The following is a 100,599-nucleotide window of genomic DNA, read 5'->3' as shown; positions in this document are numbered from 1 at the left end:
GCACGGCTGGGACGGAAGTCGCTGTCGTTCTCAAAATCGGTGGAGCTGCATGATAAAGTCATCGGGCATTATCTGAACATAAAACACTATCAATAAGTTGGAGTCATTACCAGAAAATCCATTCAGTACGTTTCAAAATTGCACTCATGAACGCACAACTGACCGAAATCATGCGCCTTATCACCAATCTGATCCGCACCGGAACCGTAACGGAGGTGGACCGGGACAACTGGCTGTGCCGGGTGAAAACGGGCGAGCTTGAAACCAACTGGATTAACTGGCTGACCTGCCGGGCTGGCAAGTCCCGCACCTGGTGGAAACCATCTGTGGGGGAGCAGGTGGTGTTGTTCAGCCTGGGCGGCAATCTGGAAACCGCTTTTGCCCTGCCTGCCGTCTACTCAAATCAGTTTCCGCCACCTTCAGACTCTGAGGACGGCAACGTGACGGAATACCCGGATGGTGGCTGGTTTGAATATGAACCTGCCTCCGGGCGCTGGTATGTGCGCGGTATCAAATCCATGGTGATCGAGGCAGCGGATAACGTCACCTTCAAAACCGGAGAGTTTGTGGTGGAGGCTGACACTACCCGCATTAACAGCGAGGTGGTGATCAATGGCGGCGTGACCCAGGGCGGCGGTACAATGAATTCCAACGGGATCGTGGTTGATAAACACGGTCACAAGGGAGTCAAGTCAGGCGGCGATACGTCAGGAGGCCCGGTATGACGATGTATTACGGCATGAACAGCGCCACAGGTAAGGCCATTACCGACACTGAACATCTGCGCCAGTCGGTGAAAGACATTCTCATCACGCCGCAAGGCAGCCGCATTGCCCGCCGGGAATATGGTTCGCTGCTGTCGGCGCTGATTGACCAGCCACAAAATCCGGCCTTGCGCCTGCAGATGATGAGTGCCGTGTATGTGGCGCTGATGCGCTGGGAGCCACGGCTTACTCTGGACGCAATAACCATTAGCAGCAGCTTTGACGGCTCAATGGTCGTTGACCTGACGGGGCGGCGCACTGACGGCACGCCTGTTTCTCTTTCCGTTGCAACAGGAGCACAAAGTGGCAGCCATTGATCTTTCCCAGCTCCCGCCGCCGCAAATCGTGGATGTGCCGGATTTTGAAACCCTGCTTACTGAGCGTAAAGCGTCTTTTGTGGCGTTATATCCGGCGGATCAGCAGGATGCAGTACGGCGCACGCTCGCGCTGGAATCGGAACCTATTACCAAACAGCTGCAGGAGAGCACTTATCGTGAGGTCCTTCTGCGACAGCGCATCAACGAGGCCGCGCTGGCGGTGATGGTGGCTTACTCCAACGGCAACGATCTGGAGCAGCTCGCCGCCAACTGTAACGTGAAGCGTCTGATTGTGACGCCTGCCGATGATAGGGCCGTGCCACCTGTCCCGGCGGTGTACGAGTCTGATGAAGAACTGCGCCCGCGTATCCCGGAAGCCTTTGAAGGGCTGTCTGTCGCCGGGCCAACGGCGGCCTATGAGTTTCACGCTAAAAGCGCAGACGGGCGCGTGGCGGATGCCAGCGCAACCAGCCCGGCCCCGGCGGAGGTGGTGCTTACCGTCCTCAGTCGCGAAGGTGACGGCACTGCAGGGGCAGACCTATTGGCGGTAGTTGATAAGGCGCTCAACAGTGAGAATGTGCGCCCGGTGGCTGACCGTCTGACCGTGCGCAGCGCTGAAATTATCCCGTACAGCGTGGACGCCACGATCTTTATTTATCCGGGGCCGGAAATGGAGCCGGTAATGGCAGAGGCCAAAGCCAGCCTGCAGAAATACATCGCCAGCCAGACACGCCTGGGGCGGGATATTCGCCTGAGTGCAATCTATGCCGCCCTGCATGTTGAGGGGGTGCAGCGCGTTGAGCTGGCCTCCCCACACGGTGATGTGGTGCTGAATAAAACCCAGGCAGCCTCCTGCACGGCGTGGAGTGTGATCAACGGGGGCACCGATGAATAGCCTGTTGCCGTCGGGTTCGTCTGCGCTTGAACGCCGCCTGGCGCAGAGCTGCAGCGGTATTTCCGATCTGCAGGTGTCACTGCGTGACCTGTGGAACCCGGCGGCGTGCCCGGTCAGCTTTCTGCCGTATCTGGCCTGGGCGTTTTCCGTGGACCGCTGGGACGAAAGCTGGGCGGAGAGCGTTAAGCGCCGGGTGGTGCAGGATGCGTTTTATGTCCATCAGCGTAAGGGCACAACCAGCGCCGTGCGCCGTGTGGTGGAGCCGTTCGGTTTCCTGATCCGCATTCTGGAGTGGTGGCAGACCAACGAGGCACCCGGCACATTTCGGCTGGATATTGGCGTGCAGGACCAGGGTATTACAGAGGAAACCTATCTGGAGCTGGAGCGCCTGATCAGTGATGCAAAGCCATGCAGCCGCCATCTGATCGGCATGTCCATTAACCTGCAGACCAGCGGCCCGTATTGGGTGGGGGCCGGGATATATATCGGTGAAGAAATCACAGTGTACCCGTATATCAACGAAACCATTATTTCTGGCGGTGCTCTGTATGAGGGCGGCGCAGTCCATGTTATTGACACAGTGAGAGTGAACCCATGAGCGCAAAATTTTATACCCTGCTGACGGAGATCGGCGCGGCGAAACTGGCAAGCGCCGCCGCGCTCGGTGTACCGCTGAAAATTACCCAGATGGCGGTGGGTGATGGCGGTGGTGTGCTGCCGACACCCAGCGCACAACAGACAAAACTGGTGGCTGAAAAGCGCCGTGCCGATCTCAATATGCTGTACATCGACCCGCAGAATAGCAGCCAGATTATTGCTGAGCAGGTGATCCCCGAAACGGACGGCGGGTGGTGGATTCGTGAGGTTGGTCTGTTCGATGAGACAGGCGCGCTGATTGCGGTCGGTAACTGTCCGGAGAGTTACAAGCCCCAGCTGGCAGAAGGGAGCGGGCGTACGCAGACCGTGCGCATGGTGCTGATCACCAGTAGCACCGATAACATCACCTTGAAAATTGACCCGGCAGTAGTGCTGGCAACCCGCAAATATGTGGATGACAAAGTGCTGGAGCTGCGGGTGTACGTGGATGACCAGATGGCAAAGCACATAGCCGCTGTTGATCCTCATACGCAATATGCACCAAAGGCCAGCCCGACGCTGACCGGAACGCCGAAAGCACCGACGGCAGCGGCAGGGAATAACACCACCCAGCTTGCCACCACGGCATTTGTGCAGGCTGCCATTGCGGCCCTTGTCAATTCCTCTCCCGGTGCGCTGGATACGCTGAATGAACTGGCGGCAGCGCTGGGTAACGATCCCAACTTTGCCACCACCATGACTAATGCGCTTGCGGGGAAAATGGATAAAGCCGCCAACGGCGCTGATATTGCAGATGTTGCCGCATTCCTGAATAACCTGGGGCTGGGTGCCGGTTCCGCTTTGCCTGTTGGTGTGCCGCTCCCGTGGCCTCTGGCGGCAGCGCCTGCCGGATGGCTTAAATGTAACGGGGCGGCGTTTACTGCTTTGCAGTACCCGAAACTGGCCCAGGCGTATCCTGGACTTAAGTTGCCAGATTTGCGCGGTGAGTTTATTCGTGGCTGGGATGACGGGCGCGGAGTTGATTCGTTAAGGGGGATATTGTCAGCACAATCAGGTGACATGGCGTCACATGCCCATATGTGGGGTATCTGGACAGCCAGAGAAAACGATATGTCACTGGACAGCTTTACTGGCACTACGATTTTGAAACAAATCACGCCAGCATCGCCAGTTATTGATTTCGACAATTATCCAATTCCAAATCCCATTATTACGGATGGTGGGATCGTTAATGCCACTACCAGACCGACAGGTGGCACTGAGACGAGACCGCGCAACATCGCATTTAACTATATTGTGAGGGCCGCATAATGCAGAGCGCAGTACTGGAAAATGGGTTTGCCGTCGTGGCAGGTGAGGTCATCGTGTTCAATTATGACGGCATAACGCACGAGTTTTTATCACAGGCGATAGAGTTTTTACCTGTTGGCTTAAGCCTCCCGGCAAACGCCTGTACCGATAAACCTCTGTCAGCTAAAAAGGGTTATGTTGTATGCAGGAACAGCAAGCTGACTGGATGGGAATATCTTGTGGATCATCGTGGTGAAACGGTCTGGAGTACAAAAACGGGAGAGTCTCAGAAAATTACTGCTCCAGGCGATTACCCTGCAGATACCACGCTTTATGAACCAGCTACCCCATACGATAAATGGAACGGTGAGCGCTGGGTGACAGATGAAGCGGCACAGCAGGTGGCGGAAATTGCATCAGCGAACACCACCAAAGCCGCATTAATCAAAAGCGCCAGTGAGCAAATCGAACCCCTGCAGGATGCGGTTGATCTGGATATGGCAACGGAGGCTGAAAAAGCCCGCTTTAATGAGTGGCGAAAATACCGCGTATTGCTGACGCGCGTCGATACCAGCACCGCACCCGCTATTACCTGGCCCGAAGCGCCAGCGGCTTAATTCCCTCCCCGCCACGCGCGGGGATTTTTCTGCCTGTCCATTGTTCCATTCCCCACACAAAGCCCGAAGCGTGCGCCGCGCGCGTATCAATCTGAACATAGACGCACCCCTGTAAACCGGAGAAATGCCTTATGGCTCAGGATTACCACCACGGGGTGCGCGTTGAAGAAATCAACGAGGGCACCCGCACCATTACTACGGTGAGCACCGCCATTGTGGGAATGGTCTGCACCGGGGATGACGCCGATCCGTCTGTGTTCCCCCTCAATAAACCCGTCTTACTGACCGACGTGCTGACCGCCAGCGGAAAAGCGGGCGAGTCCGGCACGCTGGCCCGCTCGTTGGATGCGATTGCCGACCAGGCCAAACCTGTCACCGTGGTTGTCCGCGTGGAGCAGGGCGAAACCGAAGCGGAAACCACCACCAACATCATCGGCGGCGTGACGTCCGACGGTAAAAAAACGGGTATCAAAGCGCTGTTGTCGGCGCAGTCTCAGCTGGGCGTTAAGCCGCGCATCCTCGGCGTACCGGGCCATGATAATCAGGCCGTTGCCACCGAGTTGCTGAGCGTGGCGCAGAGCCTGCGCGGTTTTGCGTACCTGTCCGCATATGGCTGCAAAACCGTGGAAGAAGCGATCACCTACCGTGAGAACTTTAGCCAGCGTGAAGGGATGCTGATCTGGCCTGACTTCATCAACTTTGACACGGTGCTGAAAGCTGATGCCACCGCGTTTGCCACCGCCCGTGCGCTTGGCCTACGCGCCAAAATCGACGAGCAGACCGGATGGCACAAAACCCTGTCTAACGTCGGTGTTAACGGTGTCACCGGTCTGTCTGCGGATGTGTTCTGGGATCTGCAGGACCCGGCAACCGATGCGGGGCTGCTGAACCAGAATGACGTCACCACCCTGATCCGTAAGGATGGCTTCCGCTTTTGGGGTTCCCGCTGCCTCAGTGATGATCCGCTGTTTCAGTTCGAAAGCTACACCCGCACGGCGCAGGTGCTGGCGGACACCATGGCAGAGGCCCACATGTGGGCGGTGGATAAGCCGCTTAACCCGTCACTGGCCCGCGACATTATCGAAGGTATTCGCGCCAAAATGCGCAGCCTGGTGAGCCAGGGCTATCTCATTGGTGGTGACTGCTGGCTGGATGAGGCCGTGAACGATAAGGACACGCTCAAGGCCGGGAAGCTGCTGATTGATTACGACTACACGCCAGTGCCACCGCTGGAAAATCTGCTGCTTCGCCAGCGTATCACTGACAAGTACCTGATGAACTTTGCCAGCCAGGTCAGCGCATAAGGGGGCAACATGGCTTTACCACGTAAGTTAAAACACCTGAACCTGTTCAACGACGGGAACAACTGGCAGGGGATCGTTGAGTCCCTGACCCTGCCGAAATTTACCCGCAAGTTTGAGAAGTATCGCGGCGGCGGCATGGCTGGTGCAGTGGATGTGGACATGGGGCTGGATGACGGCGCGCTGGACACGGAATTTTCCATTGGCGGGATGGAGTCACTGCTGTTTAAGCAATTGGCGAAGACCACCGCCGACGGCGTGCAGCTGCGTTTTACCGCGTCTATTCAGCGTGATGACACCGGGGAAGTGCAGGCCGTAGAGCTGGTTGTGCGCGGGCGTCACAAGGAGATTGATTCCGGTGAGCTGAAAACCGGGGAGAGTAACACCACTAAAGTCAGCAGCACCAACAGCTACGCCAAGCTGACTATTAACGGCGAAGTGCTCTATGAGGTTGACACCATCAACATGGTGGAAATCGTGGACGGCGTGGACCTGATGGAAGCACACCGTCAGGCAATTGGCCTGTAATAACCCTAACGGCGCGGGATTCCGCGCCCTGTTTCCCGATGCAAGGACAAGAACATGAGCGACAAATTACACGAAAAAACTGTGGTGCTGGATACTCCGATCCTGCGCGGTAAAACCGAAATCAACGAGGTGGTGCTGCGTAAACCACAATCCGGTGCGCTGCGTGGTACACGCCTGCAGGCGATCATGGATATGGATGTGAGCGCCATGATGACGGTCATTCCGCGTATCTCTACCCCGACACTCACCGCGCAGGAAATGGCAGAACTGGACCCGGCGGACCTCACCGCAATGTCCGTGGAGGTGGTCACTTTTTTGTTGAAGAAATCGGTGCTTGCCGATTTGCCGACAGCCTGACGGTTGATGACCTGGTGGCAGATATTGCCACCATTTTTCACTGGACGCCGTCCGTCACTGACGTTATGCCGCTGACTGAGGTGCTGGAGTGGCGGCATAAAGCGATCCTGAGAAGCGGGGCCAGTGATGAGTGATAATAACCTGCGCCTGCAGGTGGTACTGAATGCGGTTGATAAACTCACCCGTCCTTTCAAAAGCGCACAAGCCAGCACAAAAGAGCTGGCTGCCGCTGCGCAACAAAGCAAAATCCGACTTAAAGAACTGGACTCACAGGCTGGGCGGATTGATGGTTTCCGCAAAGCCAGCTCTCAGCTGGCAGTCACGGGAACAAACCTCAAAACTGCCCGCGAAGAAGCGGCAAAACTTGCAACACAGTTTGCTGCCACCAATCGACCTACCGCACAGCAAGCCCGTCTTCTGGAGCAGGCCAAAACCCGCGTTAATGAGCTTCAGACCAAGTACAACGGTCTGCGCCAGTCAGTGCAGCTTCAGCGTCAGGCCCTGAAAGAGTCCGGGATTGATACAAAGAAACTCAGCAGCGCGCAGCGGGAACTGCGACAGAATGCTGACGACACCCGGCAGGCACTGGATAAACAGCAGCAATCCCTGAAACGCCTGGGTGAGCAGCAGGCCCGAATGAATGCCGCCCGTGCTGATTATTCCCGCCGTCTGGAAGTACGTGATCGGATTGCCGGAGCCGGAGCTACAACTACCGCCGCCGGGGTGGCAATGGGTGCGCCGGTAATGGCGGCAGTGAAAAGCTACGCCAGCATGGAAGATGCGATGAAAGGCGTGGCAAAGCAGGTTAATGGCCTGCGTGATGACAACGGCAACCGCACCGCCCGGTTTTATGAAATGCAGGACGCCATTAAGGCAGCCAGTGAGCAGCTGCCAATGGAAAACGGCGCGGTGGACTTTGCCGCGCTGGTCGAGGGCGGCGCGCGCATGAACGTGGCAAACCCTAATGACTCATGGGCTGACCAGAAGCGTGACCTGCTGGCCTTCGCTGCCACGGCGGCGAAAGCCTCCACGGCGTTTGAACTCCCTGCAGACGAGCTGTCCGAAAGCTTGGGGAAAATTGCCCAGCTGTATAAAGTCCCGACCCGCAACATTGAGCAGCTGGGCGATGCACTGAACTACCTGGACGATAACGCCATGTCACAGGGCGGGGATATTATCGACGTCCTGCAGCGCATGGGTGGGGTGGCTGACCGCCTGGATTACCGCAAGGCGGCGGCGCTGGGCTCCACGTTCCTTTCTCTGGGTACTGCGCCAGAAGTGGCAGCCAGTGCCGCAAATGCCATGGTGCGCGAACTGTCGATTGCCACCATGCAGAGCAAAAGCTTTTTTGCTGGCATGGATTTGCTGAAGCTGAATCCGGCGCAGATTGAAAAGGAAATGACCCAGGATGCGATGGGCACTATTCAGCGCGTGCTGGAGAAGGTGAACAACCTGCCAAAAGACAAGCGCCTGGGCGCGATGACGATGATTTTTGGCAAGGAGTTTGGTGATGATGCGGCGAAGCTGGCTAATAACCTGCCGGAGCTGCAGCGCCAGCTCAAGCTTACGTCCGGTAGTGACGCGGCTGGCTCCATGCAGAAAGAATCCGACATCAATAAAGATTCCCTGTCCGCGCAGTGGCTGCTGGTTAAAACCGGGGCTCAAAACACCTTCAGCAGCCTGGGGGAAACGCTGCGCGATCCGCTGATGGCGATCATGAACACGGTGAAGCAGGTGACGGGCTCCTTCCGCCGCTGGATTGAGGAAAATCCAAAGCTGGCTGGTGCTTTGCTGAAAGTAGTGGCAGCGCTGGCGTCGATTGCGGTGGTGCTGGGCACAGTAATGTTGGCAGTGTCCGCTGTGCTGGGGCCGCTGGCGCTGATGCGCCTACAGTTTTCAATTTTGGGCATTAAAGGTGGCAGTGCGTTCGGGTTGATCACTAAAGCCATCGGCGGCGTCGGCAAGGGGATCATGTGGCTGGGGCGTCTTATGTTCGCAAACCCTATCCTGGCAGTGATTGGCCTGATTGGCCTGATTGCCATGGGAGCCATCCTCATCTGGCAGAACTGGGACACGCTGGGGCCGAAGTTCAAAGCCATGTGGGATGCGGTTTGTGCTGCCACGGATGCGGCCTGGGCCTGGATTAAGCAGGCAGTGAGCGCCGCCTGGGAGGGTATCAAGTTTCTGTTCTTCAACTTTACCCTACCGGGCCTGATTGCGAAAAACTGGGACGCTATTAAGGCCGGAGCATCTGAAGCGTGGGCCGTTGTCCGGCAGACCATCAGCGATAAATGGGCAGCTATTCTGGCAGATGTTGCCGCGCTCCCTGCTAAGTTCCAGGAGATGGGCAGCGCTATCATTGACAGTATTCTGAACGGCATCAATGCGAAGTGGGAGACACTAAAAAGCAAGCTGACCTCCGTCACGGATTATCTGCCTGACTGGATGACCGGAAATAATAAAGCACCGGGTAAAACGCAGGTGCAGGTTGTTGGTGGCGCTGTTGCTGCAGGCATGCCTTTTGCCGGAATGTATGACAGCGGCGGGATCATTCCACGCGGTCAGTTTGGCATTGTCGGGGAAAATGGACCGGAGATTGTTAACGGCCCGGTGAATGTGACCAGCCGCAGGCGCACAGCGGCGCTGGCGTCTGTGGTTGCAGGGATGATGGGCACCGCAGCAGTGCCTGCAGAGGCTGTGCCGCTTCACCCTATGAGTCTGCCTGCAGCGACTTATCGCGCACCGCAGGAGAAAACTGCAAACCAGCCGCCTGCAGTGCGCTACGAAATCAATGCGCCGATCCATATTGTCGCCCAGCCGGGCCAAAGCGCGCAGGACATTGCCCGCGAGGTGGCAAGGCAACTGGACGAACGGGAACGCCGCGCCAGGGCGAAAGCCCGCAGCAGCTACAGTGACCAGGGGGGATATGACTCATGATGATGGTGCTGGGGTTATACGTTTTTCAGCTGCGCACCGTGCCTTATCAGGAGCTGCAGTATCAGCGCAACTGGCGGCACGCCACCAACAGCCGGGTGAGCCGTCGCCCGTCCACGCAGTTTCTGGGGCCTGACAATGATTCGCTGACGCTTTCCGGCGTCCTGCTGCCTGAAATCACGGGCGGCAGACTGTCCCTGCTGGCACTGGAGCAGATGGCGGAGCTGGGCAAGGCGTGGCCCCTGATTGAGGGCAGCGGTACGATTTACGGCATGTTTGTGATCGAGAGCCTGAGCCAGACCAAAACGGAGTTTTTCGCCGGAGGGCAAGCGCGCCGGATTGAGTTTTCACTGACCCTCAAACGGGCGGATGAGTCCCTGTCTGAAATGTTCGGCAGTCTCAGCGACCAGCTCAGTAACCTGCAGGACTCCGCCGCCTCAGCTATTGGCAATATCACCTCTACGGTGGGAGGGTTGCTGCAATGAATATCGGCTCTGATTTGCTTAACCTCAGCGGCAAAGCACCGGGTTTCAGCATTGTGATTGAAGGTAAGAACGTGACGGAGGTTCTGGACAAGCGTCTGATGAGCCTCACTCTGACGGATAACCGGGGCTTTGATGCTGACCAGCTCGATCTGGAACTGGACGATGCAGACGGGCAGATTGTGCTGCCCCGGCGCGGGGCTGTTATCACGCTGGCGCTGGGCTGGAAAGGGCAGCCACTTTTCCCAAAGGGCAGTTTTACCGTGGATGAGATTGAACACGCTGGCACACCGGACAGACTGACCATCCGTGCCCGCAGTGCCGACTTCCGGGAAACCCTGAACACCAGGCGGGAAAAGTCGTGGCATCAGACAACGGTGGGTGATGTGGTGAAAGATATTGCCACCCGTCACAACCTGACAATGGCCCTGGGCAAGGACCTGACCAATAAGCCACTGGATCACTTGGACCAGACCAACGAAAGCGATGCAAGTTTCCTGATGAAGCTGGCCCGGCAGTATGGTGCTATTGCATCAGTGAAGGACGGTAATCTGTTGTTTATCCGCCAGGGGCAGGGCAGAGCTGCCAGCGGAAAGCCTCTGCCGGTAATCACCATCACCCGCAAGGCCGGAGACAGTCACCGTTTCAGCCTGGCTGATCGTGGAGCTTATACGGGCGTGATTGCCAGCTGGCTACATACGCGGGAGCCAGCAAAGAAGGAAAGCACAAGCGTTAAGCGCCGGAAGAAAACCATGACAGCAAAGGAGCCTGAGGCAAAGCAGGGAGATTATCTGGTCGGGACGGATGAAAACGTGCTGGTACTGAACCGAACCTACGCCAACCGGGCCAACGCAGAACGCGCCGCCAAAATGCAGTGGGAACGCCTGCAGCGTGGTGTGGCGTCATTCTCCCTGCAATTAGCAGAGGGCCGGGCCGATCTCTACACGGAAATGCCCGTGAAGGTGAGCGGCTTCAAGCAGCCCATTGATGAAGCGGAATGGACGATCACCACGCTCACGCATACGGTAAGTGCTGACAGTGGTTTCACGACCGGCATTGAATTCGAAGTGAAAATAGATGATTTCGAAATGGAATGATTAGTTCAAAATTGCGAACAATGATGTATCATTATTGCGAACTGGTTAATAATGAGGGCTGATTATAATGATGAATTGTCCTATGTGCGGTCAGGCTGCACATACCCGCAGTAGCTTTCAGGTTTCCAACGAAACCAAAGAGCGATACAACCAGTGCACAAACATTGAATGTGGGCACACCTTCGTAACGCATGAAACCTTTGTGCGTTCTGTGTGCCGCCCGCAGAAGATTAGCGCCGCTCCACCTCATCCAAAAGGTATGCAGGAACAATTTGCTTACTGACCTTGAACGGACGGCGCGGGTTTATTGCGCCGTTAATCGTCTTCTCAAACCCCGCTCATCTGCAATATCCATCAATCGTGCCTCAGCTGCAGCCTGACTCCGCATTCCCGATAACGTGGGTTTGAACTTGTGGATATTCCCCTGAATATTTAAAGGTAAGGGAATGGATGCGATCAATTTATCCTCAAGCTCCCACGGAGCTTCTGCAGGTATCCAATGAACCCTGGCGTTTTGCTCCATCCAAAGGTCCAGCCACTGCTCGCCTGGATGCGTGAATGTCATTCTGGAACCAGAACCTACCCGACGCAGGGGAAAGCTACTTTCTCCACTAAGTAATACACCAAGCGTGCGGCGTAGGGTTGAGCCTGCAGCATTGCCGCTGTAATGCGTTCTGATACGCTGCCTTAGATTTGAACGGCTGTTGGGCTTCCCACGCTTGTCAGGTGAAATGCCGACGTAGAGGAGCGTATAGCCTTCTGCCGTGATGCAGCCTTCTGTTGGTACCCCAGGAGGGATCTTTTTGAACCACCAAAAGTAAACACCGTTCACTGCAGGGACAGGTGTTGGCTTGCTCATGACTTCCATTCGGCTGTAGGTCTTTTCAGGATAAAAATCGAACATGCGGCATTCCTTGCTAACTGTTTACTCACTTTTATTCGTTTGAGGCCGGGAATCGATGATTTTCAGAGATGGAGAGAGCGAAAAAAATCAGGAAGGGAACTTCAGGAAGGGCATCAGGTTTTTGCTCTGCCGCCATTTTGTCGCCACCCAGCTAAAGGGGGCTATATAAGTGGTTGATTAAGAAGGGTGGGAAATTCAGGCAACAAAAAACCCATCAACCTTGAACCGAAAGCGGCGGGGTTGATGGGCTCCACAAATTGGGGACATCAAAGAAAAGCAGTGGCACTAATTCAGACTGACGTCCCGAAAGAAAGTTCGCTCAGACATAAAAAAAAGTATTTTTCTTTGTCTGTGGTTGCGATCACAAACCTGGCCATATCACGACAATTAATGTACCGGCCAGTGTTAACAACACGTTAGCGATGGCATAGGTGCCGGCGTACCCCAGCGCAGGAATGTTGCTGCGGGCGGTGTCGCTGATGATTTCCATCGCTGGCGCACAGGTTCTTGCCCCCATCATCGCGCCAAACAGCAGGGCGCGGTTCATTCGCAGCACATAGGCGCCGAACAGGAAGCAGATAATCACCGGCACCAGGCTCACGATAAGCCCGGAAATCAGCATCTGGCCGCCTACCGCACCGAGGCCGTTGCTGATGCCACTGCCGGCGCTCAGGCCAACCCCCGCCATAAACACCATCAGGCCGAACTCTTTCACCATATTTAGCGCCCCCTGCGGAATGTAGCCGAAGGTGGGGTGGTTGGCGCGCAGGAAGCCAAGCATGATGCCCGCAAACAACAGGCCAGCGGCGTTCCCGATGCCGAAGCTGAACGAGCTGAACTGGAAGGTGACCATGCCCACCATCAGGCCAATAACAAAGAAGGCGCAGAAGGCCAGCAGGTCGGTTATCTGGCTGTGAATGGAGATAAAGCCGATGCGCTCGGCAACGGTTTTCACGCGTCTGGCATCGCCGCTGACCTGCAGGACATCGCCTTTGTTCAGCACGATATTGTCGTCTATGGGCATTTCAATCTGGCTGCGGATTACGCGGTTCAGGAAGCAGCCGTGGTCGGTGAGCTTGAGCTGCGCCAGGCGACGGCCCACGGCATTGTGGTTTTTCACCACAATTTCTTCGGTGACGATGCGCATGTCCAGCAGATCGCGATCGAAAACCTCTTTGCCGTTTCTGAAGCTTGGGTCGAGGCGCGAGTGAGAATCCGGGTAGCCCACCAGCGAGATTTCATCGCCCATTTGCAGCACGGCATCGCCGTCCGGGTTAGCCAGAATGCCGTTGCGGCGAATACGTTCGATGTAGCAGCCGGTCTGGCGATAAATACCCAGTTCGCGCAGATTTTTACCATCGGCCCAGGCAACCAGCTCAGGCCCGACGCGATAGGCGCGGATCACCGGGAGATAAACTTTGCGGCTCGCGTCGGTATCCAGACCGCGCTCGCGGGCAATTTGCTGGGCGCTGGTCTGCAGATCCTGATGCTGCAGCTTCGGCAAATAGCGAGCCCCCACGATCAGGCTGACCAGGCCAATCAGGTAGGTCAGGGCATAGCCGAGGCTCAGGTTATCCAGCGAGGTCGCAAGCTGCGCGGCGGGGATGCTTGAATGGCGCAGGGTATCGCCCGCGCCGACCAGCACGGGCGTGGAGGTCATGGCGCCGGCGAGCATACCGGCCGTCAGGCCAATGTCCCAGCCAAACAGTTTGCCCAGCCCCAGCGCAATCAGCAGGGCGCTGCCAACCATCACCAGGGCCAGCATCAGATAATTTTTGCCGTCGCGGAAGAAAATAGAAAAAAAGTTTGGCCCGGCTTCGACGCCTACGCAGAAAATGAACAGCATAAAACCCAGATTTAGCGCGTCGGTATTGATCGAGAAATGCTGTTGCCCGAGTAATAAAGAGACCACTAAAACACCAATGGAATTACCCAGTTGCACCGGACCGAGGCGTAATTTCCCCAGGCAAAGTCCGAGCGTTAGTACAACAAATAACAAAAGGATGTAATTCCCGTTTAACAAATCTGCGACGTTTATATTCACGAAGGCTAACTTCTTGTTTACCAGTAAGCTGTTGAAAGAGATAGAGTTATGCGCTAAGGTTTTGACGGTTCCGTCAGCGACGACCGGCAAATTATCACGCATATAAATATCTCACGCGACGACCGAATTTCTGCCGCTAGTTTAATCTTTCTCTGTATCAGCGGCTAGTAAGAATATTGTGCTAAATGTGGCAATGCTTTATCGGCACGGATGGCCAGGCATTATCAAATCGGGTAAAGACGCTGCTGAATTTTCCGGCAGGGTATTTTCGAGCAAAAGCAGATGTCAGGAGGTAAAATGCACAGACGTGCGCAAAAGTGGTTAGGAATTACCTGCTGCTTCGTGCTCTTTATTCTGGTTTTTCTTTCTCTGCGCCTGAACGTGATGGGGCGGTTTATTGCCACCGGGCACTATGAGCTTGGGCTGCTGTTTTTCCTTCTCCCGGGTGCTGTGGCCAGCTTCTTTTCCCAAGGCGATCGAGTGGTCAAACCGCTGGTGGGAGCGATGCTTGCTTCGCCGTTCTGCCTGTTGATTGCCCACCTGTTTTTCCCCGTCACACGCTCGTTCTGGCAAGAAATGGCCTGGCTACTGAGCGCTGTCTTCTGGTCGTCCCTCGGTTCGCTGTGTTATCTGCTATTTTTTATGTGTAAGAACCGGAGTCGCGCGCATAAAAAAACCGACTACTGAGAGTCGGTTTTCTGCATTCGTAAAGTTTACTGCGCGGTCTGGAACAGGTTCAGATGTTCTTTCGCGTAAGCTTCAAAATCGGTGCAGCCACCAATGTGCTTCTGATCCAGGAAGATCTGCGGCACGGTTTCAACCGGTTTACCCACGGTTTTTTCCAGGTCAGCTTTGGTGATGCCTTCTGCGTGGATGTCAACATAGCGGAAGTTGAAGTCATCACGCTCGGCGGTCAGTTTCTCAGCCAGTTCTTTAGCGCGAACACAATATGGGCAGCCAGGGCGTCCAAAAATTACTGCAAACATGCTCTCTCCTCAGTTTTTATGGCCGATACGAACCGGCGAATGCGCTTATAATGCCGATATCCGTCACATTTTTAAAGAAGGTCGTGCCTGTTAGTTCGATGCCCGTAGGCTATCTCCTTTCAGTGGGAGGGGCGCGGACTCGATGATAGCTGGCCTGAACACAGGAGGTGCCGCTATGCGCGCGGTCGGATCGTTACCCAAATCGGTGATTGTGCTGGAGGCGGTGGGGATAGGTTTTTTGGCACTCGCTTTTCTCTCGCTGCAGGGATACCTGACGCTGCCCGCACCTGTGGCCACTGCAACGGCGGCCATAGTCATGGTATTTATTGGCCTTGGGCTGATGCTGCCGGCGGCAATCATCATGACGTGGCATATTGCTAAACGTCTTGCCCCGCAGCTGATGCAGCCTGATTCTGCTTCAAAACTCTCTGATATAAAAAAGCCAAAGGAAAATCGCGATGACGCCGACCATTGATCTGCTTCGTTCCCACCGTTCCATTCGTCATTTTACCGGGGAACCTATTACCGACGAGCAGCGCGAAGCCATTATTGCCAGTGCACAGGCAGCTTCTACTTCCAGCTTCCTTCAGTGCAGTTCAATCATTCGCATCACGGATAAAGCGCTGCGCGAGCAGCTGGTGCCGCTGACCGGCGGGCAAAAGCATGTGGCGGAAGCCGCTGAGTTTTGGGTGTTCTGCGCCGACTTTAACCGCAATCTTCAAATCTGCCCGGACGCCCAGCTTGGGCTGGCGGAACAACTGCTGCTTGGTGCGGTCGATACCGCGATTCTGGCGCAGAATGCGTTTACCGCCGCAGAATCGCTGGGGTTGGGCGGGGTCTATATTGGCGGCATCCGCAACAACATTGAAGCGGTGGGAGAGCTGTTGGGCGTGCCGAAATACGTGTTACCGCTGTTTGGCCTTTGCCTGGGCTGGCCTGCTGCCACGCCGGATATCAAGCCGCGTATGCCCGCTGCGATGCTGGTGCATGAAAACCGCTATCAGCCGCTGAACAGGCCGCTGCTGGACGAGTACGACGAGCAGCTGGCGCAGTATTATTTGAGCCGGGACAGCAATACACGGCGCGACACCTGGAGCGACCACATCAGCCGTACCATCATTAAAGAAAGCCGGCCTTTCATTCTGGATTACCTGCACAAGCAGGGCTGGGCGACACGCTAATTCACGCGGCTGCCAGGCCATCAAATCGGCGATCGATACATTTTCAGTATTAATCGTGGCCTCAAACGGTATTGGTTTCATCCGTCGGTGAGTCGTTATAACTGCTGAAGTTATAACGACAATCTGACAAGGAACCTTCTATGCCAACCTCTGCTTTTGATAATTCGCCTTTCTACGCCGCCGACATTATTCGCGCCCGCATTAACGGTCTGGTACCCCGCATCGCTTTTATTCTGGGCTCCGGGCTGGGGGAGCTGGCGGAAAAAATCGACTCCCCTGTAACATTTTCCTACGAAGATCTGCCCGGGTTCCCCGTCAGCACCGTCCACGGCCATGCGGGCGAACTGGTCGTCGGCACGCTGGCTGGCGTGCCTGTAGCCTGTATGAAAGGGCGGGGGCACTTTTATGAAGGGCGTGGAATGTCGGTGATGACCAGCGCAATTCGCACTTTTAAGCTACTGGGATGCGAAATACTGTTTTCTACCAACGCCGCCGGTTCTCTGCGCCCGGAAGTGGAACCTGGAAGCCTGGTGGCACTCAGCGATCATATTAATACTATGCCGGGCACGCCGACCGTTGGGCCAAATGATGAGCGGTTTGGTGAGCGCTTTTTCTCGCTGGCAAACGCCTATGATGCCGACTATCGCGCTGTACTCCAACAGGTTGCACATGAGCAGGGGTTCCCGCTGCACGAGGGAGTATTTGTTTCTTATCCAGGGCCAAACTTCGAAACCGCAGCGGAAATTCGCATGATGCAAATCATTGGCGGCCACGTAGTGGGGATGTCGGTTGTGCCGGAGGTGATCAGCGCCCGCCATTGCGGCCTGAAGGTGGTTGCCGTCTCGGCGATTACCAACCTTGCCGAAGGGCTGGGGAGTATTCAGCTTTCCCATGAACAGACGCTGAAAGCTGCTGCGCTGTCGCGGCAGAACTTCATTAACCTGATTTGCGGCTTCCTCGGCAAACTGGCCTGATCCTCACTGAGCAAGGCAGGGAAAACAGATGGCGATTAAACTCCGCTTAAAAATCATGCTGTTTTTACAGTACTTCATCTGGGGGGCGTGGCTGGTCACTTTGGGATCTTACATGATCAATACGCTCGGCTTTAAGGGGGCAGATGTTGGCATGGTTTACAGTACCAAAGGGCTTGCGGCGCTGCTGATGCCGGGTCTTATCGGCATTGTGGCCGATAAATGGCTCCCGGCCAATCGGGTGTACTCTCTCTGCCATCTGGTGGGGGCGGGGATGCTGGTCTGGGCGGCCAGCATCGACCAGCCGGGGTTGATGTTTTGGGCAATGCTGGGTAATGCCCTGGCCTTTATGCCGACCATTGCGCTGTCCAATACGGTGTCTTACGCCTGCCTGGAAAAAAACGGACTGGATACGGTGACGCATTTCCCGCCTGTGAGGGTGTTCGGTACCGTGGGCTTTATTGCGGCGATGTGGACCGTTAGCCTGATGCGCATAGAGCTGAGCAGCATGCAGCTCTATATTGCCGCAGGGGCTTCCGGTCTGCTGGCGCTGTATGCGCTCACATTGCCGACTATCCCGGTGATAAAAAGCCAGGCCACGCGCAGCTGGGTGAGCCGCCTGGGGCTGGACGCGTTTGTGCTGTTCAAAAAGCCACAAATGGCGGTTTTTTTCCTGTTCGCCATGCTGCTTGGGGCGGTGCTGCAAATCACCAATACTTTCGGTAACCCTTTCCTGCATGATTTTGCCCGTCAGCCTGAGTTTGCCAGCAGCTTTGTGGTGCAGTATCCCTCGATTTTGCTGTCCGTCTCGCAGATGTCGGAAGTGGTCTTTATTTTGACGATCCCTTTCTTCCTGCGGCGTTTTGGCATTAAACAGGTCATGCTGATGAGCATGGTCGCCTGGGTGCTGCGCTTTGCGCTGTTCGCCTGGGGCGATCCTTCTGTCTTTGGTTTTGTGCTGCTGTTGCTGTCGATGGTGGTGTACGGCTGCGCCTTTGATTTCTTTAATATCTCCGGCTCCGTGTTTGTTGAGCAAGAGGTGGAGTCACGTATTCGCGCCAGCGCTCAAGGGCTGTTTATGACGATGGTGAACGGGGTTGGGGCGTATTTCGGGGCGATTGTCAGCGGTTATGTGGTGGATTATTTCACCACCGATGGCACCAAAGACTGGCCGACTATCTGGCTGGTTTTTGCTGGCTATGCGCTGGTGCTTGCCGTCGTCTTCCACTTTAGCTTCCACTATCACCACCGCCAGCAGAGTGATTCTTCGGCATCGCTCGCACATTAAGGCTCCTGGCCTTACAGCGAGCGTAAGCGATGGTAATTTATGAGGCTTGCCACTCAGGGAGCCTCATGAATACATCTCAGCGTATCTATCGCACCGATCTTAAGCTGCTGCGCTATTTTCAGGCCGTAGCCGAGGAACTGCACTTTGGCCGGGCCGCCGCGCGGCTGAACATGTCGCAGCCTCCCCTGAGCTTTCATATCAAAGAACTGGAAGCTCAGCTGGGGACGGTACTGTTTATCCGCCATTCCCGGCACGTGGCGCTGACTCACGCAGGCGAAGTCCTGCTGGAAGAGACAAAACAGCTGCTGAACAACGCAAGCCTTGCGCTGGCCAGGGTTGAGCAGATTGGCCGTGGTGAAGGCGGTCGAATTCAGCTAGGGATTGTTGGCACCGCCATTTGGGGTGGGCTGCGGCTTGGGCTACAGCGGTTTATTGCTGACTATCCCGCCATTGATGTGACCTTCCGCGAAAAGTCCCCGGGGGATCAGCTTGCTTTGCTTGAACGTCACGAGATTGATGCCGGGATCTGGCGGATGGAAACCAGCCCGCCCGGTGGCCTTAAGAGCGAAAAGCTGCATGAGGCGACATTTATGGTCGCGCTGCCGGAGCAGCACCCGCTAGCCCGGCAGCAAACGGTGGACATTACCCAACTGCGGCATGAAGCGTTCGTGACGATGACCGCCATTCACTCTGACTGGACTTTCCTGCAACGTGTTTGCCGTGAAGCTGGTTTTACCCCGAGGGTTGTCCGTGAGGCGGTGGAGCCGCAAACCGTCCTGGCGCTGGTGAGCATTGGTTTCGGGCTAACCATCATCGCCGACAGCTACGCACAGATGAACTGGCCTGGCGTGGTGTTTCGCCCCCCGGCGAGGCCGATACCCGCCGACCTGTATGCCGTTTTTGATCCCGTCCATCTCACCTCGACCACAAAGCAATTAATTGAGGCACTTAAGATGTCTCCCACCGATTAGTCCGTCGTTGAAAGGTGAAGGCAGTGGTATGATTAGCGGGCGGTTAATTTTGGTCTGGTTGCTCAGAGGTGCAGGTTGAAAATCGCTATTTTATCCCGGGATGGAACGCTCTACTCATGCAAGCGCCTGCGCGAGGCGGCAACGCGTCGTGGTCATCAGGTGGAGATCATTGATCCCCTTTCTTGTTATATGAACATTAATCCGGCCGCGCCTTCCGTGCATTACAAGGGGCGTCAACTGCCGCATTATGACGCGATTATCCCGCGTATTGGCTCGGCTATCACCTTTTACGGCACGGCGGTGCTGCGCCAGTTCGAAATGCTGGGAAGCTATCCGCTGAATGAGTCGGTGGCGATCACCCGCGCGCGGGACAAGCTGCGCTCGCTGCAATTGCTGGCGAAGCAGGGGATTGATTTGCCGGTGACGGGGTTTGCCCACTCGCCGGACGACACCAGCGATCTTATTGATATGGTGGGTGGCGCGCCGCTGGTGGTGAAGCTCGTTGAAGGTACGCAAGGAATTGGCGTTGTGCTGGCTGAAACGCGGCAGGCGGCGGAAAGCGTGATTGATGCGTTTCGCGGTCTTAACGCCCATATTCTGGTGCAGGAATACATCAAAGAAGCGAAGGGCAGAGATATTCGCTGTCTGGTGGTGGGGGATGAGGTTGTGGCCGCCATTGAACGGCAGGCCAAGCCCGGCGATTTCCGCTCAAACCTGCACCGTGGCGGCGTCGCGCATCAGGTCACAATTACCGACCTTGAGCGAGAAGTGGCGCTAAAAGCGGCCAGCACGCTGGGGCTGGATATTGCCGGGGTGGACATTTTACGCGCCGAACGCGGGCCGCTGGTGATGGAAGTGAACGCCTCGCCGGGGCTGGAAGGCATTGAAAACACGAGCGGGGTCGATATCGCCGGGCTGATGATCAAATGGATAGAGCGGCAGGCCCGCCCTGGGTACTGTCTTAAAACCGGGGGATAATTACCAAATCGGCGCTAATGCATAGTATGACGTGTCATTTTTGCGTAAGATGGCACGTTAATTTTTGAACAGGTAATGAGGTTTTTGCGTTTATGGATTCACTCGTGGTCCCGACTCTGGACACTTTACGCCGCTGGCTGGATGAAACTGGCGTAACCTTTTTCGAGTGCGATACCTGCCAGGCATTGCATTTGCCCCATATGCAGAACTTCGATGGCGTATACGACGCGAAAATCGATCTCGTGGACAACATTATTCTGTTTTCCGCATTGGCAGAAGTTAAGCCGTCGGCGCTGCTGCCGTTGGCGTCCGATCTCTCCTCGATCAACGCCAGCTCGCTGACGGTGAAAGCGTTTCTCGACATCCAGGATGATAACCTGCCCAAGCTGGTGGTGTGTCAGTCGTTGTCTGCCTCCGTGGGCATTACCCGCGAGCAGTTTGCCGCCTTTGTTCAGCAGAGCGAAGAGCAGGTTTCGATGGTGATCCTCGAGGTTTGCGCTAATCAGCTGCTTTTTGTGGCCGAAGAAGAAGAGCGCGACGGCACAATTATTCACACCCACTCTCTGCACTGATCCTTTCTTTTTTTAACGCAGCGGCCACCAGCGCCGCTGCGTTCTGCATGTTTTTATTCTGTCATAAAGCCGTCACAGCCAGACAAATCCCTGCCATAAGGCGCGTTTTTGCCGCCTGAATAGACGAAAGATGTCTAAAAAGTTGATAAAAGGCGTTTTTTCATCCGGGCTATAGTCGCCAACCCTGGCTACAGTTATTCTTGCTTGGCCGTAAAAACGAGCAACGTCTGCGTGAAGATTACCCAAATTCTTTTTCAGCAGAATGAATAGAGATGCATGAATTTTGCATGCTAAAAAAGCGTGCGGCGAATGCGGATAAGCCACATTGCGTAAATTCGGCTCATTCGAGCCTGGTTTGGCCTTTATTCAGAAGGAATGAAATTATGCTCTACCTACGTAAAAAAGGGTTGTTGGGGATGGTTGCTGGCGCGCTGATGGTGGCTTCTGCCGCCAGCTCTGCCGCCGAACAAAAGACGCTGCACGTTTATAACTGGTCTGACTATATAGCCCCGGATACCCTGGCAAACTTCACGAAAGAGACCGGCATCAAAGTGGTCTACGACGTGTTTGATTCCAACGAAGTGCTGGAAGGGAAGCTGATGGCGGGCAGCACGGGCTATGACCTGGTGGTGCCGTCTTCGCAGTTCCTTGAGCGCCAGGCGCAGGCCGGCATCTTCGAGCCGCTGGATAAAAGCAAACTGCCGAACTACAAAAACCTCGACCCGGAAATGCTCAAGCTGGTGGCGCAAAACGACCACGATAACAAATACGGCATTCCGTACATGATGGTGACGACCGGCATCGGCTACAACGTCGATAAAGTGAAAGCCGTGCTGGGGAAAGACGCGCCGGTGGACAGCTGGGATCTGATCTTCAAGCCGGAAAACCTTGAAAAACTGAAAAGCTGCGGCGTGTCGTTCCTGGACGCGCCAAGTGAAATTTACGCGACCGTGTTGCACTACCTGGGCAAAGATCCGAACAGCACCAACGCCGCGGACTACACCGGGGCGGCTAACGATCTGCTGATGAAGCTGCGGCCAAATATTCGTTACTTCCATTCGTCGCAGTACATCAACGACCTTGCCAACGGTGACATCTGCGTGGCGATTGGCTGGTCCGGGGATATTCTGCAGGCGGCAAACCGCGCCAAAGAAGCTAAAAATGGCGTGAATGTTGCTTATTCCATTCCTAAGGAAGGCGCGATGGTCTACTTCGATATGTTTGCCCTGCCGGTAGATGCGAAGAATAAAGACGAAGCGTACCAGTTCCTGAACTACCTGATGAAGCCGGACGTTATCGCCAACATCAGTAATCATATTTACTACGCGAACGCCAACAAAGAAGCTACGCCGTTACTGAGCGAAGAGGTCCGCAGCAATCCGGGAATTTACCCGCCGGCGGATATCCGTGCCAAGTTGTTCACACAAACGGTGATGCCAGCGAAGATTGACCGGGTTATCACCCGCGCGTGGACTAAGGTTAAAACAGGCAAATAGTCCTGTGACACCCTGCACCGGGCGGTTGCACCAGAGTTGTGCAATCGCCCCAGCCTGAACGGAAGCCCTTGTTTCCAGAATGGCGAAAAGTACGGCAACCGGGCCGTATCTTCTTTTTGCTTTTGCCGGAGAGCAACAGAATTGAACGACGCAATCCCTCGCCCGCAGTCCAAAACACCCAAAGCGCTGACGCCGCTGCTGGAAATTCGTAACCTCACTAAATCGTTTGATGGCCAACATGCCGTGGATGACGTCAGTCTGACCATCTACAAAGGCGAAATTTTTGCTTTGCTGGGTGCCTCGGGCTGCGGCAAATCCACGCTGCTGCGCATGCTGGCGGGGTTTGAACAGCCAAGTGCCGGGCAAATCATGCTTGATGGCGTCGATTTGTCGCATGTGCCGCCTTACCAGCGCCCAATCAATATGATGTTCCAGTCCTACGCGCTGTTCCCGCATATGACCGTGGAGCAAAACATCGCCTTTGGCCTGAAGCAGGACAAACTGCCGAAGGCGGAAATTACCAGCCGGGTGGCAGAAATGCTGACCCTGGTACACATGCAGGAGTTCGCCAGGCGCAAGCCTCACCAGCTGTCCGGCGGCCAGCGTCAGCGCGTGGCGTTAGCCCGAAGCCTGGCCAAGCGTCCCAAATTATTGCTGCTCGACGAGCCGATGGGGGCGCTGGATAAAAAGCTCCGTGACCGGATGCAGCTGGAAGTAGTGGACATCCTTGAACGCGTCGGCGTGACCTGCGTGATGGTGACCCACGATCAGGAAGAAGCGATGACCATGGCCGGGCGAATTGCCATCATGAATCGCGGCAAGTTCGTGCAAATTGGCGAGCCGGAAGAGATTTATGAGCACCCAACCACCCGCTATAGCGCAGAGTTTATCGGGTCGGTAAACGTCTTCGAAGGGCTGCTGAAAGAGCGTCAGGACGACGGGCTGGTGATAGACAGCCCCGGACTTGTGCATCCGCTGAAGGTGGATCCTGATGCTTCCGTGGTGGACGGCGTACCGGTCTTCGTTGCGTTGCGCCCGGAAAAGGTGACGCTTTGCGAGGAGCCGCCCGCCGATGGCTATAACTTTGCCGTCGGAGAAGTGGTGCATATCGCCTACCTCGGCGATCTCTCCATCTACCACGTTCGGCTGAAAAGCGGGCAGATGATCAGCGCCCAGCTGCAAAATGAGCACCGCTACCGTAAAGGAGCGCCCACCTGGGGGGATGAAGTTCGCCTGTGCTGGGATGCCGACAGCTGCGTGGTTCTGACGGTTTAAGGGGGCAAGATGACAACACTTTCTGAAGGCCCGGCAGAGACGGCGGTTCCTCAGCCCTCGGGCGTGAAGCGTTTGCTTGCCCGTTTGCAGATGGCGCACGGGCGCAAGCTGGCGATCGCGCTGCCCTATTTGTGGCTGATCCTGCTGTTTATGCTGCCGTTCCTGATCGTCTTTAAGATCAGTTTTTCGGAAATAGCCCGGGCGATCCCGCCTTACAGCGACCTGGTGAGCTGGGCCGATGGCCAGCTGTCGATCACCCTGAATCTGGCGAACTACTTCCAGCTGACGGACGATCCGCTCTACTTCGAGGCTTATCTGCAATCTTTGCAGGTCGCGGCGGTGTCAACGCTGTGCTGCCTGGCGCTGGGCTATCCGCTCGCGTGGGCGGTGGCACACAGTAAACCCTCAACGCGAAACATCCTGCTGTTGCTGGTGATCCTGCCTTCATGGACCTCGTTCCTGATCCGCGTGTATGCGTGGATGGGCATCCTGAAAAACAACGGCATATTGAATAACGTGCTGCTTTGGCTCGGGGTTATCGACCAGCCGCTGACGATCCTGCACACCAATCTTGCGGTCTACATCGGGGTAGTTTATGCCTACCTGCCTTTCATGGTGCTGCCGATTTATACCGCGCTAACGCGCATAGATTATTCGCTGGTGGAGGCTTCGTTAGATCTCGGCGCGCGGCCGCTGAAAACGTTCTTCAGCGTGATTGTGCCGTTGACCAAAGGCGGGATTATTGCCGGTTCGATGCTGGTGTTTATTCCGGCGGTAGGGGAGTTTGTTATCCCGGAACTGCTCGGCGGGCCGGACAGCATAATGATTGGCCGCGTCCTGTGGCAGGAATTCTTTAATAACCGCGACTGGCCGGTGGCCTCAGCCGTGGCGATTATCATGCTTCTGCTGCTGATCGTGCCGATCATGTGGTTCCACAAATACCAGAACAAAGCGGGGGAGGACCACGCATGAACAGCTTACCGGTTGTGCGCTCTCCGTGGCGTATTTTGATTCTGGTGATTGGCTTTACCTTCCTGTATGCGCCCATGCTGATGTTGGTTATCTACTCGTTTAACAGCTCTAAGCTGGTGACGGTGTGGGCCGGCTGGTCAACGCGCTGGTACGGGGAGCTGTTCCGGGATTCGGCGATGATGAACGCCGTTGGCCTGAGCCTGACCATTGCTGCGGCGGCCGCCACGATGGCCGTTATCCTGGGGACGATTGCTGCCGTGGTGATGGTGCGTTTTGGTCGCTTTCGTGGCTCAACCGGCTTTGCCTTTATGCTAACGGCACCGCTGGTGATGCCGGATGTGATCACCGGGCTTTCGCTACTGCTGCTGTTCGTGGCGCTGGCGCACGCGATTGGCTGGCCGAGCGACAGGGGAATGCTTACCATCTGGCTGGCGCATGTGACGTTCTGCACCGCCTATGTTGCGGTTGTCATTAGCTCACGCCTGCGGGAACTGGACCGCTCCATTGAAGAAGCGGCAATGGATCTGGGGGCGACGCCGCTGAAAGTGTTCTTTGTGATCACCGTGCCGATGATCTCGCCCGCCATTATCTCCGGCTGGCTGCTGGCGTTCACGCTTTCGCTTGATGACCTGGTTATCGCCAGCTTCGTGTCCGGGCCGGGTGCGACCACGCTGCCGATGCTGGTGTTCTCGAACGTGCGCATGGGGGTTAACCCGGAAATTAACGCCCTGGCGTCCATTATTCTCGGCGTTGTGGGCGTTATCGGCTTGATTGCATGGTGGTTTATGGCGCGGGCAGAAAAGCAGCGGCTGCGCGATATCCAGAGTGCAAGACGTGGTTAAAACGCCTAAAATCTGCAATGATGTGCCTCCGGTGCCGCGCTTGTCGCGGCACCGTGACGTAAGGAACGCGAGGTTGTGGAAATTATCAGGAAACAGCGGTCATCCCATGCAAAATTAAACGTCCCCACGCTGGTGATGGTGGCGGCTATCGGCATCGTCACTACCCGATGCCTCGACCTGCTGCTGCTGTTTAATATGCTCGGAGTTAGCGGGGTGATGGATTTTGTCCATCGCAGCGTGCAAACCTGGCCCCTGACGCTGGTTTTTCTCGGCAGCCTGTTGATGCTGTTTGTCGAACTGCGTTGCGCGTTCGTCATCGTCAAAGGGCGTAACTGGGGACGCTGGCTGTTCCTGCTGACCCAAATTATTTCCGTGACCTGGTTGTCTCTGTCCTCCCTGGGCTGGGGATATCCTGAATTATTCAGCGTTGCCGGGGGCACTAAGCGCGAGATCTTCCGTTCGCTGTTTACCCAAAAGCTGCCCGATATTCTGGTGCTGATTTTGCTGTTTGTCCCCGCCCGCAGCCGGCTTTTTTTCAGACTTCAGTAAGCGCGGAGTGCTACAATCTGCGCCCTCGTTTTTTCTCAGGGTTTTTCTATGCAATGCGCGCTCTATGATGCCGGCCGCTGTCGTTCCTGCCAGTGGATTGAACAACCGGTGGAAGACCAGCTTCTCGCTAAAATGACCGATCTCCGGCAGCTGCTGGAAGGCATTGCCGTGGGCGAGTGGTGCCAGCCGGTCAGCGGCCCTGAGCAGGCATTTCGCAACAAAGCTAAAATGGTGGTTAGCGGCAGCGTGGAAAAACCGCTGCTGGGGATGTTACACCGCGACGGCACGCCCGAGGATTTAACCGACTGCCCGCTGTATCCTGTTTCATTTGAGCCTGTTTTTGCGGCATTGAAGCCCTTTATTGCCCGTGCGGGATTAACGCCCTACAGCGTGGCACGTAAGCGTGGAGAGCTGAAGTATCTCCTGCTGACCGAAAGCCTGGCGGATGGCGGCATGATGCTGCGCTTTGTGCTGCGTTCGGAAAGCAAGCTGGGGCAGTTGCGAGCGGCGCTGCCGTGGTTACAGCAGCAACTCCCTCAGCTCAAGGTGATTTCGGCCAACATTCAGCCCGTACACATGGCGATTATGGAAGGTGAGCAGGAGATTCTGCTGACCGAACAGCGTGCGCTCGAAGAGGTTTTCAACGGCGTACCGCTCTATATTCGTCCGCAAAGTTTCTTCCAGACTAACCCTCAGGTTGCTTCCCGGTTGTATGCCACCGCCCGTGACTGGGTGCGCGCGCTACCCGTCAACCATATGTGGGATCTGTTCTGCGGCGTGGGAGGTTTTGGCCTGCACTGCGCCACGCCGGAGATGAAGCTTACCGGGATTGAAATTGCCCCGGAGGCGATAGCCAGCGCACAGCAGTCGGCTGAAAAACTGGGCCTGCATAATATTCATTTTCAGGCGCTGGATTCCACTCAGTTTGCCGTCGCCCAGCAGGATATCCCGCAGCTGGTTTTGGTGAACCCGCCGCGCCGTGGGATCGGTAAAGCGCTGTGCGATTATCTGACGCAGATGGCTCCGGCGTTTATCGTCTACTCAAGCTGCAACGCGCAGACCATGGCGAAGGATATTCAGATGCTGCCGGGTTATCGCTTGGTGCGTACCCAGCTGTTTGATATGTTCCCGCATACTTCGCATTACGAAGTGTTGACGCTGCTGGTCCGGGACTAACATTTGGGAAGCGGAAGCCGCCGGGTTGGTGCCGTCACGATGCGTGTTTCCGCTTTTATATGTAGCCGTTTAGACTGTCAGAAGCCAGTGATCATGATATCACCCAGCCTGTGTTTAATGACGTTCATCTCGTTGATAAATAATGTGTTCCAATTTTTTGAACCATCTTTAAACAACTTAGCAACTTGCTGACGTAAGGGCAGCTCAGGCATTTCCGTTTCAGAAATCTCAATAGCGTTGCTGAGCATTTTGTTATTTTCAAGCATCAGTCCCAGTTCCCATGGGCTGGCGAAATGAACGGGATTGGTCGCTTTGTCGCTATACCAGATGCTAATGCTGCCTGTGGGTGAGGAGGCCAGAGCCTGCATGCCCTGAAGCACAATTTTTAGATAACGGCGGGTAGCTTTTAATACCACCGACTGATTCATTTTTTCCTCTAAATTTTTCAATCGCAGGGAATCATTGGCGAGTGGAAGCTGCCTGAACAAAATGTCGTGTGCCTTTGAAACATAAGTTTCCTGCGAGGATATGGCTTCAATCAATGCGGCCAGCGTTAAAGATGTATCGATAACGTCAGGTTCAGTAGAAACATATTTGTCGAGCGCCGCGTCAAGTTTTTCATTTACTTCCAACTGGTAGATAAAGTCTCTTGTAGCGGCATGACTGCTGAGATATTTGGTGTTGGCCAACTGTTCGTTGTGCCCTTCAATAGGCAGTACCAGCAGACGGGATTTACATGGAGTATTACGATGTAAGTAACTGAATTCTCCGTTGGTACCAGCCCCTGCGGTGGTAATGCCATCAGCATCGGCCAGGTAGGCCAGATGCAGTGCGTTATAGTTTCCAACTGCTTTTGCACCGCAGAATAAAAATATGCGCCGGGAATAATGCTCATCGTTCTGACTGATTTTAGACAGAACATGCTGGGCAATGAGATTGCTTTTCTTATGCGCAAAAACATAAACAATGTTGCGTAGAGCCATGTTTGCCATGCATCTGCTCCCTGCTATCACTCCCGCAAAGAGAGCACCGCTCCCTAAGGCACTCGCGACCGCATTCAAGGGGAGAGCGTGAGCCTGCAGCAATTGAATAATTTTCGTATGTGCTTCTCTTATTCCGCTGGCGGAGGTGATCCGCAGCATGTCGGCGGTAGATTTGACCGAACTCAGCGTATTTTTTTCGCCAAGGGATATATGAGAAATATTTTCGAAAGTACTGCCCAATACCTTTGCTAACAACGCATATTTTGGCAGTAAGTTCATTGCCGAATTTTTGGGATCCAGCAGAATGGCGTGATTTTGCTGATCCAGACGGTGTATAGCCGGCACGCCAGCTTTGGCGGCTGATTTTTGCAGGGAATAATCCATATCAGTAAGTACATAGATACGTTTTTGAAACGCTTTTATGTCGAGATATTTTTTCAGATGGCTAAAAAGATCGGCGCTTTCAATAACGGGAAGTTTATTGATGTCGAGGATATTGCTAAGAAACATTTCCGGGGATAGGGTTCGCGTACGATGAGATATATCAGGTAGTAAGGCGGGACGATTGTTGCGATATCGTAAAGGATTACTGTCCAGTCTTTCAAGTATTTTTGCATCGTCTGACCCTCCAGTTTTATCATCCAGATAACCGTAGACGGGCTTAGTTGACTCTGTCAGTAAGACGTGAATTCCTCGGCTTGCCAGCTTATTTGCAAGCGTCTGGAGTTCTCCCCGGCGCTGGACATTCTCCCAGGCGGGGGGGGCATGAAATATTACTATGGAATCTTTAGGTAGCGTGTCTTGCTGAAGGGCATGATCGATTATTTGTAATAGTCGACCGGTATGCCCTCCACCCGTAGGCGAATAGCCGACGATTAGGAGCTTTGTTGTTTTTTCCAGATTAAATTGAGTTAATAGACGCGAAAGTGAGGATGCAGCAAGTGGCATAATTATCGTACCTCATCGATATTTCATTGTGGGCGCATTCCAGCCGGTGTACCGGTCGGAATTAGTCATCATTAACGATTCACTGAGCGGGCGATCCGGCTGTAGGTATGCCTGACTCCTCTGATAGCTATCCCGTAGGCGAAAATATTTTCTGGCAGCGCGATCCCCATATAACCGGTATCGCCAATATGATGCAGGTCGGCACCGGCCATTTTGCTCATCAAGGCTATCTGGCGAACGGTATCCCGATCGGCACCTTCCTGAGAGGTACCAATAGCCGTCATTGCCATCATGCCAGCCGAGTGTGCGCAGCGAATTAGTGAGCTGGCTGCCTCAATACTCATGCCCGGTACAGTACCCGGGGCTGGGATCAGCGCAATATCAACGCCCTGGCGGGCAAATTCATGGAGATCGCTTTCATTTATAATGGCTGCACCGCTTTCCTGAACCACGCCCGCACCGTGCATTTTTCCACTGATAATGACGGCCTCGTCGCCAATGGCACTGCGGATTTTTCCTGCCGACTGAGCCAGAGCCATATTGCTGACGCCATTGTTTGGGTTACCAGTAAGAACTAAAATTTTTGCCCCCATCTTTACCAATTTGCGGGCATTCTCAGGTGTCGCCGCACGGCCTGGCTTCATTTTCCATAACTCATCATGTTCCGTGGCAAACCGTGGATCGACGGCTTCGAGATTGACGCCAATTACGCGGCCGGTTAGCTGTTGGAGCACATGTAAGGTCTGTGCCGGATCAATATCACCCGGCATGCCCTGTATCAAAGGTTGTTGGCAGTCGAACATATTGATCAGCAGAATATCGGCACCCTGAGAGGCTGCAAGTTCAGCATTCGTGATGTTCGCGAGCAGAGGTTGAGTGATAGCGATGGTTTCACTGACCATTACCCGACCCTCGCTAGCGCGGATAGCGTGAAGTAGCTGCGGTTTGGTGAGCGCAGCCAGCTCAGAAGCACTGCAGTCGAGTAAACGTTTCGATGTCATCATAGATTTCCTCATTGGCGCAGTAGTTAACGAAATCCTCCTGCGTTCTGCAGGGTATTTGTGTGGGAAAAAACGGTATTTCACCGTAATAAACGTTCCTGCATAAAAATCATTTGCAAATTCAAATGTTCACTATGTACCGGTTGTGTACCACTTGTGTACCATAATGGTAATGAGGGGAATTTTCATACTTATTTTGTCTTTTTTGTGATCTTGTACGGCTCTTTAGATCGCCAGAACAATCAAAAATCACGTCGTTGATATTTGTGTTGTTAATAAGTGGTATAGTTGAATCGCTACCTGGCAAACTGGACGTAAAGAGAATGAAGTTGTTGCAACCTGCTGATTTAAAAATCGATGGTTCAAATGCCATGCCGCTGTATCTGCAATTGGCGAATGAGATCCAGCGCGTGATTGATGAAGGTCAGCTTCGCCCTGGAGATGCATTGCCTTCAGAGCGCACGCTGATGGAGGCGTTAGGTATTTCTCGGGGTACCACCAGAAAAGCTATTGAGCAGCTTATCGAGGATCGAAGCCTTGTCCGAAATCCTGGCTCCGGGACCTATGTTGCTCCTCACGTTCGCCAGTCATTAGTCCAGCTGGAGAGCTTCAGTGAAATAGCCTTTGCCAGCGGGGGAGAGGCACAAAGCGAATTGGTGGGCTATGTTCGTCGAGCTGCGACTGAAAAAGAACAACAATTTTTACAGCTCGCAGAAAGTCATAAAGATATTGTCGAGCTGACGCGCCTGCGTAAAATTAGTGGCACCGTCGTTTCGGTGCAGAGGGCGATATTACCCGCGCCGTTGCTGAATAAAATCAACGAATTGAATGAATCGCTCTATCGCTATCTTGAGGAAAAAGGCGTCCCGGTGTTATCAGCCACCCAAAAATTTAGCGCAGTTGCCGCAGATAAGCACTTGGCCTATTACCTGAATATCTCGGAACGCGATCCTATATTATTGGTCACCCGTATCGGGTATAGCCATAATAATATTCCCGTGGAATATACGCAGACATGGTGTCTGAACGAATATTACGATTTCAAAATTGAACTCAAAACGACAGGTAAATAATCCATCAGGAAAATAAAATGCTACCCATTAGCGCCAGCATAATGTTATTTATTTTAAATTACCTGATGAATAAATATTATTTATCCAGAAGGGGATTTTATTATTCAGATTATGTTTTTGTATTCAGAATAACTAGCGTCGAGCATGTGGCTTGCCGATTAGATGAGTGGCGGCTCGCAGATGTGAGCAGGGATAAACCTGAGAGTGTGTTGCAACCTCTCAGGTTAGAAGAATAGCTAATATAGATCAGGCTAATAACCGGGTACGAAAGGCCATCATTTATAATGAATACAGGAGTTATCAGCCTGGGAACCACTGAGTGCTGATCTTCTGGTAAGTCCCGTCCGCTTTAATCGCCGCCAGCGCGTCGTTCAGCTTCTTCAGCAGGGCCTGATTATCCGGGCGAACCGCAATCCCTAAACCGGTGCCAAAGTACTGTGAGTCGGTCACATGCTTGCCCACGGTGCCCAGCTGCGGATTGGTCTTCAGCCATTCGTTCACCACGGCGGTATCACCAAACACGCCATCAATACGGCCATTTTTCAGGTCAATAATCGCGTTCTGGTAACTGTCGTAGGAGACGGTTTTGATCTCAGGATGTTTATCCTGCAGGTATTTCTGGTGCGTGGTGCCGTTTTCCATCCCGATACGTTTGCCTTTGAGATCGTCCAGCGAAGCAAACTGGCCTTTTTTCGCAATCACCACCGCCGAGTTGGCGTAGTAAGGGTTGGTAAAGGCGACCTGTTTGGCCCGCTCAGGTGTGATATCCATCCCGGAAATCACCGCGTCGTATTTACGAAACTTCAGGGAAGGGATCAGGCTGTCAAATGCGTGGTTGGTGAAGGTACATTCTGCCTGCATTTGTTTGCATAATGCTTTGGCCAGATCGATATCGAAACCGACGATCTGATTGCTGGCGTCCAGAGATTCAAAAGGAGGATAGGTTGCCGAAGAGCCGAAGTTGATTTTCTCCGCTGCGGCCGCGCTGAATGCGGTTGTAGCGAACATGGCGGCTAACAGTAACTTTTTCATGCGTGTTGCTCCTGTCTGTCAATATTGTTTTAAGTCGCCGTTTCCCGGCGTCAAACCACCATGCCAAATAGTGAATTTATATGCAATAAAAATGTATATTTATAATTAAATGAGCGTAAAAAAAGCGGGTTGCCCCGCTTTGTCTGTTAGCTTGTCTAGCTGCGGTGTTCAAAGGCCAGTGCCCGGCGTTCAATCAGGCGCATCAGCAAGGTAAGCAGCCCGTTGACGATGAGGTAGACCAGACCGGCTGCGCCGAAAACCGCCACATCATAGGTGCGGCCATACAGAAGCTGCCCGTAGCCCATCACTTCCATCAGCGTAATGGTGTAGGCCAGCGAGGTGCTCTTGAACACCAGCACGACTTCGTTCGAGTAAGAAGAGAGTGCGCGCTTGAAGGCGTACGGCAACAGGATGGCCAGCGTATCTTTCTTGCTCATCCCTAAGGCGCTGCAGGACTGCCACTGACCTTCCGGTATAGCGCGAATTGCCCCGTAAAACAGCTGCGTGGTGTATGCGGCGCTGTTCAGAGAGAGCGCAATCAACGCGCACAGCCACGGTTCGGAAAGCAGATGCCACAGCACCGGATAATGCTGAAGCGACGGGAACTGCCCTGGACCGTAGTAAATCAGGAAGATCTGCACCAGCAGCGGCGTGCCGGTAAACAGCGTGATGTAGGCGCGCACAATATGCACCAGCCCCGGCGTTTTCAGCGTCAGAACAATGGTGAACAGCAGCGACAGCACGAGCGCAACGGCAATGGAAGCGGCGGTGAGCGTCAGGCTGGTGTGCAGACCCTTCATCAGCTCCGGTAAATACTCGAGCATCAGCCAGGTCTCCGTTCAAAGCGCGTGGCGCGCAGGTCAATGCGCTTCAGGATGTACTGACTCAGCAGGGTGATGACCAGATAAATCGCCGCCGCAATCACGTACCAGGTAAACGGCTCCTGGGTGCGCGTGGCGATACTTTTGGTTTGCAGCATCAGGTCATTCACGCTGATAAGCGACACCAGCGCGGTGTCTTTCAGCAGCACCAGCCACTGGTTACCGAGGCCCGGCAGCGCGTGACGCCACATCTGCGGCATGACCAGCCGGAAGAAAATCGCAGTTTTGGATAAACCCAGCGCCTGCCCCGATTCCCACTGCCCAACCGGCACCGCTTTCAGCGCGCCGCGCAGCGTCTGTGACGCGTAGGCGGAATAGAGCAGGGAGAGGGCAATCACGCCGCAGAGAAACGGGCTGACGTCAAAGTTCTCAATCTCCATTTTGACCGGGATCGCGGTAAAACCGAGGTTGAGGGTGAAGCCGTCAGAGAGTATCAGCAGCAGCTGGGAGGAGCCGAAGTAGATAAACAGCACCACCAGGATTTCAGGCAGGCCGCGGAAAAGCGTGACTACCCCGGAGCCTATCCATGCCACCGGGCGCCATTTGGCGGATTCCCAGACGGCAAAAATCATCGCCAGCACGAGGCCGACGATGAGGGCACAAACGGCAAGGCCGACGGTCATCCCGGCGGCGCTTGCTAATGGAAACAATTCGTTCATCGAGTCGATTACTTCTGGAACCATTTGTCGTAGATGGCTTTGTAGGTGCCATCTTGTTTCACTTTATCCAGCGCGGCGTTGAATTTGCTCTGCAGGTCAGTGTTGCCCTGGCGCAGGGCGATGCCGAGGCCGGTGCCGAAGTAATCTTTGTCGGTCACTTTGTCACCCACGGCAACCAGTTCCGGGCTGGCTTTCAGCCACTCTGTCACCACGGCGGTGTCGCCGAAGACCGCGTCGATGCGACCGTTCTGCAGATCCAGCTTAGCGTTCTGGTAGCTGTCGTAAGGCACGGTGGTGATTTCCGGGTGTTTGTCGGTGATGTATTTCTGGTGGGTGGTGCCGTTCTGGATGCCCACTTTTTTGCCTTTCAGCGCGGCAATATCAGCGTACTTGCCCTTCATGCCAACGAACAGCGCGGAGTTGTCATAGTAAGGTTTAGTGAACAGTACCTGTTTTTCACGCTCAGGGGTGATGTCCATCCCCGCCATTACCGCGTCAATACGGCGGAATTTCAGGCTTGGGATCAGGCTGTCGAAGGCCTGGTTGGTGAAGGTACAGGTGGCATCGATCTGCTTGCACAGGGCGTTAGCGAGATCAACGTCAAAACCGACGATCTTGTTGTTGGCGTCGATAGACTCAAACGGAGGGTAAGAGGCTTCGGTAGCAAAACGGATAGTCTGTGCGGCGGTAGCAGAAAGGCTCAGAGTGGCTAAAAGAGTGGCCAGCAAAACTTTTTTCATTGTCGTTTTCCCGTTCAACATCAGTGAGAGAGATAGAATTTAAACGCATCGGTTTGCGGGTTAGCAAAGCAGCTGGCATCACCTTGTTCGATGATGTGGCCGTTTTCCATATACACCACGCGGCTGGCGGTTTTACGCGCCACTTCTACTTCATGGGTCACGATGACCTGAGTAATGTTGGTTTCCGCCAGTTCGCGGATAATGCTGACGATCTGCGCGGTGATTTCCGGATCCAGAGCGGCGGTAGGCTCATCAAACAGCAGAATCTGCGGCTCCATCATCAGGGCGCGGGCAATGGCAACACGCTGCTGCTGGCCACCGGAAAGGTGCAGCGGATAGCGGTCCATGTAGGGCTTCAGGCGCAGGCGTTCAAGCAGTTTATCGGCGCGTTCACGCGCCCGATCTTTGCTTAATCCGAGCACGCGGCACGGCGCTTCAATCAGGTTTTGCAGCACGGTTAAATGCGGCCACAGATTGTATTGCTGGAAGACCATACCGACGTTCTGGCGCAGATCGCGAATCGCTTTGTCGCTGGGGGCTTTGGCGAAGTCGAAAGTCGTGCCCGCAATGCTCAGCTTACCGGAACGCGGCATCTCAAGCAGGTTAAGGACGCGCAGCAGAGAGCTCTTGCCGGCGCCGCTCGGGCCCAGCAATACCAGCGTCTCGCCCTGCGGGCAATGTAGTGTGATATCGAACAGCGCCTGATGGGCACCGTAAAAGCAATTAATGCTGTCTAGTTGAATACTCATGCGCTGAAGTTGAATAGCAATTGAGGCCGCAAAGGGTACCTTTAACAGAATAGTTATGCAATCTTTGTGCGTTAAAACTTATAAGCAACCACTTACACTGCCTAAAGTTAGCACAAAATAGCGAGGCGGGTGGTGGCTAAGTATAAAAAACCGAGATCCCTGAATATACCAGACTATTTACAGGGGTTACGTTTCTTCCACCCGCATAGCGTCAGAATAAATTGCCGCTATTTGCCTTCAACTGCCTGACGCAGCGTGCCGGTTGGCGCATGGCTCGCCGCGCCGAGGTAACGCACATCGTCCACCGCCCAGCATTGGCCTTCACGGACCATCAACACTTCATCTTTCCAGGTCTGGCTGCCGCGGGTCAGCTCGACGCGCAGAGGAATATTTCGCGCATCGGTATTCGGGATAGTTGACGCCGAAGCCACGCTGGCTTTGTCAGGGCCTTCAGACTGGCTGGAGAAGATATCGCTGCGGGTAAACGCGCTTTGCGCCGCCGGAGAGGTGCTGGATTTTTGCAGAAGCTGGAACAGGGAGTCGCTCAGATAGGGGCGCAGCGCGGCAACGGAACTCAGGCCTTCGCCCTTGTGCGCGATACGGTAATCATAGAACTGCTGAGCGACATCATCCGGGCCGCCGCTGACGCAGGGGCCGCTGCGGGTGCCGATGTCTTTGAAGGCCGGAGTGACGGTGGTACAGGCCGACAACACCAGCGCACAGGGAAGAAGAGCCAAAGCCGAGCTGCGCATTTTTATTTCCTTATTTTCTCAGGAGGACTACCTTAGCATAGCGTATTGGCTCAAAATCGCGTGGCGATTGCCGGGCTAACATGTTGATGGCAAAGAGAGGAGAACGTGATGCAGTTTACAACGACGCCAGGTCTGGAAGGCCACACCATTACTGAATACTGCGGCGTAGTGACCGGGGAAGCTATCCTGGGTGCCAATATTTTCCGCGATTTTTTCGCCGGGGTTCGCGATATCGTCGGCGGCCGCTCGGGGGCTTATGAAAAAGAGTTACGCAAAGCGCGGGACATCGCGTTTCGTGAAATTCAGGCACAGGCCGAAAGCCTGGGCGCTAACGCTGTGGTCGGGATTGATATCGACTATGAAACCGTCGGCAAGGACGGCAGTATGCTGATGGTTTGCGTCAGCGGGACGGCGGTGAAAACGCGCAAATGAAAACCAGGATCTTAGCGCTTGCCCTGGCGCTGTTACTGGCGGGCTGCGCCGGGCAAAAAGGGATTGTCGATCGAGGCAGCTATAAAGTGGACACCCTGCATCAGGCTCAGGCCGCTTATCCGCGGGTGAAAATTCTGGTGATCCATTACACGGCGGATGATTTTTCAAGTTCGCTTTCCACGTTGACCGATCGTAACGTCAGCGCCCACTATCTTGTTCCTGCCGAGCCGCCGCTGTCCGGCGGGAAACCCGTTGTCTGGCAGTTGGTGCCGGAAGAGCAGCTGGCCTGGCATGCCGGGGTCAGTTTCTGGCGAGGGGCTACGCGGATTAACGACACGTCCGTAGGTATTGAGCTGGAAAACCAGGGCTATACCCGGGTTGGCGGTGTTCAGCGCTTTTACCCCTTCAGCCAGCCGCAGATTGCGGTGCTTGAGGATTTAGCGAAGCAGATTATTGCGCGCTATAACATCGCGCCGCAGAACGTGGTCGCTCATGGGGATATCGCGCCGCAGCGCAAGGTTGATCCTGGCCCGCTGTTCCCCTGGAAGCAATTTGCGGAAAAAGGGATTGGCGCATGGCCGGACGCCGCTAGAGTGGCGTTTTATCTTAACGGCCGTGGCCCGCTGCAACCTGTGGATAAATCCGAGCTGCTGGATGTGCTTTCCCGGTATGGCTACGAAGTGCTGCCGGGCATGACCGAGGCGCAGCAGAAAAGAGTGATTACCGCCTTCCAGATGCACTTCCGCCCGGCCAACTACAGCGGCGAGGCGGATGCGGAAAGCCTGGCGATCGCCGAGGCATTACTGGAGAAATACGGCCAGGGTTAGCCCCGGTGCAGCGTGCCGTGATCTTTCAACCACAGCGCGGTACGGCGAATGCCTTCATCAAGGGTGACGATAGGCTGATAGCCCAGCTCCGTTTCCGCACGCGTGGTGTCCAGCGTTAAATCGAAGTTCAGCTTGGAGACGCCGTAGTGCGTGAGCACCGGCTCTTTGGCAGACTTATTGCCAAAGTGCTCCAGGCTGCGGGCGATGATATCCAGCATCGGGTACGGCACCGAGCGAATGCGGCATTTAATGCCCAGCTCGTCGATCAGCTTCTGCACGATGGTCCGCAGCGGGCGGGCTTCCATGTTGGTGATGTTGTAGGCGCGGCCAGAAGGTAAATTCTGTTTCTGTGTCGCCAGCCACATCGCGTGTACCGCGTTTTCCAGATAGGTCATATCCACCAGCGCATCGCCGCCGCGCGGCAGCAGCACGCTGCCGTAGTGGCGCATCATCTGCACAAGGCGCGGGAAAAACACTTTGTCGTGCGGCCCAAACAGGCTTTGCGGGCGCAGAATGGTAAAACGGGTGTTCGGGTTGGCCTGCGCCAGCAGCTGAATCACCTCTTCGCTGGCGGCTTTGCTGCGGGCAAATTCGTTGGCGAAGCGCACCGGGCGAAAATCTTCGCTGATGTTGCGGTGGTGGTGGTAGTCGAAGTAGAGCGACGGCGACGAGATATGAATAAAGTCACGCACGCCCCAGGCCACGGCCCATTCGCCCAGACGGCGTGTGGCGCGGACGTTGGCGAGGTCGAAGGCTTGCTGGGTTCCCCACGGCGAGGTGAAGCTGGAGCAGTGCCAGAGCGTGTCGACGTCCGCAAGCATCACTTTCGCCTGGGAAGAGACCAGCTCCGTCAGGTCGGCATGGACAAATTCAGCGCCCATTTTCTGCAGCAGTTTGCCCATCGCTTCGTTGCGCCCGGTGGCCCGAACGCTGATGCCTCTGGCGCGTAAATACTCGACCGCGTTTCGGCCTAAACCGCTGGTGGCGCCCGTGACCAGTACCTTCATGTGACCAACTCGTTATGTTTTGGATTAACGCTGCGCATTTTTCCGTGAAACGGCAGCGCATGCAATGGGAATACTGAAAGATTAGGAGCTAACTTCTCTTTTTGATCGAGTTTTGTTCCGCTAAATGAACAATTCGCCGCGCCATTCCCCTAAAGATAAATAAATGGGCGGGGATCATCGCCAGCCAGTAGATCAAACCGGCGCAGCCGTGAGGATGCCACCAGGCTCTGACGTCCAGCCGACGCTGCTTGCCATCATCCTGCAAGGTCAACGACAGCCGCCCCAGGCCTGGGGCCTTCATACCAAACAGCAGCGTTAGCTCTTTTTCTGGTTCAGCGATAATCACTTTCCAGCTATCGACGGTGTCGCCCACTTCCAGCGTGGCTTTATCAGGCCGCCCTTTAGCAAGCCGATGCCCGACCAGCAAATCCATCAGCGCCCGAGTTTTCCACAGCGCATTGCCAAAAAAGTAGCCTTCTTTACCGCCTAGCTGGTTGATCACCTGCCAGAGCGAAGAGAGTGAGGCCTGGGTGGCCAGCGTGCAGCCCGCCTGTTTAGCAAAAAAACCGTAGTCAGGTCGCCAGCGGGCAAACGCCTGGGCATCGTAGCCCCAGTCCTGGGAGTTGGCGAGCCGGTGTTCGTTGGCCAGCGTCAGGCGCACGGCGTCGTCAAAGCTGATGAGCTGCTGCGGGATGCGTTCGCGCAGGCTACGGTCATCCGCCAGCAAATCGTGTTCCAGACCCTGAATCAGCGCCTTAGCAATACCGGGCGGCACCGAGGTAATGACATTCAGAAACCACACGGAAATCCAGCTGGTGGGGAGTGGCACGGGGATCAGCGGGCGGCGGCGGCCGCTGATAGCCATAAAGCGCTCGAACTGCTGCTGATAGCTCAGAACTTCCGGTCCGGCGGCTTCAAACAGGCGATGTTCTGTGGCCGGATGGTCCAGCAGTGCGACGAGGTAGTGCAGCAGGTTATCCAAAGCAATGGGTGAAGTACGGGAGCGAACCCAGCGCGGCGGCGTCAGCACCGGCAGGTTGTACACCAGATCCCGCATGACTTCGAAGGCCGCCGAGCCCGCGCCAACAATAATCCCCGCGCGAAGTTCGGTGACAGGAACGCCGGAATCTCGCAGGATATCTGCGGTGATTTGCCGGGCTTTCAGGTGCTTTGAATGAGTTTGCCCGCTTTTGGCCTGCAAAGCGCTGAGGAAAATGACCTGCTTGACCGGATGTTCGGTCAGCGCGTCGCGCATGTTCAGCGCCGCCTGACGTTCGAACTCCATAAAATTATCGCCGTCGCCCATGCTGTGGATCAGATAGTAGACGGTATCCGCCCCTTCGAGCAGGGCACCCAGGCGGTGCGGCCAGTGCAAATCTACGTGCCGGCATTCTACGCCTGGCCAGGGCTGTTTTTTTAGCCAGTCAATGCGGCGGGCTGCGGCGGTGACGTGATGTCCCGCCGCCACGAGTAACGGCACCAGATGCTGGCCAATGTAGCCGCTGGCGCCGAGGACCACTATCCTTTGAGGTTCTGCCATCGTCCCTGAGTCCCGTTAGTTTTGCAGGAAGCTGCGCCAGTGGGCGACGACTTCAGCCAGCTGGCTGCGGGTGACGTCCAGATGGGTGACCAGCCGAGTTGCCGGACCTGCGCTGAGGATGATGCCGCGCTCACGCATGTAGGGCCCTAAATCTTCTGCTTCTTCCGCCGTCATGCGCACAAAGACCATGTTGGTGTCCTGACGCATCACATCGACGCCGATTTCGCGCAGCTCGCCTGCCAGCCAGTGGGCGTTGTCGTGGTCTTCTTTCAGCCGCCCGACGTTATTTTTCAGCGCATACAGGCCTGCCGCCGCCAGAATACCGGCCTGACGCATACCGCCGCCGGTCATCTTGCGCCAGCGTACAGCGCGTTTGATGTACTCTTTACTGCCCACCAGCAGGGATCCCACCGGCGTGCCAAGACCTTTCGACAGGCAAATGGTGAAGCTGTCGCAGTAGCGAGTAATTTCTTCCAACTGGCAGCCGTAGGACACCACGGCGTTAAAAATACGTGCGCCATCTACGTGCAGAGCCAGATTGTGCTTGCGGGTGAATTCCCAGGCCTGCTGGAGATATTCGCGCGGCAGCACTTTGCCGTTATGGGTGTTTTCAAGGCTCAGCAATTTAGTGCGGGCGAAGTGAATGTCGTCCGGTTTAATTTTTGCCGCCACTTTATCCAGCGGCAGCGTGCCGTCACGATCCGCTTCAATGGGCTGAGGCTGAATGCTGCCCAGCACCGCTGCGCCGCCAGCTTCGTAGAGGTAGTTATGTGCGGCCTGGCCAACGATGTACTCTTCGCCGCGCTCGCAGTGGCTGAGCAAAGCTACGAGGTTGGCCTGCGTGCCGGTAGGTAAAAACAGGGCAGCTTCTTTCCCGCTGATTTTTGCCGCGTATGCCTGAAGCTCGTTAACAGTGGGGTCATCGCCGTAAACATCATCCCCGGTCGGGGCGGCCATCATTTGCTCCAGCATGGCGCGGGAAGGGCGGGTAACGGTATCGCTGCGTAAATCGATCATGACGGGTCCTTTATCGAGAGGCTGCGCCCGGACGGTTATCCGGGCGCCTGAGGCAACCTTCTTTTTTACCGGAACCAGTTGGTTTTCGCCAGCTCGATCACTTCATCTCCTCGCCCGCTGATGATGGCGCGCAGCATATACAGGCTGAACCCCTTAGCCTGCTCCAGCTTGATCTGCGGCGGGATAGCCAGCTCGTCTTTGGCGACGACAACATCGACCAGCACCGGGCCATCGGTGCTGAAGGCCCGTTCCAGTGCAGCGTTCAGCTCCTCAGATTTTTCAACGCGGATGCCGGTAATGCCGCAGGCCTCGGCGATACGGGCAAAGTTGGTGTCGTGCAGTTCGGTACCGTCGGTGAGGTAGCCCCCGGCTTTCATCTCCATCGCCACGAAACCGAGCACGCTGTTGTTGAACACCACGATTTTAATCGGCAACTTCATTTGTGCTACGGACAGGAAGTCGCCCATCAGCATGCTGAAGCCGCCGTCACCGCACATCGCCACCACCTGGCGATCGGGCGCGGTGGCCTTGGCGCCCAGCGCCTGCGGCATAGCGTTAGCCATTGACCCGTGGTTAAACGAGCCCAGCAGGCGGCGTTTGCCGTTCATTTTCAGGTAGCGCGCGGCCCAGACGGTAGGCGTGCCTACGTCACAGGTAAAAATGGCGTCATCGGCGGCGTAATGGCTTATTTGCTGCGCCAGATATTGCGGGTGAATTTGCTTGCCTTCCGAGGGTTTGGCCAGTTCATCCAGCCCTTCACGCGCTTTGCGATAATCCTCCAGCGCTTTGTCGAGGAAGCTGCGATTGGTTTTCTCCTCCAGCATCGGCAGCAGGGCGGACAGCGTGGCTTTGATATCGCCCACCAGCGCCATGTCGACCTTGCTGTGCGCGCCTATGCTGCCGGGGTTGATATCAATCTGGATAATTTTTGCGTCCGTCGGGTAGAACGCGCGGTAGGGGAACTGGGTGCCGAGCAGGATCAGCGTGTCGGCGTTCATCATCGTGTGGAAGCCGGATGAGAAGCCTATTAATCCGGTCATGCCAACGTCGTAAGGGTTGTCGTACTCAACGTGTTCTTTGCCACGCAGGGCGTGAACAATGGGCGCTTTCAGGGTTGCCGCCAGCTGCACCAGCTCAGTATGTGCCCCAGCGCAGCCGCTGCCGCACATCAGGGCGATATTGTCGTTGTAGCGCAGAAGTTGGGCGAGTTTTTTAAGCTCATCGTGAGGGGGAACCACGATGGGCGGCGGTGCAGGATACCAGTGCGTCGTGGCATGCTCTGGCGCGGGTTTGAGCGCCACGTCGCCGGGCAGTACCACCACGGAAACGCCCCGGTTCAGAATGGCTTTGCGCATGGCAATCGCCAATACCTGCGGGATCTGCTCCGGGTTAGAAACCAGTTCGCAATAGTGGCTGCATTCGCGGAAAAGCTCTTCGGGATGCGTTTCCTGGAAGTAGCCGCTGCCAATTTCGCTGGAGGGAATATGGGCTGCAATGGCGAGAACGGGCACGTGATTGCGGTGGCAATCGTACAGGCCGTTAATCAGGTGCAGGTTACCTGGCCCGCATGAACCGGCGCAGACAGCAAGCTCGCCGGTGAGATGCGCTTCGGCCCCGGCGGCGAAAGCGGCCACTTCTTCATGGCGAGTTGGCATCCATTTAATCGTGCCCATCCGGTTGAGGCTGTCGCTGAGGCCGTTCAGGGAATCGCCGGTGACGCCCCAGATACGTTTCACGCCCGCGCTCTCAAGGGTTTTGGCCAGCCAGGCCGCTACGGATTGTTTCATCGGTTTTCCTTGTCCAGTGTGATAGCGCTTACAAGCTTAGTTCAATTCTGCGTAACGGCAGGGAATAGCCTCCCTAAAATTGGGGCTATTTGTTAGCAAATATTAAGCGTAAATTATTCTCGTTATCATTTTAAAAGGGTGGCAATTCATATGGTTACTAAATTGTTAAATGCAGTGAATGGCGCGCTAAACAAAGACGATCTGGGAAAATTGTTACTGCGTCTGGCGGTAGGCGGCCTGATGCTGTTTCACGGCCTGCACAAGCTGTTTGGCGGCGTGGACGGGATTAAGGGAATGCTGGCGGCGCATGGCATCCCGGAGTTTGTCGCCTATGGCGTGCTGCTGGGTGAGGTGCTTGCCCCGCTGCTGATTATTTTAGGGATCCTCACTCGCCTGTCCGCGCTTGGGCTGGCGTGCACGATGATTGTGGCCTGGCTGCTGGTGGGCGTGGGGGAAACCTTCATGCTGGATAAAACCGGGGCCTGGGGCGTTGAAAGCCTGATGTACTTTTTCCTCGGCGCGCTGGCGATAGTCTTTTGCGGCGCAGGGCGTTACGCGTTTGGCAGGTCGGCCTGGCGGTAGAAAAAGAAAAGGCACCGTGAAGGTGCCTGTTTAGATCAGGCGAGCACCAGGTCGCTCTGAGGGTGGCAGGAGCAGGCCAGCACGTAGCCGCTGGCAATTTCTTCTTCCGTCAGTGTCATGGTGCTGGAGACGGTATAGTCGCCAGAAACCACTTTTGTTTTACAGCAGCCGCAAACCCCGGCACGACAGACGGCGTTCACCGGCACGCTGTTGCTCTCCAGCGCGGCAAGCAGCGTGCTGCCCACCGGTGAGTAGAACTCACGCATCGGCTGGAGCGTGGTGAACTTCAGGCCGCCCGCTGAGGGTGCAGCGGCTGGCGTGAAGAACACTTCCCGATAAAACGCCGTGACTCCCAGCGCTTTCACTTCTTTCTCAACCATGTCCATATAAGGCGCAGGCCCGCAGGTCATAACCGTCCGGCTGGCGATATCCGGCACTGTGGCCAGGATCTCGCGAGTCAGTCGCCCGGCGATAAAGCCGTGAGTGGCGTTGTTTTCTGCCACCAGCGTGACCGGGTAATGCCGCCATTCGTCAGCAAAAATCACGTCCTGCGGGGAGCGTACGTTGTAGACGACCTGCACGTCCGCTTGCGGGCGGTGTTTTGCCAGCCAGCGGCGCATGGCCATAATCGGCGTGACGCCGCAGCCCGCCGCCAGCAGCAGATAGCGCCCCGACACGATGTTTTCACAGCTGAACTCGCCCTGGGCTTCAGACAGCCACAGGTAGTCGCCGGCTTTCACTTCTCCGGTTAGCCACTCCGAGCCAGCGCCGCCGTCGATGCGCCGTACCGTCAGCGTGATGAACTCACTCAGACCCGGAGTGGAAGAGATCGTATAGGCCCGCAGCGTCTCGCTGCCGTTGCGAATGCTCACCAGGGCATATTGCCCGGCTTTGTAGGGATAGAAGTCGTGGTTGATCAGCGACAGCGTCCAGACATCCGGCGTTTCCTGGTGAATATGGTGTACCTGCATACGGTGCGGGCACAGCGGCGTTGGCATGGTCATGGCTGCTCCTTAAGCGCTCATTAACTGTTGGATGTCTTGCTCAACGGTGGTGATGGCGCGCAGGCCAAATTTCTCGTTCAGCACTGCCAGCAGGTTTGGCGTCAGGAAACCAGGCGCGGTTGGCCCGGTGACAATGTTGGTGACGCCGAGCGACAGCAGCGTGAGCAGAATTACAATCGCCTTTTGCTCAAACCAGGAGAGCACGAGGCTCAGCGGCAGGTCGTTCACGCCGCAGCCCAGTTTCTCTGCGAGGGTGACTGCCAGAATAATCGCTGAATATGCGTCGTTGCACTGGCCGGCATCTACCAAGCGCGGCAGCCCTTCGATGTTGCCGAAATCCAGCTTGTTGAAGCGGTATTTACCGCAGGCCAGGGTCAGGATTAGGCAGTCCTGCGGCACGCTGGTGGCGAAGTCGGTGAAGTAGTTACGTTCTCCGCGTGCGCCGTCGCAGCCGCCGACCAGGAAGATGTGGCGAAGTTTTTCGCGGCTAACCAGATCGATGAGCGTGTCTGCCGCACCCAGTAACGTCTGGCGGCCAAAGCCGACGGTGATCAGGTGTTCGATTTCGCTGTACGGGAAACCGGCCATTTGCTGGGCCTGGGTAATCACCGGGCTAAAATTGTCGCCTTCGAGGTGGCTGACGCCCGGCCAGCCGACGATGCTGCGGGTCCAAATTCGGTCATCGTACGAGCCCACGGTTGGATCGATGATGCAGTTGGAAGTCATGACAATAGGGCCTGGGAAGCGGGCGAATTCCGTTTGCTGGTTCTGCCAGCCGCTGCCGTAGTTGCCGACCAGGTGTTTGAATTTCCGCAGTTCTGGATAGCCGTGCGCCGGGAGCATTTCACCGTGGGTGTAGACGTTCACGCCGGTGCCTTCGGTTTGCTCGAGCAAGTTATAGAGATCTTTCAGGTCATGGCCGGAAATCAGGATGCACTTCCCGGCGACCGGGCGTACGTTAACCTGGGTTGGGGTTGGATGGCCGTATTTGCCGGTTTCCCCCTGATCCAGAATGCTCATCACTTTGAAGTTCATCTGGCCGATTTCCATGGAACAGTCCAGCAGCGCGCCCATATCCGCAGGCCAGGTGCCGAGCCACGCCATGATGTTGTGGTACTGGGCGTAGATATCGTTGTCGTACTGGCCCAGCACATGTGCGTGTTCCATATAAGCGGCGGCGCCTTTCATGCCGTACAGGCACAGCAGGCGCAGGCCGAGAATATCTTCGCCAATGTCGGCTTTGTCACGATTTGGCGTGAATTCAGCGGCCTGGCGCTGAAGTTCACCGAGGTCACTGCTGACCAACTGAAGCTCTGCCATCGGGTGAGTGACGATGGCCGCAGGATCGACAGCCAGCGTACGGATTTTCAGATCTTCGCGCATGGCAATGGCATCTCGGGCATAGCCAACGATGCGGCCGGAGTCGAAGTTCACGTTGGTCAGCGTTGAGAAGAAGGCGCGGGGAGCAAAGTTATCAATCTCGTGGTCGATAATACCGCGTTCGCGTGCGGCAACGGCCCAGGCGGACAGCCCCTGCAACGTCGCGATCAGCAGATCCTGTAGGTCGGAAGTCTGGGCCGTTTTACCGCAGACGCCCTGGGCATAGGCGCAGCCGTCGCCGGCCGGGGTACGAATGGTCTGTTCACACTGCACACAAAACATGATGTCACCTTAAAGTTATATTTTAAATACATGTTTAAGGTTAGGCTCCGGCTCAACAGGTTAAAAGGACTTTTTGGTGCAACTTAAAGGGAGATTGATATAGCTCAACTTTGGCGGCAGCAGGCTACCGCCAGAGAGGTATCAGGCGGCGAAGAAGGCGATGAGCAGCGGGGTCAGCAGGCTAAGAATAAATCCGTGCACAATGGCGGCAGGCACGATTTCCACACCGCCGCTGCGCTGCAGCACCGGCAGGGTAAAGTCCATCGAGGTGGCGCCACAAAGGCCCAGAGCCGTTGAGCGGCTGCGGAGCACCAAAGCCGGGATAAGCATAATAGCCAGTAATTCCCGCACCAGATCGTTAAAGAAGGTTGCGCTGCCAATCACCGGCCCGTAGGACTCAGTCATCAGGATCCCGGACAGCGAATACCAGCCGAACCCAGAGGCCATAGCCAGACCTGTTTTTATCGGCAGGCCAAGCAGTAGGGCGTTGATCGCCCCGGCGACCATTGAGCTGAAAACGACCACAATGGCGACAATAATGCCGCGACGGTTGAGAACGATTTGCCGGAAGGTCATGCCGCTGTTGCGAAGCTGGATCCCGACCAGCAGCAGCAGGAAAATAAGCGTATATTCGCTGGCCTCTGTGGCGTATTTAAGCACCTCAAATCCGGTCAGCCCCAGCAGGAAGCCCAAAGCCACTACCCCGCAAAGCTGTAAGGACTCCAGGGCCATCGCCAGGCGCGAGGGGAGTTTTTCCTGTTTGTGCTGATGCCGCCACGGGAGAGCACGTTCCAGCAGCAAGAGGCCGGCGATGTTACACAGCAGGATCACCCCGACGCTTATCACCGAGTAATGCAGGATAGTCAGCAGGTTGCTGGCGAGATTATCGAGGAACGCCAGGCTAATGCCCATCAGGAAGAGGATCACGTAAACAATCCAGCCCAGCAGGCGGTGAATCAGCCTGAGCAGGTGGATTTGTTTCAGCGGAATCAGGTAACCGACGAGCAACGGCACCAGGATAATAAGTAATCCTGACAGCATGGGAGGGACAGTCCTTGTAGTTAAAATGTTACGACGGATGTCACACTACCGAAAGAAAGGAATTGAGTCGAGTAGGGGCGAAGAAAAAGGTTTATGCGGGGAAAAGAAAACGGCAGGCTTACCCGAGTAAGCCTGCCTCGGGGCCTAGCTGCGTTTTTCCAGCAGGGTGCGGTAAATAATACCGCCCAGGATCCCGCCAATAATAGGCATCACCCAGAAAAGCCACAGTTGATCCAGCGCCCAGCCGCCCTGGAAAATAGCCACTGCGGTACTGCGCGCAGGGTTTACTGAGGTGTTGGTAACCGGAATACTAATTAAGTGAATTAAGGTTAATGCCAGGCCAATGGCTATTGGCGCAAAACCCGGTGCAGCAAATTTGTCCGTTGCACCGTGAATAACAATCAAGAATCCACAGGTTAATACGATTTCAATCACAATGGCGGACAGCATGGAATATCCACCCGGAGAATGTTCGCCGTAGCCGTTAGAAGCAAATCCGCTGGCTGCGGCATCAAAGCCTGCTTTACCGCTGGCGATTAAATAAAGGATAGCGGCAGCGACAATCCCGCCAATCACCTGGGCAATAATATAGCCAATCACTTCTTTAGCCGGGAAGCGGCCACCGGCCCAGAGGCCAAGTGTGACGGCCGGGTTAAAGTGACCACCGGAAATATGGCCGACGGCAAAAGCCATGGTCAGCACGGTTAAACCAAATGCCAGCGCGACGCCGACAAAGCCAATGCCTAATTCCGGGAATGCTGCCGCTAATACTGCGCTACCACAGCCACCAAATACCAGCCAGAACGTCCCGAAGAACTCGGCTGCTAATTTTCTAAACATAACCACCTCTGATAAAAGCCAGAAACAATGCAAGGTTCACGCGCTAAATCACATGACCCTGACTGTCGCTAATTCACCGTCATCAAGTGAATGACGAAAGTAATATTAAATGCGCGTTAATATTAGGTATTTCGCCATTTCGCCACCAGTACAATAAATTCTAGTTTTTTGATTTAGGGCAATGAGGTGTTATTCCTTTTCTGAGGAGAGGTAGCAGAAGTATAGGTTATCTTTGAATGAAGTAAGAATATTCCGGATAATAAAAAAATACGCCTCAGCACGAATTGATTATGGTAAAGGCGGCGTGCGTTTATCGCGTAACGCTTTGACATTGTGTGGTTACATTGCCTTCCGGGTTGCCGCTATACTCGAAAAGGACGCTGGATGAAAGCGGATGCACAGGAGGCGGTATGTTTCTCGAGCGAGTTGAGATGGTTGGTTTTCGCGGTATTAACCGTTTGTCGTTAATGCTTGAGCAAAACAACGTGCTGATTGGCGAAAATGCCTGGGGTAAATCCAGCCTGTTAGATGCGCTGACTTTGCTACTTTCCCCGCACCGGGAGCTGTACCATTTTGTTCGCGAAGATTTCTATTTTCCCCCCGGCGAGCTGCATGGCCGTGAAAGTCACCTGCAAATCATCCTGACCTTCCGCGAGGCGGCGCCTGGCCACCATTTAGGGCGGCGGTATCGTAACCTTTCCCCGGTTTGGGTGGCGGGGAACGACGGCTTCCATCGTATTTATTACCGTCTGGAAGGAGAGCTTGGGGATGAAGGGACGGTTTTAACGCTGAGAAGCTTTCTCAATGCCCACGGCCAGCCGCTGGCGCTGGACGAAATTGACGACATGGCGATGAATATCACGCGGCTGAACCCGGTGCTGCGCCTCAGAGATGCCCGATTCATGCGGCGGCTGCGCAACGGAAGCATGCCCGAAATGCCGGAAACGGAGCTGACCGCGCGCCAGCTGGATTTCCTGGCGCGAGAGCTGGTATCAAGGCCGCAAAACCTCACCGATGCGCAGCTGCGGCAAGGGCTGTCGGCCATGGTACAGCTGCTTGAACACTATTTCTCTGAGCAGGGCGCGATAGCGCACCAGCGCCTGATGCGGCGGCGTTCTCATGATGAGCAGCGCAGCTGGCGCTATCTGGATGTGATCAACCGGATGATCGACAAGCCAGGCAGCCGTTCGCACCGCATGATCCTGCTGGGCATGTTTTCCACGTTGCTACAGGCGAAGGGCAGCATTGCGCTCGACAGGGACGCTCGCCCGCTGCTGCTGGTGGAAGATCCTGAAACCCGGCTGCATCCGATTATGCTGTCTGTCGCCTGGCACCTGCTGAATCTGTTGCCGCTGCAAAAAATTACCACGACCAATTCCGGCGAGTTGCTCTCTCTGACGCCGGTAGAACAGGTTTGCCGGCTGGTGCGTGAATCCTCCCGAGTGGCCGCGTGGCGGCTTGGACCGGGCGGTATGAACGCGGAAGAGAGCCGGAGAATTGCTTTCCACATTCGTTTTAATCGCGCGTCGTCACTCTTTGCCCGCTGTTGGTTGCTGGTGGAAGGCGAGACCGAAGTGTGGGTGATGAACGAACTGGCGCGCCAGTGTGGGCACCATTTTGATGCCGAAGGCGTGAAGGTCATCGAGTTTGCACAATCTGGCCTGCGCCCGCTGATTAAGTTCGCTCGCCGGATGGGCATTGAATGGCATGTGCTGGTGGACGGGGATGATGCCGGTAAAAAATATGCGGCAACCGTACGCGGCTTGCTGGACAATGACCGGGATCAGGAGCGCGATCATCTTACAGCGCTGCCTGCGCTGGATATGGAACACTTTATGTATCGGCAGGGATTTTCGGATGTGTTTCATCGCGTGGCTCAGTTGCCCGAAAATGTGCCGATGAATTTGCGCAGGATTATTACGAAAGCTATTCATCGTTCGTCAAAGCCGGATTTAGCTATCGAAGTGGCTCTGGAGGCGGGGCGTCGCGGCGTGGATGCGGTTCCGCCGCTGTTTCGTAAAATGTTTTCTCGGGTGCTTTGGCTGGCGCGTGGCCGGGCGGATTAGCGCCCGGCTGGAAATGCAGATCTAGAAATGACCGTTGATGCTGTTCATCATGCCGTCGAGCAATTCATAACGGCGGCGATATTCTGCACGTTTTTTGCTGGCAATGTCTTCCAGCGGTTTGCGTTCCACGCTGGATGGCAGGGCAAACAGGCCGTCGGCGCGAGGTTCACCGCTCATAGACTGCCAGAAACTGTCATAGTCCGCATGTAGACTGTCTTTTTTCTTCTTCTCGTAGCGCCATGAACGGTAAATATGCGTCCCGTTGCCGACGGCCAGAATGCGCTCTGCGTCGAGAAGCTTCGCCAGTTCACAGGCAACCTCAAGCAGCATGCGTTTCGGGAACAGCCCGTGGCAAGCCTTTGTGGCAGCCTGAATGGCTTCATGAGGCACCCAGGTTTTGGCTCCCTGCAGGCAGCCAATAAAGAAGGTGTTCTTGCCTTCAAACTGGTTGAGAGTAAAGGTCATACGCGCCAGGGGAACGCCCTCTTCATTACAGAAGTTCAGGAAGGCTTCGCCTTCTTTACCTTCAATATCGTGAGAGGTGAGATCGATAAACATCAGCTCGTTGTTTTTACCCACCAGCGTGGCCAGGCGGTAACCTTCTGCAGAGAAATGCCCGTTAAGCATTTTTTTCGGCATTTTCTCGGCAATTTTCTGGTAGTGGTAAGCGATAGTATCCCGCGTATGCTTGCGTTTTAGCGGCAGCGCAAGGTAAGGGCGATGCAGGCGGCAAGGCAGACCAGGCTGAGCGTTCAGCATGCTGGCAAGATGAGGCTGGCTTGCGAGGTTGTTCATCAGGCTGACGGTGTGCAAAGGCATCGCCAGTGAGCGTAAAATAAACTTGCGGCGGTAAGCCTTCTTGCCCCAGGATGCTCCCGGCTGCCATTCCCCCGTCGCGAGGGAAAGGAAGAGTTTCCAGCCTGTTTGAGGCAGTGCTTCGGTAACATGCGCGGCAGCGATCTGGGACATAATAACAACCTGATATTCGGGAAAGATGGCACTATTTCAGCACGCCGGATGTCAACCGACGTTCAATAACTGTTACATATCTTCACATTGTGCAGTTTGTTTAAGAACCGTTTAATCATGCGCTAGCTATTTCAGGATTTATATGAAAATTAAGGGAAAATTTAAAAAACGTTATTGGCTTTACGCGCTGCTGGTGGTGATATTTTTCCTCTGGCTTTGGCAGTTTTTGCATGTGCCAGCCCCACAATATCAAACGATGATCGTGCGTAAGGCTTCGCTTCAGCAAAGCGTTCTGGCCACCGGAAAGCTCGATGCCGTGCGCAAAGTTGACGTCGGGGCGCAGGTGAGCGGGCAGTTAAAAACGCTGTCAGTTAGCATCGGCGATAAAGTAAAAAAAGATCAGCTTTTGGGGGTTATCGATCCCGAACAGGCAGAAAACCAGGTCAAAGAGGTTGAGGCCACGCTGATGGAGCTGCGTGCCCAGCGTATGCAGTCCGAAGCTGAAAGTAAGCTTGCCGCGGTGACACTTTCCCGCCAGCAGACGCTGGCAAAAACTCAGGCGGTGTCCCGCCAGGATCTTGATAAAGCGGCAACCGATTTGGCGGTAAAACAGGCTCAGATTGGCACCATTGACGCCCAAATTAAGCGCAATCAGGCTTCTTTGAGCACCGCGAAAACTAACCTCGAGTTCACCCGTATCGTCGCGCCAATGGCGGGGGAAGTGACGCAGATAACGACGCTGCAGGGGCAAACCGTGATTGCGGCGCAGCAGGCGCCAAATATTCTGACGCTGGCGGATTTAAGCACGGTGCTGGTGAAAGCGCAGGTCTCTGAAGCCGATGTTATTCATCTCAAACCGGGCCTGAAAGCCTGGTTTACGGTACTTGGCGACCCGATGACGCGCTATGAAGGCGTGCTGAAAGATATCCTGCCGACGCCAGACAAAGTCAATGAGGCCATTTTCTATAATGCGCGTTTTGAGGTGCCGAATCCGAAGGGCATTCTGCGCCTGGATATGACCGCTCAGGTGCATATTCAACTCGGCAGCGTAAAAGATGTACTGACGATTCCGCTGGCCGCGCTGGGCGAACCGATCGGTGATAATCGCTATAACATCACGGTGTTGCGCAACGGTGAAACCAAAACCCGTGAAATAACTATCGGGATGCGAAACGACACCCAGGTTCAGGTCGTTAATGGGCTGGAAGAAGGCGAAGAGGTGGTGACTGGTCGCGCCAATGCCGGGAGTAGCAAATGACGGCGCTGCTTGAATTAAAGGACATTCGCCGCAGCTATCCTTCTGGTGAAGAGCAGGTTGAGGTCCTGAAGGGCATCAGCCTGACGATTGAAGCCGGGGAAATGGTGGCGATTGTCGGTGCGTCCGGTTCCGGTAAATCGACGCTAATGAACATCCTCGGTTGCCTGGATAAACCCAGCAGCGGCAGTTATAAGGTCGCGGGCGTGGATGTGTCGGGGCTGGATAACGATGCGCTGGCGACGCTGCGTCGCGAGCATTTCGGTTTTATCTTCCAGCGTTATCACCTGCTTTCTCATCTGAATGCTTCGCAAAATGTTGAAGTCCCAGCGGTGTACGCCGGGACAACGAGAGCCCAGCGTCAGCAGCGGGCGCATGAGTTGCTTGGGCGTTTGGGGCTAAAGGAGCGGGTGGAATATCTGCCGTCACAACTTTCGGGCGGGCAGCAGCAGCGCGTCAGTATCGCCCGTGCGTTAATGAACGGCGGGCAGGTGATTCTGGCGGATGAACCCACGGGTGCGCTGGACAGTCATTCCGGCGAAGAAGTGATGGCCACGCTGAAGCAACTGCGCGAGCGCGGGCATACGGTGATTATTGTGACTCACGATCCGGCCGTGGCGGCGCAGGCTCAGCGTATTATTGAAATTCGCGACGGAGAAATTATCAGTAATCCTCCGCCGGTTCATCAGCCTGCGGCGCGCATGGTTGAAAATCAAACGCTGCGAAGCGGTTCGTCGATACAGCAGGTCATCAGCAGTTTCCGCGAGGCGCTCGGCATGGCCTGGCTGGCGATGGCTGCGAACAAGATGCGCACGCTGCTGACCATGCTTGGCATTATTATTGGTATTGCCTCAGTGGTCTCCATTGTCGTGGTGGGCGATGCCGCCAAGCAGATGGTGCTGGAGGATATTCGCTCCATCGGCACCAATACGATCGATGTCTACCCCGGTAAAGATTTTGGTGATGACAATCCGCAGTTCCAGCAGGCATTAAAATATGATGATTTGCTGGCTATCGGCCAGCAGCCTTGGGTAAGTTCGGCCACGCCTTCTATTTCCAGCAATTTACGCCTTCGCTACGGCAACGTGGATGCGGCGGCCAGCGTCAATGGCGTCAGCGGCGACTATTTTGATGTTTACGGTATGACTATGAGCCAGGGCGCAAGCTTTAACGACGAGCAGATGAAGGGCCGTGCGCAAGTTGTGGTGCTGGACGCCAATAGCAAAAGGCAGCTTTTCCCGAACAAAAGTGATGTTGTCGGGGAAGTTGTGCTGGTGGGGAATATGCCGGCCACGGTGATTGGCGTGGCGGAAGAGAAACAGTCGATGTTCGGCAGCAGTAAAGTGCTGCGCGTCTGGCTGCCTTATAACACGATGGCCGGGCGCGTGATGGGGCAAAGCTGGCTCAACTCAATAACCGTACGTGTTAAAGAAGGGTACGACAGCCACGAAGCCGAGCAGCAGCTTAATCGCCTGCTGTCGCTGCGTCATGGCAAGAAAGACTTTTTCACTTATAACATGGACGGGCTGTTGAAAACGGCGGAAAAGACCACACGTACTCTTCAGATGTTCCTGACGCTGGTAGCGGTTATTTCGCTGTTGGTTGGGGGGATTGGGGTCATGAATATTATGCTGGTGTCGGTCACTGAACGTACCAAAGAGATCGGTATCCGTATGGCGGTGGGCGCCCGAGCCAGCGATGTACTGCAGCAGTTTTTAATTGAGGCGGTGCTGGTTTGCCTGGTCGGTGGCGCGCTGGGGATATCGCTGTCGCTGGTTATCGCGTTCACGCTGCAGTTGGTGCTGCCGGGCTGGCAGATAGGTTTCTCGCCGGTGGCGCTGCTGACCGCGTTTGGCTGCTCCACGGCCACGGGGGTGCTCTTTGGCTGGTTGCCGGCCAGAAACGCGGCGCGCCTGAACCCCATCGATGCACTAGCTCGTGAGTAATCCCGGCGGTTGGTCATAAAAATGCCAGCCTTATGGGCTGGCATTTTATTTGCGGGATGTACACAATTAATGGGGAACTACGCGACCGCTTCCGCCTCGTGGGGAACGATCAGGCTGGCATGGTTGCCTTTAGGTCCCTGATGCACATCAAACCTGACAAGCTGTCCGGCTTTTAACGTTCTGTACCCGTCCATTTGAATGGTGGAGTAGTGAGCGAAGATGTCTTCGCCGCCGCCTTCCGGGCAGATGAAACCGAACCCTTTGGCGTTATTGAACCATTTAACAGTACCCGTCTCCATGCTTCGACATCCTTCGTAACTCTTAATAGTGAGATGGAATCAACCGGTGGGTAAGGGCGGGCTGTTCAAAACCTCGCCAACTCACCCCGCTACAATGTAGATATTTTATACACTGCGTCAAGCGTCTGGCGGGGCAGGTAAGGCAACAATGAGTCAAAAATTTGAAGCAGTTAACGCTATTGCTATTAATGTGATGTAGCTCGCTTACGGAGATTCGTTACGGGATCGAATACGTTGTCATACGTTTGCGAAAAGCGTATTACACTCAATATAAGGCCTTGCCTGACAGTATGTTGGGCTTCAACAAACGATGATAAATCGCAATGGGTAAGACGAACGACTGGTTGGACTTTGACCAAATGGCGGCGGATAAACTGCGCGAAACGCTAAAACCGCCCTCCATGTATAAAGTTATACTGATGAACGATGACTACACGCCAATGGAATTTGTTATTGACGTACTGCAAAAGTTCTTTTCTTATGATGTTGAACGTGCCACGCAGTTGATGCTCACGGTTCACTATCAGGGTAAAGCTATCTGTGGCATCTTTACTGCAGAAGTAGCGGAAACCAAAGTGGCGTTAGTGAACCAGTATGCAAGGGAGAACGAGTATCCGTTGCTGTGTACGCTAGAAAAGGCCTGACAAGGCCGATAATTTGGGGAGGTGCCTATGCTCAATCAAGAACTGGAACTCAGTTTAAACATGGCTTTCGCCAGAGCGCGCGAGCACCGACATGAGTTTATGACCGTCGAGCATCTGTTACTGGCATTGCTCAGTAACCCATCTGCCCGCGAAGCGCTGGAAGCGTGTTCTGTGGATATGGTGGCGCTGCGGCAGGAGCTCGAAGCCTTCATCGAACAAACTACGCCGGTCCTGCCACCCAACGTTGAAGAGCGCGACACGCAGCCGACGCTAAGCTTCCAGCGTGTGCTGCAGCGAGCGGTGTTTCACGTGCAGTCCTCCGGGCGCAGTGAAGTGACCGGCGCCAACGTGCTGGTTGCCATTTTCAGCGAACAGGAATCCCAGGCAGCCTACCTGCTGCGCAAACATGAAGTAAGCCGCCTCGACGTGGTGAACTTTATCTCTCACGGCACGCGCAAAGACGAACCGAATCAGTCATCGGGTTCTGAAAATCCGGTCAACGAAGAGCAAGCAGGCGGGGAGGAACGTATGGAAAACTTCACCACCAATCTTAATCAGCTTGCGCGCGTGGGCGGGATCGATCCGCTGATTGGCCGCGATAAAGAGCTGGAGCGTGCTATCCAGGTTCTGTGCCGTCGCCGTAAAAATAACCCGCTGCTGGTCGGTGAATCTGGCGTGGGTAAAACGGCTATTGCCGAAGGGCTGGCGTGGCGAATTGTGCAGGGCGATGTGCCGGAAGTGATGGCCGACTGCACCATCTACTCGTTGGATATCGGTTCTCTGCTGGCCGGTACCAAATACCGTGGCGATTTTGAAAAACGTTTTAAAGCGCTGCTGAAACAGCTCGAGCAGGATCAAAACAGCATCTTGTTTATCGATGAAATCCACACCATTATTGGTGCGGGTGCCGCTTCCGGTGGCCAGGTCGACGCCGCTAACCTGATTAAACCGCTGCTCTCCGGCGGTAAAATTCGGGTGATTGGCTCAACGACTTATCAGGAGTTCAGCAACATCTTCGAAAAAGATCGTGCCCTGGCGCGCCGCTTCCAGAAGATTGATATTACTGAGCCAAGCGTTGAAGAAACGGTGCAGATCATCAACGGGCTGAAACCGAAATACGAAGCGCACCACGACGTTCGCTATACCGCGAAGGCGATTCGCGCGGCGGTTGAGCTGGCGGTGAAATACATCAATGACAGGCATCTGCCGGATAAGGCTATCGACGTCATTGATGAGGCGGGTGCACGCAGCCGCCTGATGCCGGTCAGCAAGCGTAAGAAAACCGTTAACGTGGCGGACATCGAAACCGTGGTCGCTCGCATTGCGCGCATCCCGGAAAAAAGTGTTTCCGCGAGCGATCGCGATACGCTGAAAAGCCTGGGCGATCGCCTGAAAATGCTGGTGTTTGGCCAGGATAAAGCGATTGAAGCGCTGACCGAAGCGATCAAGATGAGTCGTGCCGGTTTGGGTCAGGATCATAAACCTGTCGGTTCGTTCTTATTTGCTGGCCCTACCGGGGTTGGTAAGACGGAAGTTACCGTGCAGCTGGCGAAGTCGCTGGGCATTGAGCTGCTGCGCTTTGATATGTCCGAGTATATGGAACGCCATACCGTGAGCCGCCTGATTGGTGCCCCTCCAGGCTATGTTGGTTTCGATCAGGGCGGGCTGCTGACGGATGCGGTGATTAAGCATCCGCATGCGGTTCTGCTGCTCGATGAAATCGAAAAAGCGCACCCGGATGTCTTTAACCTGCTTCTGCAGGTAATGGACAACGGTACGCTGACCGATAACAACGGACGCAAGGCGGACTTCCGCAACGTGATTCTGGTGATGACCACCAACGCCGGGGTGCGGGAAACCGAACGTAAATCTATCGGGCTTATCCGCCAGGACAACAGCACCGATGCAATGGAAGAGATCAAAAAGATCTTTACGCCGGAGTTCCGTAACCGTCTCGACAACATTATCTGGTTCAACCACCTCTCTACCGAGGTGATTCATCAGGTGGTGGATAAGTTTATTGTCGAGCTTCAGGTGCAGCTGGATCAGAAAGGCGTTTCGCTGGAAGTCAGTCAGGAAGCGCGTGACTGGTTGGCAGATAAGGGCTATGACCGCGCGATGGGCGCTCGCCCAATGGCGCGTGTTATCCAGGACAACCTGAAAAAACCGCTAGCCAACGAACTGCTGTTCGGCACCCTTGTTGACGGTGGGCAGGTCACAGTTGCGCTGGATAAAGACCAGCAGCAGTTGACCTTCAACTTTGCGAGTGCGCAGAAGCACAAGCCGGAGGCCGCGCACTAGCGCTGGCTGAGGATGTAAAAAAGGCCGGGCATTGCCCGGCCTTTCTATTACAACGAACTCTCAACGCCGCCCATCTCAGGCCGCGGAATAAAAACTATCAACGGCTACGGAAGACAATGCGGCCTTTGCTCAGGTCGTACGGGGTCAGCTCAACGGTGACTTTGTCGCCCGTCAGAATGCGGATGTAGTTTTTGCGCATTTTACCGGAGATATGAGCGGTAACCACGTGCCCGTTTTCCAGCTCAACGCGGAACATGGTGTTAGGTAACGTATCAAGTACGGTACCCTGCATTTCAATATTGTCTTCTTTGGCCATCTAATCCTCTGGGGTATCACTACCGTAGTTTGAACCGGCAAGATAATGCCGAAGTTCGCTTATCATGTAAAGAATTGTTGGTGAAATCACCAGTGAAAGTGCATTTTGCTTATTACCCGCCGCTTAGCAGCTTGCCGCATGGCAACGTCTGCGACGAAGAACGCAAGGAGATAAATGAGAGGGTATTCCCTTAAACAATAAATCCCAGACAACGGCGGGGTAGCAGGCAAAAGCCACTTAGCGGCGCTAATTATAACACCCTCACATAAAATGTGTTGTTAAACATTATTGCTCAGCATCTGCGGAACCCAGCAATGAGAGCCCAAGTGCTGGAGGCGAAGTTCCGCTAATGCCTGCAGATACTCCCGACGGGGAGTTTCAATCACGCCCAGCGAAGCCGTGTGCTCATTTAACACCTGGCAGTCGATCAATTTGCCGCCGTGGCGAATAAAGTGCTGACAGAAAACCAGCAGCGCCGTTTTGGAGGCATTCACCCGGCGGCTAAACATAGATTCGCCGCAAAATAATGCCCCCTGCGCCACGCCGTACATGCCGCCTACCAGCTCTTTTCCTTCCCATACTTCAATGGAGTGGGCATGGCCTAATTCATGCAGCCGCAAATAAGCTTCTACAATGTCTGCGGTGATCCAGGTGCCTTCATTTCGGTCGCTGGCGCAGCCGTAGAGTACGCGCTCAAAAGCGTGGTTGAGCGTCACGGTGTAAGGCGAAGTGCGATGAAAGCGCTTCATGCTGCGGCTAAGGTGAAACTGTTCCGGGTAAAGAATGGCGCGGGGATCGGGCGACCACCACAAAATAGGATCGCCGGGAGAAAACCACGGAAAAATGCCTCGCTGATAGGCCATCAGCAGGCGTGCGGGGGTCAGGTCGCCGCCAAGCGCCAGTAACCCATTAGGTTCACGCAACGCCCCTTCCGGCGAAGGAAAGGCTATCGAGTCACGAGACAGCTGTACCAGGCGCATGACGACCAATACTCCAGAGCAATAGAGCAATAATAAATTGATAATAGTCTATTCAGAACGCCTACAGGCGCTGGCGAAATTGATAATAACGTCCGCCGGACGCCATTAATTCAGCGTGATTACCTTGCTCAATTATTTGCCCGTTGTCCATCACAATTATGCTGTCAAAAGCGTTCAAACCGCGCAGGCGGTGAGTGACCATCAGCACCGTTTTATCTCTGGTGACTTCAGCCAACAAATCAAGGATTTGGCGCTCTGTTTCTGCATCCAGGCCTTCGGTAGGTTCATCCAGCAGCATTAGAGGGGCGTTATGCAATATTGCTCTGGCAATCGCAAGGCGACGAAGCTCCCCGCCGGAAAGCTGACGACCACCTTCGCCAAGCCAGCTATTAAGCCCGCCGTCTTCAAGCAGTTTTTCAAGTCCTACCTGAGTCAGAGCGGTGCTGAGTTGGGTATCGCTGGCCTCTGGAGATGCCAGTAAAAGGTTATCGCGAAGCGTGGCGCTAAACAGGTGTACGCGCTGAGGGACAACGCTCGTTGCTTTGCGCAGAGTGACTTCATCAAAAGCGCTAAGGGCGATGCCGTTAAGTTGAATTTCGCCCTGCTGAGCATCCCATGCGCGGGTCAGTAATTGCAGTAAAGTGGATTTACCGCAGCCGGTTTTACCGAGGATCGCTATTCTCTGCCCGGCGCTGACAGACAGTGAAATGTCTTTCAGTGCAGACTGACTCTGGCCTGGATAAGTAAAACTCAGCTCACGAATGTCCAGAGTTGCCCGCCGTTGCTCGGGCTGCGTTGCTTCAGGAAAAATAACTTCAGGTGTCTGGCTGGTGATTTGCGTCACGCGCAGCGCTGAGGCAATGACCTGGCCAAGATGCTGAAAGGCGCCGGTAACCGGGGCCATCGCTTCAAATGCCGCCAGGGCACAAAAGACGAACAGGGCAATCAGCGCGCCGGGAGATTGGCTTTCGCCTACGCCTGCGGATGCCATCCACAGCATCGTCAGTACGGCAATACCACTGATAAGCAGCATGATAGCCTGCGACAGGGCAGTTAACCCGGCCTGGCGACGTTGCGCTTCCTGCCAGCTGTTTTCCGTGGCATCTAACTGTTCGCGCGCGCGGTTTGCTGCGCCGAAAATGGTTAATTCCGCGTGGCTTTGAAGCCAGGAGGTGAGCTGCTGGCGATAGTTACCGCGTTGAACGGTTAGCGCTTCCCCGGTTGGCTGCCCGGCGCGGTAGAACAGCGGCGGCAGAAGGAGCAGGGTCGCGAGTAAAATTCCGCCAAGCGTTAAGGCAAGGGAAACATCAAGGAAACTCAGGCCAAAAGTCACCACCAGGATAACGACAAAAGCGCCGACGAGCGGGGAGATAACCCGCAAATAAAGGTGATCGAGCGTATCGACGTCTGCCACCACGCGATTGAGCAATTCTCCCTGGCGAAAGCGCGCCAGCCCGGCAGGGGAGAGGGGCAGCAGCTTGCTAAAGGTTGACACGCGTAAATGCTGCAGGACGCGGAAGGTAGCATCGTGGCTGACCAGACGCTCAAAATAGCGACCCGCTGTGCGGGTGATCGCCGCCCCGCGAACGCCTGCGGCAGGCAGCATGTAGTTAAAGCTGTAGAGCCCGGCAACGCCCACTACGGCCGAGGCAGAAAGGAACCAGCCGGAGAGCGTTAACAGACCAATGCTGGCAAGCAGCGTGATAATCGCCAGAACAACGCCTAAAGACAGTAACCATTTGTGGCGGCGATAAAGCGCCAGATAAGGCAGCAATGCGCGCATTAGATCTCCTCCTGGCGGCTTGCCAGTAATACAGCAAAGGGGCCTTCTTCAGAGGAAAGTTGTTCGAAATTTCCCTGCTGAACAATCTGCCCGTTACGCATCACCCAGATTTGATCCCAAGTGCTGATGTAGTCCAGTTGGTGAGTCACCATCAGTGTGGTTTGTTTCTGGGACGCTTCCGTGAGCGCTTCCATTACACGCTGTTCGCTGTGGGCATCCAGGCTCGCGGCAGGCTCATCCAGCAATAAAACACCGCAAGGGGAGAGTAACGCTCTGGCTACTGCTACTCGCTGTGCCTGACCCACGGATAAGCGGGTAGACTGATCGCCGATTGGGGTATCAATGCCTTCTGGCAGCTGCGACAGAAACTCAGTCACCGAGGCTTTATCCAGAGCGGTCTGTAAACGAACTTCGTCTGCTTCCGGCATCCCCAAAAGTACATTGTCACGCAATGTAGCCGCCGGTAGCTGCGGATTTTGCCCCACCCAACTAAGCTGTGTGCGCCACCATTCAGGTGAAAGCTGTGCCAGCTCGACGCCATTGACCAGCAACTGCCCCTGATAGGGCAGGAAGCCGGACAGGACATTCAGCAGGGAGCTTTTGCCCGCACCGCTTTGGCCTACCAGCGCCACGCGTTGCCCGGCGGGAAGCATAAAGTTCAGCGGCCCGGCCAGCACTTTCCCCTCTGCGGACAGAATTGTCATCTCTCGGGCTTCAAGAGTGAAAGTTCCGTTGCCCGAAAGCTGCACGGTTCCCTGCTCAGGGTGTTGCAGCGGTGCGTCGAGGAAGGTCTTCAGGGTCTCTGCCGCGCCTACGGCCTGAGCCCTGGCGTGATAGAAGGTGCCCATATCACGCAGCGGCTGGAAGAATTCAGGGGCAAGAATGAGCGCCAGGAAGCCAGCGAATAAAGTGACTCCAGCGCCATAATGGCCGAAATTCAGCTCGCCAAGGTAAGAGAAGCCGAAATAGACGGCCACCACGGCGATAGATAACGAGGCGAAAAACTCCAGCACGCCGGAAGAAAGAAAGGCCATACGCAGCACTTCCATGGTGCGCTGACGAAAGTCCTGGCTTGCCGCGCGAATATTTTCAGTTTCCGCCGCGCCACGGTTAAATACACGAAGTGTTTCCATCCCGCGAAGACGATCGAGGAAGTGTCCGCTGAGCCTTGCCAGCGCCTGGAAATTACGGCGGTTCGCATCGGCTGCGCCCATGCCTACCAGCGCCATGAAAATAGGGATAAGCGGCGCGGTGCCCAGCAAAATGAGTGCGGCTGCCCAGTTGATCGGGAAAATGGCAATAATAATCAGCAAAGGCACCATGACCGCCAGCGACATCTGCGGCAGGTAGCGCGCGTAGTAGTCGTGCATGTCTTCTATTTGTTCAAGAACCAGCGTAGCCCAGCTCCCCACTGGTTTGCCCTGAATCCAGGCTGGGCCTGCCTGATGTAATCTGTCGAGTACCTGGCGGCGAATTTCCTGGCGAATGTGCAACCCGGCGTGGAATCCGACCTTTTCGCGCAGCCACACGATCCACGCGCGCAGCACAAATACCAGAACCAGCAAAATAAACGGCATGAGCAGTGCTTCACGCGGAATATTTTCCATGATCATGTGCTGGAGAATGCGGGCGAGCAGCCAGGCCTGGGCCACAATCAGTAAACCACTGACCAAACCGAGCAGACGTGACAAGCCGAGCCAACGGCGAGAGATAAGACTTTGCTGTTTTAGCCAGAGGCTAAGTTCTTGCTGACGGGTTTTATTCATCGCGTGCCAGATTCTGGTAGAAGAAGGAATTCTCAGGCAATTTTGACAGGCAATGTTACATGGCAGAAACAAGAAAGGCGACCAGCAAGGCCGCCTTTTTTAACATCTTTAGATTATTTACACTGTTCGGCCAGGCCGTCGAGATAGCGCTCGGCGTCCAGAGCGGCCATGCAGCCGGTTCCGGCAGAGGTGATGGCCTGACGATAAATATGATCCATCACATCGCCTGCGGCAAATACGCCTGGAATACTGGTCTGGGTAGCGTTGCCGTGAATACCGGACTGCACTTTAATGTAGCCGTTTTCCAGCTCCAGCTGGCCGTTGAAGATGGCGGTGTTCGGGCTATGACCGATAGCCACGAACAGCCCTGCAACTTCCAGTTCTTCGGTAACATCGGTGTTTTGCGTGTCGCGCAGGCGAAGGCCGCTGACGCCCATTTGATCGCCTGTGACTTCTTCCAGCGTGCGATGGGTGTGCAGCACAATGTTGCCATTCTGCACTTTATCCATCAGACGGTTAATCAGGATCTTCTCCGCGCGGAAGCTGTCGCGACGGTGGATCAAATGCACTTCTGAAGCGATGTTTGCCAGATAAAGCGCTTCTTCAACTGCGGTATTCCCGCCGCCGATAACCGCGACTTTCTGGTTGCGGTAGAAGAAACCGTCACAGGTGGCGCAGGCAGAAACGCCGCGGCCTTTGAAGGCTTCTTCGGAAGGCAGGCCAAGGTAGCGTGCAGATGCGCCAGTCGCGATGATCAGCGCGTCACAGGTGTATTCGCCGCTGTCGCCCACCAGGCGGAAAGGACGGTTCTGCAGATCGACGCTGGTGATGTGGTCGAACAGAATTTCAGTTTCGAACTTAGCCGCATGCTCGTGCATACGTTCCATCAGTAACGGACCGGTCAGGTCGTTAGGATCGCCAGGCCAGTTTTCGACTTCGGTTGTGGTGGTCAGCTGACCGCCTTTTTCCATCCCGGTAATCAAAACCGGTTTTAAGTTGGCGCGTGCAGCGTAGACCGCTGCGGTATAGCCCGCAGGGCCGGAGCCAAGAATAAGCAGCTTACTGTGTTTAGCTGTGCCCATGAGATCCTCATTGAACGTTTACAGACAATGGGGGTGATTGTAGGGAATTCGTTGCAGTAAAAAAAGAGTGCAGCAATGTTGTTAACGATGTGTGTCATTGATGCTGCCTATAAGCCCAATGAATATCGCCGTCATGTGCATAAATAATCATTGTAATAGCACGGTAATCACGGTGCGAAAATGATGAATAATCATCAGCCAAAAGGAATATCTGGCACGTTCCACTAAAAATAGATGTTTTGCTTTGACAATCCCCTAAGCATTTGCGAAAACATTCGAGGAAGAAAAACATTTGGTGATGTGGAAGCCGCGTGCTCTCGCGCAAACCTGATGCAAATTTACCGAGTTATTGAAATTTACGCATGACGTGGACAGACGCTATGCGTGATGTCGATAGCAGCCGCAAGGCATCGGTCTTCTCACGTACACCCTGAACATTGACGTCACCAGGGTTATGGCAGGTGAAGGAAGGAATAGAGAGAGACAATAATAATGGTAGATAGCAAGAAGCGCCCGGGCAAAGATCTCGACCGTATCGATCGCAATATTCTCAACGAATTGCAAAAGGATGGGCGCATTTCTAACGTTGAGCTTTCAAAGCGTGTTGGGCTTTCGCCGACGCCGTGCCTTGAGCGCGTTCGTCGTCTGGAACGTCAGGGTTTTATTCAGGGCTATACGGCGCTGTTAAACCCGCATTATCTGGATGCCTCGCTGCTGGTATTTGTTGAGATTACTCTGAATCGTGGCGCCCCGGATGTGTTTGAGCAATTTAACGCCGCAGTGCAGAAACTTGAAGAAATTCAAGAGTGTCATCTCGTATCCGGTGATTTCGACTACCTGTTGAAAACACGCGTGCCGGATATGTCGGCGTATCGTAAACTCTTAGGTGAGACCCTGCTGCGTCTGCCGGGCGTGAACGACACCCGTACTTATGTTGTCATGGAAGAGGTCAAACAGAGTAACCGTTTGGTCATTAAGACCCGTTAATACGGGCCAGGTGCAAAATTGGCGTATTTTGGTTACACTCCTGGGAATCCATACAGCAACAGCTCCGGCAGGCCGCCGGTGCTGTTGTCTCCATTGAGTTTAAGGACCTGGAGAGCCTTTCTTGAGCCAGGAATATACCGAAGATAAAGAAGTAACATTGCGGAAACTGAGCAGCGGGCGCCGTTTACTCGAGGCGTTGCTGATCCTTGTTGCCTTATTCGCCATCTATTTGATGGCTGCCTTGCTAAGTTTTAACCCCTCAGACCCTAGCTGGTCGCAAACCGCGTGGCATGAGCCCATCCATAATCTGGGTGGTGCGCCGGGAGCGTGGTTTGCTGATACGCTGTTCTTCATTTTTGGCGTGATGGCATACACCATTCCGGTGATTATCATCGGGGGCTGCTGGTTCACCTGGCGCCAGCGCGACAGTGAAGAATTCATCGATTATTTTGCCGTTTCGCTGCGCCTGATCGGCGTACTTGCGATGGTGCTGACCTCTTGTGGCCTGGCGGCCATCAATGCGGACGATATTTGGTACTTCGCTTCGGGCGGCGTGCTGGGCAGCTTGCTTAGCACCGCTATGATGCCGCTGTTGAACAGCAGCGGCGGCACAATTGCGCTGCTTTGCGTTTGGGCTGCTGGTCTGACGCTGTTCACCGGCTGGTCCTGGGTCAGCATTGCTGAGAAACTTGGCAGCGCGGTGCTGACCGTGCTGACTTTTGCCAGCAACCGCACCCGCCGGGATAACACCTGGCAGGATGAGGACGAATACGAAGAAGAGCATGACGAAGACGAAGCGCCGCGGGTTTCTGCTGAGAAACGCGAATCTCGCCGGGCGCGTATTTTACGCGGGGCGCTTGCGCGTAAGCAGCGCTTATCGCAGAAGTTTGCTAATCCTAATGGTCGCAAAACGGATGCGGCGTTGTTCTCCGGCAAGCGTATGGATGACGCTGAAGACGATGTGTTGTTCAGCGCTCGTGGTGTAGAAGCGGATCCGAACGATGTGCTGTTCTCCGGGCATAAAGCGACTTTGCCAGAAGATCAGGAATACGATCCGCTGTTCAGTGGACACTCTGCCGTTGAGCCTATTGCAGCGGCTGCCGCGGCAACAACCGTTCACCAGTCGTGGGCTGCACCGGTAACGCCGGTTGCTTCAATGCCTCCAGTATCAACACCGGCACCTGCCGTTGACGCTGAGCATGCTGCCCCAGCGATTGCCTGGGAACCGGCACCGACAACGGTCACGCCAGAACCGGTTATTGCGCCTGCCCCGGATCATTACACGTCGCCGCACCCGGCAAGCATACAACAGCAGGTTGTGCCTGAGACGCATCAAAGCTGGTCTGAACCCGTTGTGCCAGTGGCTCAGCCAGCCGTTGAACCACAGTCCGTGCCTGAGCCGGTAGAAGAGGTGAAATACGTTCGTCCGCCGATGTACCACTTTGAAGAAGTGGAAGAGAAGCGAGCCCGGGAACGTGAACAGCTTGCGGCGTGGTACCAACCAGTCAATGAGCCAAAGCCTGATCCTTACAACTATGCGCCAGTAAAACCCGCTAGCCCGGAACCGGTTCAACCTTTGATACCGACATCTGCGCCCGCTTCCACGCCGTTATTGGCACCAGAAATGCCAGTGCCGGATATAACGCAGACTGCATCTGGCATTCAGCAGGCAGTAAAAACTGGGGCTGCAGCGGCAGCATTTTCACCCGTGTTCAGTATCGCCAGCGATGCGCCACGTCCTCAGGTAAAAGAAGGTATTGGCCCTCAACTGCCACGTCCAAACCGGGTACGCGTTCCGACTCGTCGTGAACTGGCGTCCTATGGCATAAAACTACCTTCCCAGCGAATGGCAGAAGAGCAGGCGAGACTCGCCGAGAACCAGCAGTCTGAAGACAATTACGGCGATGAAGGCGATGCGCTGCAGCAGCACGAACTGGCCCGCCAGTTTGCGGCCCAGCAACAGCAGCGCTATGGCGAAGAGTACGAAGACGAAAGCTGGTCTGAAGAACAGCAGGCCGAGGCGGAAGAGGCAGAACTTGCGCGTCAGTTTGCTGCACAGCAGCAACAGCGCTATAGCGAGCAACCACAGCAGAATAATGCGCCGTTCTCTCTTGACGACTTTGATTTCCAGTCATCGTTGAAGGAACTGGTGGATGATACGCCGAGCGAGCCGCTGTTTACCCCGAGCTTTGAACCGGCCCCGCAGCCAGTTCAGCACAGTCAACCCGCGGCACAGCCTTCTCAATATGCTCAGGCGGCTCAGCATCAGCCTGCTGCGCCAGAGCCAAAAGAGAGCCTGATCCACCCGTTCTTGATGCGCAACGGTGACGATCGCCCGCTTCAGAAACCGACCACGCCGCTGCCGTCGTTGGATCTACTGACTTCTCCTCCAACTGAGGTTGAACCGGTAGATACCTTTGCAATGGAGCAGATGGCGCGCCTGGTTGAAGCGCGTCTGGCGGATTACCGCATTAAAGCGGATGTAGTGGATTATTCCCCTGGCCCAGTCATTACCCGCTTCGAGCTGGATTTGGCTCCGGGTGTGAAGGCTGCCCGCATATCTAACCTTTCCCGCGACCTGGCGCGTTCGCTCTCCACCGTCGCCGTGCGTGTGGTTGAGGTTATTCCGGGTAAACCTTACGTGGGCCTTGAGTTGCCTAACAAAAAGCGCCAGACCGTTTATCTGCGTGAAGTGCTCGACTGCGCTAAATTCCGCGACAACGGCTCTCCGTTGACCGTGGTTCTGGGTAAAGACATCGGCGGTGAGCCTGTCGTTGCAGACCTGGCGAAAATGCCTCACTTGCTGGTAGCCGGTACAACGGGGTCCGGTAAGTCGGTTGGCGTAAACGCCATGATCATCAGCATGTTGTATAAAGCAACGCCGGAAGATGTTCGCTTCATTATGATCGACCCGAAAATGCTTGAGCTGTCGGTGTATGAAGGCATTCCACATCTGTTGACCGAAGTGGTTACGGATATGAAAGACGCCGCGAATGCGCTGCGCTGGAGCGTGAACGAGATGGAGCGCCGCTATAAGCTGATGTCCGCGCTGGGCGTGCGAAACCTTGCGGGCTACAACGAACGCGTGCTGGAAGCTGAGCGCATGGGGCGCCCAATCCCTGACCCGTTCTGGAAACCTGGTGACAGCATGGAAGTGAGCCACCCGATGCTGGAGAAACTGCCGTATATCGTGGTGCTGGTGGATGAATTTGCCGACCTGATGATGACGGTAGGCAAAAAAGTAGAAGAGCTGATCGCCCGCCTCGCACAGAAAGCGCGCGCCGCAGGTATTCACCTTGTTCTTGCAACCCAGCGTCCATCGGTTGACGTCATTACCGGCCTGATTAAAGCTAACATCCCAACCCGTATCGCGTTTACGGTGTCGAGCAAGATTGACTCACGCACAATCCTGGATCAGGGCGGCGCTGAATCACTTCTCGGCATGGGGGATATGCTTTATTCCGCGCCAAACTCCACGACGCCGATTCGTGTGCACGGTGCCTTTGTGCGTGATGAAGAAGTGCATGCGGTGGTGCAGGACTGGAAAGCACGTGGCCGTCCGCAGTACATCACCGGCATTACCGATGATGAAGGCAGCGGTGACGGCGGTGGCGGCGGGATGGACGGTGACGAAGAGCTGGATCCGCTGTTCGATCAGGCAGTCGCTTTCGTGGTAGAGAAACGCAAAGCATCTATCTCCGGCGTGCAGCGCCAGTTCCGTATCGGCTACAACCGAGCCGCGAGAATAGTGGAGCAGATGGAAGCGCAGGGGATCGTGAGCCCACAGGGGCATAACGGTAACCGAGAGGTTCTTGCGCCACCTCAGTTTGAGTAATCCGGCCGAGCGCTAGTCCATTGAGCAAAAAAGAGCCGCGCCTGCGGCTCTTTTTGCAAAGATGGGTAAATTACCGGAAAATCAGCTTATTCTTCTGTTGCGGTAGCCGAAGACTTCACTAGAGTGAGCAGCAGACGCGCCATCGTCAGGTGGTCAATGAATCCAGAGGGAACATAATGAAAAAAATCGTAATTGCCTGTGCGCTGTTAGCCGGCCTGACCGCAACCGGAGCCTGGGCTGACGCAGCCGGGGATTTGCAGGGTCGCCTTGATAAAGTTGGCAGCTTCCACGCAAGCTTCACCCAGAAAGTCACCGATGGTAGCGGCGCTGCCGTGCAGGAAGGCCAGGGCGATCTGTGGGTTAAGCGCCCAAACCTGTTCAACTGGCACATGACTCAGCCCGATGAAAGCATCCTCGTTTCCGACGGTAAAACCCTGTGGTTCTACAACCCGTTTGTTGAGCAGGTTACGGCTACCTGGCTAAAAGACGCCACCAGCAATACGCCGTTTATGCTGATTGCCCGCAACCAGTCCAGCGACTGGAAGCAATACAACATTAAGCAGAACGGCGATGACTTTGTGCTGACGCCAAAAAGCAGCTCGGGTAACCTGAAGCAGTTCACCATCAACGTCGGCCGAGACGGCACTATCCATCAGTTCAGCGCCGTAGAGCAGGATGACCAGCGCAGCAGCTATACTTTGAAGGCTCAGCAAAACGGCGCAGTGGATGCCGGTAAGTTTACGTTCACCCCGCCAAAAGGCGTCACGGTGGACGACCAACGTAAGTAGAGGCTTGAGTGAGCAATCTGTCGCTCGATTTTTCAGAGAATACCTTCCAGCCGCTGGCCGCGCGTATGCGGCCAGAAAATCTGGCGCAGTACATCGGCCAGCAGCATCTGCTGGCTGATGGAAAACCGCTGCCCCGAGCCATTGAAGTAGGTCATCTGCATTCCATGATTCTTTGGGGGCCGCCGGGCACCGGTAAAACAACCCTCGCCGAAGTGATTGCTCGCTATGCCAGCGCGGATGTTGAACGTATTTCTGCGGTAACCTCAGGCGTGAAAGATATTCGTGAGGCCATCGAACGTGCGCGGCAGAACCGCAATGCCGGGCGCCGCACCATTCTTTTTGTCGACGAAGTTCACCGATTCAACAAAAGCCAGCAGGATGCCTTCCTGCCGCATATCGAAGACGGCACCATTACTTTTATTGGTGCGACAACCGAAAACCCTTCTTTTGAGCTCAACTCGGCGCTGCTCTCCCGTGCCCGCGTGTATCTACTGAAATCACTGACCGTGGCGGATATTGAGCTGGTGCTCGATCAGGCGATGAACGATAAAGCCAGGGGCTACGGCGGGCAAAATATCATCCTGCCGGACGAAACGCGTAAAGCCATTGCCGAGCTGGTAAACGGCGATGCGCGCCGGGCGTTAAATACGCTCGAAATGATGGCGGATATGGCTGAAGTTGACGCCAGCGGCAACCGGATTTTGCAAACCCAATTGCTAACGGAGATTGCTGGTGAACGCAGTGCGCGTTTCGATAATAAAGGCGATCGTTTTTACGATCTGATTTCAGCGGTACATAAATCAATTCGCGGTTCTGCCCCGGATGCCGCTCTTTACTGGTACGCGCGTATTATTAGCGCAGGTGGCGATCCGCTCTACGTTGCGCGGCGCTTACTGGCGATTGCCTCTGAAGACGTTGGTAACGCGGATCCCAGAGGTATGCAGGTGGCCATTGCCGCCTGGGATTGCTTCACCCGCGTAGGGCCAGCGGAAGGGGAGAGGGCTATTGCTCAGGCGATTGTTTATCTGGCCTGCGCCCCGAAAAGCAACGCCGTTTATACCGCGTTCAAAGCTGCAATGGCGGATGCGCGCGAACGCCCCGATTATGACGTGCCCGTCCATCTGCGTAACGCCCCAACGAAATTAATGAAAGAAATGGGCTATGGCCAGGAATACCGTTACGCCCATGACGAGCCCAATGCCTATGCCGCCGGGGAAGACTATTTCCCACCTGAAATGGCGCAAACTCGCTACTATCGGCCGACCAACAGAGGTCTGGAAGGGAAGATTGGCGAAAAGCTAGCCTGGCTGACCGAGCAGGATCAGAAAAGCCCCACAAAACGCTACCGCTAATGCAGGCGTTGCGGTAAGGTTAGCAAGACTATCAAAGCGGTCGCAGGCTGTGGCCGCACTCCTATAAATTCAATTCGATAAGCACAGGATAAGCATGCTCGATCCCAATCTGCTGCGTACAGAGCCAGACGCAGTCGCTGAAAAACTGGCACGCCGGGGCTTTAAGCTGGATGTAGACACGCTGCGCTCTCTGGAAGAGCGTCGTAAAGTACTGCAGGTCAAAACGGAAAATCTGCAGGCTGAACGTAACTCGCGATCGAAATCCATCGGCCAGGCGAAAGCGCGCGGAGAAGACATTGAGCCGCTGCGCCTGCAGGTTAACCAGCTGGGTGAAGAGCTGGATGAAGCGAAAAACGAGCTTGATTCTCTGCTGGCAGAAATTCGCGATATCTCGCTGACATTGCCAAACATTCCTGATGACTGCGTGCCATTGGGCAAAGACGACAGCGAAAACGTCGAAGTCAGCCGCTGGGGCGAGCCGCGTAAATTTGATTTCGAAGTGCGCGATCACGTCACCCTGGGCGAAATGGCAAAAGGCCTGGACTTCGCTGCGGCGGTTAAACTCACCGGTTCCCGCTTTGTAGTCATGCAGGGGCAGGTGGCGCGTATGCACCGTGCGCTGAGCCAGTTTATGCTGGATCTGCACACCGAGCAGCACGGTTACATGGAAAACTATGTTCCGTATCTGGTTAACCAGGACACGCTGTACGGTACCGGCCAGTTGCCTAAATTTGGCGGTGACCTGTTCCATACTCGTCCGCTGGAAGAAGAAGCGGACAGCAGCAACTATGCGCTGATCCCTACCGCAGAAGTGCCGCTGACCAACCTGGTTCGCGACGAGATCATCGACGAAGATTCCCTGCCGCTGAAGCTGACTGCGCACACGCCGTGCTTCCGCTCTGAAGCGGGATCCTATGGCCGTGATACTCGCGGGCTGATTCGTATGCACCAGTTCGACAAAGTTGAGATGGTGCAGATAGTTCGCCCTGAAGACTCTATGGATGCGCTGGAAGAGATGACCGGCCACGCGGAGAAGGTTCTGCAACTGCTGGGGCTGCCATACCGTAAAGTGCTGCTTTGCAGCGGTGATATCGGTTTCGGTGCGCGCAAAACTTACGATCTGGAAGTCTGGCTGCCGGCACAGGATACGTACCGTGAGATCTCTTCCTGTTCCAACTGCTGGGACTTCCAGGCTCGCCGCCTGCAGGCTCGCTGCCGCAGTAAAGCAGACAAGAAGACTCGCCTGGTTCACACCCTGAACGGTTCTGGTCTGGCAGTTGGCCGTACTCTGGTCGCCGTCCTGGAAAACTACCAGCAGGCTGATGGCCGCATTCAGGTACCAGAAGTGCTGCGTCCTTACATGAATGGCCTGGAATACATCGGGTAATCCGCCGTTTGTGATGCATTGAAAAAGCGCCTAAGGGCGCTTTTTTTATACCCTAATTCCGAGGTTTTACGTCAACACCGCCTTTCTTGATACCAGACAATAACCCCTACTCCCAAAGAAGTATTATTGCTCACCGGAAGCGGGTGATGATTGTTCAATTAAAACTTACATCTAATCATCATTTGACGGCCGTGCTTCACAAGGCGTGACGCGGCCAGGTCAATCCTTCAATAAAAATATACCGGACACCCCTTTCACCCTTTAGCTGCGCAACGGAATGTGGGCTCTCAACCCGCGTGACCGCTGTCGGCTTATTTCAACTGTGAGCAAAACAAGTAGGTCACTATGACTGATAAAACCCCTAACGCGATCCTCGCGGCAGAGGTCAGCCGTCGTAAGCTGGTCCAAACCACGGCAATCGGTGGTTTAGCTGCTGCAACTAGCGCCTTCTCACTCCCCTTCTCCCGGCTCACTTTTGCCGCTCAAACCGTTAATCCCGGTAGCAGTGGAAAAGTGGTCTGGAGCGCCTGTACGGTGAACTGTGGCAGCCGCTGCCCGTTGCGTATGCACGTGGTGGATGGCGAAATTAAATATGTCGAAACCGATAACACCGGCGATGACGATTATGAAGGTTTACACCAGGTTCGGGCCTGCCTGCGTGGTCGCTCTATGCGCCGACGGGTCTATAATGCTGACCGCCTGAAATACCCGATGAAACGCGTTGGCGCGCGTGGAGAAGGGAAGTTCGAGCGCATTAGCTGGGATGAAGCGTTTGATACCATTGCCCACAGCATGCAGAGCATCATTAAAGAGCATGGTAACGAAGCTATTTATCTGAACTACGGTACCGGTACGCTGGGTGGAACCATGACGCGTTCCTGGCCGCCGGGTTCCACGCTGATTGCTCGCCTGATGAATTGCTGCGGGGGCTACCTCAATCATTACGGGGACTATTCCACCGCACAGATTGCCGCCGGTCTGAATTATACCTACGGCGGCTGGGCGGACGGCAACAGCCCATCCGATATTGAAAACAGCAAGCTGGTGGTGCTGTTCGGCAATAATCCGGGCGAAACGAGGATGAGCGGTGGCGGGGTAACTTATTACCTCGAACAGGCTCGCCAAAAGTCTAATGCCCGAATGATCATTATTGACCCACGTTACACCGACACCGGCGCAGGCCGGGAAGACGAGTGGATCCCTATTCGCCCTGGCACCGATGCGGCGCTGATTTCCGCACTGGCGTGGGTCATGATTGACGAAAACCTAGTAGATCAGGCCTTTCTGGACAAATACTGCGTGGGCTATGATGAAAAAACGCTCCCGGCCGGTGCGCCGCGCAATGGCCACTACAAAGCTTATATCCTGGGTCAGGGAGCTGACGGCATTGCCAAGACGCCTGAATGGGCTTCGCAGATAACCGGTATTCCGACCGATCGTATTATCAAACTTGCCCGGGAAATTGGCAGTGCTAAACCGGCCTTTATCAGCCAGGGGTGGGGGCCGCAGCGTCACTCCAACGGCGAGCTGGTTTCCCGCGCAATCGCCATGCTTTCTATCCTGACCGGTAACGTCGGTATTCACGGGGGCAACAGCGGGGCGCGTGAAGGCTCTTATAGCCTGCCGTTCGTGCGAATGCCTACGCTGGAAAACCCGGTTCAAACCAGTATTTCCATGTTTATGTGGACCGATGCCATCGAACGCGGCGCGCAGATGACAGCCACCCGCGACGGCGTGCGTGGTAAAGAGAAACTGGATGTACCGATTAAAATGGTCTGGAACTATGCCGGGAATTGCCTGATTAACCAGCATTCTCAGATCAACCGCACGCACGACATTCTGCAGGATGATAAAAAATGCGAAATGATCGTGGTAATCGACAACCATATGACGTCCTCTGCGAAATACGCCGATATTCTTCTGCCGGATTGCACGGCCTCTGAGCAGATGGATTTCTGCCTCGATGCTTCCTGCGGCAACATGTCTTATGTGATTTTTGCTGAACAGGCCATCAAGCCGCGTTTTGAATGCAAAACCATCTATGAAATGACGACCGAACTGGCGAAGCGTATGGGTGTGGAGCAGCGTTTCACGGAAGGACGGACGCAGGAAGGCTGGATGCGTCACCTGTATGTTCAATCTCAGGCAGCGATCCCTGAGCTGCCGAGCTTTGATGAGTTCCGCCAATTGGGGATGTTTAAAAAGCGTGACCCGGAAGGGCATCACGTCGCCTACAAAGCCTTCCGTGAAGATCCCCATGCCAACCCATTAACGACGCCGTCAGGGAAAATTGAGATCTATTCCGCTCAGCTTGCGGATATTGCCGCCACCTGGGAACTGCCGGAAGGGGATGTCATCGACCCGCTGCCGGTTTATAGCGCTGGTTTTGAGAACGTTGGCGATCCGCTGGCGGAAAAATGGACGCTGCAGCTAACCGGCTTCCATTACAAAGCGCGGACGCACTCGACCTATGGCAACGTTGACGTGCTGAAGGCTGCCTGTCGCCAGGAGATGTGGATCAACCCGCTTGATGCAAAACAGCGCGGCATCGCCAATGGTGATGAAGTCCGTATTTTTAACGACCGCGGGGAAGTCCGCATTAGCGCCAAAGTGACGCCACGCATCATTCCTGGCGTTGTCGCCTTAGGGGAAGGCGCCTGGTATAGCCCCGATGTCAATAAAGTCGACCGCGGGGGCAGCATCAATGTGCTGACCACCCAGCGCCCGTCACCGCTGGCAAAAGGCAATCCATCCCACAGTAACCTGGTCCAGGTTGAAAAGGCGTAAGGAGCAGTAAATGACAACCCAATATGGCTTTTATATCGACTCCAGTCGCTGCACCGGCTGCAAAACCTGCGAACTGGCGTGCAAGGATTTTAAGAACCTGAGTCCGGAAGTTAGCTATCGCCGCATTTATGAATATGCGGGCGGTAACTGGCAGGAAGATAACGGTGTTTTCCACCAGGATGTTTTCGCCTACTACCTTTCTATCTCCTGTAACCACTGTGAAGATCCGGCCTGTACTAAGGTCTGCCCGAGCGGCGCCATGCACAAGCGGGAAGATGGGTTTGTGGTGGTGAACGAAGAGGTTTGTATCGGCTGCCGCTACTGCCATATGGCGTGTCCGTACGGTGCGCCGCAGTACAACGAAGAGAAAGGCCACATGACCAAGTGCGACGGCTGTTATGAGCGCGTTGCCGAGGGGAAAAAGCCGATTTGTGTGGAATCCTGCCCGTTGCGAGCGCTGGATTTAGCACCTGTCGACGAATTACGCAAAAAGTACGGGACTCAGGCCGCCATTGCGCCGCTGCCTGCATCGCACTTCACAAAACCAAATATCGTGATTAAACCTAACGCCAACAGCCGCCCAAGTGGGGATACCAGCGGTTATCTGGCCAACCCGAAGGAGGTGTGAGATGGGAAACGGATGGCATGAATGGCCGCTGATGGTCTTTACGGTGTTAGGCCAGTGCGTTGCGGGCGGGTTTATCGTTATGGCATTGGCGCTATTGTATGGCGTGAAGGACAGGGCGGTTCGCAAGCGCGCCGAATTGCTGATGGTGGTGCTATGGATCCTGATGGGCATCGGCTTTATTGCCTCAATTCTGCATCTCGGCTCGCCGCTGCGAGCGTTCAACTCCCTGAATCGCCTCGGCAGTTCAGCGCTGAGCAATGAAATTGCCAGCGGATCGGTATTCTTTGCGGTGGGTGGTTTCTGGTGGCTTTTGACCGTGCTCGGAAAAATGCCTCAGGCACTCAGCAAAGTCTGGGTCGTAATCACCATGATTCTGGGCGTGGTATTTGTCTGGATGATGAGTCGGGTTTACCTGATTGACACAGTTCCGACCTGGTTTAGCGTCTGGACGCCGCTGAGCTTCTTCCTGACGATGTTTATCGGTGGTCCACTGCTGGGCTATTTGCTGCTTTCTGCAGCCGGGGTTAGCGGTTGGGGGATGCGTATATTGCCTGTCGTCTCACTGCTTGCTTTGCTGGTTAGCATGGTTGTTGTGCTGATGCAGGGGATGGAACTGGCTACGCTGCATAACTCTATTCAACAGGCATCTGCGCTGGTGCCGGAGTACGGTTCGCTGATGGCCGGGCGGATGGTTCTGCTGGTGATTGCTCTGGTCGGCTGGATTGTACCGCAGCTGAAAGGCTCTCGGCCTGGCGTCGGTCTGCTGACGCTGGCGATGGTCTTGATGATTGCAGGTGAACTTATCGGTCGCGGCGTTTTCTACGGGCTGCATATGACGGTTGGTATGGCGATAGCGAGCTAACATTTCATCGAGTTATAAGCGCGTCTGAGGGCGCGCTTTTTCATCTTCTCGCATAAGAAAATTTCACCTGAATATCCATGAAATTTTTGATTGCTCATTTTGACCTGCTTCCCGCTATATCGCATCAAAAACAGCGAGATACAATTTACGTGACTCCGGTCACTTATTAGCAGGATAAGTTTTTCAAATCGTACCCGCTCAAACCCTCCATACCCCCCATTATTGCTGGATTGACAATCAATTTACCGGTGGCATGATGCGCACAAATTTCCTGATTTCCTCACGGTTTGATACCCATGACCACCTATACCCGTCCCGTATTGCTCCTGCTTTGCGGGCTTTTGCTGCTGACTCTGGCGATGGCGGTTTTAAACACGCTCGTCCCGCTTTGGCTGGCTCACGATAATCTTCCTACGTGGCAGGTCGGGATGGTGGGCTCCGCCTACTTTACCGGCAACCTGGTCGGGACATTGATTACCGGATGGGTGATTAAGCGCCACGGGTTTAACCGCAGCTACTATCTTGCCTCCATTATCTTTGCCGTGGGCTGTATTGGCCTCGGGCTGATGGTTGGTTTCTGGAGCTGGATGGTCTGGCGCTTTGTGGCCGGCGTGGGCTGCGCCATGATTTGGGTTGTGGTTGAAAGCGCCCTGATGTGCAGCGGGACTTCCCGCAACCGTGGCCGTCTGCTGGCGGCTTATATGACCGTTTACTACATCGGGATGGTGGTCGGCCAACTGATGGTCAGCAAGCTTTCTACTGAGCTGATGAACGTTCTGCCCTGGGCTACCGCGCTGGTGCTGGCCGCTATTCTACCATTGCTGTTTACCCATATCGTGAGCGATGGGGATGAACATCGGGATAACACGCCGGTCTGGCCGATGCTGCGTCTGCGCCAGGCTCGACTGGGCGTGAACGGCTGCATTATGTCAGGTATCGTACTCGGCTCTCTGTATGGTCTGATGCCGTTGTATTTGAACCATCAGGGCGTGAGCGACTCCGGTATTGGTTTCTGGATGGCGCTGATGATCAGCGCGGGTATTGTTGGTCAGTGGCCTATGGGGCGTCTGGCGGACAAATATGGCCGTCTGCTGGTGCTGCGTGTGCAGGTGTTTGTGGTGATTCTCGGCTGTCTGGCGATGCTCAGCAACGCCGCCATGGGGCCTGCGCTATTCGTTCTGGGGGCTTTTGGTTTCACGCTCTACCCGGTGGCGATGGCCTGGGCTTGCGAAAGGATTGAGCGTCATCAGCTGGTGGCGATGAATCAGGCGCTGTTGCTGAGCTACACCATCGGGAGCTTAATTGGGCCGACAGTGACTGCGCTGCTGATGCAAAACTACTCTGATAACGTGCTGTTTATCATGATGGCCACAGTGTCATTTGTTTACCTGATGATGCTGCTGCGTAAGGCGGGCCATCATCCAACCCCGGTGGCTCACGCTTAATCAGCTTGCCGCGTCTATAGACCCGATATCATGGGCGTTTGTGGCTGGTTGAGCTATGTGAGGCCCTGCTGAGAAGTGAGCGAGCCGAAAGAAAAATATACGTGCTCCCACAGAGGGGAGCACGGTTCGAATCAGTACATTACTTTATGGCCGTACTGCTCCAGAATACCTTTCACCCGCTCCATCGTTTCCTTCTTCGGCGGGTGCACGCCATCCAGCTTGTATTCTTCGCCCATCGCCACCCACTTGTGTTTGCCCAGCTCGTGGTACGGCAGCAGCTCGATTTTTTCAACGTTGCCCATATCGCGGGTAAATTCCCCGAGTCGATGTGCAGAGTCGTCATCGTCAGACCAGCCCGGTACAACAACGTAGCGGATCCACACTTTAATGTCTTTTTTCGACAGATATTGCGCAAATTCAAGCGTGCGGTGGTTTGACACGCCCACCAGGTTTTGGTGGATTTCGTCGTTCATCTGCTTGAGATCGAGCATTACCAGGTCGGTGACTTCCAGCAGCTCATCAATCACCGGATCGTAGCGGCGAACAAAGCCGTTGGTGTCCAGGCAGGTATGAATCCCTTCTTTACGGCAGGCGCGGAACCAGTCACGTACGAACTCGGCCTGCAGAATAGCTTCGCCGCCGGATGCGGTAACGCCGCCGCCCGAGGCATTCATGAAGTGGCGATAGGTAACAACTTCTTTCATCAGCTCTTCTACCGTCACTTCTTTGCCACCGTGGGTGTCCCAGGTGTCGCGGTTGTGGCAGTAAAGGCAGCGCATCAGGCAGCCCTGAAAGAAGGTGATAAAACGGATACCGGGGCCGTCCACGGTACCGCAGGATTCAAAAGAGTGAATTCGTCCGATTGCTGACATTGCGGTGATCTCTCCAGATGTGGCCCGTCCAGGGCCTGTGTCGTGCACAGCTCAAGCCGGCTGTGTTAAGTCTGTTTTGACAGATACCCAGAGTATAGATAGCTGGCAAAGCAGGCTGAGGGTAGGGAGGTGAGTAAAAAGGCCCCACGGGAGTGGAGCCTTTATATAGTACGCTTCTTCAGTCTGACAAGGAATTAGATGGACTGAGTGAAGGTACGGGTAATAACGTCCTGCTGCTGCTCTTTAGTCAGCGAGTTGAAACGAACGGCATAACCGGATACGCGAATGGTCAGCTGAGGATATTTCTCAGGGTTTTCCATCGCATCCAGCAGCATTTCACGGTTCATTACGTTGACGTTCAGGTGCTGACCACCTTCGATGTTTGCTTCGTGGTGGAAGTAACCGTCCATCAGACCTGCAAGGTTGGTTTTACGCACGTCATCGTCTTTACCCAGCGCGTTTGGCACGATGGAGAAGGTATAAGAGATACCATCTTTCGCGTAGGCAAACGGCAGTTTAGCAACGGAGGTCAGAGAGGCAACGGCACCTTTCTGGTCACGACCGTGCATTGGGTTAGCGCCTGGACCGAACGGAGTACCTGCACGACGACCGTCTGGGGTGTTACCGGTTTTCTTACCATAAACCACGTTAGAGGTGATGGTCAGAACAGACTGGGTCGCGATAGCGCCACGGTAGGTGGTCAGTTTCTGAATTTTCTTCATGAAACGTTCTACCAGGTCAACGGCGATGTCATCTACGCGAGGATCGTTGTTACCGAACTGTGGATATTCACCTTCGATTTCGAAGTCGATAGCCAGACCGTCTTCGTCACGGATAGGTTTCACTTTCGCGTATTTGATTGCAGACAGGGAGTCAGCCGCAACGGACAGGCCAGCGATACCACAAGCCATGGTGCGAACAACGTCACGGTCGTGCAGAGCCATCAGAGACGCTTCGTAGCTGTATTTATCATGCATGTAGTGAATGATGTTCAGCGCGGTAACGTACTGTTTAGCCAGCCAGTCCATGAAGTGATCCAGACGATCCAACACATTGTCGTAGTCCAGAACGTCGGCAGTGATGGGGGCTTCTTTAGGACCAACCTGCATTTTCAGTTTTTCATCAACGCCGCCGTTGATAGCGTACAGCATGGTTTTCGCCAGGTTTGCACGAGCCCCGAAGAACTGCATTTGCTTACCAACGATCATCGGGCTTACGCAGCATGCGATAGCGTAGTCATCGTTGTTGAAGTCAGGACGCATCAGATCGTCATTCTCGTACTGCAGAGAAGAGGTATCGATGGAGACTTTAGCCGCGTATTTTTTGAAGTTCAGTGGCAGTTTTTCAGACCACAGAATGGTGATGTTTGGCTCCGGAGAAGGCCCCATGGTGTAAAGGGTGTTCAGGAAGCGGAAGCTGTTTTTGGTCACCAGAGTACGGCCATCAACGCCCATACCGCCGATAGATTCGGTTGCCCAGATTGGGTCGCCGGAGAACAGCTCATCATATTCAGGGGTACGCAGGAAGCGAACCATACGCAGTTTCATGACCAGGTGGTCAATCATTTCCTGAGCGTCTTGCTCGTTGATTTTGCCTGCTTTGATGTCGCGCTCGATGTAAGCATCCAGGAAGGTGGATACGCGACCGAAGGACATTGCAGCGCCGTTCTGAGATTTAACCGCAGCCAGGTAGCCGAAGTAAGTCCACTGAATAGCTTCCTGAGCGTTGGTAGCAGGACCGGAGATGTCGTAGCCATATTTGGCGGCCATCTCTTTGATCTGACCCAGCGCGCGGTGCTGTTCGGAGATTTCTTCACGCAGACGGATAGTTGCTTCCAGATCTTCACCGTTTTCCAGTTTGGTTTGCAGTGAGTTGAACTGAGCGAACTTGTCTTTCATCAGATAGTCGATACCGTACAGCGCAACGCGACGGTAGTCACCGATGATACGGCCACGGCCATAGGCATCTGGCAGACCGGTAATAACACCGGATTTACGGCAGTTCAGGATGTCTTTGGTGTAAACGTCAAACACGCCCTGGTTGTGGGTTTTGCGGTATTCGGTGAAGATCTTTTTCAGCATTGGGTCGAGTTCGCGACCGTATACTTTGCAAGAACCTTCGACCATTTTGATGCCGCCGAAAGGAATGATGGCACGTTTCAGAGGAGCATCGGTCTGCAGACCCACGATAGTTTCGAGGGACTTGTTGATGTAGCCCGCATCGTGAGCGGTGATGGTAGACGCGAGGTCGGTATCGAAGTCAACTGGCGCGTGAGTGCTGTTTTCCAGTTTGATGCCTTCCATCACGCTGTCCCACAGTTTGGTAGTTGCGTCGGTAGCACCTGCCAGGAAGGACTCGTCACCCTCGTACGGGGTGTAGTTTTTCTGAATAAAGTCACGGACGTTAACTTCATTCTGCCAGTCGCCTTTAGCAAAACCTTCCCAGGCTGTGGCTAACTTTTCATTTTGCTCGGACATGTAACACCTACCTTTAATGTGGAGTTCTTAAACCTGCGTACTGACGGAGCTTAGTGCTTGTCGCCACCGCGCAGATAAATTACCCAGTATGTCAACCCAACCAGTAAACCTCCGCCGATGATGTTTCCGATGGTGACTGGAATCAGGTTATCGGTGATGAAGTTCAGCACGGTCAGATGCGAGAAACTTGCCGGAGAAGACCCTACGGCGGTCCAGAATTCCGGGCTGGCAAAGTCACGAACCACGATAGCCATCGGGATCATGAACATATTTGCGATGCTGTGCTCAAAGCCGCTGGCAACAAACATGGCAACCGGAAGGATCATAGCAAACATTTTGTCCATCAGGCTGCGGCCGGAGTAGCTCATCCAGACGGCGAGACACACCATCAGGTTTGCCAGAATGCCAAGGCAGACGGCCTCAACAAATGTGTGGTGCATTTTATGATCTGCGGTTTGCAGGACATTCAGTCCCCATGCGCCGTTGGCGGTCATATACATGCCGGACAGCCAGATCAGCAGCACAAAGAGTAGAGCACCGATCAGGTTACCGATGTAGACGTTAGCCCAGTTACGCAGTAGCTGGCCCCAAGTGATACGGCCGCTGGCTTTGGCTACGACGATAAGCACGGTGGAGGTGAAAAGGTCAGCACCGCAGATAACGCAAAGAATTAAACCCAGTGAGAAGCATGTGCCGCCAATCAGCTTGGCAATCCCAAACGGGATCGTGGATGTGCCTGTGGTGGCGGTGATGTAGAACACGAAGGCAATCGAAATGAAGACGCCGGCGGTAATCGCTAAGTAAAAGGTCGTTAGCGGTTGTTTCGTTGCTTTATAGACGCCAGCATCTTCGGCAATTTTTGCCATCGCTGGTGGAAGTACTAGATCAAAAGGGTTGTCAGCTTTCACACTAACTCTCTCTTATTTAATTCGGCGAGGAGATACTAACAAAGCATTATAGAGTAAAAATTGATGTGGATCATATCTCGCCAAGCTAATAGGCACTGAAAAAGCAGGTCTTTACCTGTTTTTCATCTTAATTTATTGATTATAAATGAAAAAATAAATTTTAATAATTATAGATAAAATTGAATTAAGAATCTCCCTTACGCGAAATTGGTTAATTATAATGGGGTATTTTTATATTTTGATAACATTCTTGCCGCTGTCAAAAAATAACTATTTACCTGAAGTTAACCAAAAAATTACATAATAAATTATTATTGTTTCAATAATAAAAAGGGGCGCAAAAAGCGCCCCGTAATATAGCTCAGACAAGGTGCCGTGCGCACCAGGAAGTTGTCAGGAAATTACTTTACCTGCCAATATTTGGCTTTAGCGCGCTGTAATTTTTCGTACGCGGCCAGCAGCGCCTGATGCGCCGGGAAAGCTTTCAGATCTTTATCCACTGGCTGCAGCCCATAGAAGGCCGCTTCACCGCTCATTGCCGCGCTGGCGGCATCCACGGCTTCAGCCCCGTACATACGGACGAAAGCGTTCAGGTATTGCAGAGGCTCGCGCTCTTCTTCCTGTGACAACAGAAGCAGAGTTTGCAGGCAGCGGTAGTAGTTGGCACGCTCAGGACTAAAGATGGAAGCGTTGAACTCCATGGTCCATTCGGTCCAGATCAGTGCCTGCTCAAGATCGCCGCCCGCTAGCGCCAGCATGGCTTTCAGTTCGCCAATGCGCAGCGTGTACCAGCCGTTATCTTTCCCGGTAGCCAGGCCCAGTAATTCACGCACGCGGGTGAAATCATCGTGGCCTTCGTCGTCCAGTTGGGCAATCAGATCGAGGTAGTCTTGCTGCTCCCATTCGCTGTCCGGCAGCGCAAGAATTGTTTCACGCAGGTGGCTGCCCATGCTGTTGTTGGCCAGCAGCAGGTCGTCGGCAGGGTAAATATCAGACATGCCTGGGACGATAATACGGCAGGCGTAAACGTCTAAATGCTCGTAGTCGGCGATATACACTTCTTTATCTTCCGACTTGAAGATAGCCATCAGGGTAGCGAACTCTTCTTCCGTTGTGCCAGCAAAGCTCCAGTCAGCAAACGGGTAATCTGCATCCTGCTTGAACATATCCCAGGAAATCAGGCCGCTGGAATCGATGAAGTGTGTTTCCAGGTTCGCGTGTTCAGCGACTTCTTCATCGTCGAAGGTTGGCGGCGTAAAGACATCCAGATCTTTCAGGCCGCGCCCCTGCAGCAGCTCGGTGACGGTACGCTCCAGCGCTACGCCAAAATCAGGGTGCGCGCCGAAGGAAGCGAAACAGGTTCCGTTGGCCGGATTGAACAGCACGACGCAGATAACCGGGTACTTACCGCCCAGAGAACCGTCGTACGCAAAAATAGGGAAGCCTTCAGCTTCAAGCGTTTTAATGGACTCCACGACGCCCGGATAGCGGGCCAGCACATCCTGTGGGATCTCTGGCAGGCTGATGCTTTCTGCGATAATGCGGTTTTTGATATGACGCTCGAAGACTTCAGACAGACCCTGGACCCGTGCTTCATTAGCCGTGTTGCCCGCAGACATGCCGTTGGAGACGTACAGGTTACCAATGATGTTCATCGGGATATAAACAGTTTGCAGGTCTGACTGGCGGGTGAACGGCAGAGCACAAATACCGCGCTCTTCGTTCCCGGACTGCAGATCGATCAGCATCCCGGCGCCGACTTCGTTTTCCGGGTCGTAGAAAGCGCGCAGACGATCGTCGAGGATGCCCTCAGGCAGTTGGTCATCTTCCGGCAGCGGGAACCATTTCTCGTTCGGGTAATGCACGAACGGGCCGTTCGCAATCGTATCGCCCAGCCAGAAGTCGGCGAAGAAGTAGTTAGTCGACAGACGTTCAAAATATTCACCCAGCGCGGATGCCAGCGCGGCTTTTTTGGTCGCACCTTTACCGTTGGTGAAGCACAGGGCGCTGTCTTTGTCGCGGATATGCACCGACCAAACGTTGGGTACCGGGTTAAGCCAGGAGGCTTCTTCGATATTAAAACCGAGGTCGGTCAGCTTTTTCTGGAAGCGAGCGATGGAGTCTTCCAGGGCGGCATCTTTGCCGGGGATAAATGTCTGGGTCATGGGGTTCACTTTAATGGTACGCAAAACGCGCAATGATACGGGTTTTACCGGGCAGACGCTATCCTCCGCACGGTGCAGGCGACGCTAGCATAACAGGCTATGCCTGCTTACAGTAACTCGCGGTTATGGTAGTAAAATGACTGGCCGCCATTGGGCATGTCCGTCGTATTGCCTTGCCGTCGGAAATCGGGCAGTTTTTTCGCTTGCCGGAAGATTGTGTTGTGTGATTTTGCTCACATTGGTCTTCCGCGAGGGATTAACCATTGCAACACTGCGCCGCTGAATGATAAAACCGATAATGTAATAAAAACTTATTGCTCGAGGCGTGGTGAGGGGAAATGACACAGGTATACAATTTTAGTTCTGGTCCGGCGATGCTGCCGGCTGAAGTACTTCGTCGTGCACAACAGGAGCTGTGCGACTGGCACGGTCTGGGCACTTCCGTAATGGAAATTAGCCACCGTGGTAAAGAGTTTATTCAGGTCGCTGAAGAGGCGGAAAAAGATTTTCGCGATCTGCTGCAAATCCCCTCCAACTATAAAGTTTTATTCTGCCACGGCGGCGGGCGCGGTCAGTTTGCAGGCGTGCCGCTGAATATTCTCGGTGACAAAACCACGGCCGACTACATTGACGGCGGCTACTGGGCAAATAGCGCAATTAAAGAAGCGAAAAAATACTGCCAGCCGGTTGCCCATGACGTAAAAATCACCGTGGACGGTAAACGTGCTATCAAGCCAATGAGTGAATGGCAGGTGTCTGACAACAGCGCGTTTCTGCACTATTGCCCGAATGAAACCATTGACGGCATTTCAATAGATGAAACTCCAGATTTTGGTGATACCATTGTTGCCGCCGATTTCTCTTCTACTATTTTGTCTCGCCCTATCGACGTTAGCCGTTTCGGCGTTATCTATGCTGGCGCACAGAAAAACATCGGCCCTGCCGGCCTGACGCTGGTTGTTGTTCGTGAAGATCTGCTAGGCAAGGCGCACAAAGCGTGTCCGTCGATTATCGATTACACCGTGCTGAACGATAATGACTCAATGTTTAACACGCCGCCGACTTTTGCCTGGTATCTGGCAGGCCTGGTCTTTAAATGGCTGAAAGAGCAGGGCGGCGTTGCCTCGATGGATCGTATCAACCAGGCCAAGGCTGAGTTGCTGTACGGCGTGATTGATAACAGCGATTTCTATCGTAACGATGTTGCGGCCTCTAACCGCTCCCGGATGAACGTCCCGTTCCAACTTGCGGATAGCGCGCTGGACAAAGTGTTCCTTGACGAGTCCTTCGCTGCGGGCCTGCATTCCCTGAAAGGTCACCGCGTTGTGGGGGGGATGCGCGCCTCGATTTACAACGCGATGCCGCTCGATGGCGTCAAAGCGTTGACTGACTTCATGGTGGACTTCGAGCGTCGCCACGGTTAATTAATGCAGTAGCACTTCGCCCCGCGGCCCGTCTGCGGGGTTTTTATTCTGTTTGAGTTGAGAGTATTTTTCCCATGCTGGAATCCCTGACGTTACAACCCATCGCGCTGGTCGACGGCACCATTAATCTGCCAGGTTCAAAAAGCGTGTCTAACCGCGCGCTGCTCCTGGCCGCGCTGGCCAATGGCACCACGGTGCTGACCAATTTGCTGGATAGCGATGATGTCCGCCATATGCTTAACGCGCTGAAGGCGTTGGGCGTGAGCTATACGCTTTCGGCGGATCGTACCCGTTGTGAAGTCACCGGCGTGGCCGGCCCTCTGCAGGCACAAGGTGAGCTGGAACTCTTTTTAGGGAATGCTGGCACCGCTATGCGTCCGCTGGCTGCAGCGTTGTGCCTCGGCAGTAACAACATTGTGCTGACCGGCGAGCCGCGCATGAAAGAGCGCCCAATCGGCCATCTTGTCGATGCGCTGCGCCAGGGGGGAGCGAACATTGAGTACCTTGAGCAAGAAAATTACCCGCCGCTGCGTCTGCGTGGCGGCTTTGGCGGCGGCAAGGTTGAAGTGGACGGCAGCGTATCCAGCCAGTTCCTGACCGCGCTACTGATGACCGCACCTCTGGCTGCACATGACACTGAAATCACCATTAAAGGCGAGCTGGTTTCCAAACCGTATATCGACATCACGCTGCATCTGATGAAAACTTTCGGCGTGGAAGTTGAAAACCGCGACTATCGCAGTTTCCTGATTCGCGGCGCACAGCAGTATCAATCCCCAGGGGCTTACCTGGTAGAAGGTGATGCCTCCTCCGCCTCTTACTTCCTGGCCGCTGGGGCAATTAAAGGTGGCGTGGTCAAGGTTACCGGCATCGGGCGGAACAGCGTGCAGGGCGATATACGCTTTGCTGATGTACTTGAGAAAATGGGCGCGAAAGTGACCTGGGGCGATGACTTCATTAGCTGTGAACGTGGTGAGCTAAACGCTATCGACATGGATATGAACCATATCCCGGATGCGGCAATGACTATCGCGACCGCGGCCCTGTTTGCTAAAGGCACGACCACGCTGCGTAACATCTATAACTGGCGCGTAAAAGAGACCGATCGCCTGAGCGCAATGGCGACGGAATTACGAAAAGTCGGTGCAGAAGTTGAAGAGGGCGAAGACTATATTAGCGTTACGCCACCGGCTAAGCTGACGTTTGCTGAAATCGGCACTTACAACGATCACCGTATGGCGATGTGTTTCTCGCTGGTGGCGTTATCCGATACGCCAGTGACGATTCTTGACCCAGGCTGCACGGCAAAAACCTTCCCTGATTATTTCGAGCAGTTAGCTCGCATCAGTACGCCTGTATAACGTTTGTAAAACCGCATCGTCTGATGCGGTTTTTCTTTCTCTCTACGATTCCTTACAACGCCCGTTGCGCAATTCTTCTACACTCAGCCTGATTCCCGTGGATATTTGCCTGGAAAGATAACAGTCCTGGCGGTTGCGGCGTATAATGCGCGGCGTTTACCACCCGCGAATCCAGCGATAGAGGAGAAAACGATGACGGCATCCGCCCCGGTAATAACGATTGATGGCCCAAGTGGCGCCGGTAAAGGCACGCTTTGTAAGGCCATGGCCGAAGCGCTGCAGTGGCATCTGCTGGACTCTGGTGCGATTTATCGCGTTCTGGCGCTCGCGGCGTTACATCACCATGTTGATGTGGCTTCCGAAGACGCGCTGGTGCCCCTTGCGGCCCACCTGGACGTTCGGTTTATTTCCACCGACGGCAATTTGGAAGTGATTCTCGAAGGGGAAGACGTTAGCGCTGAAATTCGCACTCAGGAAGTGGCAAACGCGGCTTCTCAGGTGGCCGCGTTCCCGCGTGTGCGCGAAGCCTTGCTGCGCCGCCAGCGCGCTTTTCGTGAAGCGCCGGGTCTGATTGCAGACGGCCGCGATATGGGGACCGTTGTGTTCCCGGATGCGCCGGTGAAAATTTTCCTTGATGCCTCCTCTGAAGAGCGCGCCCACAGGCGCATGCTACAGTTGCAGGAGAAGGGCTTTAGTGTTAACTTTGAGCGCCTTTTGGCCGAGATCAAGGAACGCGACGATCGCGACCGTAATCGGTCTGTAGCGCCGTTAGTGCCTGCTATAGATGCTTTAGTTCTGGATTCAACCAGTATGAGCATTGAGCAAGTGATTGAAAAAGCGCTACAATACGCCCGCGAAAAGCTGGCGCTCGCTTGAGATAGCGACCCATTTTGTAGTACCCCCGCTGCAATGGAGTGTGAGCGGGTATGTAAAACAACCCCATCCGGCATGAGGCCAGATGGACGTTAATCTAACTTTTGAAGATTAAACATGACTGAATCTTTTGCTCAACTATTTGAAGAATCCCTTAAAACAATCGAAACCCGTCCGGGTTCCATCGTTCGTGGTGTTGTTGTTGCTATCGACAAAGACGTCGTTCTGGTTGATGCGGGCCTGAAATCTGAATCTGCGATTCCTGCAGAGCAGTTCAAAAACGCAGCCGGCGAACTGGAAATCCAGGTTGGTGACGAAGTTGACGTTGCGCTGGACGCAGTAGAAGACGGCTTCGGTGAAACCCTGCTGTCCCGTGAAAAAGCTAAACGTCACGAAGCTTGGATCACGCTGGAAAAAGCTTACGAAGAAGCTGAAACTGTGGTTGGTGTTATCAACGGCAAAGTTAAAGGTGGCTTCACTGTTGAGCTGAACGGTATTCGTGCGTTCCTGCCAGGTTCCCTGGTTGACGTTCGTCCAGTTCGCGACACTCTGCACCTCGAAGGCAAAGAGCTTGAGTTCAAAGTGATCAAGCTGGACCAGAAACGCAACAACGTTGTCGTTTCCCGTCGTGCGGTTATCGAGTCTGAGAACAGCGCAGAGCGCGATCAGCTGCTTGAAAACCTGCAAGAAGGCATGGAAGTTAAAGGTATCGTTAAGAACCTCACTGACTACGGTGCATTCGTTGACCTGGGTGGCGTTGATGGTCTGCTGCACATCACCGATATGGCATGGAAACGCGTTAAGCATCCAAGCGAAATCGTGAACGTTGGCGACGAAATCACTGTTAAAGTGCTGAAGTTCGACCGCGAGCGTACTCGTGTTTCCCTCGGCCTGAAACAGCTGGGCGAAGATCCATGGGTAGCTATCGCTAAGCGTTATCCAGAAGGTACCAAACTGACTGGCCGCGTGACCAACCTGACCGACTACGGCTGCTTCGTTGAAATCGAAGAAGGCGTTGAAGGCCTGGTTCACGTTTCCGAAATGGATTGGACCAACAAAAACATCCACCCATCCAAAGTTGTTAACGTTGGTGATGTAGTGGAAGTTATGGTTCTGGATATCGACGAAGAACGTCGTCGTATCTCCCTGGGTCTGAAGCAGTGCAAAAACAACCCATGGCAGCAGTTCGCGGAAACCCACAACAAGGGTGACCGTGTTGAAGGTAAAATCAAGTCTATCACTGACTTCGGTATCTTCATCGGCCTGGACGGCGGCATCGACGGCCTGGTTCACCTGTCTGACATCTCCTGGAACGTTGCGGGCGAAGAAGCAGTACGTGAATACAAAAAAGGCGACGAAATTGCAGCCGTTGTTCTGCAGGTTGACGCAGAGCGTGAGCGTATCTCCCTGGGCGTTAAGCAGCTCGCAGAAGATCCGTTCAACAACTACGTTGCGCTGAACAAGAAAGGTACTATCGTTACTGGTAAAGTAACGGCAGTTGACGCGAAAGGTGCTACAGTTGAATTAGCAGATGGCGTAGAAGGCTACCTGCGTGCTTCTGAAGCTTCCCGTGACCGCGTTGAAGATGCAACTCTGGTTCTGAACGTTGGCGACGACGTTGAAGCTAAATTCACCGGCGTTGATCGTAAAAACCGTGTTGTTAGCCTGTCTGTTCGTGCTAAAGACGAAGCTGACGAGAAAGATGCAATTGCGACTGTTAACAACAAACAGGAAGAAGGCAACTTCTCTAACGCAATGGCTGAAGCATTCAAAGCAGCTAAAGGCGAGTAATCGTCCGAGCGTTGTATCCCGGCTTCTGCCAGGGTATAAAATCAGGGCGGCTTCGGCCGCCCTTGTTCGATTGAGAGCTGTAAGCTAATTTTCCTGAAAGGAAACCGGAGGAATCATGACCAAGTCAGAATTGATCGAAAGACTTGCAACCCAGCAATCTCACATCCCTGCAAAAGCAGTAGAAGATGCGGTGAAGGAAATGCTGGAGCATATGGCCTCTACGCTCGCCGAGGGTGAACGTATTGAAATCCGGGGTTTCGGCAGTTTCTCCTTACACTATCGCGCTCCTCGCACCGGACGTAACCCGAAAACCGGCGACAAAGTGGATCTGGAAGGTAAATACGTTCCACACTTTAAGCCAGGCAAAGAGTTGCGTGACCGCGCCAATATTTACGGCTAATTCCTTAGAGTTAGCAAAAATGGCACCTCAAATGAGGTGCCATTTTTTTTCTGATTTTGCTATTTTGCGAGCGCCTTCCTGAAGGCTAACGCAATATTGTTAAGCCGGACTCATCGGCGTTCAAGCCATCACGTATTTCTCCAATTGCTTCCTGATTTAATCTCAAGATTCCCGCACACTTCCTGTAACAAGGAGGTGGATGTGTTTTCTATTCCTGCCGTTGCTGGCGCCGTTCTGATTAGCGCTTTACCACTGTTATGGCTGCCGGTTATTCCAGAACAAAATGGGATTTTACTGTTCGTGGCGGCTGCACTGACATTGGCCTGTTTTTGGGGCCGTATCGTTTGGGTGCGCTATCTGGTGCTTTGCCTTTTATTCTTGAGCTGGAGCCTGTTGGGTGCGCGGCAAATGCTGGATATGTTCTCTGAGTTTGGGGAGAAACCGCTGACCGTGCAGGTGAAAATTACGAGAAGTGATGGCGAAAAACGGCATGAACTGCAGATAGTCAAACGGGATGATCGTTACCTGTTTCCTGCGCCAGGCGTTGTATTGCGAAATAGCGTATTACCTGAGCCTGTTTGTGAGGGGCAAACATGGTTAATGACGCTACGCCTTCGCCCGGTACATGGGCGTCTTAATGAAGGTATTTTTGACGGACAGCGCTATGCGCTTTCGCAGATGCTGCCGTTTAGTGGTCGGGTGTTGAAAGCAAGCCTTCTATCGGGCGGCTGTAATCTTCGAGGTAAATGGCTCCAACAAGCCAAAAATGCTACCGCTAATCTCCCGTGGCAGGGTGTGATTATCGCTCTGGGCTTTGGGGAGCGAATAGATGTCAGCGAAGACGTCAAAAAAATCATGCGTGATACCGGGACTGCACATCTGATGGCCATTTCTGGGCTGCATATTGCGTTAGCCGGTGGGATTGGCTGGCTGTTTGCTCGGGTTCTGCAATTTTGCCTGCCAGCTTCGATGATAGGGTTTCGTTTTCCCCTGGGGATGAGTTTTAGCGTCGCGCTATTTTACACCTGGCTGTCAGGGATGAATCCGCCGGCGGTCAGAACCCTGGTTGGAATGGGCATTTGGGCAATATTACGTCTGAGCGGCAGAAAGTGGTCATCCTGGGATGTGTTGTTGTGCTGTGTCGCGGGCATTGTGTTTAGCGAACCGATGGCTATTTTGTCTGAAAGTCTTTGGCTTTCCGCGCTTGCGGTATGCGGGCTTATCTTTTGGTACCAGTGGGTGCCGCTGCCTCGCATGACGATAAATCGCTGGCTTCGGCCTTTTGTCGATCTGCTTTATTTGCAAACAGGCATTACGCTGTTGCTCATTCCACTTCAGGTGATTTTATTTCACGGCATCAGTATGACTTCGCTGGCCGCTAATCTCTTCGCTGTGCCGTTGATTACCTTCGTTAGCGTGCCTTTCATTTTAGCCGGTATGGTGTTCGGAGAAGTCCCTGTCATAGGCGAGGTGCTTTGGTCACTGGCCGATAAATCACTTGCAGGCGTATTCGGGTTACTGGCTGGGTTGCCGGATGGGTGGAAAGAACTCGATCGCCGTTATCAATTTCTGGCGTTCATTGCCTGGTGGGCCATAGTGATATGGCGATTCGGTTTTTGGCGAAGCTCTTTCGCTACGGCAGCAGCAGTGTTGCTTATGATGATGTTTCCCTTTTGGCGTAAGCCGGAGGCAAATAGCTGGGCCGTCCATATGCTTGATGTGGGGCATGGGCTTGCCGTGGTTATTGAGCGTGAAGGGAAAGCGTTACTCTACGACACGGGCAACGCATGGCCAGGGGGAGACGCGGCTAAAACCGTGATTATTCCCTGGTTAAAATGGCGAAACCTTCAGCCTGAGCAGGTCATTATTAGCCATGAACATCTTGATCATATCGGCGGATTGAAAAGTCTTAAGCAGCAGTGGCCTGCTTTAAATATTCGTAGTCCTTTACGCTGGAAGGGGCATGAGCCTTGCTTTCGTGGTCAACAATGGGCATGGCAGGAGATTCAATTCGATGTGCTGTGGCCACCCGAAGAGTATGAGGGGAGCAGCAACAATCGCTCTTGTGTGGTTAAAGTTAGTCACGGAGGATTTAGCCTTTTGCTTACGGGGGACCTGGAGGCGAATGCAGAATTGGCGATGCTGAGAAAACGGTGGCAAACGCTAGAAGCAAACGTCCTGCAGGTTCCACATCACGGGAGCCGAACTTCGTCCAGCGGTCCTTTACTGAGAGCCGTTTCAGGCAGCGTGGCACTGGCTTCTGCTTCCAGGTTTAATGCCTGGCGCTTACCGTCTTCAACAATTATTCATCGTTACCGGCAATACGGTTATCAGTGGCATGACACGGCACAATCAGGGCAGCTGACAATTGAAATAAAAGGTGATAAATGGCAAATCTCTGGCTTCAGAGAACAAATATTGCCCCGTTGGTATCATCAGTGGTTTGGCGTCACCCGAGATAATGGGTAGAATATGCGGCTATTTCATAAAAGGCTGGTTCGACTTAATGCAGAACGATAAAGATCTCTCCACATGGCAGACTTTCCGCCGGCTCTGGCCGATGATTTCCCCCTTTAGAACGGGTCTGATTGTGGCTGGGATAGCGTTAATCCTCAATGCGGCGAGTGATACCTACATGCTTTCGCTGCTTAAACCATTACTGGATGATGGTTTTGGTAAAACGGACTCTTCTGTACTGCTATGGATGCCAGTGGCCGTGATTGCGTTGATGCTGCTGCGCGGCGTGACCAGCTATGTTTCAAGCTACTGTATTTCATGGGTGTCAGGTATGGTGGTCATGAACATGCGTCGCCGACTGTTCAGCCACATGATGGGGATGCCGGTTTCATTCTTCGACCAGCAGTCCACCGGGACGTTACTCTCCCGTATTACCTATGATTCTGAGCAGGTTGCCTCTTCCTCTTCCGGCGCGCTGATCACCGTTGTCCGTGAGGGAGCATCAATTATTGGCCTGTTTATATTGATGTTCTGGTACAGCTGGCAGCTTTCAGTGATCCTGATCGTGTTGGCGCCGGTTGTGTCTTTTGCCATTCGCTTTGTCTCTAAGCGCTTCCGTAATATCAGCAAAAACATGCAGAACACCATGGGGCAGGTGACAACCAGCGCAGAGCAGATGCTGAAGGGGCACAAAGAAGTGCTTATTTTCGGTGGCCAGCAGGTAGAAACCGATCGCTTTGACAAAGTCAGTAACCGCATGCGTAATCAGGGGATGAAGCTGGTTTCAGCCTCTTCTATCTCTGATCCGATTATTCAGCTTATTGCTTCCCTTGCGTTGGCCTTTGTGCTTTATGCCGCCAGCTTCCCTAGCGTGATGGAAACCCTGACAGCCGGTACCATTACCGTGGTGTTCTCCTCCATGATTGCGCTAATGCGTCCGCTTAAGTCACTGACTAACGTCAATGCTCAATTCCAGCGCGGGATGGCAGCGTGCCAAACGCTGTTCTCTATCCTTGACTCTGAGCAGGAAAAGGACGGTGGCAAACTGGTCATCGATCGTTCTAAAGGTGACGTTGAATTCCGCAATGTGACCTTCACCTATCCAGGCCGTGATGTCCCGGCGCTGCGCAATATCAACCTGACCATTCCAGCAGGAAAAACCGTTGCGCTGGTAGGGCGTTCAGGTTCGGGTAAATCGACGATTGCCAGCCTGATCACGCGTTTCTACGAGCAGCAGGAAGGTGCAATCCTGATTGACGGGCACGACATACGCGAATACACCCTTGCGTCTCTGCGTAATCAGGTGGGGCTGGTGTCGCAAAATGTTCATCTCTTTAACGATACCGTGGCGAATAATATTGCCTACGCCCGTACCGGTGAGTATTCCCGTGAAGATATCGAAAAGGCCGCGCGCATGGCTTACGCGATGGACTTCATTAGCAAAATGGATAACGGGCTGGATACCATTATCGGTGAAAATGGTGTACTGCTGTCTGGTGGCCAGCGTCAGCGTATCGCTATCGCTCGCGCGCTGCTGCGTGACAGCCCCATCCTGATCCTGGATGAAGCAACCTCTGCGCTCGACACGGAGTCGGAGCGCGCGATTCAATCTGCCCTGGATGAACTGCAAAAAAACCGCACATCACTGGTGATTGCTCACCGTCTGTCGACGATTGAGCAGGCTGATGAAATCGTGGTGGTGGAAGATGGTTGTATCGTCGAACGCGGGCCTCACCTGGAGCTGCTGGCCCATCGTGGCGTCTATGCCCAGCTACATAAGATGCAATTCGGCGAATGATAGAGCGTATCTGGTCGGGAAAATCACCTCTCTACCTGCTGCTGTTGCCGCTTTCCTGGCTTTATGGCCTGGTGAGCGGCGTTATTCGCCTGTCTTACCGTATTGGTCTGCGTGCCATATGGCGTGCCCCTGTACCTGTGGTGGTCGTTGGAAACCTGACGGCGGGGGGAAACGGGAAAACCCCCGTTGTTATCTGGCTTGTGGAACAGCTACAGCAGCGTGGCGTGCGAGTTGGCGTTGTGTCCCGGGGCTACGGCGGAAAAGCGGCAGCGTACCCTTTGCTGCTTGACGCAAAAACCACACCTTCCGAAGCGGGAGACGAGCCGGTACTTATTTTTCAACGCACCGGAGCGCCCGTCGCCGTTGCACCAAAGCGTAGCGAGGCTGTAAAAGCCCTCATCGCGGCTGAAGCTCCGCAAATCATCATTACCGACGATGGCCTGCAGCATTATGCTCTAGGGCGTGATAAAGAAATCGTTGTGATCGACGGGGCCCGCAGATTCGGTAATGGCTGGTGGTTACCTGCCGGGCCAATGCGTGAAAGAGCCGGGCGTCTGCGCAGCGTGGACGCAATTATCGTCAATGGTGGGGAACCGCAGGCTGGTGAAATCGCCATGCGCTTGAAGCCCGGGCTCGCCATTAACGTACTCACCGGTGAACGCCGGCCGGTCACTGATTTTACTGACGTTGTGGCTATGGCCGGCATTGGCCATCCGCCGCGTTTCTTTGCCACGCTTGCGCAATGCGGTATTACGCCGGTGAAAACAGTGGCGCTGGCCGATCATCAGGCAATTACCGAACAGGATATGTTGGCTATCGCGACGGCGGAACAAGTCGTACTGATGACGGAAAAAGATGCAGTAAAATGCCGTGCGTTTGCCGGGGGGCATACAAACTGGTGGTATCTGCCGGTTGATGCGCAGCTTGCTTCACCTCTCGCGGAAACTCTCCTCAAGCAATTACTGGCACTGGTGCGTTAATCTCTGCGGCACCGGTTTTTCGTTCGTTGATTACAGGTGTGCCATGACCGTTTCACAACTTTCATTACGAGCAGCCCGAAATCTCCACCTTGCGGCCCAGGGATTACTTCAAAAGCCTCGTCGTCGTGCACGGCCCTCTGACGTTGCCGACGCGATTTCCCGCATGTCGCTGCTGCAAATTGACACCATTAATATTGTTGCCCGCAGCCCTTACCTCGTCTTGTTCAGTCGCCTTGGGCAGTATGAATCCGGCTGGCTTGATAGCGCCCTGGCGAGCGGAGAGCTAATCGAATACTGGGCGCATGAAGCCTGTTTTTTGCCGAAAAAAGATTTTGCGCTCATTCGCCACCGGATGCTGAGCCCTGAAAACATGGGCTGGAAATACCGTCCCGAATGGATGAATGAGCATGCGGAAGATATCAGCCAACTGCTCGCTTATATCAAAGACAATGGCCCCGTCCGTTCAGCTGATTTTGAGCATCCACGCAAAGGCACGAGCGGCTGGTGGGAATGGAAGCCACAGAAAAAACATCTTGAGGGGTTATTTACCGCCGGACAGGTGATGGTGACGGAACGGCGTAATTTTCAAAGAGTTTACGATTTAACCCAGCGCGTTATGCCGCACTGGAACGATGCCTTGCATCTGATTGAGCAGCCCGAGGCTGAGTTACTCATGCTGGAAAACAGCGCCCGTAGCCTGGGGATCTTCCGTCCGGAATGGCTCGCTGATTACTACCGACTGAAAAATATTGCGTTAAAGCCCCTGATAGAAAGCTGGCTTTCATCAGGCAATGTCATTCGCGTCCAGGCCGATAAACTGGGCGATATGCTGCTGCATCATACGCTGCTACCGCTGCTTGAAAAAGCGCAGCAAAATCAGCTTAACGCTACCCACAGCGCCGTGCTTTCACCGTTTGACCCGGTCGTTTGGGATCGTCGCAGAGCAGAGGTGCTGTTTAACTTTTCCTATCGACTGGAATGCTATACCCCAGCGGAAAAGCGTCGCTATGGTTATTTTGTTTTACCGCTGCTGCACAAAGGGGCGCTGGTGGGCAGGATAGACGCCAAAATGCACCGTAAGCAGGGGGAGCTGGAGGTCATAAGCCTCTATCTGGAAGAGGGCATAAAAATCACCGACGCCTTGCAGGCAGGTCTGCGTGGTGCACTGACGGAATTTGCGCGATGGCAATCCGCGACGCATCTTACCCTGGGTATTTTGCCCGCAGAATTAAGAGAAAGCTGGGGTACTGGCTGGGAAATGGCCCCGGCTGGCTAGTCATTTATGCTATTCTGGTGCCGTTGATGCACTCATCTGGAGTAATTATGGAAAGTCGTTTACTTGAAATCATTGCCTGCCCGGTCTGTAACGGCAAGCTCTACTATAACCAGGAAAAGCAAGAGCTTATCTGCAAGCCTGATGGCCTGGCATACCCGCTGCGTGATGGCATTCCAGTTCTGCTGGAAAGTGAAGCCCGGACGCTGACTTCAGACGAGACCAACCCATGAGTTTTGTCGCCATTATTCCCGCACGATATGCGTCCACGCGTCTGCCGGGTAAGCCTTTAAAAGAGATTAACGGCAAAGCAATGGTGCTGCATGTTCTGGACCGCGCGCGCGAATCAGGTGCTGAGCGTATCATTGTCGCGACCGATCACCCGGAAGTAGCACGAGTCGTCGAAGCTGCGGGAGGAGAAGTCTGCCTGACCAGCCCCGATCATCAGTCCGGCACTGAACGCCTGGCAGAAGTTATTGAGAAATGTGGCTTCAGCGACGACACGGTGATCGTGAACGTGCAGGGCGATGAGCCAATGATCCCCCCGGTGATTATTCAGCAGGTTGCGAACAACGTCGCGAACAGCAAAGCTGGCATGGCGACCCTCGCAGTACCCATTGAATCTGCGGAAGAAGCGTTTAATCCGAATGCGGTAAAAGTGGTCATGGATGCGCAGGGCTACGCGCTTTATTTCTCACGCGCCACGATTCCGTGGGATCGCGAGCGTTTTGCCGTTTCACGTGAAGAGATTGGCGATACCTTCCTGCGCCATATCGGTATCTATGGCTACCGCGCTGGTTTCATCCGTCGCTACGTCAGCTGGGCACCGAGCCAGCTTGAACAAATCGAAATGCTTGAACAGCTGCGAGTCTTGTGGAACGGCGAAAAAATACATGTTGCCGTGGCGAAAGCCATCCCAAGTATTGGTGTGGACACCCCAGAAGATCTTGAACGCGTCCGTCTCGCAATGCGCTAATTCACCTTCAGCGTGAACAATCAAACCGGCTAACCAGGCCGGTTTTTCTTTTTCTGAAACCCAATTGATCTGGAGTGGTGACAACTTCGCCTGGTGCGCTCATTATTAAATCAACAGTATTACCAGGGGAAATCGGTATGGAATTGCTGCGTAAGGAGCTAAGTCACCTGCTGGGTGAGAAGTTAAGCCGTATTGAGTGCATTAGCGAACATGCGGAAACTGCACTTTGGTCGCTCTATGACAGCGGCGGTCACGCAATGCCGCTGCTCGCCAAAAGCTTTACCTCGCCGGGCCTGGCGACTCAGTTGGCCTGGAAAATGTCGATGCTGGCGCGTTCAGGCACCGTCCGCATGCCGGTGGTCTACGGCGTGTTGACTCACGAAGAACATCCTGGCCCGGACGTTTTACTGATGGAGCGCCTGCGAGGGGTTCCCGGTGAAGCACCAACCCGAACGCCTAACCGCTGGGAGCAGCTCAAAGACCAGATTGTTGAGGGGCTCTTAGCCTGGCATCGCGTGGACAGCAGCGGCTGTGTGGGAAACGTCGACAGCACTCAGGAAAACATCTGGCCGCACTGGTACCGCCAGCGAGTCGAAGTGCTCTGGACTACGCTCAATCAGTATCAGAACACCGGGTTAACCATGCAGGATAAACGTATTCTGTTTCGTACCCGAGAATGTCTGCCGCGTATGTTCGAAGACTTCAGCGATAACTGCGTGCTTATTCATGGCAATTTTTCCCTTCGCAGCATGCTCAAGGATTCTCGTAGCGATCAATTGCTGGCGATGGTTAACCCCGGGGTTATGCTTTGGGCGCCGCGAGAATATGAGCTGTTTCGCCTGGCTGAGCCAGGTCAGGCCGAAAGCCTGCTTTGGCACTATTTGCAGCGCGCCCCGGTTGCCGAATCTTTCCTCTGGCGGCGCTGGCTATATGTGCTGTGGGATGAGGTAGCACACCTGCTGCAAACCGGCCGACTGAACCGGCCGGTGTTTGACAACGCCTCTAAGTCATTGCTGCCCTGGCTCTCCTGAAGGGCCTTTCAGCCACTGCCACAGGCGCCCGAGGGTTTCATAGCCCACGCGCTCGCTGTGCATCAGCCATACCGGGTCGGGGATAGCCTTTTCCCACGGATTCAGCGGAGAGGTTATCGCCAACTGGTTAGCCGGGGCAGGGAGAGGATGCAGCCCGGCCCGGGTGAAGAAGATCATCGCCCGTGGCAGGTGAGAAGCTGACGTCACCAGAATAAACGGCTGCTGGCCTATCAGCTTCGCGACAGCGTGGGCTTCCTCTTCTGTGTCTTTTGGTGTGTCCAGCGTAATGATGTCGTCTCTGGCAACGCCGAGGCTTTCCGCAACCCTGGCACCAGCTTCTGCGGTACTGACGGGGTTGGTCATTGCTCTGGCTCCGGTAAAGATAAGTTTTGCCCCCGGATTGAGCTGTTTCAGACGAATCGCTTCGGCGAGTCGCGGTAAACTGTTGTCGATCAGATTTGAGCTGGGGGCCCAGTCCGGGTTCCAGGTATAACCGCCGCCCAGCACAACGATGTAGCGGGCGTTGTCTCCGTGTTGGCGAGTGGCGTAGGTGTCTTCGATAGGCTTTAGCATCCAGTCTGCGACGGGCTGCAGGCTAATCAGAAAAAGCACCAGCCAGCTGGCCGTGAGTAACCCTTTGGCCGTTTTTTGCCAGCGGGTAAACCACAGCAGTGCCAGAGCCACGCCCATGGTTAACAGCAGGAATGGCAGGGGAAGCAGCAGCCCGCCAATGATTTTTTTCAGTATAAAAAGCATGAAATTCGGATCCTTTTTAACCATCCAGCAGGTAAACCCCCGTGATATTACACCAGATGGGTTCATTCTCGTCCCGCCTGTGCCAAAATAGCGGTTTTGTCAGATGACCTCTTTTGCCACGGAGCTGTACCCATGGGTGACCGCAATTTTGACGATATTGCCGAGAAGTTTTCGCACAATATCTATGGCACAACCAAAGGCCAGTTGCGGCAGGCGATTCTCTGGCAGGATCTGGATGCTTTTCTGGCGACACAGCCCGCAACCTTAAAGGTGTTGGACGCCGGCGGTGGGGAGGGGCAAACGGCCACCCGTTTTGCTGAGCGGGGGCATGAGGTCGTGCTTTGCGATGTGTCCGCCGAAATGATTGCGCGTGCAAAAATGCTCGCTCAGGAGAAAGGTGTGAGCGACAACATGCATTTTGTACAATCTGCCGCTCAGGATATGGCTCAACATTTGGAAAGCCCGGTTGATCTGATATTGTTTCATGCGGTGCTTGAGTGGGTCACCGATCCTCAGGCCGTGCTAAAAGCGCTTTGGGATTGTTTGCGTCCCGGCGGCACTTTGTCGCTAATGTTCTACAATGCAAACGGCCTGCTGATGCGAAACATGTTTGTCGGAAACTTCGAATATGTACTGCAGGGGATGAAAAAAAATAAGCGCAAAACCCTTTCGCCCGACAATCCGCTGCAGCCAGAACAGGTTTATCACTGGCTGGAGCAAATTGGCTGGCAAATTACCGGTAAAACCGGCGTGCGGGTGTTTCACGATTACCTGCGAGATAAACACAAACAACGAGATGGTTTTGACGATTTGCTGACGCTGGAGACGCGTTATTGTCGGCAGGAGCCGTTTATCAGTCTCGGCCGCTATATTCACGTAACCGCGTTTAAGCCGCAGAGCCAAGGATAAATTATGAGTGATTTTTCCCAGACAGTGCCTGAACTGGTTGCCTGGGCCAGGAAAAATGATTTTTCGATCTCGCTGCCGACGGAGCGCCTGACGTTTTTGCTGGCCGTGGCCACCTTAAACGGCGAGCGCCTTGATGGCGAGCTGAGCGAGGGAGAGCTGATTGATGCGTTTCGTCACGTCAGCGATGGTTTTGAACAAACGAGCGAAACCATCAGCGTGCGCGCGAACAACGCCATCAACGATATGGTCCGTCAGCGTTTGCTCAATCGTTTTGTCAGCGAGCTAACCGAAGGCAATGCCATTTATCGCCTGACGCCTCTGGGGATTGGCATCACTGACTACTACATTCGCCAGCGTGAGTTTTCCACGCTGCGTCTGTCTATGCAGCTTTCTATCGTTGCGGGCGAGCTTAAGCGCGCCGCTGATGCGGCCGATGAAGATGGCGATGAATTTCACTGGCACCGCAATGTTTATGCGCCGCTCAAATATTCCGTAGCGGAGATTTTCGACAGTATCGATCTTACCCAGCGCATTATGGACGAGCAGCAGCAGCAGGTAAAAGATGACATTGCCCAACTGCTGAACAAAGACTGGCGGGCGGCGATTTCAAGCTGTGAACTGCTGTTGTCAGAGACATCCGGCACGCTACGTGAACTGCAGGATACGCTCGAAGCCGCGGGGGATAAGCTGCAGGCCAACCTGTTGCGCGTTCAGGACTCAACCCTGGGG

The 100,599-nt window shown here is 54.5% G+C and carries 92 protein-coding genes (1 of these 92 cut by a window edge); 61 read left to right on the top strand and 31 right to left on the bottom strand.

Annotated features, from left to right (window positions below):
• From WFN87_RS14845 to WFN87_RS14775, 15 genes are all read left to right on the top strand, one after another.
• Positions 1-96: IS1 family transposase (locus tag WFN87_RS14845; protein ID WP_000851394.1), on the top strand; the 96-nt coding region annotated here is incomplete at its 5' end.
• A gap of 50 nt (positions 97-146) precedes the next feature.
• Positions 147-725 (top strand): phage baseplate assembly protein V, encoded by a 579-nt coding sequence (locus tag WFN87_RS14840; RefSeq protein ID WP_336983308.1) that lies wholly within the window; start codon positions 147-149, stop codon positions 723-725.
• Positions 722-1,081, top strand: a complete 360-nt coding sequence (locus WFN87_RS14835) for a GPW/gp25 family protein (protein ID WP_336983307.1) — start codon at positions 722-724, stop codon at positions 1,079-1,081. The genes WFN87_RS14840 and WFN87_RS14835 overlap by 4 nt, the downstream gene beginning before the upstream one ends.
• On the top strand, positions 1,068-1,976 hold the full coding sequence (locus WFN87_RS14830) for a baseplate assembly protein (RefSeq protein WP_336983306.1): 909 nt from the start codon (positions 1,068-1,070) through the stop codon (positions 1,974-1,976). Before WFN87_RS14835 ends, WFN87_RS14830 begins: the two co-directional genes overlap by 14 nt.
• Positions 1,969-2,574, top strand: a complete 606-nt coding sequence (locus tag WFN87_RS14825; RefSeq protein WP_336983305.1) for a phage tail protein I — start codon at positions 1,969-1,971, stop codon at positions 2,572-2,574. The genes WFN87_RS14830 and WFN87_RS14825 overlap by 8 nt, the downstream gene beginning before the upstream one ends.
• Positions 2,571-3,884, top strand: a complete 1,314-nt coding sequence (locus WFN87_RS14820; RefSeq protein WP_336983304.1) for a phage tail-collar fiber domain-containing protein — start codon at positions 2,571-2,573, stop codon at positions 3,882-3,884. The genes WFN87_RS14825 and WFN87_RS14820 overlap by 4 nt, the downstream gene beginning before the upstream one ends.
• Complete coding sequence (locus tag WFN87_RS14815; RefSeq protein ID WP_336983303.1) at positions 3,884-4,480, top strand: tail fiber assembly protein; 597 nt, start codon at positions 3,884-3,886, stop codon at positions 4,478-4,480. The genes WFN87_RS14820 and WFN87_RS14815 overlap by 1 nt, the downstream gene beginning before the upstream one ends.
• Before the next feature lie 131 nt (positions 4,481-4,611).
• A complete protein-coding gene (locus tag WFN87_RS14810; RefSeq protein WP_336983302.1) occupies positions 4,612-5,784 on the top strand; it encodes a phage tail sheath protein in 1,173 nt (390 codons plus the stop codon).
• Positions 5,785-5,793: 9 nt separating this feature from the next.
• Positions 5,794-6,309: a phage major tail tube protein gene (locus WFN87_RS14805; RefSeq protein ID WP_210959258.1), complete on the top strand. Its 516-nt coding sequence runs from the start codon at positions 5,794-5,796 to the stop codon at positions 6,307-6,309.
• 54 nt (positions 6,310-6,363) lie between these two features.
• Complete coding sequence (locus WFN87_RS14800) at positions 6,364-6,666, top strand: phage tail assembly protein (RefSeq protein WP_336983301.1); 303 nt, start codon at positions 6,364-6,366, stop codon at positions 6,664-6,666.
• 14 nt (positions 6,667-6,680) lie between these two features.
• The gene (locus WFN87_RS14795) at positions 6,681-6,800 is read left to right on the top strand and encodes a GpE family phage tail protein (protein WP_336983300.1); all 120 of its coding nucleotides are present in this window, start codon (positions 6,681-6,683) and stop codon (positions 6,798-6,800) included.
• Positions 6,793-9,603: a phage tail tape measure protein gene (locus WFN87_RS14790; protein WP_336983299.1), complete on the top strand. Its 2,811-nt coding sequence runs from the start codon at positions 6,793-6,795 to the stop codon at positions 9,601-9,603. The genes WFN87_RS14795 and WFN87_RS14790 overlap by 8 nt, the downstream gene beginning before the upstream one ends.
• Positions 9,600-10,085 carry a phage tail protein gene (locus WFN87_RS14785; protein WP_336983298.1) on the top strand — a complete coding sequence of 162 codons (486 nt, stop codon included), beginning with the start codon at positions 9,600-9,602 and terminating at the stop codon, positions 10,083-10,085. Before WFN87_RS14790 ends, WFN87_RS14785 begins: the two co-directional genes overlap by 4 nt.
• Complete coding sequence (locus WFN87_RS14780; RefSeq protein WP_336983297.1) at positions 10,082-11,179, top strand: phage late control D family protein; 1,098 nt, start codon at positions 10,082-10,084, stop codon at positions 11,177-11,179. Before WFN87_RS14785 ends, WFN87_RS14780 begins: the two co-directional genes overlap by 4 nt.
• Before the next feature lie 67 nt (positions 11,180-11,246).
• Positions 11,247-11,462, top strand: a complete 216-nt coding sequence (locus tag WFN87_RS14775; protein ID WP_058842448.1) for an ogr/Delta-like zinc finger family protein — start codon at positions 11,247-11,249, stop codon at positions 11,460-11,462.
• 21 nt (positions 11,463-11,483) lie between these two features.
• Here the strand turns inward: WFN87_RS14775 and WFN87_RS14770 are convergent, their stop codons facing one another.
• Positions 11,484-12,083: a GIY-YIG nuclease family protein gene (locus WFN87_RS14770; protein WP_336983296.1), complete on the bottom strand. Its 600-nt coding sequence runs from the start codon at positions 12,081-12,083 to the stop codon at positions 11,484-11,486.
• 361 nt (positions 12,084-12,444) lie between these two features.
• A complete protein-coding gene (locus WFN87_RS14765; RefSeq protein ID WP_008461047.1) occupies positions 12,445-14,127 on the bottom strand; it encodes an aspartate:alanine antiporter in 1,683 nt (560 codons plus the stop codon).
• A 297-nt stretch (positions 14,128-14,424) separates the two neighbouring features.
• Between WFN87_RS14765 and ybjM the strand changes: the two genes are divergently transcribed.
• Positions 14,425-14,814, top strand: coding sequence for an inner membrane protein YbjM (gene ybjM / locus WFN87_RS14760; protein WP_166995450.1), 390 nt, complete (start codon positions 14,425-14,427; stop codon positions 14,812-14,814).
• A 26-nt stretch (positions 14,815-14,840) separates the two neighbouring features.
• Here ybjM and WFN87_RS14755 read toward each other — a convergent pair whose 3' ends face one another.
• The gene (locus WFN87_RS14755; RefSeq protein ID WP_008461049.1) at positions 14,841-15,113 is read right to left on the bottom strand and encodes a GrxA family glutaredoxin; all 273 of its coding nucleotides are present in this window, start codon (positions 15,111-15,113) and stop codon (positions 14,841-14,843) included.
• A 175-nt stretch (positions 15,114-15,288) separates the two neighbouring features.
• Here WFN87_RS14755 and WFN87_RS14750 point away from each other — a divergent pair, with 175 nt between their 5' ends.
• The 13 genes from WFN87_RS14750 to rlmC all read left to right on the top strand — a co-directional run bounded on the left by WFN87_RS14750 (position 15,289) and on the right by rlmC (position 27,384).
• A complete protein-coding gene (locus WFN87_RS14750) occupies positions 15,289-15,588 on the top strand; it encodes a YbjC family protein (protein WP_008461051.1) in 300 nt (99 codons plus the stop codon).
• Positions 15,572-16,294, top strand: coding sequence for an oxygen-insensitive NADPH nitroreductase (gene nfsA, locus WFN87_RS14745; protein ID WP_008461053.1), 723 nt, complete (start codon positions 15,572-15,574; stop codon positions 16,292-16,294). Before WFN87_RS14750 ends, nfsA begins: the two co-directional genes overlap by 17 nt.
• A gap of 140 nt (positions 16,295-16,434) precedes the next feature.
• Positions 16,435-17,268: a xanthosine phosphorylase gene (gene xapA / locus WFN87_RS14740; RefSeq protein WP_166995453.1), complete on the top strand. Its 834-nt coding sequence runs from the start codon at positions 16,435-16,437 to the stop codon at positions 17,266-17,268.
• A 28-nt stretch (positions 17,269-17,296) separates the two neighbouring features.
• Entirely contained in the window at positions 17,297-18,553 is a 1,257-nt protein-coding gene (locus WFN87_RS14735; RefSeq protein ID WP_336983295.1) for a nucleoside permease, read from the top strand.
• 65 nt (positions 18,554-18,618) lie between these two features.
• Positions 18,619-19,524, top strand: coding sequence for a LysR family transcriptional regulator (locus WFN87_RS14730; RefSeq protein ID WP_008461056.1), 906 nt, complete (start codon positions 18,619-18,621; stop codon positions 19,522-19,524).
• Positions 19,525-19,599: 75 nt separating this feature from the next.
• Positions 19,600-20,502, top strand: a complete 903-nt coding sequence (gene rimK / locus WFN87_RS14725) for a 30S ribosomal protein S6--L-glutamate ligase (protein ID WP_336983294.1) — start codon at positions 19,600-19,602, stop codon at positions 20,500-20,502.
• A 92-nt stretch (positions 20,503-20,594) separates the two neighbouring features.
• The gene (locus WFN87_RS14720; protein WP_336983293.1) at positions 20,595-21,074 is read left to right on the top strand and encodes a YbjN domain-containing protein; all 480 of its coding nucleotides are present in this window, start codon (positions 20,595-20,597) and stop codon (positions 21,072-21,074) included.
• A 383-nt stretch (positions 21,075-21,457) separates the two neighbouring features.
• Positions 21,458-22,570 carry a spermidine/putrescine ABC transporter substrate-binding protein PotF gene (potF, locus tag WFN87_RS14715; RefSeq protein ID WP_008461059.1) on the top strand — a complete coding sequence of 371 codons (1,113 nt, stop codon included), beginning with the start codon at positions 21,458-21,460 and terminating at the stop codon, positions 22,568-22,570.
• Positions 22,571-22,711: 141 nt separating this feature from the next.
• Positions 22,712-23,845 (top strand): putrescine ABC transporter ATP-binding subunit PotG, encoded by a 1,134-nt coding sequence (potG, locus tag WFN87_RS14710; RefSeq protein WP_008461060.1) that lies wholly within the window; start codon positions 22,712-22,714, stop codon positions 23,843-23,845.
• Between the two features lie 9 nt (positions 23,846-23,854).
• Positions 23,855-24,817: a putrescine ABC transporter permease PotH gene (potH, locus tag WFN87_RS14705; RefSeq protein WP_008461062.1), complete on the top strand. Its 963-nt coding sequence runs from the start codon at positions 23,855-23,857 to the stop codon at positions 24,815-24,817.
• Positions 24,814-25,659, top strand: coding sequence for a putrescine ABC transporter permease PotI (gene potI / locus WFN87_RS14700; protein ID WP_336983292.1), 846 nt, complete (start codon positions 24,814-24,816; stop codon positions 25,657-25,659). The genes potH and potI overlap by 4 nt, the downstream gene beginning before the upstream one ends.
• 75 nt (positions 25,660-25,734) lie before the next feature.
• Positions 25,735-26,208 carry a YbjO family protein gene (locus WFN87_RS14695; RefSeq protein ID WP_166995456.1) on the top strand — a complete coding sequence of 158 codons (474 nt, stop codon included), beginning with the start codon at positions 25,735-25,737 and terminating at the stop codon, positions 26,206-26,208.
• Positions 26,209-26,256: 48 nt separating this feature from the next.
• The gene (gene rlmC / locus WFN87_RS14690; RefSeq protein ID WP_336983291.1) at positions 26,257-27,384 is read left to right on the top strand and encodes a 23S rRNA (uracil(747)-C(5))-methyltransferase RlmC; all 1,128 of its coding nucleotides are present in this window, start codon (positions 26,257-26,259) and stop codon (positions 27,382-27,384) included.
• A 77-nt stretch (positions 27,385-27,461) separates the two neighbouring features.
• Here the strand turns inward: rlmC and WFN87_RS14685 are convergent, their stop codons facing one another.
• Both WFN87_RS14685 and WFN87_RS14680 read right to left on the bottom strand, forming a co-directional pair.
• On the bottom strand, positions 27,462-29,315 hold the full coding sequence (locus WFN87_RS14685) for a hypothetical protein (RefSeq protein ID WP_336983290.1): 1,854 nt from the start codon (positions 29,313-29,315) through the stop codon (positions 27,462-27,464).
• 71 nt (positions 29,316-29,386) lie between these two features.
• Positions 29,387-30,316, bottom strand: a complete 930-nt coding sequence (locus WFN87_RS14680) for a DUF7916 family protein (protein WP_336817908.1) — start codon at positions 30,314-30,316, stop codon at positions 29,387-29,389.
• A 323-nt stretch (positions 30,317-30,639) separates the two neighbouring features.
• Here WFN87_RS14680 and WFN87_RS14675 point away from each other — a divergent pair, with 323 nt between their 5' ends.
• Positions 30,640-31,389, top strand: coding sequence for a GntR family transcriptional regulator (locus WFN87_RS14675; RefSeq protein WP_008461071.1), 750 nt, complete (start codon positions 30,640-30,642; stop codon positions 31,387-31,389).
• A 300-nt stretch (positions 31,390-31,689) separates the two neighbouring features.
• Here WFN87_RS14675 and artJ (WFN87_RS14670) read toward each other — a convergent pair whose 3' ends face one another.
• The 6 genes from artJ (WFN87_RS14670) to WFN87_RS14645 all read right to left on the bottom strand — a co-directional run bounded on the left by artJ (WFN87_RS14670) (position 31,690) and on the right by WFN87_RS14645 (position 36,202).
• Positions 31,690-32,421: an arginine ABC transporter substrate-binding protein ArtJ gene (artJ, locus tag WFN87_RS14670; RefSeq protein ID WP_008461072.1), complete on the bottom strand. Its 732-nt coding sequence runs from the start codon at positions 32,419-32,421 to the stop codon at positions 31,690-31,692.
• Positions 32,422-32,576: 155 nt separating this feature from the next.
• Entirely contained in the window at positions 32,577-33,245 is a 669-nt protein-coding gene (gene artM / locus WFN87_RS14665) for an arginine ABC transporter permease ArtM (protein ID WP_008461074.1), read from the bottom strand.
• Positions 33,245-33,961: an arginine ABC transporter permease ArtQ gene (gene artQ / locus WFN87_RS14660; protein WP_008461075.1), complete on the bottom strand. Its 717-nt coding sequence runs from the start codon at positions 33,959-33,961 to the stop codon at positions 33,245-33,247. Before artQ ends, artM begins: the two co-directional genes overlap by 1 nt.
• Positions 33,962-33,969: 8 nt before the next feature.
• Positions 33,970-34,701, bottom strand: coding sequence for an arginine ABC transporter substrate-binding protein (gene artJ / locus WFN87_RS14655; RefSeq protein ID WP_336983289.1), 732 nt, complete (start codon positions 34,699-34,701; stop codon positions 33,970-33,972).
• 20 nt (positions 34,702-34,721) lie between these two features.
• On the bottom strand, positions 34,722-35,450 hold the full coding sequence (gene artP, locus WFN87_RS14650) for an arginine ABC transporter ATP-binding protein ArtP (RefSeq protein WP_008461079.1): 729 nt from the start codon (positions 35,448-35,450) through the stop codon (positions 34,722-34,724).
• A gap of 227 nt (positions 35,451-35,677) precedes the next feature.
• Positions 35,678-36,202, bottom strand: a complete 525-nt coding sequence (locus tag WFN87_RS14645) for a lipoprotein (RefSeq protein ID WP_039301490.1) — start codon at positions 36,200-36,202, stop codon at positions 35,678-35,680.
• Positions 36,203-36,310: 108 nt separating this feature from the next.
• Between WFN87_RS14645 and WFN87_RS14640 the strand changes: the two genes are divergently transcribed.
• Both WFN87_RS14640 and WFN87_RS14635 read left to right on the top strand, forming a co-directional pair.
• Complete coding sequence (locus tag WFN87_RS14640) at positions 36,311-36,634, top strand: heavy metal-binding domain-containing protein (RefSeq protein ID WP_166995462.1); 324 nt, start codon at positions 36,311-36,313, stop codon at positions 36,632-36,634.
• Entirely contained in the window at positions 36,631-37,461 is an 831-nt protein-coding gene (locus WFN87_RS14635) for an N-acetylmuramoyl-L-alanine amidase (RefSeq protein WP_008461084.1), read from the top strand. The genes WFN87_RS14640 and WFN87_RS14635 overlap by 4 nt, the downstream gene beginning before the upstream one ends.
• On the opposite strand, the gene WFN87_RS14630 is transcribed toward WFN87_RS14635, so the two are convergent.
• The 4 genes from WFN87_RS14630 to poxB form a co-directional block, all read right to left on the bottom strand.
• On the bottom strand, positions 37,458-38,468 hold the full coding sequence (locus WFN87_RS14630; RefSeq protein WP_008461085.1) for an NAD-dependent epimerase/dehydratase family protein: 1,011 nt from the start codon (positions 38,466-38,468) through the stop codon (positions 37,458-37,460). The genes WFN87_RS14635 and WFN87_RS14630 overlap by 4 nt on opposite strands.
• An 88-nt stretch (positions 38,469-38,556) precedes the next feature.
• Positions 38,557-40,008, bottom strand: coding sequence for an SDR family oxidoreductase (locus WFN87_RS14625; RefSeq protein ID WP_336983288.1), 1,452 nt, complete (start codon positions 40,006-40,008; stop codon positions 38,557-38,559).
• Between the two features lie 15 nt (positions 40,009-40,023).
• Positions 40,024-41,025 (bottom strand): low-specificity L-threonine aldolase, encoded by a 1,002-nt coding sequence (ltaE, locus tag WFN87_RS14620; RefSeq protein ID WP_008461087.1) that lies wholly within the window; start codon positions 41,023-41,025, stop codon positions 40,024-40,026.
• A 65-nt stretch (positions 41,026-41,090) separates the two neighbouring features.
• Positions 41,091-42,812 carry a ubiquinone-dependent pyruvate dehydrogenase gene (poxB, locus tag WFN87_RS14615; protein ID WP_336983287.1) on the bottom strand — a complete coding sequence of 574 codons (1,722 nt, stop codon included), beginning with the start codon at positions 42,810-42,812 and terminating at the stop codon, positions 41,091-41,093.
• A gap of 150 nt (positions 42,813-42,962) precedes the next feature.
• Between poxB and WFN87_RS14610 the strand changes: the two genes are divergently transcribed.
• Positions 42,963-43,394: a DoxX family membrane protein gene (locus WFN87_RS14610; RefSeq protein ID WP_166995468.1), complete on the top strand. Its 432-nt coding sequence runs from the start codon at positions 42,963-42,965 to the stop codon at positions 43,392-43,394.
• 35 nt (positions 43,395-43,429) lie between these two features.
• Here WFN87_RS14610 and hcr read toward each other — a convergent pair whose 3' ends face one another.
• The 4 genes from hcr to aqpZ form a co-directional block, all read right to left on the bottom strand.
• Positions 43,430-44,398: an NADH oxidoreductase gene (hcr, locus tag WFN87_RS14605; protein WP_336983286.1), complete on the bottom strand. Its 969-nt coding sequence runs from the start codon at positions 44,396-44,398 to the stop codon at positions 43,430-43,432.
• Positions 44,399-44,407: 9 nt separating this feature from the next.
• Entirely contained in the window at positions 44,408-46,060 is a 1,653-nt protein-coding gene (gene hcp / locus WFN87_RS14600; RefSeq protein WP_008461093.1) for a hydroxylamine reductase, read from the bottom strand.
• A 141-nt stretch (positions 46,061-46,201) separates the two neighbouring features.
• Positions 46,202-47,101 (bottom strand): lysine exporter LysO family protein, encoded by a 900-nt coding sequence (locus WFN87_RS14595; RefSeq protein WP_336983285.1) that lies wholly within the window; start codon positions 47,099-47,101, stop codon positions 46,202-46,204.
• Between the two features lie 144 nt (positions 47,102-47,245).
• Entirely contained in the window at positions 47,246-47,941 is a 696-nt protein-coding gene (gene aqpZ, locus WFN87_RS14590) for an aquaporin Z (RefSeq protein ID WP_039291469.1), read from the bottom strand.
• A 410-nt stretch (positions 47,942-48,351) separates the two neighbouring features.
• Here aqpZ and WFN87_RS14585 point away from each other — a divergent pair, with 410 nt between their 5' ends.
• Complete coding sequence (locus WFN87_RS14585) at positions 48,352-50,007, top strand: ATP-dependent endonuclease (protein WP_008461098.1); 1,656 nt, start codon at positions 48,352-48,354, stop codon at positions 50,005-50,007.
• 21 nt (positions 50,008-50,028) lie between these two features.
• Here the strand turns inward: WFN87_RS14585 and WFN87_RS14580 are convergent, their stop codons facing one another.
• Entirely contained in the window at positions 50,029-50,976 is a 948-nt protein-coding gene (locus WFN87_RS14580; protein WP_166995474.1) for a DUF535 family protein, read from the bottom strand.
• A gap of 142 nt (positions 50,977-51,118) precedes the next feature.
• Here WFN87_RS14580 and macA point away from each other — a divergent pair, with 142 nt between their 5' ends.
• A complete protein-coding gene (macA, locus tag WFN87_RS14575; RefSeq protein WP_008461100.1) occupies positions 51,119-52,234 on the top strand; it encodes a macrolide transporter subunit MacA in 1,116 nt (371 codons plus the stop codon).
• Positions 52,231-54,177 (top strand): macrolide ABC transporter ATP-binding protein/permease MacB, encoded by a 1,947-nt coding sequence (gene macB / locus WFN87_RS14570; protein WP_166875463.1) that lies wholly within the window; start codon positions 52,231-52,233, stop codon positions 54,175-54,177. Before macA ends, macB begins: the two co-directional genes overlap by 4 nt.
• A gap of 77 nt (positions 54,178-54,254) precedes the next feature.
• Here macB and cspD read toward each other — a convergent pair whose 3' ends face one another.
• Positions 54,255-54,476 (bottom strand): cold shock-like protein CspD, encoded by a 222-nt coding sequence (cspD, locus tag WFN87_RS14565; protein ID WP_008461102.1) that lies wholly within the window; start codon positions 54,474-54,476, stop codon positions 54,255-54,257.
• 323 nt (positions 54,477-54,799) lie between these two features.
• Here cspD and clpS point away from each other — a divergent pair, with 323 nt between their 5' ends.
• Both clpS and clpA read left to right on the top strand, forming a co-directional pair.
• Positions 54,800-55,120: an ATP-dependent Clp protease adapter ClpS gene (gene clpS / locus WFN87_RS14560; protein WP_008461103.1), complete on the top strand. Its 321-nt coding sequence runs from the start codon at positions 54,800-54,802 to the stop codon at positions 55,118-55,120.
• A gap of 27 nt (positions 55,121-55,147) precedes the next feature.
• Positions 55,148-57,421 carry an ATP-dependent Clp protease ATP-binding subunit ClpA gene (gene clpA / locus WFN87_RS14555; protein ID WP_008461105.1) on the top strand — a complete coding sequence of 758 codons (2,274 nt, stop codon included), beginning with the start codon at positions 55,148-55,150 and terminating at the stop codon, positions 57,419-57,421.
• 97 nt (positions 57,422-57,518) lie between these two features.
• Here the strand turns inward: clpA and infA are convergent, their stop codons facing one another.
• From infA to trxB, 5 genes are all read right to left on the bottom strand, one after another.
• Positions 57,519-57,737, bottom strand: coding sequence for a translation initiation factor IF-1 (gene infA / locus WFN87_RS14550; protein WP_002211347.1), 219 nt, complete (start codon positions 57,735-57,737; stop codon positions 57,519-57,521).
• Between the two features lie 278 nt (positions 57,738-58,015).
• The gene (gene aat / locus WFN87_RS14545; RefSeq protein WP_336983284.1) at positions 58,016-58,717 is read right to left on the bottom strand and encodes a leucyl/phenylalanyl-tRNA--protein transferase; all 702 of its coding nucleotides are present in this window, start codon (positions 58,715-58,717) and stop codon (positions 58,016-58,018) included.
• A 61-nt stretch (positions 58,718-58,778) separates the two neighbouring features.
• Positions 58,779-60,500 (bottom strand): heme ABC transporter ATP-binding protein/permease CydC, encoded by a 1,722-nt coding sequence (gene cydC / locus WFN87_RS14540; protein ID WP_336983283.1) that lies wholly within the window; start codon positions 60,498-60,500, stop codon positions 58,779-58,781.
• Positions 60,500-62,266, bottom strand: a complete 1,767-nt coding sequence (gene cydD, locus WFN87_RS14535) for a heme ABC transporter permease/ATP-binding protein CydD (protein ID WP_336983282.1) — start codon at positions 62,264-62,266, stop codon at positions 60,500-60,502. Before cydD ends, cydC begins: the two co-directional genes overlap by 1 nt.
• A 113-nt stretch (positions 62,267-62,379) precedes the next feature.
• Positions 62,380-63,348, bottom strand: a complete 969-nt coding sequence (gene trxB, locus WFN87_RS14530) for a thioredoxin-disulfide reductase (protein ID WP_336817855.1) — start codon at positions 63,346-63,348, stop codon at positions 62,380-62,382.
• A 492-nt stretch (positions 63,349-63,840) separates the two neighbouring features.
• Here trxB and lrp point away from each other — a divergent pair, with 492 nt between their 5' ends.
• The 9 genes from lrp (at position 63,841) to WFN87_RS14485 (ending at position 77,419) form a co-directional block, all read left to right on the top strand.
• Positions 63,841-64,335 (top strand): leucine-responsive transcriptional regulator Lrp, encoded by a 495-nt coding sequence (gene lrp, locus WFN87_RS14525; protein WP_000228469.1) that lies wholly within the window; start codon positions 63,841-63,843, stop codon positions 64,333-64,335.
• Between the two features lie 121 nt (positions 64,336-64,456).
• Complete coding sequence (locus WFN87_RS14520) at positions 64,457-68,170, top strand: DNA translocase FtsK 4TM domain-containing protein (RefSeq protein WP_336983281.1); 3,714 nt, start codon at positions 64,457-64,459, stop codon at positions 68,168-68,170.
• A gap of 176 nt (positions 68,171-68,346) precedes the next feature.
• Positions 68,347-68,958 carry an outer membrane lipoprotein chaperone LolA gene (lolA, locus tag WFN87_RS14515; RefSeq protein WP_166995483.1) on the top strand — a complete coding sequence of 204 codons (612 nt, stop codon included), beginning with the start codon at positions 68,347-68,349 and terminating at the stop codon, positions 68,956-68,958.
• A gap of 8 nt (positions 68,959-68,966) precedes the next feature.
• Positions 68,967-70,310: a replication-associated recombination protein A gene (locus tag WFN87_RS14510; RefSeq protein WP_336983280.1), complete on the top strand. Its 1,344-nt coding sequence runs from the start codon at positions 68,967-68,969 to the stop codon at positions 70,308-70,310.
• A 94-nt stretch (positions 70,311-70,404) separates the two neighbouring features.
• A complete protein-coding gene (gene serS / locus WFN87_RS14505) occupies positions 70,405-71,697 on the top strand; it encodes a serine--tRNA ligase (protein WP_336708502.1) in 1,293 nt (430 codons plus the stop codon).
• 345 nt (positions 71,698-72,042) lie between these two features.
• The gene (dmsA, locus tag WFN87_RS14500; RefSeq protein WP_336983279.1) at positions 72,043-74,484 is read left to right on the top strand and encodes a dimethylsulfoxide reductase subunit A; all 2,442 of its coding nucleotides are present in this window, start codon (positions 72,043-72,045) and stop codon (positions 74,482-74,484) included.
• A 10-nt stretch (positions 74,485-74,494) separates the two neighbouring features.
• Entirely contained in the window at positions 74,495-75,112 is a 618-nt protein-coding gene (locus WFN87_RS14495; protein ID WP_008461158.1) for a DMSO/selenate family reductase complex B subunit, read from the top strand.
• 1 nt (position 75,113) lies between these two features.
• Positions 75,114-75,974, top strand: a complete 861-nt coding sequence (locus tag WFN87_RS14490; RefSeq protein ID WP_336983278.1) for a dimethyl sulfoxide reductase anchor subunit family protein — start codon at positions 75,114-75,116, stop codon at positions 75,972-75,974.
• 296 nt (positions 75,975-76,270) lie between these two features.
• Complete coding sequence (locus tag WFN87_RS14485) at positions 76,271-77,419, top strand: MFS transporter (protein ID WP_336983277.1); 1,149 nt, start codon at positions 76,271-76,273, stop codon at positions 77,417-77,419.
• 131 nt (positions 77,420-77,550) lie between these two features.
• Here the strand turns inward: WFN87_RS14485 and pflA are convergent, their stop codons facing one another.
• The 4 genes from pflA to ycaO all read right to left on the bottom strand — a co-directional run bounded on the left by pflA (position 77,551) and on the right by ycaO (position 83,841).
• The gene (pflA, locus tag WFN87_RS14480; RefSeq protein WP_008461164.1) at positions 77,551-78,291 is read right to left on the bottom strand and encodes a pyruvate formate lyase 1-activating protein; all 741 of its coding nucleotides are present in this window, start codon (positions 78,289-78,291) and stop codon (positions 77,551-77,553) included.
• A gap of 194 nt (positions 78,292-78,485) precedes the next feature.
• Positions 78,486-80,768: a formate C-acetyltransferase gene (pflB, locus tag WFN87_RS14475; RefSeq protein WP_008461167.1), complete on the bottom strand. Its 2,283-nt coding sequence runs from the start codon at positions 80,766-80,768 to the stop codon at positions 78,486-78,488.
• A 50-nt stretch (positions 80,769-80,818) separates the two neighbouring features.
• Positions 80,819-81,676: a formate transporter FocA gene (gene focA / locus WFN87_RS14470; protein ID WP_008461168.1), complete on the bottom strand. Its 858-nt coding sequence runs from the start codon at positions 81,674-81,676 to the stop codon at positions 80,819-80,821.
• 401 nt (positions 81,677-82,077) lie between these two features.
• Positions 82,078-83,841, bottom strand: coding sequence for a 30S ribosomal protein S12 methylthiotransferase accessory factor YcaO (gene ycaO, locus WFN87_RS14465; RefSeq protein WP_008461170.1), 1,764 nt, complete (start codon positions 83,839-83,841; stop codon positions 82,078-82,080).
• A gap of 338 nt (positions 83,842-84,179) precedes the next feature.
• On the opposite strand from ycaO, the gene serC reads away from it, so the two are divergent.
• The 12 genes from serC (at position 84,180) to WFN87_RS14405 (ending at position 98,205) form a co-directional block, all read left to right on the top strand.
• Positions 84,180-85,265 carry a 3-phosphoserine/phosphohydroxythreonine transaminase gene (serC, locus tag WFN87_RS14460; protein ID WP_336983276.1) on the top strand — a complete coding sequence of 362 codons (1,086 nt, stop codon included), beginning with the start codon at positions 84,180-84,182 and terminating at the stop codon, positions 85,263-85,265.
• A 77-nt stretch (positions 85,266-85,342) separates the two neighbouring features.
• Positions 85,343-86,626 carry a 3-phosphoshikimate 1-carboxyvinyltransferase gene (gene aroA, locus WFN87_RS14455; RefSeq protein WP_336708608.1) on the top strand — a complete coding sequence of 428 codons (1,284 nt, stop codon included), beginning with the start codon at positions 85,343-85,345 and terminating at the stop codon, positions 86,624-86,626.
• A 192-nt stretch (positions 86,627-86,818) separates the two neighbouring features.
• On the top strand, positions 86,819-87,502 hold the full coding sequence (cmk, locus tag WFN87_RS14450) for a (d)CMP kinase (protein ID WP_008461178.1): 684 nt from the start codon (positions 86,819-86,821) through the stop codon (positions 87,500-87,502).
• Positions 87,503-87,616: 114 nt separating this feature from the next.
• Positions 87,617-89,290, top strand: coding sequence for a 30S ribosomal protein S1 (gene rpsA, locus WFN87_RS14445; protein ID WP_008461180.1), 1,674 nt, complete (start codon positions 87,617-87,619; stop codon positions 89,288-89,290).
• Between the two features lie 115 nt (positions 89,291-89,405).
• Positions 89,406-89,690, top strand: a complete 285-nt coding sequence (gene ihfB / locus WFN87_RS14440; RefSeq protein WP_008461182.1) for an integration host factor subunit beta — start codon at positions 89,406-89,408, stop codon at positions 89,688-89,690.
• Positions 89,691-89,891: 201 nt separating this feature from the next.
• Positions 89,892-92,159, top strand: coding sequence for a ComEC family protein (locus WFN87_RS14435; protein ID WP_336983275.1), 2,268 nt, complete (start codon positions 89,892-89,894; stop codon positions 92,157-92,159).
• Between the two features lie 37 nt (positions 92,160-92,196).
• Positions 92,197-93,945, top strand: coding sequence for a lipid A ABC transporter ATP-binding protein/permease MsbA (gene msbA / locus WFN87_RS14430; protein ID WP_166995496.1), 1,749 nt, complete (start codon positions 92,197-92,199; stop codon positions 93,943-93,945).
• Positions 93,942-94,925 (top strand): tetraacyldisaccharide 4'-kinase, encoded by a 984-nt coding sequence (lpxK, locus tag WFN87_RS14425; RefSeq protein WP_336817850.1) that lies wholly within the window; start codon positions 93,942-93,944, stop codon positions 94,923-94,925. The genes msbA and lpxK overlap by 4 nt, the downstream gene beginning before the upstream one ends.
• Positions 94,926-94,968: 43 nt before the next feature.
• Positions 94,969-96,201, top strand: a complete 1,233-nt coding sequence (locus WFN87_RS14420) for a winged helix-turn-helix domain-containing protein (protein ID WP_336983274.1) — start codon at positions 94,969-94,971, stop codon at positions 96,199-96,201.
• Between the two features lie 47 nt (positions 96,202-96,248).
• On the top strand, positions 96,249-96,431 hold the full coding sequence (gene ycaR, locus WFN87_RS14415; protein ID WP_008461191.1) for a protein YcaR: 183 nt from the start codon (positions 96,249-96,251) through the stop codon (positions 96,429-96,431).
• Complete coding sequence (gene kdsB, locus WFN87_RS14410) at positions 96,428-97,174, top strand: 3-deoxy-manno-octulosonate cytidylyltransferase (protein WP_336983273.1); 747 nt, start codon at positions 96,428-96,430, stop codon at positions 97,172-97,174. The genes ycaR and kdsB overlap by 4 nt, the downstream gene beginning before the upstream one ends.
• 137 nt (positions 97,175-97,311) lie before the next feature.
• On the top strand, positions 97,312-98,205 hold the full coding sequence (locus WFN87_RS14405; RefSeq protein ID WP_166995503.1) for a YcbJ family phosphotransferase: 894 nt from the start codon (positions 97,312-97,314) through the stop codon (positions 98,203-98,205).
• Here WFN87_RS14405 and elyC read toward each other — a convergent pair.
• Positions 98,182-98,961 (bottom strand): envelope biogenesis factor ElyC, encoded by a 780-nt coding sequence (gene elyC / locus WFN87_RS14400; RefSeq protein WP_166995504.1) that lies wholly within the window; start codon positions 98,959-98,961, stop codon positions 98,182-98,184. The genes WFN87_RS14405 and elyC overlap by 24 nt on opposite strands.
• A 132-nt stretch (positions 98,962-99,093) precedes the next feature.
• Here elyC and cmoM point away from each other — a divergent pair, with 132 nt between their 5' ends.
• Both cmoM and mukF read left to right on the top strand, forming a co-directional pair.
• Positions 99,094-99,870 (top strand): tRNA uridine 5-oxyacetic acid(34) methyltransferase CmoM, encoded by a 777-nt coding sequence (cmoM, locus tag WFN87_RS14395; RefSeq protein ID WP_039301582.1) that lies wholly within the window; start codon positions 99,094-99,096, stop codon positions 99,868-99,870.
• A gap of 3 nt (positions 99,871-99,873) precedes the next feature.
• Positions 99,874-100,599: the 5' portion of a chromosome partition protein MukF gene (gene mukF, locus WFN87_RS14390; RefSeq protein WP_008461196.1), read on the top strand. 597 nt of this gene lie beyond the right edge of the window; only the first 726 of its 1,323 coding nucleotides appear in the window; it begins with the start codon at positions 99,874-99,876; the stop codon falls past the right edge of the window.

The organism is Cedecea sp. AS113 (genome assembly GCF_037152415.1).
GTDB lineage: Bacteria > Pseudomonadota > Gammaproteobacteria > Enterobacterales > Enterobacteriaceae > Cedecea.
This window is presented reverse-complemented; position numbering and strand designations above follow the sequence as displayed.

Coding starts and splice junctions, on each gene's coding strand:
- WFN87_RS14840 (WP_336983308.1), top strand. CDS start 147: ATGAACGCACAACTGACCGAAATCATGCGCCTTATCACCAATCTGATC.
- WFN87_RS14835 (WP_336983307.1), top strand. CDS start 722: ATGACGATGTATTACGGCATGAACAGCGCCACAGGTAAGGCCATTACC.
- WFN87_RS14825 (WP_336983305.1), top strand. CDS start 1,969: ATGAATAGCCTGTTGCCGTCGGGTTCGTCTGCGCTTGAACGCCGCCTG.
- WFN87_RS14820 (WP_336983304.1), top strand. CDS start 2,571: ATGAGCGCAAAATTTTATACCCTGCTGACGGAGATCGGCGCGGCGAAA.
- WFN87_RS14815 (WP_336983303.1), top strand. CDS start 3,884: ATGCAGAGCGCAGTACTGGAAAATGGGTTTGCCGTCGTGGCAGGTGAG.
- WFN87_RS14810 (WP_336983302.1), top strand. CDS start 4,612: ATGGCTCAGGATTACCACCACGGGGTGCGCGTTGAAGAAATCAACGAG.
- WFN87_RS14805 (WP_210959258.1), top strand. CDS start 5,794: ATGGCTTTACCACGTAAGTTAAAACACCTGAACCTGTTCAACGACGGG.
- WFN87_RS14800 (WP_336983301.1), top strand. CDS start 6,364: ATGAGCGACAAATTACACGAAAAAACTGTGGTGCTGGATACTCCGATC.
- WFN87_RS14790 (WP_336983299.1), top strand. CDS start 6,793: ATGAGTGATAATAACCTGCGCCTGCAGGTGGTACTGAATGCGGTTGAT.
- WFN87_RS14785 (WP_336983298.1), top strand. CDS start 9,600: ATGATGATGGTGCTGGGGTTATACGTTTTTCAGCTGCGCACCGTGCCT.
- WFN87_RS14780 (WP_336983297.1), top strand. CDS start 10,082: ATGAATATCGGCTCTGATTTGCTTAACCTCAGCGGCAAAGCACCGGGT.
- WFN87_RS14775 (WP_058842448.1), top strand. CDS start 11,247: ATGATGAATTGTCCTATGTGCGGTCAGGCTGCACATACCCGCAGTAGC.
- WFN87_RS14770 (WP_336983296.1), bottom strand. CDS start 12,083: ATGTTCGATTTTTATCCTGAAAAGACCTACAGCCGAATGGAAGTCATG.
- ybjM (WP_166995450.1), top strand. CDS start 14,425: ATGCACAGACGTGCGCAAAAGTGGTTAGGAATTACCTGCTGCTTCGTG.
- WFN87_RS14755 (WP_008461049.1), bottom strand. CDS start 15,113: ATGTTTGCAGTAATTTTTGGACGCCCTGGCTGCCCATATTGTGTTCGC.
- WFN87_RS14750 (WP_008461051.1), top strand. CDS start 15,289: ATGCGCGCGGTCGGATCGTTACCCAAATCGGTGATTGTGCTGGAGGCG.
- nfsA (WP_008461053.1), top strand. CDS start 15,572: ATGACGCCGACCATTGATCTGCTTCGTTCCCACCGTTCCATTCGTCAT.
- xapA (WP_166995453.1), top strand. CDS start 16,435: ATGCCAACCTCTGCTTTTGATAATTCGCCTTTCTACGCCGCCGACATT.
- WFN87_RS14735 (WP_336983295.1), top strand. CDS start 17,297: ATGGCGATTAAACTCCGCTTAAAAATCATGCTGTTTTTACAGTACTTC.
- WFN87_RS14730 (WP_008461056.1), top strand. CDS start 18,619: ATGAATACATCTCAGCGTATCTATCGCACCGATCTTAAGCTGCTGCGC.
- WFN87_RS14720 (WP_336983293.1), top strand. CDS start 20,595: ATGGATTCACTCGTGGTCCCGACTCTGGACACTTTACGCCGCTGGCTG.
- potF (WP_008461059.1), top strand. CDS start 21,458: ATGCTCTACCTACGTAAAAAAGGGTTGTTGGGGATGGTTGCTGGCGCG.
- potH (WP_008461062.1), top strand. CDS start 23,855: ATGACAACACTTTCTGAAGGCCCGGCAGAGACGGCGGTTCCTCAGCCC.
- potI (WP_336983292.1), top strand. CDS start 24,814: ATGAACAGCTTACCGGTTGTGCGCTCTCCGTGGCGTATTTTGATTCTG.
- rlmC (WP_336983291.1), top strand. CDS start 26,257: ATGCAATGCGCGCTCTATGATGCCGGCCGCTGTCGTTCCTGCCAGTGG.
- WFN87_RS14685 (WP_336983290.1), bottom strand. CDS start 29,315: ATGCCACTTGCTGCATCCTCACTTTCGCGTCTATTAACTCAATTTAAT.
- WFN87_RS14680 (WP_336817908.1), bottom strand. CDS start 30,316: ATGACATCGAAACGTTTACTCGACTGCAGTGCTTCTGAGCTGGCTGCG.
- WFN87_RS14675 (WP_008461071.1), top strand. CDS start 30,640: ATGAAGTTGTTGCAACCTGCTGATTTAAAAATCGATGGTTCAAATGCC.
- artJ (WP_008461072.1), bottom strand. CDS start 32,421: ATGAAAAAGTTACTGTTAGCCGCCATGTTCGCTACAACCGCATTCAGC.
- artM (WP_008461074.1), bottom strand. CDS start 33,245: ATGCTCGAGTATTTACCGGAGCTGATGAAGGGTCTGCACACCAGCCTG.
- artQ (WP_008461075.1), bottom strand. CDS start 33,961: ATGAACGAATTGTTTCCATTAGCAAGCGCCGCCGGGATGACCGTCGGC.
- artJ (WP_336983289.1), bottom strand. CDS start 34,701: ATGAAAAAAGTTTTGCTGGCCACTCTTTTAGCCACTCTGAGCCTTTCT.
- artP (WP_008461079.1), bottom strand. CDS start 35,450: ATGAGTATTCAACTAGACAGCATTAATTGCTTTTACGGTGCCCATCAG.
- WFN87_RS14645 (WP_039301490.1), bottom strand. CDS start 36,202: ATGCGCAGCTCGGCTTTGGCTCTTCTTCCCTGTGCGCTGGTGTTGTCG.
- WFN87_RS14640 (WP_166995462.1), top strand. CDS start 36,311: ATGCAGTTTACAACGACGCCAGGTCTGGAAGGCCACACCATTACTGAA.
- WFN87_RS14635 (WP_008461084.1), top strand. CDS start 36,631: ATGAAAACCAGGATCTTAGCGCTTGCCCTGGCGCTGTTACTGGCGGGC.
- WFN87_RS14630 (WP_008461085.1), bottom strand. CDS start 38,468: ATGAAGGTACTGGTCACGGGCGCCACCAGCGGTTTAGGCCGAAACGCG.
- WFN87_RS14625 (WP_336983288.1), bottom strand. CDS start 40,008: ATGGCAGAACCTCAAAGGATAGTGGTCCTCGGCGCCAGCGGCTACATT.
- ltaE (WP_008461087.1), bottom strand. CDS start 41,025: ATGATCGATTTACGCAGCGATACCGTTACCCGCCCTTCCCGCGCCATG.
- poxB (WP_336983287.1), bottom strand. CDS start 42,812: ATGAAACAATCCGTAGCGGCCTGGCTGGCCAAAACCCTTGAGAGCGCG.
- WFN87_RS14610 (WP_166995468.1), top strand. CDS start 42,963: ATGGTTACTAAATTGTTAAATGCAGTGAATGGCGCGCTAAACAAAGAC.
- hcr (WP_336983286.1), bottom strand. CDS start 44,398: ATGACCATGCCAACGCCGCTGTGCCCGCACCGTATGCAGGTACACCAT.
- hcp (WP_008461093.1), bottom strand. CDS start 46,060: ATGTTTTGTGTGCAGTGTGAACAGACCATTCGTACCCCGGCCGGCGAC.
- WFN87_RS14595 (WP_336983285.1), bottom strand. CDS start 47,101: ATGCTGTCAGGATTACTTATTATCCTGGTGCCGTTGCTCGTCGGTTAC.
- aqpZ (WP_039291469.1), bottom strand. CDS start 47,941: ATGTTTAGAAAATTAGCAGCCGAGTTCTTCGGGACGTTCTGGCTGGTA.
- WFN87_RS14585 (WP_008461098.1), top strand. CDS start 48,352: ATGTTTCTCGAGCGAGTTGAGATGGTTGGTTTTCGCGGTATTAACCGT.
- WFN87_RS14580 (WP_166995474.1), bottom strand. CDS start 50,976: ATGTCCCAGATCGCTGCCGCGCATGTTACCGAAGCACTGCCTCAAACA.
- macA (WP_008461100.1), top strand. CDS start 51,119: ATGAAAATTAAGGGAAAATTTAAAAAACGTTATTGGCTTTACGCGCTG.
- macB (WP_166875463.1), top strand. CDS start 52,231: ATGACGGCGCTGCTTGAATTAAAGGACATTCGCCGCAGCTATCCTTCT.
- cspD (WP_008461102.1), bottom strand. CDS start 54,476: ATGGAGACGGGTACTGTTAAATGGTTCAATAACGCCAAAGGGTTCGGT.
- clpS (WP_008461103.1), top strand. CDS start 54,800: ATGGGTAAGACGAACGACTGGTTGGACTTTGACCAAATGGCGGCGGAT.
- clpA (WP_008461105.1), top strand. CDS start 55,148: ATGCTCAATCAAGAACTGGAACTCAGTTTAAACATGGCTTTCGCCAGA.
- infA (WP_002211347.1), bottom strand. CDS start 57,737: ATGGCCAAAGAAGACAATATTGAAATGCAGGGTACCGTACTTGATACG.
- aat (WP_336983284.1), bottom strand. CDS start 58,717: ATGCGCCTGGTACAGCTGTCTCGTGACTCGATAGCCTTTCCTTCGCCG.
- cydC (WP_336983283.1), bottom strand. CDS start 60,500: ATGCGCGCATTGCTGCCTTATCTGGCGCTTTATCGCCGCCACAAATGG.
- cydD (WP_336983282.1), bottom strand. CDS start 62,266: ATGAATAAAACCCGTCAGCAAGAACTTAGCCTCTGGCTAAAACAGCAA.
- trxB (WP_336817855.1), bottom strand. CDS start 63,348: ATGGGCACAGCTAAACACAGTAAGCTGCTTATTCTTGGCTCCGGCCCT.
- lrp (WP_000228469.1), top strand. CDS start 63,841: ATGGTAGATAGCAAGAAGCGCCCGGGCAAAGATCTCGACCGTATCGAT.
- lolA (WP_166995483.1), top strand. CDS start 68,347: ATGAAAAAAATCGTAATTGCCTGTGCGCTGTTAGCCGGCCTGACCGCA.
- serS (WP_336708502.1), top strand. CDS start 70,405: ATGCTCGATCCCAATCTGCTGCGTACAGAGCCAGACGCAGTCGCTGAA.
- dmsA (WP_336983279.1), top strand. CDS start 72,043: ATGACTGATAAAACCCCTAACGCGATCCTCGCGGCAGAGGTCAGCCGT.
- WFN87_RS14495 (WP_008461158.1), top strand. CDS start 74,495: ATGACAACCCAATATGGCTTTTATATCGACTCCAGTCGCTGCACCGGC.
- WFN87_RS14490 (WP_336983278.1), top strand. CDS start 75,114: ATGGGAAACGGATGGCATGAATGGCCGCTGATGGTCTTTACGGTGTTA.
- WFN87_RS14485 (WP_336983277.1), top strand. CDS start 76,271: ATGACCACCTATACCCGTCCCGTATTGCTCCTGCTTTGCGGGCTTTTG.
- pflA (WP_008461164.1), bottom strand. CDS start 78,291: ATGTCAGCAATCGGACGAATTCACTCTTTTGAATCCTGCGGTACCGTG.
- pflB (WP_008461167.1), bottom strand. CDS start 80,768: ATGTCCGAGCAAAATGAAAAGTTAGCCACAGCCTGGGAAGGTTTTGCT.
- ycaO (WP_008461170.1), bottom strand. CDS start 83,841: ATGACCCAGACATTTATCCCCGGCAAAGATGCCGCCCTGGAAGACTCC.
- serC (WP_336983276.1), top strand. CDS start 84,180: ATGACACAGGTATACAATTTTAGTTCTGGTCCGGCGATGCTGCCGGCT.
- cmk (WP_008461178.1), top strand. CDS start 86,819: ATGACGGCATCCGCCCCGGTAATAACGATTGATGGCCCAAGTGGCGCC.
- rpsA (WP_008461180.1), top strand. CDS start 87,617: ATGACTGAATCTTTTGCTCAACTATTTGAAGAATCCCTTAAAACAATC.
- ihfB (WP_008461182.1), top strand. CDS start 89,406: ATGACCAAGTCAGAATTGATCGAAAGACTTGCAACCCAGCAATCTCAC.
- msbA (WP_166995496.1), top strand. CDS start 92,197: ATGCAGAACGATAAAGATCTCTCCACATGGCAGACTTTCCGCCGGCTC.
- lpxK (WP_336817850.1), top strand. CDS start 93,942: ATGATAGAGCGTATCTGGTCGGGAAAATCACCTCTCTACCTGCTGCTG.
- WFN87_RS14420 (WP_336983274.1), top strand. CDS start 94,969: ATGACCGTTTCACAACTTTCATTACGAGCAGCCCGAAATCTCCACCTT.
- ycaR (WP_008461191.1), top strand. CDS start 96,249: ATGGAAAGTCGTTTACTTGAAATCATTGCCTGCCCGGTCTGTAACGGC.
- kdsB (WP_336983273.1), top strand. CDS start 96,428: ATGAGTTTTGTCGCCATTATTCCCGCACGATATGCGTCCACGCGTCTG.
- WFN87_RS14405 (WP_166995503.1), top strand. CDS start 97,312: ATGGAATTGCTGCGTAAGGAGCTAAGTCACCTGCTGGGTGAGAAGTTA.
- elyC (WP_166995504.1), bottom strand. CDS start 98,961: ATGCTTTTTATACTGAAAAAAATCATTGGCGGGCTGCTGCTTCCCCTG.
- cmoM (WP_039301582.1), top strand. CDS start 99,094: ATGGGTGACCGCAATTTTGACGATATTGCCGAGAAGTTTTCGCACAAT.